Source organism: Novosphingobium sp. FG90, assembly GCF_057808725.1.
On the sequence record NZ_JBMDIO010000001.1, the window covers coordinates 115343 to 225642 of the forward strand.

At 65.5% G+C, this 110300-nt stretch carries 112 protein-coding genes and 2 tRNA genes (2 of these 114 running past the window's edge); 68 read left to right on the forward strand and 46 right to left on the reverse strand.

Going from position 1 to position 110300, the window contains the following annotated elements; genetic code table 11:
- Positions 1-124, forward strand: the final stretch of a protein-coding gene (locus ACODRZ_RS00455; protein WP_488969055.1) for a TonB-dependent siderophore receptor. Its footprint begins 2336 nt before the window's first position; 124 of the gene's 2460 nt are visible here — the last part of the coding sequence; the start codon falls outside the window, past its left edge; the stop codon is at positions 122-124.
- A 64-nt stretch (positions 125-188) separates the two neighbouring features.
- Positions 189-1313, forward strand: a complete 1125-nt coding sequence (locus tag ACODRZ_RS00460) for a purine nucleoside permease (RefSeq protein WP_488969056.1) — start codon at positions 189-191, stop codon at positions 1311-1313.
- A 22-nt stretch (positions 1314-1335) separates the two neighbouring features.
- Here the strand turns inward: ACODRZ_RS00460 and ACODRZ_RS00465 are convergent, their stop codons facing one another.
- The 9 genes from ACODRZ_RS00465 to accD form a co-directional block, all read right to left on the reverse strand.
- A complete protein-coding gene (locus ACODRZ_RS00465) occupies positions 1336-2022 on the reverse strand; it encodes a cytochrome b/b6 domain-containing protein (protein ID WP_488969057.1) in 687 nt (228 codons plus the stop codon).
- 7 nt (positions 2023-2029) lie between these two features.
- Positions 2030-2506 (reverse strand): c-type cytochrome, encoded by a 477-nt coding sequence (locus ACODRZ_RS00470; protein ID WP_488969058.1) that lies wholly within the window; start codon positions 2504-2506, stop codon positions 2030-2032.
- A gap of 31 nt (positions 2507-2537) precedes the next feature.
- Positions 2538-3866, reverse strand: a complete 1329-nt coding sequence (locus ACODRZ_RS00475; RefSeq protein WP_488969059.1) for an ankyrin repeat domain-containing protein — start codon at positions 3864-3866, stop codon at positions 2538-2540.
- On the reverse strand, positions 3859-5196 hold the full coding sequence (locus ACODRZ_RS00480; protein ID WP_488969060.1) for a DUF1552 domain-containing protein: 1338 nt from the start codon (positions 5194-5196) through the stop codon (positions 3859-3861). Before ACODRZ_RS00480 ends, ACODRZ_RS00475 begins: the two co-directional genes overlap by 8 nt.
- On the reverse strand, positions 5193-7808 hold the full coding sequence (locus tag ACODRZ_RS00485; protein WP_488986157.1) for a DUF1592 domain-containing protein: 2616 nt from the start codon (positions 7806-7808) through the stop codon (positions 5193-5195). Before ACODRZ_RS00485 ends, ACODRZ_RS00480 begins: the two co-directional genes overlap by 4 nt.
- A gap of 225 nt (positions 7809-8033) precedes the next feature.
- Positions 8034-8981: an acetyl-CoA carboxylase carboxyltransferase subunit alpha gene (locus tag ACODRZ_RS00490; RefSeq protein ID WP_488969062.1), complete on the reverse strand. Its 948-nt coding sequence runs from the start codon at positions 8979-8981 to the stop codon at positions 8034-8036.
- 198 nt (positions 8982-9179) lie between these two features.
- Entirely contained in the window at positions 9180-10532 is a 1353-nt protein-coding gene (gene accC / locus ACODRZ_RS00495; RefSeq protein ID WP_488969063.1) for an acetyl-CoA carboxylase biotin carboxylase subunit, read from the reverse strand.
- Between the two features lie 13 nt (positions 10533-10545).
- Positions 10546-11004, reverse strand: a complete 459-nt coding sequence (accB, locus tag ACODRZ_RS00500; protein WP_488969064.1) for an acetyl-CoA carboxylase biotin carboxyl carrier protein — start codon at positions 11002-11004, stop codon at positions 10546-10548.
- Entirely contained in the window at positions 11001-11849 is an 849-nt protein-coding gene (accD, locus tag ACODRZ_RS00505; protein WP_488969065.1) for an acetyl-CoA carboxylase, carboxyltransferase subunit beta, read from the reverse strand. Before accD ends, accB begins: the two co-directional genes overlap by 4 nt.
- 445 nt (positions 11850-12294) lie before the next feature.
- Here accD and fdhD point away from each other — a divergent pair, with 445 nt between their 5' ends.
- The 4 genes from fdhD (at position 12295) to ACODRZ_RS00525 (ending at position 15541) form a co-directional block, all read left to right on the forward strand.
- Positions 12295-13128, forward strand: coding sequence for a formate dehydrogenase accessory sulfurtransferase FdhD (fdhD, locus tag ACODRZ_RS00510; RefSeq protein WP_488969066.1), 834 nt, complete (start codon positions 12295-12297; stop codon positions 13126-13128).
- A gap of 75 nt (positions 13129-13203) precedes the next feature.
- Positions 13204-14412: a toxic anion resistance protein gene (locus ACODRZ_RS00515; protein ID WP_488969067.1), complete on the forward strand. Its 1209-nt coding sequence runs from the start codon at positions 13204-13206 to the stop codon at positions 14410-14412.
- A gap of 6 nt (positions 14413-14418) precedes the next feature.
- The gene (locus ACODRZ_RS00520) at positions 14419-15117 is read left to right on the forward strand and encodes a hypothetical protein (RefSeq protein ID WP_488969068.1); all 699 of its coding nucleotides are present in this window, start codon (positions 14419-14421) and stop codon (positions 15115-15117) included.
- Positions 15118-15187: 70 nt separating this feature from the next.
- Positions 15188-15541, forward strand: coding sequence for an EthD domain-containing protein (locus ACODRZ_RS00525; RefSeq protein ID WP_488969069.1), 354 nt, complete (start codon positions 15188-15190; stop codon positions 15539-15541).
- 155 nt (positions 15542-15696) lie between these two features.
- Here the strand turns inward: ACODRZ_RS00525 and ACODRZ_RS00530 are convergent, their stop codons facing one another.
- The 3 genes from ACODRZ_RS00530 to ACODRZ_RS00540 all read right to left on the reverse strand — a co-directional run bounded on the left by ACODRZ_RS00530 (position 15697) and on the right by ACODRZ_RS00540 (position 18049).
- Positions 15697-16251, reverse strand: a complete 555-nt coding sequence (locus ACODRZ_RS00530; protein ID WP_488969070.1) for a nuclear transport factor 2 family protein — start codon at positions 16249-16251, stop codon at positions 15697-15699.
- Positions 16248-17057: an SDR family NAD(P)-dependent oxidoreductase gene (locus ACODRZ_RS00535; protein WP_488969071.1), complete on the reverse strand. Its 810-nt coding sequence runs from the start codon at positions 17055-17057 to the stop codon at positions 16248-16250. The genes ACODRZ_RS00530 and ACODRZ_RS00535 overlap by 4 nt, the downstream gene beginning before the upstream one ends.
- Positions 17058-17149: 92 nt before the next feature.
- Positions 17150-18049 carry an SMP-30/gluconolactonase/LRE family protein gene (locus ACODRZ_RS00540; protein WP_488969072.1) on the reverse strand — a complete coding sequence of 300 codons (900 nt, stop codon included), beginning with the start codon at positions 18047-18049 and terminating at the stop codon, positions 17150-17152.
- A gap of 237 nt (positions 18050-18286) precedes the next feature.
- Between ACODRZ_RS00540 and ACODRZ_RS00545 the strand changes: the two genes are divergently transcribed.
- The 4 genes from ACODRZ_RS00545 to ACODRZ_RS00560 are packed head-to-tail and all read left to right on the forward strand — an operon-like array spanning position 18287 to position 23032.
- A complete protein-coding gene (locus tag ACODRZ_RS00545) occupies positions 18287-18997 on the forward strand; it encodes an SRPBCC family protein (RefSeq protein WP_488969149.1) in 711 nt (236 codons plus the stop codon).
- Complete coding sequence (locus tag ACODRZ_RS00550; RefSeq protein ID WP_488969073.1) at positions 18994-19863, forward strand: FAD binding domain-containing protein; 870 nt, start codon at positions 18994-18996, stop codon at positions 19861-19863. Before ACODRZ_RS00545 ends, ACODRZ_RS00550 begins: the two co-directional genes overlap by 4 nt.
- Positions 19860-20336 carry a (2Fe-2S)-binding protein gene (locus ACODRZ_RS00555; protein WP_488969074.1) on the forward strand — a complete coding sequence of 159 codons (477 nt, stop codon included), beginning with the start codon at positions 19860-19862 and terminating at the stop codon, positions 20334-20336. The genes ACODRZ_RS00550 and ACODRZ_RS00555 overlap by 4 nt, the downstream gene beginning before the upstream one ends.
- A complete protein-coding gene (locus ACODRZ_RS00560; protein WP_488969075.1) occupies positions 20333-23032 on the forward strand; it encodes a xanthine dehydrogenase family protein molybdopterin-binding subunit in 2700 nt (899 codons plus the stop codon). Before ACODRZ_RS00555 ends, ACODRZ_RS00560 begins: the two co-directional genes overlap by 4 nt.
- Positions 23033-23065: 33 nt before the next feature.
- Here ACODRZ_RS00560 and ACODRZ_RS00565 read toward each other — a convergent pair whose 3' ends face one another.
- Both ACODRZ_RS00565 and ACODRZ_RS00570 read right to left on the reverse strand, forming a co-directional pair.
- A complete protein-coding gene (locus ACODRZ_RS00565) occupies positions 23066-23959 on the reverse strand; it encodes an SDR family NAD(P)-dependent oxidoreductase (protein WP_488969076.1) in 894 nt (297 codons plus the stop codon).
- Between the two features lie 117 nt (positions 23960-24076).
- Positions 24077-24547 carry an Lrp/AsnC family transcriptional regulator gene (locus ACODRZ_RS00570; protein WP_488969077.1) on the reverse strand — a complete coding sequence of 157 codons (471 nt, stop codon included), beginning with the start codon at positions 24545-24547 and terminating at the stop codon, positions 24077-24079.
- 99 nt (positions 24548-24646) lie between these two features.
- Here ACODRZ_RS00570 and putA point away from each other — a divergent pair, with 99 nt between their 5' ends.
- On the forward strand, positions 24647-28276 hold the full coding sequence (putA, locus tag ACODRZ_RS00575) for a trifunctional transcriptional regulator/proline dehydrogenase/L-glutamate gamma-semialdehyde dehydrogenase (RefSeq protein WP_488969078.1): 3630 nt from the start codon (positions 24647-24649) through the stop codon (positions 28274-28276).
- Between the two features lie 178 nt (positions 28277-28454).
- Positions 28455-28991 carry a dihydrofolate reductase family protein gene (locus ACODRZ_RS00580; RefSeq protein ID WP_488969079.1) on the forward strand — a complete coding sequence of 179 codons (537 nt, stop codon included), beginning with the start codon at positions 28455-28457 and terminating at the stop codon, positions 28989-28991.
- 3 nt (positions 28992-28994) lie between these two features.
- Here the strand turns inward: ACODRZ_RS00580 and ACODRZ_RS00585 are convergent, their stop codons facing one another.
- Positions 28995-30197 carry an MFS transporter gene (locus ACODRZ_RS00585; RefSeq protein ID WP_488969080.1) on the reverse strand — a complete coding sequence of 401 codons (1203 nt, stop codon included), beginning with the start codon at positions 30195-30197 and terminating at the stop codon, positions 28995-28997.
- Between the two features lie 177 nt (positions 30198-30374).
- Between ACODRZ_RS00585 and ACODRZ_RS00590 the strand changes: the two genes are divergently transcribed.
- On the forward strand, positions 30375-30716 hold the full coding sequence (locus ACODRZ_RS00590) for a hypothetical protein (protein WP_488969081.1): 342 nt from the start codon (positions 30375-30377) through the stop codon (positions 30714-30716).
- A gap of 188 nt (positions 30717-30904) precedes the next feature.
- Here the strand turns inward: ACODRZ_RS00590 and ACODRZ_RS00595 are convergent, their stop codons facing one another.
- Genes ACODRZ_RS00595 through cobA form a run of 5 tightly spaced genes read right to left on the reverse strand, consistent with a single transcriptional unit; the run spans position 30905 to position 34912 of the window.
- Positions 30905-31717, reverse strand: coding sequence for a phosphoadenylyl-sulfate reductase (locus ACODRZ_RS00595; RefSeq protein ID WP_488969082.1), 813 nt, complete (start codon positions 31715-31717; stop codon positions 30905-30907).
- A 37-nt stretch (positions 31718-31754) separates the two neighbouring features.
- A complete protein-coding gene (locus ACODRZ_RS00600; protein ID WP_488969083.1) occupies positions 31755-32189 on the reverse strand; it encodes a DUF934 domain-containing protein in 435 nt (144 codons plus the stop codon).
- A complete protein-coding gene (locus ACODRZ_RS00605; RefSeq protein ID WP_488969084.1) occupies positions 32182-33816 on the reverse strand; it encodes a nitrite/sulfite reductase in 1635 nt (544 codons plus the stop codon). The genes ACODRZ_RS00600 and ACODRZ_RS00605 overlap by 8 nt, the downstream gene beginning before the upstream one ends.
- Entirely contained in the window at positions 33816-34112 is a 297-nt protein-coding gene (locus ACODRZ_RS00610) for a DUF2849 domain-containing protein (protein WP_488969085.1), read from the reverse strand. Before ACODRZ_RS00610 ends, ACODRZ_RS00605 begins: the two co-directional genes overlap by 1 nt.
- Positions 34109-34912 carry a uroporphyrinogen-III C-methyltransferase gene (gene cobA, locus ACODRZ_RS00615; RefSeq protein WP_488969086.1) on the reverse strand — a complete coding sequence of 268 codons (804 nt, stop codon included), beginning with the start codon at positions 34910-34912 and terminating at the stop codon, positions 34109-34111. The genes ACODRZ_RS00610 and cobA overlap by 4 nt, the downstream gene beginning before the upstream one ends.
- Before the next feature lie 207 nt (positions 34913-35119).
- On the opposite strand from cobA, the gene ACODRZ_RS00620 reads away from it, so the two are divergent.
- Together ACODRZ_RS00620 and ACODRZ_RS00625 are read left to right on the forward strand one after the other, a co-directional pair.
- A complete protein-coding gene (locus ACODRZ_RS00620) occupies positions 35120-35797 on the forward strand; it encodes a helix-turn-helix domain-containing protein (protein WP_488969087.1) in 678 nt (225 codons plus the stop codon).
- Positions 35798-36115: 318 nt separating this feature from the next.
- Positions 36116-37042 carry a GGDEF domain-containing protein gene (locus ACODRZ_RS00625; RefSeq protein WP_488969088.1) on the forward strand — a complete coding sequence of 309 codons (927 nt, stop codon included), beginning with the start codon at positions 36116-36118 and terminating at the stop codon, positions 37040-37042.
- Positions 37043-37108: 66 nt separating this feature from the next.
- Here the strand turns inward: ACODRZ_RS00625 and ACODRZ_RS00630 are convergent, their stop codons facing one another.
- Entirely contained in the window at positions 37109-38230 is a 1122-nt protein-coding gene (locus ACODRZ_RS00630; RefSeq protein ID WP_488969089.1) for an acyl-CoA dehydrogenase family protein, read from the reverse strand.
- Positions 38231-38409: 179 nt separating this feature from the next.
- Between ACODRZ_RS00630 and ACODRZ_RS00635 the strand changes: the two genes are divergently transcribed.
- Complete coding sequence (locus tag ACODRZ_RS00635) at positions 38410-39183, forward strand: helix-turn-helix transcriptional regulator (protein WP_488969090.1); 774 nt, start codon at positions 38410-38412, stop codon at positions 39181-39183.
- 306 nt (positions 39184-39489) lie between these two features.
- Here the strand turns inward: ACODRZ_RS00635 and ACODRZ_RS00640 are convergent, their stop codons facing one another.
- Positions 39490-41142: a GMC family oxidoreductase gene (locus ACODRZ_RS00640; protein WP_488969091.1), complete on the reverse strand. Its 1653-nt coding sequence runs from the start codon at positions 41140-41142 to the stop codon at positions 39490-39492.
- Between the two features lie 170 nt (positions 41143-41312).
- Here ACODRZ_RS00640 and ACODRZ_RS00645 point away from each other — a divergent pair, with 170 nt between their 5' ends.
- The 12 genes from ACODRZ_RS00645 (at position 41313) to ACODRZ_RS00700 (ending at position 53249) form a co-directional block, all read left to right on the forward strand.
- Positions 41313-41708: a Zn-ribbon domain-containing OB-fold protein gene (locus ACODRZ_RS00645; protein WP_488969092.1), complete on the forward strand. Its 396-nt coding sequence runs from the start codon at positions 41313-41315 to the stop codon at positions 41706-41708.
- Entirely contained in the window at positions 41705-42868 is a 1164-nt protein-coding gene (locus tag ACODRZ_RS00650; protein WP_488969093.1) for a thiolase family protein, read from the forward strand. The genes ACODRZ_RS00645 and ACODRZ_RS00650 overlap by 4 nt, the downstream gene beginning before the upstream one ends.
- Positions 42868-44076, forward strand: coding sequence for an acyl-CoA dehydrogenase family protein (locus tag ACODRZ_RS00655; protein ID WP_488969094.1), 1209 nt, complete (start codon positions 42868-42870; stop codon positions 44074-44076). Before ACODRZ_RS00650 ends, ACODRZ_RS00655 begins: the two co-directional genes overlap by 1 nt.
- Positions 44077-44239: 163 nt before the next feature.
- On the forward strand, positions 44240-45229 hold the full coding sequence (locus ACODRZ_RS00660; protein ID WP_488969095.1) for a thiamine pyrophosphate-dependent dehydrogenase E1 component subunit alpha: 990 nt from the start codon (positions 44240-44242) through the stop codon (positions 45227-45229).
- Between the two features lie 17 nt (positions 45230-45246).
- A complete protein-coding gene (locus ACODRZ_RS00665; RefSeq protein WP_008829538.1) occupies positions 45247-46260 on the forward strand; it encodes an alpha-ketoacid dehydrogenase subunit beta in 1014 nt (337 codons plus the stop codon).
- Positions 46261-46273: 13 nt separating this feature from the next.
- Positions 46274-47728, forward strand: coding sequence for a dihydrolipoamide acetyltransferase family protein (locus ACODRZ_RS00670; RefSeq protein ID WP_488969096.1), 1455 nt, complete (start codon positions 46274-46276; stop codon positions 47726-47728).
- A gap of 55 nt (positions 47729-47783) precedes the next feature.
- On the forward strand, positions 47784-48344 hold the full coding sequence (locus ACODRZ_RS00675; RefSeq protein WP_488969097.1) for a VOC family protein: 561 nt from the start codon (positions 47784-47786) through the stop codon (positions 48342-48344).
- Positions 48344-49558, forward strand: a complete 1215-nt coding sequence (locus tag ACODRZ_RS00680; protein WP_488969098.1) for an acyl-CoA dehydrogenase family protein — start codon at positions 48344-48346, stop codon at positions 49556-49558. Before ACODRZ_RS00675 ends, ACODRZ_RS00680 begins: the two co-directional genes overlap by 1 nt.
- Positions 49555-50616: a phosphotransferase gene (locus tag ACODRZ_RS00685; RefSeq protein ID WP_488969099.1), complete on the forward strand. Its 1062-nt coding sequence runs from the start codon at positions 49555-49557 to the stop codon at positions 50614-50616. The genes ACODRZ_RS00680 and ACODRZ_RS00685 overlap by 4 nt, the downstream gene beginning before the upstream one ends.
- A gap of 218 nt (positions 50617-50834) precedes the next feature.
- Positions 50835-51179 (forward strand): DNA-directed RNA polymerase subunit omega, encoded by a 345-nt coding sequence (gene rpoZ, locus ACODRZ_RS00690; protein ID WP_488969100.1) that lies wholly within the window; start codon positions 50835-50837, stop codon positions 51177-51179.
- A gap of 145 nt (positions 51180-51324) precedes the next feature.
- Positions 51325-52080, forward strand: a complete 756-nt coding sequence (locus ACODRZ_RS00695; RefSeq protein WP_488969150.1) for a ParA family protein — start codon at positions 51325-51327, stop codon at positions 52078-52080.
- A 143-nt stretch (positions 52081-52223) separates the two neighbouring features.
- Positions 52224-53249, forward strand: a complete 1026-nt coding sequence (locus tag ACODRZ_RS00700) for a DUF3667 domain-containing protein (RefSeq protein WP_488969101.1) — start codon at positions 52224-52226, stop codon at positions 53247-53249.
- 18 nt (positions 53250-53267) lie between these two features.
- Here the strand turns inward: ACODRZ_RS00700 and ACODRZ_RS00705 are convergent, their stop codons facing one another.
- The 5 genes from ACODRZ_RS00705 to ACODRZ_RS00725 form a co-directional block, all read right to left on the reverse strand.
- Positions 53268-53471 (reverse strand): hypothetical protein, encoded by a 204-nt coding sequence (locus ACODRZ_RS00705; RefSeq protein WP_488969102.1) that lies wholly within the window; start codon positions 53469-53471, stop codon positions 53268-53270.
- 144 nt (positions 53472-53615) lie between these two features.
- The gene (gene ftsH / locus ACODRZ_RS00710; RefSeq protein WP_488969103.1) at positions 53616-55544 is read right to left on the reverse strand and encodes an ATP-dependent zinc metalloprotease FtsH; all 1929 of its coding nucleotides are present in this window, start codon (positions 55542-55544) and stop codon (positions 53616-53618) included.
- 122 nt (positions 55545-55666) lie between these two features.
- Entirely contained in the window at positions 55667-56713 is a 1047-nt protein-coding gene (locus ACODRZ_RS00715) for a sensor histidine kinase (protein ID WP_488969104.1), read from the reverse strand.
- 138 nt (positions 56714-56851) lie between these two features.
- Positions 56852-58939: a hydantoinase/oxoprolinase family protein gene (locus ACODRZ_RS00720; RefSeq protein WP_488969105.1), complete on the reverse strand. Its 2088-nt coding sequence runs from the start codon at positions 58937-58939 to the stop codon at positions 56852-56854.
- Between the two features lie 92 nt (positions 58940-59031).
- On the reverse strand, positions 59032-60852 hold the full coding sequence (locus ACODRZ_RS00725; RefSeq protein WP_488969106.1) for a hydantoinase B/oxoprolinase family protein: 1821 nt from the start codon (positions 60850-60852) through the stop codon (positions 59032-59034).
- A 152-nt stretch (positions 60853-61004) separates the two neighbouring features.
- On the opposite strand from ACODRZ_RS00725, the gene ACODRZ_RS00730 reads away from it, so the two are divergent.
- The 3 genes from ACODRZ_RS00730 (at position 61005) to ACODRZ_RS00740 (ending at position 64295) form a co-directional block, all read left to right on the forward strand.
- A complete protein-coding gene (locus ACODRZ_RS00730; protein WP_488969107.1) occupies positions 61005-62186 on the forward strand; it encodes an aminotransferase in 1182 nt (393 codons plus the stop codon).
- Complete coding sequence (locus ACODRZ_RS00735) at positions 62168-62689, forward strand: GNAT family N-acetyltransferase (protein ID WP_488969108.1); 522 nt, start codon at positions 62168-62170, stop codon at positions 62687-62689. The genes ACODRZ_RS00730 and ACODRZ_RS00735 overlap by 19 nt, the downstream gene beginning before the upstream one ends.
- A gap of 100 nt (positions 62690-62789) precedes the next feature.
- Positions 62790-64295 carry an NCS1 family nucleobase:cation symporter-1 gene (locus ACODRZ_RS00740; RefSeq protein ID WP_488969109.1) on the forward strand — a complete coding sequence of 502 codons (1506 nt, stop codon included), beginning with the start codon at positions 62790-62792 and terminating at the stop codon, positions 64293-64295.
- Positions 64296-64299: 4 nt separating this feature from the next.
- Here ACODRZ_RS00740 and ACODRZ_RS00745 read toward each other — a convergent pair whose 3' ends face one another.
- Together ACODRZ_RS00745 and ACODRZ_RS00750 are read right to left on the reverse strand one after the other, a co-directional pair.
- Entirely contained in the window at positions 64300-65040 is a 741-nt protein-coding gene (locus ACODRZ_RS00745; RefSeq protein ID WP_488969110.1) for an SDR family NAD(P)-dependent oxidoreductase, read from the reverse strand.
- A gap of 146 nt (positions 65041-65186) precedes the next feature.
- The gene (locus ACODRZ_RS00750; RefSeq protein ID WP_488969111.1) at positions 65187-66701 is read right to left on the reverse strand and encodes a replicative DNA helicase; all 1515 of its coding nucleotides are present in this window, start codon (positions 66699-66701) and stop codon (positions 65187-65189) included.
- Between the two features lie 235 nt (positions 66702-66936).
- Between ACODRZ_RS00750 and ACODRZ_RS00755 the strand changes: the two genes are divergently transcribed.
- The 4 genes from ACODRZ_RS00755 (at position 66937) to ACODRZ_RS00770 (ending at position 69330) form a co-directional block, all read left to right on the forward strand.
- Positions 66937-67419 (forward strand): UPF0262 family protein, encoded by a 483-nt coding sequence (locus ACODRZ_RS00755; protein ID WP_488969112.1) that lies wholly within the window; start codon positions 66937-66939, stop codon positions 67417-67419.
- A 9-nt stretch (positions 67420-67428) separates the two neighbouring features.
- On the forward strand, positions 67429-68142 hold the full coding sequence (locus ACODRZ_RS00760; protein WP_488969113.1) for a glycoside hydrolase family 25 protein: 714 nt from the start codon (positions 67429-67431) through the stop codon (positions 68140-68142).
- The gene (locus ACODRZ_RS00765; RefSeq protein ID WP_488969114.1) at positions 68139-68579 is read left to right on the forward strand and encodes a cytidine deaminase; all 441 of its coding nucleotides are present in this window, start codon (positions 68139-68141) and stop codon (positions 68577-68579) included. The genes ACODRZ_RS00760 and ACODRZ_RS00765 overlap by 4 nt, the downstream gene beginning before the upstream one ends.
- Positions 68580-68718: 139 nt before the next feature.
- Entirely contained in the window at positions 68719-69330 is a 612-nt protein-coding gene (locus tag ACODRZ_RS00770) for an RBBP9/YdeN family alpha/beta hydrolase (RefSeq protein WP_488969115.1), read from the forward strand.
- Positions 69331-69536: 206 nt separating this feature from the next.
- Here ACODRZ_RS00770 and ACODRZ_RS00775 read toward each other — a convergent pair whose 3' ends face one another.
- The 3 genes from ACODRZ_RS00775 to ACODRZ_RS00785 form a co-directional block, all read right to left on the reverse strand.
- The gene (locus tag ACODRZ_RS00775) at positions 69537-70679 is read right to left on the reverse strand and encodes a M14 family metallopeptidase (protein ID WP_488969116.1); all 1143 of its coding nucleotides are present in this window, start codon (positions 70677-70679) and stop codon (positions 69537-69539) included.
- Complete coding sequence (locus tag ACODRZ_RS00780) at positions 70676-71281, reverse strand: DUF4136 domain-containing protein (protein ID WP_488969117.1); 606 nt, start codon at positions 71279-71281, stop codon at positions 70676-70678. Before ACODRZ_RS00780 ends, ACODRZ_RS00775 begins: the two co-directional genes overlap by 4 nt.
- A gap of 168 nt (positions 71282-71449) precedes the next feature.
- Positions 71450-72181, reverse strand: coding sequence for a DUF4136 domain-containing protein (locus ACODRZ_RS00785; protein WP_488969118.1), 732 nt, complete (start codon positions 72179-72181; stop codon positions 71450-71452).
- Between the two features lie 206 nt (positions 72182-72387).
- Here ACODRZ_RS00785 and ykgO point away from each other — a divergent pair, with 206 nt between their 5' ends.
- The 6 genes from ykgO (at position 72388) to ACODRZ_RS00815 (ending at position 77510) form a co-directional block, all read left to right on the forward strand.
- Positions 72388-72513 carry a type B 50S ribosomal protein L36 gene (ykgO, locus tag ACODRZ_RS00790; protein ID WP_003046794.1) on the forward strand — a complete coding sequence of 42 codons (126 nt, stop codon included), beginning with the start codon at positions 72388-72390 and terminating at the stop codon, positions 72511-72513.
- A gap of 90 nt (positions 72514-72603) precedes the next feature.
- A complete protein-coding gene (locus ACODRZ_RS00795) occupies positions 72604-73224 on the forward strand; it encodes an HAD family hydrolase (RefSeq protein WP_488969119.1) in 621 nt (206 codons plus the stop codon).
- Between the two features lie 193 nt (positions 73225-73417).
- The gene (locus tag ACODRZ_RS00800; RefSeq protein ID WP_488969120.1) at positions 73418-74854 is read left to right on the forward strand and encodes a circularly permuted type 2 ATP-grasp protein; all 1437 of its coding nucleotides are present in this window, start codon (positions 73418-73420) and stop codon (positions 74852-74854) included.
- A gap of 31 nt (positions 74855-74885) precedes the next feature.
- Positions 74886-75833 carry an alpha-E domain-containing protein gene (locus ACODRZ_RS00805; RefSeq protein WP_488969121.1) on the forward strand — a complete coding sequence of 316 codons (948 nt, stop codon included), beginning with the start codon at positions 74886-74888 and terminating at the stop codon, positions 75831-75833.
- Positions 75834-75845: 12 nt separating this feature from the next.
- A complete protein-coding gene (locus ACODRZ_RS00810; RefSeq protein WP_488969122.1) occupies positions 75846-76709 on the forward strand; it encodes a transglutaminase family protein in 864 nt (287 codons plus the stop codon).
- 60 nt (positions 76710-76769) lie between these two features.
- A complete protein-coding gene (locus tag ACODRZ_RS00815; RefSeq protein WP_488969123.1) occupies positions 76770-77510 on the forward strand; it encodes a proteasome-type protease in 741 nt (246 codons plus the stop codon).
- 6 nt (positions 77511-77516) lie between these two features.
- On the opposite strand, the gene ACODRZ_RS00820 is transcribed toward ACODRZ_RS00815, so the two are convergent.
- Entirely contained in the window at positions 77517-78797 is a 1281-nt protein-coding gene (locus ACODRZ_RS00820; RefSeq protein WP_488969124.1) for a cytochrome P450, read from the reverse strand.
- A 191-nt stretch (positions 78798-78988) separates the two neighbouring features.
- On the opposite strand from ACODRZ_RS00820, the gene ACODRZ_RS00825 reads away from it, so the two are divergent.
- A complete protein-coding gene (locus ACODRZ_RS00825) occupies positions 78989-80254 on the forward strand; it encodes an amidohydrolase family protein (RefSeq protein ID WP_488969125.1) in 1266 nt (421 codons plus the stop codon).
- Between the two features lie 131 nt (positions 80255-80385).
- Here ACODRZ_RS00825 and ACODRZ_RS00830 read toward each other — a convergent pair whose 3' ends face one another.
- Positions 80386-81075, reverse strand: coding sequence for a DUF2490 domain-containing protein (locus tag ACODRZ_RS00830; RefSeq protein WP_488969126.1), 690 nt, complete (start codon positions 81073-81075; stop codon positions 80386-80388).
- Between the two features lie 143 nt (positions 81076-81218).
- Between ACODRZ_RS00830 and ACODRZ_RS00835 the strand changes: the two genes are divergently transcribed.
- A complete protein-coding gene (locus ACODRZ_RS00835; RefSeq protein WP_285018080.1) occupies positions 81219-81407 on the forward strand; it encodes a hypothetical protein in 189 nt (62 codons plus the stop codon).
- A gap of 4 nt (positions 81408-81411) precedes the next feature.
- Here the strand turns inward: ACODRZ_RS00835 and ACODRZ_RS00840 are convergent, their stop codons facing one another.
- The 7 genes from ACODRZ_RS00840 to ACODRZ_RS00870 all read right to left on the reverse strand — a co-directional run bounded on the left by ACODRZ_RS00840 (position 81412) and on the right by ACODRZ_RS00870 (position 86690).
- The gene (locus ACODRZ_RS00840; RefSeq protein WP_488969127.1) at positions 81412-81951 is read right to left on the reverse strand and encodes a nucleoside 2-deoxyribosyltransferase domain-containing protein; all 540 of its coding nucleotides are present in this window, start codon (positions 81949-81951) and stop codon (positions 81412-81414) included.
- 2 nt (positions 81952-81953) lie between these two features.
- A complete protein-coding gene (gene gloB, locus ACODRZ_RS00845; protein WP_488969128.1) occupies positions 81954-82715 on the reverse strand; it encodes a hydroxyacylglutathione hydrolase in 762 nt (253 codons plus the stop codon).
- Between the two features lie 32 nt (positions 82716-82747).
- A complete protein-coding gene (locus tag ACODRZ_RS00850) occupies positions 82748-83149 on the reverse strand; it encodes a VOC family protein (protein ID WP_488969129.1) in 402 nt (133 codons plus the stop codon).
- A 132-nt stretch (positions 83150-83281) separates the two neighbouring features.
- Positions 83282-84994: a 30S ribosomal protein S1 gene (gene rpsA / locus ACODRZ_RS00855; protein ID WP_271181733.1), complete on the reverse strand. Its 1713-nt coding sequence runs from the start codon at positions 84992-84994 to the stop codon at positions 83282-83284.
- Between the two features lie 257 nt (positions 84995-85251).
- On the reverse strand, positions 85252-85500 hold the full coding sequence (locus tag ACODRZ_RS00860; protein ID WP_488969130.1) for a hypothetical protein: 249 nt from the start codon (positions 85498-85500) through the stop codon (positions 85252-85254).
- A 19-nt stretch (positions 85501-85519) separates the two neighbouring features.
- Positions 85520-85648, reverse strand: a complete 129-nt coding sequence (locus tag ACODRZ_RS00865) for a hypothetical protein (RefSeq protein ID WP_488969131.1) — start codon at positions 85646-85648, stop codon at positions 85520-85522.
- Positions 85649-85685: 37 nt separating this feature from the next.
- Entirely contained in the window at positions 85686-86690 is a 1005-nt protein-coding gene (locus ACODRZ_RS00870) for a beta-1,6-N-acetylglucosaminyltransferase (RefSeq protein ID WP_488969132.1), read from the reverse strand.
- 218 nt (positions 86691-86908) lie between these two features.
- On the opposite strand from ACODRZ_RS00870, the gene ACODRZ_RS00875 reads away from it, so the two are divergent.
- Positions 86909-87412, forward strand: coding sequence for an Mpo1 family 2-hydroxy fatty acid dioxygenase (locus tag ACODRZ_RS00875; RefSeq protein ID WP_488969133.1), 504 nt, complete (start codon positions 86909-86911; stop codon positions 87410-87412).
- On the opposite strand, the gene ACODRZ_RS00880 is transcribed toward ACODRZ_RS00875, so the two are convergent.
- Positions 87400-88026: a (d)CMP kinase gene (locus tag ACODRZ_RS00880; protein ID WP_488969134.1), complete on the reverse strand. Its 627-nt coding sequence runs from the start codon at positions 88024-88026 to the stop codon at positions 87400-87402. The two genes, ACODRZ_RS00875 and ACODRZ_RS00880, sit on opposite strands and share 13 nt — an antisense overlap.
- Positions 88023-89354 carry a 3-phosphoshikimate 1-carboxyvinyltransferase gene (gene aroA, locus ACODRZ_RS00885; protein ID WP_488969151.1) on the reverse strand — a complete coding sequence of 444 codons (1332 nt, stop codon included), beginning with the start codon at positions 89352-89354 and terminating at the stop codon, positions 88023-88025. The genes ACODRZ_RS00880 and aroA overlap by 4 nt, the downstream gene beginning before the upstream one ends.
- 217 nt (positions 89355-89571) lie before the next feature.
- On the opposite strand from aroA, the gene ACODRZ_RS00890 reads away from it, so the two are divergent.
- From ACODRZ_RS00890 to ACODRZ_RS00935, 10 genes are all read left to right on the forward strand, one after another.
- Positions 89572-89892 carry a TIGR02300 family protein gene (locus ACODRZ_RS00890; RefSeq protein ID WP_488969135.1) on the forward strand — a complete coding sequence of 107 codons (321 nt, stop codon included), beginning with the start codon at positions 89572-89574 and terminating at the stop codon, positions 89890-89892.
- Positions 89893-90235: 343 nt separating this feature from the next.
- A tRNA-Ala gene (locus tag ACODRZ_RS00895) sits at positions 90236-90311 on the forward strand.
- A 162-nt stretch (positions 90312-90473) separates the two neighbouring features.
- Complete coding sequence (gene ffh, locus ACODRZ_RS00900; protein ID WP_488969136.1) at positions 90474-91931, forward strand: signal recognition particle protein; 1458 nt, start codon at positions 90474-90476, stop codon at positions 91929-91931.
- A gap of 39 nt (positions 91932-91970) precedes the next feature.
- Positions 91971-92396, forward strand: a complete 426-nt coding sequence (rpsP, locus tag ACODRZ_RS00905) for a 30S ribosomal protein S16 (protein WP_488969137.1) — start codon at positions 91971-91973, stop codon at positions 92394-92396.
- 3 nt (positions 92397-92399) lie between these two features.
- The gene (gene rimM, locus ACODRZ_RS00910) at positions 92400-92915 is read left to right on the forward strand and encodes a ribosome maturation factor RimM (protein WP_488969138.1); all 516 of its coding nucleotides are present in this window, start codon (positions 92400-92402) and stop codon (positions 92913-92915) included.
- A gap of 131 nt (positions 92916-93046) precedes the next feature.
- Positions 93047-93211, forward strand: coding sequence for a hypothetical protein (locus tag ACODRZ_RS00915; protein ID WP_488969139.1), 165 nt, complete (start codon positions 93047-93049; stop codon positions 93209-93211).
- An 82-nt stretch (positions 93212-93293) separates the two neighbouring features.
- A complete protein-coding gene (locus ACODRZ_RS00920; protein WP_488969140.1) occupies positions 93294-93572 on the forward strand; it encodes a type II toxin-antitoxin system VapC family toxin in 279 nt (92 codons plus the stop codon).
- Between the two features lie 762 nt (positions 93573-94334).
- Entirely contained in the window at positions 94335-95081 is a 747-nt protein-coding gene (gene trmD / locus ACODRZ_RS00925) for a tRNA (guanosine(37)-N1)-methyltransferase TrmD (protein ID WP_488971050.1), read from the forward strand.
- Positions 95078-95443, forward strand: a complete 366-nt coding sequence (gene rplS, locus ACODRZ_RS00930; protein ID WP_488971051.1) for a 50S ribosomal protein L19 — start codon at positions 95078-95080, stop codon at positions 95441-95443. The genes trmD and rplS overlap by 4 nt, the downstream gene beginning before the upstream one ends.
- Positions 95444-95772: 329 nt before the next feature.
- On the forward strand, positions 95773-96045 hold the full coding sequence (locus ACODRZ_RS00935) for an HU family DNA-binding protein (protein ID WP_008829169.1): 273 nt from the start codon (positions 95773-95775) through the stop codon (positions 96043-96045).
- Between the two features lie 224 nt (positions 96046-96269).
- Here ACODRZ_RS00935 and ACODRZ_RS00940 read toward each other — a convergent pair whose 3' ends face one another.
- Positions 96270-97109 carry a TrmH family RNA methyltransferase gene (locus tag ACODRZ_RS00940; protein ID WP_488971052.1) on the reverse strand — a complete coding sequence of 280 codons (840 nt, stop codon included), beginning with the start codon at positions 97107-97109 and terminating at the stop codon, positions 96270-96272.
- Positions 97110-97297: 188 nt separating this feature from the next.
- Between ACODRZ_RS00940 and ACODRZ_RS00945 the strand changes: the two genes are divergently transcribed.
- The 3 genes from ACODRZ_RS00945 to pssA all read left to right on the forward strand — a co-directional run bounded on the left by ACODRZ_RS00945 (position 97298) and on the right by pssA (position 99190).
- A tRNA-Tyr gene (locus tag ACODRZ_RS00945) sits at positions 97298-97383 on the forward strand.
- 203 nt (positions 97384-97586) lie between these two features.
- Positions 97587-98336 (forward strand): phosphatidylserine decarboxylase, encoded by a 750-nt coding sequence (locus ACODRZ_RS00950; protein ID WP_488971053.1) that lies wholly within the window; start codon positions 97587-97589, stop codon positions 98334-98336.
- Between the two features lie 77 nt (positions 98337-98413).
- Entirely contained in the window at positions 98414-99190 is a 777-nt protein-coding gene (gene pssA / locus ACODRZ_RS00955; protein WP_488971170.1) for a CDP-diacylglycerol--serine O-phosphatidyltransferase, read from the forward strand.
- Between the two features lie 355 nt (positions 99191-99545).
- Here the strand turns inward: pssA and ACODRZ_RS00960 are convergent, their stop codons facing one another.
- Positions 99546-99809 carry a hypothetical protein gene (locus tag ACODRZ_RS00960; protein WP_488971054.1) on the reverse strand — a complete coding sequence of 88 codons (264 nt, stop codon included), beginning with the start codon at positions 99807-99809 and terminating at the stop codon, positions 99546-99548.
- Between the two features lie 400 nt (positions 99810-100209).
- Between ACODRZ_RS00960 and rpsB the strand changes: the two genes are divergently transcribed.
- The 3 genes from rpsB to ACODRZ_RS00975 all read left to right on the forward strand — a co-directional run bounded on the left by rpsB (position 100210) and on the right by ACODRZ_RS00975 (position 102716).
- Positions 100210-100965: a 30S ribosomal protein S2 gene (gene rpsB, locus ACODRZ_RS00965; RefSeq protein WP_103094435.1), complete on the forward strand. Its 756-nt coding sequence runs from the start codon at positions 100210-100212 to the stop codon at positions 100963-100965.
- A gap of 120 nt (positions 100966-101085) precedes the next feature.
- Positions 101086-102009: a translation elongation factor Ts gene (tsf, locus tag ACODRZ_RS00970; RefSeq protein ID WP_488971055.1), complete on the forward strand. Its 924-nt coding sequence runs from the start codon at positions 101086-101088 to the stop codon at positions 102007-102009.
- A gap of 167 nt (positions 102010-102176) precedes the next feature.
- Positions 102177-102716, forward strand: a complete 540-nt coding sequence (locus ACODRZ_RS00975) for a carboxymuconolactone decarboxylase family protein (RefSeq protein ID WP_488971056.1) — start codon at positions 102177-102179, stop codon at positions 102714-102716.
- A 193-nt stretch (positions 102717-102909) separates the two neighbouring features.
- Here the strand turns inward: ACODRZ_RS00975 and ACODRZ_RS00980 are convergent, their stop codons facing one another.
- On the reverse strand, positions 102910-103518 hold the full coding sequence (locus tag ACODRZ_RS00980; RefSeq protein ID WP_488971057.1) for an NAD(P)-dependent oxidoreductase: 609 nt from the start codon (positions 103516-103518) through the stop codon (positions 102910-102912).
- Positions 103519-103572: 54 nt separating this feature from the next.
- On the opposite strand from ACODRZ_RS00980, the gene ACODRZ_RS00985 reads away from it, so the two are divergent.
- The 8 genes from ACODRZ_RS00985 to bamA form a co-directional block, all read left to right on the forward strand.
- The gene (locus ACODRZ_RS00985) at positions 103573-104004 is read left to right on the forward strand and encodes a winged helix-turn-helix transcriptional regulator (RefSeq protein ID WP_488971058.1); all 432 of its coding nucleotides are present in this window, start codon (positions 103573-103575) and stop codon (positions 104002-104004) included.
- A 101-nt stretch (positions 104005-104105) separates the two neighbouring features.
- Complete coding sequence (gene pyrH / locus ACODRZ_RS00990; RefSeq protein ID WP_488971059.1) at positions 104106-104825, forward strand: UMP kinase; 720 nt, start codon at positions 104106-104108, stop codon at positions 104823-104825.
- Between the two features lie 3 nt (positions 104826-104828).
- Positions 104829-105386, forward strand: a complete 558-nt coding sequence (gene frr / locus ACODRZ_RS00995) for a ribosome recycling factor (protein ID WP_429276038.1) — start codon at positions 104829-104831, stop codon at positions 105384-105386.
- A gap of 31 nt (positions 105387-105417) precedes the next feature.
- Complete coding sequence (gene uppS / locus ACODRZ_RS01000) at positions 105418-106107, forward strand: polyprenyl diphosphate synthase (RefSeq protein ID WP_488971060.1); 690 nt, start codon at positions 105418-105420, stop codon at positions 106105-106107.
- Positions 106094-106867 (forward strand): phosphatidate cytidylyltransferase, encoded by a 774-nt coding sequence (locus tag ACODRZ_RS01005; protein ID WP_488971061.1) that lies wholly within the window; start codon positions 106094-106096, stop codon positions 106865-106867. The genes uppS and ACODRZ_RS01005 overlap by 14 nt, the downstream gene beginning before the upstream one ends.
- Before the next feature lie 8 nt (positions 106868-106875).
- Positions 106876-108027 carry a 1-deoxy-D-xylulose-5-phosphate reductoisomerase gene (locus tag ACODRZ_RS01010; protein WP_488971171.1) on the forward strand — a complete coding sequence of 384 codons (1152 nt, stop codon included), beginning with the start codon at positions 106876-106878 and terminating at the stop codon, positions 108025-108027.
- Positions 108028-108040: 13 nt separating this feature from the next.
- Positions 108041-109420: an RIP metalloprotease RseP gene (rseP, locus tag ACODRZ_RS01015; RefSeq protein ID WP_488971062.1), complete on the forward strand. Its 1380-nt coding sequence runs from the start codon at positions 108041-108043 to the stop codon at positions 109418-109420.
- A gap of 174 nt (positions 109421-109594) precedes the next feature.
- Positions 109595-110300, forward strand: the beginning of a protein-coding gene (bamA, locus tag ACODRZ_RS01020) for an outer membrane protein assembly factor BamA (RefSeq protein ID WP_488971172.1). It continues 1958 nt past the right edge of the window; 706 of the gene's 2664 nt are visible here — the first part of the coding sequence; the start codon lies at positions 109595-109597; its stop codon lies beyond the right edge, outside the window.

The following is a 110300-nucleotide window of genomic DNA, read 5'->3' on the forward strand; positions in this document are numbered from 1 at the left end:
GGTGGTCAAGAACGTGACGGACAAGAAGTACTTCCGCGCAAACTTCACCGAACTGTTCGGATCGACCATCGTGCTGCCGGAACTGCCGCGCAGTTTCCAGGGTACGGTTTCCTACAAGTTCTGATCCCCCGAGGGGGAGCGTCGGCTAAGGCCGGCGCTCCCTTGCGGATTCGATTGAAAGGTTTCCCATGCGCTCCCATACGCTCGCGACCCTCCTGGCGGGCGGCATTCTCGCCACGGCCGCACCGGCGTTCGCCGCCGATGTTTCGGCTCCTGTTCCAGCACCGACGACATCCGCCGTGGCGGACTGCGATCCCGGCGCGGCCTGCGATCATCCGCTGCCGGTCAAGGTGGTGATCGTCTCGCTGTTCGAGATTGGCAAGGACGAGGGCGATGTCGCCGGCGAGTTCCAGCTCTGGAAGACCCGTCGCGGGCTGACCCAGCGTATTCCCTTCCCGCAGGGCTTCCACGACCTCTACTACAATCCCGAGACGCAGGTGCTCGGCATGGTGACGGGCGTGGGCACTGCGCGCTCGACGTCGGCGATCATGGCGCTCGGGCTCGACCAGCGTTTCGCGCTGGACCATTCCTACTGGCTGGTCGCCGGTATCGCGGGCATCGATCCCGAGGACGCCTCGATCGGCTCGGTGGCCTGGGCGCGCTACGTCGTGGACGGCGACCTTGCGCACGAGATCGACGCGCGCGAAATCCCTGCCGACTGGAAGACCGGATATTTCGCGCGGAACACCAAAGGCCCCAACGACATGAAGGGCAAGCCGGACCCCTCGGGCGGCGAAATCTTCGAGGTCAGTCCCTCGCTGGAAAAATGGGCTTATGACCTGACGAAGAACATCGAACTGCCGGACACGCCCGCGATCGCTGCGGAGCGCGCGAAGTTCGTGGATTACCCTCACGCGCAGGAAGCCCCATTCGTGCTGGAAGGGGACACGCTTTCCGCGATGACCTTCTGGCACGGGGAGAAGCTGACCGACTGGGCGAACGACTGGGTCCGCTACTGGAGCGGCGGCAAGGGCGAGTTCGTGACGTCCGCGATGGAGGATACCGGCGTCATGCAGGCAGTGACCTATCTCGACAACATCGGCCGCGTCGACCGCGACCGCGTGCTGGTGGTGCGTGCCGGTTCCAACTTCACGATGCCCCCGCCGGGCGTCGATGCGGCGACTTACCTGCTGCGCGAGAACGAGGGTTATGCGGGGCTCGAGGCGGCGGTGGAGAACCTCTACACCGTGGGTTCAAAGGTGGTCGACGAACTGCTCGGCAACTGGGATCGCTACAAGGACGCGACGCCCTGAAGCGCAGGTCAGGCGCGCCCGCTCAGTAGGCGGGCGCGTTGCCGAACTGGAAGCCGGTCGATACGGCCCATGCGAAGGCTACCGCGATTGCGATGCCGATGAGCGCCTTGACCGGCGACCAGTGCAGGTCGGCAGCGTCTTCGTCGTGTGCGACCGGGCGCTTGCCGGTCACCATCGGCCGGACGAGGTTCTGCCGCTTCCACGCGAGGTAGAACACCACTGCCACCACGTGAAGCGCCACGAGTGCCAGGATCACGTTGAAGATCGTAGAGTGCAGGTCCGAGGCGGCCGAGGACTGGTCGAACGACACGTAAGTCGCCAGCGGCCCATCGTAGAGCATGTCGATGTCGCTGGAGAACAGGCCCGCTATCACCATTGCGCCGACCGCCAGCAGCATGGCGATGACGCTCCATCCGCCGAGCGGATTGTGCCCGTCGGCATGGCTGGCCGTCCGGTGGCCAAGGCCCTTGAAATAGGCTGCGACCGCGCTCGGCCCACGCACGAAGCTGGAGAACCGCGCGGTGCGTGGGCCAAAGAAACCCCAGTAGACGCGGAAAACCAGCAGCGCGAGGATGCCGTAGCCCGACAGGCGGTGGCGTTCGAGATCATGCTGTTCCCCGCTCCACCACGAAAAGGCGATGAGCGCGACCAGCAGCCAGTGGAACAGGCGAACGGTCGGGTCCCAGACGGGTGTGGTGGAGCGGGTCATCTATGCCTCAGTCGTCGGCGCGGAACTGCTTGTGGCAAGAGCCGCAGGTGCCGCCCACGGCCTTGAACTGCGCGCCGATGGCGGCGGCGTTGCCGGTGCCCGCCACGGCGACCAGCTTGTCGGCCTGCGCGATGTAGGCCTTCATCGCACCGTCGAAGGCGGCGCGGTTGGTCCAGATCGCGGGCAGGGCTTCGGTCTTCACGCCTGCCGAAGCACCCGAGCCGTTGGGGAACAGCCCGGCTTGTGCGCGGCCGGTGGCGGCCAGCGTCTTGGCCGCGGCGACGGCCTGCGCCTTGTCGATGGATCCGCTGGCGAGCTGGTCCTTCAACACTTTCATCGCGCCGCCCATCTTCTTGAAATTGGCCTGGCGCGTTGCGATGGCGGTCTGGGCGGGCGAGGCGGCAACGGCCATCGTACCTGTCACGGCGACCACGGCGGCGGACATGCCGAGGACGGCAAGCGAAAGCTTCTTGGAAAGCGTCATGGTGTGTCGATCCTGATCGGGTTGTTGGGATTCAAGGACGATTGGTGGCTAACACAGGCGCGGCCTTTTGGCCAAAGACTTGATCGTAGACTGCTTTTACCGTCGCAAGACCGCCCTCGGCCATCTGCGCCGGGGTCGTGCCCTTGCCATTGGCGCGATCGGGCCTCGCGCCGTGCGCCGCCAATACCCGGAGCATGGCGCCAAGTTCCTCGTGCATTCCTCCGCCGATCACCAGGTGGAGCGGCGTGGTGCCCCTCGCGTCGCCGACATTGGCGTCGGGCGCCAGGGCAAGTGCCTCCTCCAGCGCGGCGGCACTGCGTCCCGAGGCGGCGGCGAGCACGACGTTCACGCCGTTCTGTGCGACGAAGCGGGGGTCCGCGCCCCGCTCCACCAGCCGTTTCATCACCGCGACCTGACCGGCCTGGGCGGCCAGCAGCAGCGGCGGGGTCGGCGGGACCGGCGCGGGGGCCATGCCGAAATTTGCTTCGGTCACCCACGTGATGCGGGATGGACCGGTGAGCCCGTTCACGTCCGCGCCCTTTGCCAGCAAGGCATCGACGAGCGCCGTGTCTCCGCCCATGGCGGCGACGTGAAGCGGCTGTTCGCCGTTGCGGTCCCGCTCGGCAAGGTCGAAGCCCGATCCGGCGAGCATTTCCGCCGCGCGCCAGTTCTTCCAATAAAGCGCCAGTTGAAGTGCGCTGGTGTTTTCCGGGCCGCAATGGGCGGCATCCGCTCCCGCATCGAGCAGGGCGCGGGTGGCAGCGCCCGATCCGCTGGCGATGGCGAAGAACAGCGGGGTGAAGCCGGCGGCGGTGACCCGGTTCGCTTTCGCTCCGGCCTTGAGAAGCGCCACGATGGCCTCGGCATTGCCGGCGGAGGCCGCCCACATCAGCGGCGTCTGCCCGCGGGTATCGGATGGGTCGGCCTTCGCACCCTTCGCCAGCATGCGAGTGACCGCCTCTGCGGAAGAGAACCTTGCGCAGACCGCCAGCGGCGTGCTGCCGTCGGGTCCAGCCTTGCGCACGTTGGCGCGGGCGTCGAGCAGTTGTCCGACGATGGCCGTACTGCCGCGCTCGCAGGCGAGCGACAGGGGGGTGAGACCCTCGGAATCCGCGACGTCGGGCTTGGCGCCATGGTCGAGCAGCACGGCGACCAGCGCCGGGTCCTGCGTCTCGATGGCGCGGGCGAGGGCGCTTTCGCCGTACATCAGCGGGGCATTCGCGTCACCGCCGGCTTCGAGCGCGGCCTTGACGGCGATGGGATCCGCCGTAGTCAGAGCATCGGCCAGTGTGTCCGCATGGGCAGGGGCACCCGGCGCGAGAAGTGCCGCGCCGGTCAGCAGCGCCACAACTTCACGCATCGGTCAATGCTCCCAGCGGGGCGGTGCTGTCTCCGAACTTCGCGGCGGGTACGTCCAGAGCATGCAGGCCGGCGAGCATCAGGTTGGACATCGTCGTGCCCTTTTCCACCTTCGTGTGCCGCCCGCCCTTCACCAGTCCACCCGCGACGATCACTGGCAGGTCCATGTAGTCGTGCTCGTTGGAATCACCGAAGGCGGAGCCGCGGATCACCAGCGTGCGGTTCAGCAGCGAGGCATCGCCGTCGGCTGTGTCCTTCATCTTCTGCAGGTAATAGGCGAAGAATTCCATGTGGTAGCGGTTGATCTTCGCCAGCTGCGCCATCTTGTCCGGGTTGTTGCCGTGGTGGCTGAGCATGTGGTGCGAATCCGGCACGCCGATCTCGGGATACGTGCGGTTCGACAGCTCGCGCCCGATCATGAAGGTGCCGACGCGGGTGATGTCCGCCTGCATGGCCAGTACCTGCAGGTCGATCATCAGCTTCACGTGCTCGGCGAAGTCGTCAGGGATGCCTGCGGGTTGCTGCAGGCCGGCAGCCTGTGTGGTGGCGGGCGAAGCGGCGCTGCGCTGGATGCGCTTCTCGATGGCGCGGGTGGCGTCGAGGTATTCGTCGAGCTTGCGCTTGTCCTCCATGCCCAGCAGCCCCGAGAGGCGGCGGGTGTCGTCCATCACGAAGTCGAGGATCGAGGACTGGCGGCGCAGCTGGGCGAGGCGGCCTGCCTCGTCGGTGTCGCCATCGCCGAACAGCCGCTCGAACACCGCGCGCGGGTTCGCCTCGACCGGCAGCGGCACCGTGGGAGTGAGCCACGAGATGCCGTTGGTGTAGGCGCAGGAATAGTTGATGTCGCACGATCCGAGCAGGCTGGCGGTGTCGATGCCAAGTTCCAGCGAGGCGAGCGGGGTGGCATCGCCCAGGTGCTGCGCGAAAACCTGATCCATCGATATCCCTGCGCGGATGTCCGGCCCCTCGGTCTGCTTGGCATGGGCGCCGGTGAGGAACGCGGGGCAGGAGCGGCCGTGCCCGGCGGGCCTGTCGCCCATCGCAGCGGCCTGCGGATGGCCAAGACCGGTGATGACCGCGATCTGGTCGCGATGGGGGGCAAGCGGCTGGAGCGATGACGGCAGGATGTAATTCGCACCGGTCGTGGTCGGCACGAAGTCCGGCATGGTCATGCCGTTGGGGGAGTAGAACACCTGGAGCCGCTTGGGCCTTGCGCCGAGATCGGCGGCTTTGGCGCTGGGCATCATCGCTTCGAGGAAGGGCAGCGCCATGGCGGCACCGGCACCGCGCAGCACGGTGCGGCGCGAGAGGGCGGGGCGGATCACTCTCATTTCATGGCCTTCCGGGGAGTGGCGATCAGAGACAGGGCGGCGGGCCTTGCCGACGGTGCTTCGACAAGCTCAGCCTGAGCGGAATTGAGAGCGCTTTTGCCAGAGACATAGCCCCAACCCCGCTCACCCTGAGCTTGTCGAAGGGGCAGGCGCGGGGTCTGGCCATAGGCCGCCTTGAACGGCTGCGGCATGCGGCGCAGGGTGAAGGCGGGGCTCTGCGCGATCCCACGCACGATGGTCTGGATGCGGTACTGGTCCGCCGCCGCGCCTGAGGCGATGGCGCGCACCGTGGGCATATCGTTGGCGGAGAGACCCCGGGCCAGCGCGTAAGTCATCAGTCGTTCGGTGAAGGCGCGGGTGAACTCGTCCTTGTGGTCCATCAGGACCTGCTGGAGCCCGGTCAGCCCGTCGAACCTGAAGCCGTCCGGCATCGTCGCGACAGTGTCGATGGGCTGGCCTGCATCGACCGTGCGCCACTGGCCAACGGCATCGAAGTTCTCGAGGCTGAAGCCCATCGGGTCCATCTTCACATGGCAGGCGGCGCAAGTCGGGTTCGCGCGGTGCAGTTCAAGCTGCTGGCGTGCGGTGAGCAGGCGGCCGTCGTGGCTGGTCTTGAGCGCGGGCACGTCGGGCGGCGGCGGGGGCGGCGCGGCGGCGAGCATGTTGTCGAGGATCCACTTGCCGCGCTTCACCACGCTGGTGTGGTTGCCGTAGGATGTGACGGTAAGGATGCTCGCCTGCCCCAGTAGCCCGCCGCGATGCCATTCGGGGCGCAGCGCCACGCGGCGGAAGGCGGGGCCGGAGACGCCGGGGATGCCGTAGTGCTCGGCAAGGCGCTGGTTGAGGAAGGTGTCGTCGGCGGTGATGAAGTCCAGCACCGGGCGGTCGTTGCGAAGGACGTCCGCGAAGAACATTTCCGTCTCGGTTGCCATCGCGGATTTCAGGCGCACGTCGAACTTGGGGAACACCTCGGTATCGGGGCGCTGCTGCTCGAGGTTGCGCAAGTAGAGCCATTGCCCGGCGAAATTCGTCGTCAGCGCCTTTGCACGCGGATCAGCGAGCATGCGGGCGATCTCGGCATTCAGCACGGTGGGCTGGCTCAGCTTGCTCTGTTCGGCAAGGGCCAGCAGGCGCTCGTCGGGGATCGAACTCCACAGGAACAGCGACAGGCGCGTTGCCAGTTCGAGATCGGAGACTCGGTTGACGCTGCCGGGCATCGCGCCTTGCGGATCGCGCTCCACCACGAAGAGGAACTCCGGCGACACCAGCACCGCTTCCAGCGCGGCTTCGATGCCATGCTCGAAGTCCGAGGCCTTGCGCTCCTCGGCATAGATGCGCTGCAGCGGGGCCACGTCGAACCCGCCGACCGGGCGGCGCCATGCGCGGCGGGCGAGGGAGGTGATGATCTTCGTGGCGCAGGCCTGTTCCTCGCTCGCCTTTTTCGGACGGCAGAGGAACACGGCGCGGCGGCTGGCGGTGTCTGGCACGCCGGCGGCATCGAACGGCCCGGCGACATCGACCTGCAGCACGTCGCGCGGGAAGTTCTGCTGCGAGTAGCGCTGGTTCATGCGGTAGCTGGGGACGCTGAGCGTCTTCGCCAGCTTGCCGTCCACCCAGACGTCGAGCGGCAGCATCTTGGGCTTGTCGAGCGGGAGCGGCACCTTGTCGGTATCGTTGCGCAGTACCTGCACCGCCTCGGAAGGTGCGAAGGTGCGGCGGAACGACAGCGCGACGAGGTGCGAGCCCGCCGTCATCGGCACGCGGGCGGTGAACTTGTCCTCGGCCAGCCGGTCGGTTTCGTTGTTGGTGTTGGCGTTGAGCCATGCCGAAACGTCGTACTGGCCGTCGTAGCGCGCGTAGTAGTGCTGGGCGTAGCCGCCGCGCGAGGCGAGTGGGAGGTTCGCGCCCGCGCGTTCGTTGTAGCCCGGCACGCCCGAGTTCTGGACCGAGCCGTCCTTGGGCACCTGCCATGTCGTTACCACCTCGCGCCGTGAGGTGAGGCCGGTGGCCATGCGGCCGACCTTGCCCGCGACGGCGACATAGCGCTCCATCAGCGTGGGCGAGACGGAGAGGACGTCGGCGATGTTGTCGAAGCCGAAGCCGGAGTTGTCGGCAGGCAGTTCACGGCTGAAATCGACGTCGAGCGCCAGCAGATCGCGCACCGCGTTGGCGTATTCCATGCGGTTGAGGCGGCGGATCGTCCCTCGGCCGGGATCGGGATTGGCGGCGAGGTAGCCCGCGCGCGAGGTGTCGAGCCAGTTCACGAAGGCGGCGCGCATCTGCGCCGAGGGCTGGGTCTTGCCGTGCGGGGGCATTTCCCCGGCGGCGACGCGGCGCAGGATCTTTTCCCACTCGTCGACGTGTTTGCCGGTGCGGATGTCGTCGGCCTTGAGATCCTCCACCGAGAGATCGGCGATCATGTCGATGTCGTTGTGGCAGCGCGAGCAGTATTCGCCCAGCATCGGTTCGACGAAATCGGCGGCCTGCTGCGGCGTCATTGCGGCGAAGGTGGGGGTATCGTCTCGTGATGCCGCGTAGACCGTGACGGCGGACACGAGCGCGCTTAGCGCAAGCGTCGTCCTGCCAAGGTTGTGTCGCCCGAAGAGGCTCATCGAATGTCCCGACCCCATGGCCTGATCCGCGTCTTCGCAGGTATCCGGCGTGCCCTGTCCCGCCGAGGCGGGTCCTGTTGGGTTATCGCACTATCGGGAGGGGGTGTTGACGTCCAGCGTCAATAACCGGACATGGCGTGCGGGAAATTAGAGCAGGGTACGGTTGTCTGCGGGTAGGTTGTTCACGGCCAGCGGTCCCGGATCAAGTCCGGGACGACGAGGGGCTTAAAGCGAACCGATCGCCAGGAAGCGCTCTTCGCGCTGGCGGATGAGGTCGGCGCTCGAACGGCGGCTCAGCGCATCGAGTTCGCGGCCTACGGCATCGGCCAGTGCGCGCGCCGTCGCGGCGGGGTCGCGGTGAGCGCCGCCGGTGGGTTCGGGGACGATGCCGTCGATCACCTTTAGGCCCAGCAGATCCTGCGCCGTCACCTTCATCGCGGTGGCTGCATCCGGGGCCTTGTCGGGCGTGCGCCACAGGATCGAGGAGGCGCCCTCGGGCGAGATCACCGAGTAGACCGAGTGCTCCAGCATCAGCACAGTGTTGGCGGCGGCAATCGCCACCGCGCCGCCCGAGCCGCCTTCGCCGACGATCACCGCCACCATCGGCACGCCGAGGGCAAGGCAGGCTTCGGTCGAGCGGGCGATGGCTTCGGACTGGCCGCGTTCCTCGGCCTCGACGCCGGGGAAGGCGCCTGCGGTGTCGACCAGCGTCACGACCGGCAGGCCGAACTTGCTGGCCATCTCCATCAGGCGCATCGCCTTGCGGTAGCCTTCGGGCTTGGCCATGCCGAAGTTGTGCTTGATGCGGGTGGTCGTGTCGTGGCCCTTTTCGTGGCCGATGACCATGACCTTGCGGCCGTCGAGCGTTGCCAGACCGCCGATGATCGCGGCGTCCTCGCCATAAGTGCGGTCACCGGCGAGCGCGACGAAATCGGTGAAGATCAGACGCAGGTAATCGACGAAGTGCGGGCGTTGCGGGTGGCGAGCCACCTGAGTCTTCTGCCAGGGCGACAACTTGGCATAGGTCGCTTCCAGCATGCCGGAGCTTTTCTTGGCGAGCTTGTCGATCTCGCTCTCGATGTCGAGGTCGCTGCCGTCGGCGGTGGCGCGCAGTTCGGCGATGCGCGCTTCCAGCTCGGCGATCGGCTTTTCAAAATCGAGGAACGAAATCATGCTCTTCCAGTCCGTGTCGTAGGCGGGAGAGTGCCCGGCCGATACCACAATGCTTCACTTCAACCGTCATCCTGAACTTGTTTCAGGATCCATTGTGCCGATCGACCCGCCATGCGGGCTGAGGGATGGACCCTGAAACAAGTTCAGGGTGACGAGGGTGGTATGGGGTGGGCGTTTCGCTCGCCCCATACCGTCAACTCAGTCGACGGCCCGCTTGGCGAGCCAGTCTTCCAGCCACTTGATCGTGTAGTCGCCCGAGTTGAACTCGGGGTCTTCCAGCAGGGCCTGATGCAAGGGAATCGAGGTCTTCACGCCATCGATCACCATCTCCTCGAGCGCGCGCTTGAGGCGCATGATCGCGCCGTTGCGGCTGCGGCCCGAGACGATCAGCTTGCCGATCATCGAATCGTAGTACGGCGGGATGCGATAGCCGGCGTAAAGCCCGCTATCGACGCGCACGTTCATGCCGCCCGCCGCGTGGTAGCCCGTCACCTGACCCGGCGAGGGGGTGAAGTTCCACGGGTCTTCCGCGTTGATGCGGCATTCGATGGCGTGGCCCTTGAACTCGATCTCGTGCTGCTTGAACGAGAGCGGCTGGCCGTCGGCGATGCGGATCTGTTCGCGCACCAGATCGACGCCGGTGATGGCCTCCGTCACCGGATGCTCCACCTGCAGGCGGGTGTTCATCTCGATGAAGTAGAACTCGCCGTTTTCCCAGAGGAACTCGATCGTGCCCGCGCCGCGATAGCCCATGTCGGCCATCGCCTTGGAGACGATGCCGCCCATGCGGTCGCGCTCTTCCGGCGTGATGACGGGCGAAGGGGCTTCTTCCAGCACCTTCTGGTGGCGGCGCTGCAAGGAGCAGTCGCGCTCGCCCAGATGCACGGCTTCGCCGTTGCCGTCACCGAATACCTGGAATTCGATATGGCGCGGGTTGCCGAGGTACTTTTCCATGTAGACCGTGGCGTCGCCGAAGGCCGCCTTGGCCTCCGAACGGGCCTGGCCCATCTGGCTCTCAAGCTCTTCGGCCGAGTTCACGACCTTCATGCCGCGACCACCGCCGCCCGAAGCGGCCTTGATGATGACCGGGTAGCCGATCGTCTCGGCCAGCGCGCGCGCCTCGTCGAAGTCCTCGATCGCCCCGTCCGAACCGGGGACCAGCGGCAGGCCGAGGGCACCGGCGGTGCGCTTGGCCTCGACCTTGTCGCCCATCGTGCGGATGTGCTCGGGCTTGGGGCCGACCCACTTCAGGCCGTGGGCCTCGACGATCTCGGCGAAGCGGGCGTTCTCGGAGAGGAAGCCGTAGCCGGGATGCACCGCGTCGGCCTGCGTGATCTCGGCGGCCGAGATGATGGCGGCGACATTGAGGTAGCTGTCCTTCGCGGCGGGCGGACCTATGCAGACCGCGTGGTCTGCCAGGCGCACGTGCATCGCGTCGGCATCGGCGGTCGAGTGGACCGCGACGGTCTCGATGCCCATCTCGTGCGCGGCACGGTGGATGCGCAGCGCGATTTCGCCGCGGTTGGCAATCAGGAGGCGCTTGATGGCCATGTCAGTCCCGCTCTCAGCCGATCACGACGAGCGGCTGGTCGTATTCGACCGGCTGCTGGTTGTCGACGAGGATCGCGGTGACGGTGCCCGCCTTGGGCGCGACGATCTGGTTCATGACCTTCATGGCCTCGACGATGAGGAGCACGTCGCCCTGCTTCACGGTCTTGCCGACCGAGATGAAGTCGGGCGCGCCCGGCTCTGCGGCGAGGTAGACGGTGCCGACCATCGGCGACTTCACGGCATCGACCGGCGCGGCGGCAGCGGCAGGTGCGGCCTCAACGGCGGCGGCAACCGGAGCGGCAGCAGCAGGAGCCGGGGCATAGCCCATCGGCGGCAGGGCGGCGGCCATCTGCTGGACCATCTGGCGCGAGACGCGGATCTTGCGATCGCCGTCCTCGACCTCGATCTCGGTCAGGCCGGTGTCGGCCAGCAGCTCTGCGAGCTCGCGTACCAGGGCGCTATCGATATTCACGCGACTTCCTTTCGTGCAAGATAACCGAGCAGCGTTGCCAGTGTGTCTTTCAGGTCCTTGCGGTGGACCACCATGTCGACCATGCCGTGAGCATGGAGGTACTCGGCGCGCTGGAAGCCGTCGGGGAGTTTTTCTCGGATCGTGTCCTGGATCACGCGCTGGCCGGCAAAGCCGATGAGCGCGCCGGGTTCGGCGATCTGCACATCGCCGAGCATGGCGTAGCTGGCGGTGACGCCGCCGGTGGTGGGATCGGTCAGGACGACGATATAGGGCAGGCCCGCTGCGGCAAGGCGGCGGGTGGCCACGGTGGTCTTGGGCATCTGCATGAGGGACAGGATGCCCTCCTGCATGCGTGCGCCGCCGGCGGCGGTGACGATGACGTAGGCGCACTTTTCAGCGATCGCCTTCTCGGCACCGGCGACGAAAGCCTCGCCCACGGCCATGCCCATCGATCCGCCCATGAACTTGAAGTCCTGCACGCCCAGTACCGCTTTGGTGCCGTTCAGTGCACCGTAGGCGTTGGTCAGCGCATCGGGGTAGGGGTTGGCGGCGCGGGCGGCCTTGAGGCGGTCGGGATACTTCTTGGTATCGCGGAAATTCAGCGGGTTCTCGGGAACCTTGGGGGTCGGCAGGACGGTATAGCCGGTGTCCAGCAGCAGGTCGAAGCGGGCCTTGGCGCCGATGCGGCCGTGGTGCTCGCACTTCGGGCAGACCGAAAGATTGGCCTCGAATTCCTTGATGAAGAGCATCTCGCCGCAGCTCGGGCACTTCATCCAGAGGTCATCGGGCGTATCGCGCTTGGCGAGGCTCGATATGGAATTGCGGACCTTGCTGAGCCAACTCATTCGATTTCGTACCAATCCTGCGGAAAAGGGCCTTCGAGACTGGCCTTTTCCCCTTTGTTTCGGCGCGTCTCGTGCGCATACGGCGGCGACCCGGGAAAGCGCCGGAGCCGTATGAGGCGCGCCCATTAGAGGAATCCGCGGCGGGCTCGCAAGCCAATTCGGGACAGCCTGTGGGCAACTGTACGGCGACGGCATCGCGGGGGCGTAACGGCAGGGCGATGCCAGTGGCCAGATTGGATACGAAATTTGCCGAAAAGTGAATATTTTATGGGATATTTCGTGAAATTGTACTCATATTCTTTTCCAAAGCGTAAAGCACGCTTTTCCTCGTCTCAGACTTGATCCGGAACCGCCGGCAGTCTTTAGATGAGGCTGGGCGGCGTGCGGCGGGTCGGCCGTTCACGACCAGCGGTCCTGATCAAGTCCGCGACGACGAGGAACCGACATGGATACCCCCGCTTCCGCCTCCATCGTCACCTTGCGCAGCGCATACGACGAAGCGCGGGGCGAGCGGATCGACCTTCATGTGCCGGTGGAGGCTCCCGTCGCCATCGAAACCAACGGCATTGCTTATGCCGTGATGATGGCAACCCCCCTCCAGATCGAGGACTTCGTTACCGGTTTCCTGATGGCCGAGGGTCTCGCGCACGCGCACGAAGTGGGTGAGGTCGCTGTGTATGCCACCGAGAACGGGCAGTGGGGCGCAGGCTACGTTGCTCGTGTGAACCTGCCAGCCGAGCGGCTCGGCCCCATCCTCGAACGCGCGCGGCGCCGGGTGGGCGACAGTTCCTGCGGTATCTGCGGGATAGAGGGTGTGGATGCGGCCCTGCGTCCGCTGCCGCCGCTCTCGCGCAAGTCCGGTGCGAGCCCGCAGGCGATCCGGCGCGGGCTGGACGCCATGGGCAAGGGGCAGGAACTCGGCCGCCACACGCGGGCGACGCACGCCGCCGCATTCTGCGACGAGGCGGGGCGACTGCTCGCGCTGCGGGAGGATGTCGGGCGGCACAATGCGCTCGACAAGCTGGTGGGCGCGCTGGCGCGGGCCAATGGTGGACGGGGGATCGATCCGGCGCAGGGCTTCATCGTCATGACCTCGCGCTGTTCCTACGAACTGGTGGAGAAGACCGTGCGGGCAGGCTGCCCGCTGCTGGTGACGATCTCCGCGCCGAGCGACCTTGCCGTGCGGCGCGCGCAGGCGGCGGGACTGGCGCTGGCGGTGCTGGCGCGTGAGGATTCCATGCTCATGGTCGATCCTGGTCAGCCGTTCGTCGAAGGTTGAGGTCCGGTTCTCCTTGCAGACAGGCGGGAGCACACATAGGTTTGCGGACAACCGGGTTTTCACGAGGATCTTTGCATGGCTACGGCCGTTGAAACTGCTGGCGAACTCAAGCTTACGCCGCCCGATCCGGTGCCCACCGTCGCGCCGGAGCGCGCGGCGGGTCTCGTCGCCATCGGGGATGAGGCGAAAAGCAAGCTGCAGGTGCGCGTGGACGAGTTCGTCAACGATCTCGTCGCCGAAGACGCCGCATCGCCGGAGTTCGGCCGCAAGGTGGACCAGATCACCAACATGGGCCGCAAGGAGATTTCCGAGGCTTCCGGCCACTCCAACCGTTTCCTCGACCGCCCGGTGCGAGCGATGGACAAGGACGCTGGCGTTGGGGCCGATCTGGCGGAGCTGCGCCGCACGGTCGAGGACCTCGATCCCAGTCGCAAGGGCAAGCTGCTGGAGCCGCGCAAGATTTTCGGGGTGATCCCCTTTGGCAACAAGCTGAAGAACTATTTCGACGGCTACCAGAGCGCGCAGGGTCATATCAGCGCGATCCTCGCCCGACTGCAGGGCGGCAAGGACGAACTGCTGATGGACAACGCCGCCATCGACGTCGAGCGCCAGAACCTGTGGGCTGCCATGGGCAAGCTCGAACAGATGATCTACATGGCCCGCACGCTGGATCAGGCGCTGGAGGACAAGGCCAACGACCTCGACCACAGCGATCCGGCCAAGGCCAAGGCCGTGCGCGAATCGGCGCTGTTCTATGTGCGCCAGCGCACGCAGGATCTGCTGACGCAGATGGCGGTTTCGGTGCAGGGCTACCTCGCGCTCGATCTGGTGAAGAAGAACAACGTCGAACTGGTGAAGGGCGTCGATCGCGCCTCGACCACAACGGTCGGCGCGCTGCGCACGGCGGTGACGGTGGCGCAGGCGATGGCGAATCAAAAGCTGGTGCTCGACCAGATAACCGCGCTCAATACGACGACCGCGAACATCATCGACGGCACCGGCCAGATGCTCAAGGACAACACCGCGCGCATCCACGAGCAGGCGGCGAACTCCACCATTCCGCTCGAAACGCTGAGCCGCGCCTTCCAGAACATCTACGACACGATGGATTCGATCGACACCTTCAAGCTCAAGGCGCTCGACTCGATGAAGCAGACCGTCACGTCGCTCGAAGGCGAGATCGGCAAGTCCAAGGCCTACATCGCCCGCGCGCAGGGACAGTCCGAAGGTCTGGCGGCAGGAGATGACGCCGCTGCCAGGACGCTGCTGGAGGCGCTGGACTAACCGACGATGGCTCACGTTCCAGCAAGAGTATCGCAGGACATCGTGCGCGCTGCCCGGCGCCAGCGCGCGGCGCGCATCTACAATGCACGCAAGGAACAGTGGCGCTTTCGAATGCGCCGCCTGCGCCGCGCGTTCCTTGCGATGGCGGGGGTCTACATCGCCGGGCTGGTAGGGGCCTTGGTGCTTGGCGGGGTGTCGTTCACCGCAGGGCTGCTGACGTTCCTGCTGGGACTGGCGGTGTTTGTGGTGCTCTCGATCTTCCCGGCGACACCGCGCACCCATGTCGAGGACCTCAACGCCGCCAGTCTCCCCGAACTCGCCGGCTCGACCGAGTTGTGGCTGGAAGGCAAGCGCAAGGCGCTGCCCAATGCCGCGGTCGATGCGGTGGACATGATCGGCGTGCGCCTGGAACAGCTGGCTCCGCAACTGGCGGTGCTTGACGAACGCGGCCCTGCCGCGCGCGAGGTCCGCAAACTGCTGGCCGAGCATCTGCCGGAAATGGTCAACAGCTATACCCGCATCCCCGCACAATTGCGGGGCAAGACCGGTGCAGGCGGGACGTCGCCGTCCGAACAGCTCGTCGACGGACTGTGCGTCATCGCCGACCAGATCGAGGCGATGAGCGAGGACCTGTCCCGGAACGACGTCGATGCGCTGGCTACGCGCGGTCGCTTCCTAGAGGTGAAATACCTCGACAAGGAGTGATCGCTCCGGCGGCGCGCTCCCGCCCCACGGTCATGGTATCGCTGCACCTCAATCGAGGGGAGCGGACCCGGTGCACAAGATCCTGTTGTTCATGAAGCGGCGGCCGGACATTTCGGTCGAAGAGTTCCGGGACTATTATGAGACCCGCCATGCGCCGCTGGCCGCGAAATATTCGCGTGGGGTGACGCGGTACATCCGCCGCTACGTCGATCCACAAGTGCATCCGGAGACCGGAGCATTCATCGATGGCCCCGACGTCATCACCGAATTGTGGTTCGCGGACGAGGCGATCTATCGCGGGACGCTCGCTTACATCACCACCAGCCTGATGCCGGAGGACATCGTCGAGGACGAGAAGAACCTGTTCGACCGGACCTCGTTCCGCATCGCCACGGTCGTGGAGCACGAGACGGATTTCGAGTGACGTGCGCTGGCTTCAACTGATCAGGCAAGCGGCGGGGGCTTCGACAGGCTCAGCCTCAGCGGAATTGGGAACCGGTCTTCAATTTTCGCTCAGGCTGAGCCTGTCGAGGCCCCTTCGCATGGCATCTCCCCATCTGCGGGCAGTCCGGACCGAGGTTACCAGCGCACACCTTCTTCCTTCGGCTTCCACGCGATCGGCCGTTCGTAGGACGGGTCCTCCCGGCTCCACTGGTGCTTGAGGAAGCCCTTTACAGCGTCCGAGAACACCCAGTTCGGATCGGCATCCGCCGTCATCTCGATGGTGCAGCGGCGCACGGCGATGCGCCATTCGCCGTCACGCTTTTCCAGCCGGTCGAGATAACGGCCGAAGGCGATGGAGGTATGGCTGGAATCCTTCCAGAACAGGCCGCCGACCACATAAGTCTCGCAGTTGGCGGTATCGCCGTCGATCTCGCATAAATGATTCGTGATGTTGTGACTGGTCGCCTGAAAGCCCCAGCGATGACCGGCATTGGCGCGTTCGGGATAGTCGGGGGCGAAGGTCACGACGGCGCCGTGCTCGTCCACGCCGTCTTCCCACCAGCACGACGCGATCTGCTCTACGTCCTGCCGGTCGCGCGCGCGGCATTCGCGCACGATGCAGTCGAGGATGTCCTGCCGGTCCTTGAGATAGGCGACTGTGGCGGCAAGCTCGGCGACGCCGTCGGTCATTGGCCACTGCCTTTGGTGTTGAGCAGCCCGATGATCCCGCCATCCACCCGGATATCGACGCCGCTGACGTAGGATGCGGCGGGCGAGCACAGGAATTCCGCGACCGAGGCGATCTCGTCACCCTGGCCCATGCGTTGTTGCGGGACCATGCCGATCAACGCGCGGAGTTGCTCGTTGGCCTCCGCCTCGGCATTGCCCATGGGCGTTGCGATGAAGCCCGGCGCGATCGAGGCGATGCGCAGGCCCCTGGCGCCGAATGCGGGCGCCTCGCGCTCGACGATGCCGATGACCGCGCGCTTGGAAATGGCGTAGGCCATGCCGGGATGATCCATGTGCCCGGCGATGCCTTCGCGGTTGCCGGTGGTCACGAAGTCCCGGATCGACGCCAGCAGCGCGGGATCGCCCAGCATGTAGGCCGAGACCGAAGAGATCAGCACCGCGCATCCCCCGGCCTCGAAGTGGGGGAGGAGCCCGGCAACGAGCCGTTCGGTCGCGTCGTAGTTCACCGCGAAGATACGGGCACCGTCACTCATCGTCGGGGACAGGCCCGCAGTATGGATCAACGCGGAGATCGGCGCACCGTCAAGTCGGGCGACAACTTCCGCCGGAAAGTCCTCCGCCGCGATGTCGGTGGCGAGGATATCGACCTTCCCGGCACCGGGTCGCAGTTCCTCGGCCAGTGCCTCGAGCCGCCCGGCATCGAGGTCGCAAAGGAGGAGAGGGCGGCCCTGCGCGGCAAAGCGCTGCGCGGCCGGACGGCCCATGCCGCCTGCGGCTCCGGTGATGACGACGGTTCCGGTAGTCATGCTCTCTCCCTATGGGTCCCTGGCGGTTTGGGCACACCTAAAGACAGCCACCGGTCCCGGATCAAGTCCAGGGCGACGTCATCGCCGGGGCGTCAGACAAGGTCGAACCCGGTCGTTGCCACCTTAACGCCCGGCACTGCGGAGCGCCCGCGCTGCAGCGTCGATGTGCCCGAGAGAGGGCGGCCGGTCCTGAGGCATTCGCCCGCATCGGCGGGGACGAGGGTAATGTAGACGTCGCACCCGTCGCTGCCGCCGAAGCGGACCTGAGTGGTCGCGCCAGGCGGGGTGGGGACAGGCGCCAGTTCCTGTCCGGAGGGTGAGATGCGCCGGATGATCCCGGGGGAATAGACGCCGGTAATCCACACCGTGTCCTCGGCATCGATGGCGAGCCCGTCGCAGTCGTTGCGGTCGAGCAGTACGCGGCGGTTCGCCAGTTGCAGGTCGGACGTCACATCCCAGGCGAGCGCCTGCCCGAAGGTTTCCGAGCAATAGAATTGCGCCAGCTTCGGGTTGTGCGCGATGCCGTTGGTGAAGCACAGGCCCTCGGCAAGCAGGATCGTGCGACCCTCGCGGGTCAGGCGCCAGAGCTGGGTGGGGCGGGCGGGCCTTGCGGCGATGACGCTCTCGATGTCCAGCGTGCCGAAGAACATTCCGCCTTCGCCATCGGGCCACATCTCGTTGATGCCGTTGACGGGGGCACCGTCGAGCGTGTCGATCAGCCAGCCCGAACGGCCCGAGGCGGGATCGTTCCAGCGCACGCCGCCCTGTCCGCTGGACAGCACCGCACCGTCCGCATTTACGAGGACGCCGCCGGTCCACATGCGATCGGGATCGAGCACGGTAACCGGCGTTCCATCCGGCTTCACGCCGTGGATGCCGCCCCCCACCACATCGCTGTACCAGACGAGGTCGCGTTCATGGTCGATGGCAAGGCCCTCCAGATAGATGCCCTGTGCCAGCGTGGCGTATTCTCCCGGCGCAAGCTGGACCATCTTCTGCCTCTCCCTGTCGGCGCATCGTTCGCGGGCCGTGGCGGAATGCTACCAGCATGGACCGGGGCAGCGAGCGGCGAGGACAACGCCCGGGCGGTATCGGTGGTGATCAACGGTACGGTCAGCCCGAGCCTGTCTGGAAATAAGATACACACTCACTCATAATCTCTTGCATCGGACACGTCGCAGGGCTTCAATCCGGTTCGCAGACATCGCTTGGGAGAGGCACGAATGCAGATGACGGGCGAGCAGCGGATTGACGCGCCTCGAGCCAGAGTGTGGGATGCACTCAATGACCCGGCGGTCCTGGCCCGGTGCATTCCGGGTTGTCAAAGCCTCGATCGCGACGGGGAAAACGGGTTTCTCGCCGTTGCCGAAGTGAAGATCGGTCCCATCGGCGCGCGGTTCAAAGGCAACGTGACGCTGTCCGACCTCGATGCGCCGAACGGCTACACCATTACCGGATCGGGCAATGGCGGTATCGCAGGTTCCGCGAAGGGCGGAGCCAGGGTGCGCCTTTCCGACATCGAAGTCGGTGGAACGCTGGTCGCCTACGACGTCGAGGCTGAAGTCGGGGGGCGCATGGCGCAACTCGGCGGTCCGATCATCGATGCGACGGCGAAGAACCTTGCGGGCAAGTTCTTCGGCCGGTTTGGGGAAGTCGTCGGCGGCGAGACGCCGGGAGCAGGGGCAACAATCGCTGCAACGCCTTTGGAGGCAGGCGCGGCGCCGATACCGTATGTCGCACATCGGGGCGGGGCCGTTCCTGCCACGCGCGGGGCGCTATGGGGCTGGGTCGTCGCCGTCGTTCTGGCATTGCTCGCCGGGTACATGCTGGCGGAGACGGGCATGGCAGCTCTGGTCGTCGTGCTGATGCTGCTCGTGGTGACGGCGGCGGCGGCTTACGAGGCCGGGCGCAGAGGTCTGGGGCAGGGGGTAGGCTCATGAAGCCGGCGCCTTTCGACTACGTGCAGCCCTCCAGCATCGAGGAAGCCTGCGGCATACTCGCCGAGGCGGGCGGCGGCGCGACGGTGATCGCAGGCGGGCAGACGCTGATGCCGCTGCTGGCGCTGCGCATGAGCCAGCCTTTCATCCTTGTCGATATCAACGGGATTGCCGCGCTCAAGGGCGTGACGCGGGAGGAGGGCGGCATGCGGATCGGCCCGGCGACGCGGCAGGCCGATGCCTTGCGGGACGAGACCCTGGCGCGCCACCTGCCGGCCTTCATCACCGCGCTCGGCCATGTCGGGCATTACCAGACGCGCAATCGCGGCACGGTGGGCGGATCGGTCGCGCTGGGCGAGCCCGCGGCGGAAATGCCCGCGACGGCGGTTGCACTGGGCGCGCGGATCGAGATCGCCTCGGTGCGCGGCACCCGCATTGTCCCGGCGGACGAGTTCTATCTTGGACCGTACATGACCGTGCTGGAACCTGACGAACTGGTGACCGGCGTGGTCTACCCCGAATGGCCGGACGGGCACCTCGTGCTGTTCCGCGAAGTGGCGCAGCGGCCGGGGGACTTCGCGCTCGTCGGCCTTGTCGGCGCGCTGGTGCTGGAGGACGGGGCGATCACCCGCGCAGGTGCCGGGTGGTTCGGCATGGGACCGACGCCGATCCGGGCGCGGCAGGTGGAAGCGGCGCTGGTCGGCACTGAACTCGATCGCATCGACCCGCACGCCATGGCGCGTCTCGCGGTCGCTGACACTGCGCCGTTCGACGATCACCACGCCAGCGCAGAATATCGTCGCACCGTGGGTGCTCGCATCTTCGCGCGCGCTCTCACCGAAACGCTGGACCTCAGGAGCGCAGCATGAGCGAGCATGTCATCGACCTCACCGTCAACGGTCACCGCCATTCCGCGCGGATCGAGGCGCGCACAGGCCTTGGCGAGTTCCTGCGCGATACGCTCGGCTATACCGGCACGCATCTCGCCTGCGAGCATGGGGTTTGTGGGGCCTGCACGGTCATGGTCGATGGCGTGGCCATGCGATCGTGCCTGATGCTGGCGGTGCAGGCGGACGGAACCGTGGTCACCACCGTGGAGGGCCTCGCCGCGCCGGACGGCGCGCTCCATCCGGTGCAGCAGGCGCTGAAGGACAACTTCGGGCTGCAGTGCGGCTTCTGCACGCCGGGCGTGGCGATGACACTGGCGGCCGTCACCCGCGATCATGAGGGGCCGGGGCTGGAGGAGGCGCTGACCAAAGCCATGTCCGGGCACTTGTGCCGCTGCACCGGCTATCAGGGCATCCGCCGCGCGATCCGGCAACTCGCGGGGGCATCGGCATGAACATAGATGTAGGGGGCATCGGCGCCGCGCGCTACGTCGGCACGCGCCAGCCGCGCAAGGAGGACGGACGGCTGCTCACCGGGCGCGGGCAGTTCACCGACGACGTGCGGGTGCCGGGGATGCTCCACGTCGCCTATGTGCGCTCGGCGGTGGCACGGGGGCGGATCGTCTCGATCGACCTCGACGCCGCGCGCGACATGCCGGGCATCCACGCGATCTACACGCAGGCGGACCTCGCAGCCGTGCCGGTGAGCTTCCAGACCTTCTTCTTCACGCCCGTCGAGGCGCCGGTGACCCTGCTCGCCGACGGGCGCGTCGCCTGCGTCGGCGATCCGATCGCGATGGTCGTCGCCGACAGCCGGGCGCTGGCGGAAGACGCCGCCTCTCTGGTCGAAGTGACGATCGAGGAGGAAGCGCCGGTCGTCACCATTGCGGATGCGCGGACCGGTGCGCTGGTTCACCCCGAACGCGACGACAACATCGCCGCCGAGATGGGCGACGAAGACACGCGGCTGGCGATCCAGCCCTTGCTCGATGCCTCGGCCCATGTCGTTACGACCCGCGTGCGTCACCAGCGCATCGCTCAGTCGCCGATGGAGGGGCGCGCCTGCCTCGCCTCTCCCGAGGGTACGAACGAGATGACGGTCTGGCTCGGCTGCCAGAGCCCGCACCTTGCCGCGCGCTGGATCGCGCTGGTGCTGGGGCTGCCGCAGGAAGCGATCCGGGTCATCGCAAAGGACGTGGGCGGCGGCTTCGGCCTCAAGAACATCCCGTGGAAGGAGGAGATGGCGGTCATCGCGGCGGCAAAGCTGATGCGCCGCCCTCTCAAGTGGATCGAGGACCGCTTCGAGGCGCTGACCGCGTCCAGCCATGCGCGCGACCAGGACGTAACGCTCAGCGTGGGCTTCGACGCTGACGCCCGCCTGACCGCCGCGTGGTGCGACTATGCCTGCAACAACGGCGCCTGGCCCATGGGCGAGGACGCCAACATCGCCGTCCACATGTTCATGTGGCCTTGCTACAAGCTGCCCGCCTACGGCTTCGTCACGCGCGGGTGGTACACCAATACCATGGGGCTGGGCGCCTATCGCGGGCCATGGGCGATGGAGTCGCTGGTGCGCGAGACGCTGCTGGACAAGGCGGCGCGGCGAATCGGCGTCGATCCGGTGGAGCTGCGCCGCCGCAACCTCGTCTACCTTTCCGACCAGCCGCACACCTCGACGCTGGGCATTCCGGTGGAGGACATCACCCCGGGCGAATGCCTCGAAAAGCTGGTCGCCAACTTGGATTTCCCCGCGTTCCGGCGCGAGCAGGCCGAGGCGCGCAAGGAGGGGCGCTACCTCGGCATCGGCGTCGCGACCTATATCGAGCCCACCGGCGCGGCCGGTTCCATGGCGCCGATGACGGGCGAGACGGTTCACTTGCGCATCGAGCCGACCGGCAAGGTCGTCGCGATGCTCTCCACCCATTCGCAGGGGCACGGCACCGCGACGACGATGGCGCAGGTCATCGCCGAACAGCTCGGCGTGCCTTACGAGGACGTCGCGGTCTACGAAGGCGACAGCGCCATCGGGGCGTTCTCCCCGGGCGCGGCGGGGAGCCGTCAGGGCGTCATTGCGGGCGGTGCAACGTGGAAGGCGGCGCAACTGCTGGCCGAGAAGGTCAAGGTCGTCGCCGCGCACTTGTCCAACGCCAGCGTCGAGACGATCACCATCGACGGGGGCATGGTCCACGTCGCCGGAGCGCCCGAGATGTCCCGCCCGCTGCGCGAAATCGCCGAGATCGCCTATGGCGAACCCGGCCGTCTGCCGCCCGGCCTCGCCACCGGGCTGGAGGCGCAGTACCGCTACCAGCCGCCGCCGATGACCATGACCAGCGCCGCGCACTGCTGCATGGTCGAGGTCGATGCCGAGACCGGCTTCGTCAGGATCCTGCGCTGGATCAGTTCGGAGGACTGCGGCACCGTCATCAATCCCGGCGTGGTCGAGGGGCAGATCGCGGGCGGGCTGGCGCAGGCGATCGGGCAGGTGCTGCTGGAGGACATGCCCTACGACGCGCGCGGCAATCCGCTGGCGGCGACGTTCAAGGACTATATGCTGCCGACGATTTTCGACGTGCCGGACTTCGAGTACCTCCACGCCAGCACGCCGTCGCAGACCATCGGCGGCATGCGCGGGGTGGGCGAGGGCGGCTGCATCATCGGTCCGCCGACTTTGGTGAACGCCATCGCCGATGCGCTCAGCCCGTTCGGGGAGATCGACGAACTCGTACTGCCGCTGACGCCCGCGCGGATACTCGACGTGATCGAACAGCGCGACGTTTCGGGCACCCGGGCGCCGGAGGTCGTGCCGGTGGCCGAGGTGACCGCGCCGGTCGAGGCCGCGCCCGTGGCTCAGGTTTCCGGGATCGACGGCGACTGGAACATGGTGCTCAAGACGCCGATGGGGCCGCAGGCGATGGTGGCGCACTTCGATTGCGATGGCGACGCGGTCTCCGGTTGGCTCGAAGCGCCGGAGGGCAGGCAGGTCTTTGCGGGCGGGGTGCTGTCGGGCAGTCAGCTGAAGTTTGAGATGAAAGTCGAGAAGCCGATGAAGATTACCCTGAAATACGACCTGACGTTCGATGGACAGACGGTTTTGGGGAAGTGCAAGATGGGCATGTTCGGCTCCGCCAAAGTGACGGGTGAGCGCGCCTGAAGTTCCTCCCCGAGCTTGCTCGGGAAGTAATTGCTACTTCACCTTGTATCCCGCGTAGACTGGCGGGGCGGCTCCGGTGCCGTCGCGCGAAGATGGCGGAAACTTGCCTGCTATATCGGTGATGCCGTACTCGCGCCCCAGTTCGGCACCGATCACGGTGCGCCCGTTGTGCCGCATCATCTGAGGATCATTCCAGAGCGCCCAGGCGAGGTGCCCGGTATAGCCCGCCGACTCCAGCGTACCCTCCAGATGCGCGAACCGCTCCGGCATCTGCTCCATCATCTGCATCAGCCGCTCGGTGGTCAGCGAGCCCATCCACACCGACACCGCCGCCACGTTCGCCCCCGCATCGGCGAAGTCAACGCCCATGTCGAAGGCCATCTTGTCCAGCCCCGCCTTGTGCGCCCCGTAGGCCGGGCCGAAGCAGTAGTGCATGGACCCCGGCGAAGAGGTGAACAGCACCAGCCCCTTGTCCTGCGCGGCCATATGCCGCGCCGCATGCCATGTGGTGACGAAGCCGCTGCGCACGCCGACGTTGATCATGTTGCCGATCTCGACCGGCTTTTCCCAGAACTGGCCCGGAGCGGAGAGGCTGTCGAGCACCGCGCAGGCATTGTTCACGAGGATGTCGATGCGCCCCTGCTCGGCGATGACCTGCTCGATCAGGGCCGCGGCTTGAGCGTCGTCCCCGCTGTCGCAGGCGACGGCGATGCCCTTGCCGCCTGCCTCGGTCACCTCGCGCGCGGTGGCGTGGATGGTGCCGGGCATGGAGGCGTCGCCCTCCTTCTGCGAGCGCCCGGTGACGTAGACCGTGCAGCCGTGCGAGCCGAGCGCCACGGCGATGCCGCGCCCGGCTCCGCGGCTGGCACCGGTGACGATGGTGATGGCAGGGGCGATGGGAGGCAGGACGGATGATTTACTCGCCATTGTTTCTCTCTCCCCCGCTTCCATCCTTGCGTCGTTGCGCGCGTGGCGAAGCAAGATGTCAGCCTATGTGGTCTGATTGGCCGGTCAACGCGCGCTGACCGATCACCGCCGCAGCGATTAGCTGCTGGCGTCCTTCACCGTCTCCATCGCCACGAACGTGGACGTGCTGGCGACGTGCGGCAGGCTGGAGATTTTCTCTCCCAGTACCACCCGGTAGCGGCGGATGTCGGCCGTGCGCACCTTGAGCAGATAGTCGAAGCTGCTGGCGATCATGTGGCATTCCTCCACTTCGGGAATGCGGCGCACGGCGCGGTTGAATTCGGTCAGCGCGCTTTCGCGGGTGTCGGACAGCTTCACTTCGGCAAAGGCCACGTGATCGAGCCCGAGGCTGGCGGGATCGACCACCGCGCGAAACCCCCGGATCACGCCGTTTTCCGTCAGCCGCCGCAAGCGTACCTGGCACGGAGTTTTCGACATGCCCACCGCCTTGGCGAGATCGGTCACCGTGATCCGGCCATCGGAGCGCAGGACCGCGATGATCTTGCGGTCCAGTTCGTCCAGTTCGACCGGTTGAGCGCTCTTTGCCATGCGATATGCCTTCAATGTGGATTTAAAAAAGTCGAACCGGATATTTCCGTGCCGCCGAAAAGGCAGAACGACAAGCGCGAATCGGCTAGCATCGCTTGCATGACCACGCCCGCCCTCTCGCCTTTTGGCCAGTTCGCCCCTGCTGTCCGCCCGATGACCCCGCTGCGCCGCGCTATCGCCGATGCGCGCCGCCGGGATGAGGCCGAGTGCCTTGCCCCGCTGCTGGGCGCCGCGACGCTGGACACGGACCTGAAGGCCAAGGTGCGCGAGACCGCCACCGCGCTCGTCACCACCCTGCGTGCCAATCACAAGGGCACCGGGGTCGAGGGGCTCGTGCAGGAATATGCGCTCTCCAGCCAGGAGGGCGTGGCGCTGATGTGCCTTGCCGAAGCGCTGCTGCGCATTCCCGACCACGCCACCCGCGACGCGCTTATCCGCGACAAGATCGCCGATGGCGACTGGAGCGGGCACCTCGGCGGCGGCAAGTCGCTGTTCGTCAACGCGGCCACATGGGGACTGGTGGTGACCGGCAAGCTGGTCGGCTCGGTCGATGACAAAGGGCTGGGCGCGGCACTGACCCGCCTCGTGGCGCGCGCGGGCGAGCCGGTGATCCGGCGCGGGGTGGATCTTGCGATGCGCATGATGGGCGAGCAGTTCGTCACCGGCGAGACGATCGAAGAGGCGGTGAAGCGCGCGAAGGAACTGGAAGCGAAAGGCTTCCGCTACAGCTACGATATGCTGGGCGAGGCGGCGACCACGGCCGCCGACGCGCGCCGCTATTACGCGGATTACGAAAACGCGATCCACGCCATCGGCAAGGCTTCGGCAGGGAAGGGGATATATTCCGGCCCCGGCATTTCGATCAAGTTGTCGGCCCTGCACCCGCGCTATGCCCGCGCACAGGCAGAGCGCGTGATGGGTGAACTGCTGCCGGCCGTGAAGGCGCTGGCGCTGATGGCCAAGGGCTACGACATCGGTTTCAACATCGACGCCGAGGAAGCCGACCGCCTCGAACTCTCGCTTGACCTGCTGGAGAGCCTGGCGCTCGATCCGGAACTGGCAGGCTGGGACGGCCTTGGTTTCGTGATCCAGGCCTACGGCAAGCGTTGCCCCTTCGTGATCGACTGGATCGTCGACCTCGCCCGCCGTGGCGGCCGCCGGATCATGGTGCGGCTGGTCAAGGGCGCCTATTGGGATGCGGAGATCAAGCGCGCGCAAGTCGACGGCCTCGCCGACTTCCCGGTCTACACCCGCAAGGTCCACACCGACGTCGCCTATATCGCCTGCGCGCGCAAGCTGCTTGCCGCGTCCGACGCAGTGTTCCCGCAGTTCGCCACGCATAATGCGCAGACCCTGGCGACGATCTATCGCCTCGCTCCCACGGTGCTGGGGCAGGGTTTCGCGGCCGGGCAGTACGAGTTCCAGTGCCTTCACGGCATGGGCGAGCCGCTGTATTCGCAAGTCGTCGGGGCCGACAAGCTTGACCGTCCCTGCCGTATCTATGCGCCGGTCGGCACGCATGAGACGCTGCTCGCCTACCTCGTGCGACGTCTGCTGGAGAACGGGGCGAACTCCTCGTTCATCAACCGTATCGCCGACCCGGCAGTGCCGGTGGAATCGATGGTGGCGGACCCTGTCGAGGTCGTGCGCGCCATGCCGAATCCGGGCGCGCGGCATGATCTGATCGCGGCACCCTCCGCTCTCTATCCCGATCGCCGCAATTCAGACGGCATCGACCTGACCGACGAGACCGCTCTCGAAGTGCTGGCCAATGCGCTGGCAGCCTCCGCTGCGACGCACTGGCGCGCCGCGCCGGAAGGCGTGGCGGGAGAGGGAGAGGGAGAGCCGGTGCGCAACCCGGCAGACCACAGCGACATCGTCGGCACCGTCATCGAACTCGCGCCGCAGGAGGCTGCAGCCGCCGTCGCTCGTGCCGCAGCCTCGAACTGGAGCGCCACGCCGGTCGAACAGCGCGCGGCCATGCTCGAACGCGCGGCCGATGCGATGCAGGATCGCATGGCGATGCTGATGGGGCTGACCATGCGCGAGGCGGGCAAGTCGGCCTCCAACGCCATTGCCGAAGTGCGCGAGGCGATCGACTTCCTGCGGTACTATGCGAAAACGGCGCGCGACAGTTTCGGTGCCGCTCAGGTGCCGCTGGGTGCCGTCGTGTGCATCTCGCCGTGGAACTTTCCGCTGGCGATCTTCACCGGGCAGGTCGCCGCAGCGCTGGTCGCGGGCAACTCGGTGCTCGCCAAGCCGGCCGAGGAAACTCCTTTGATCGCGGCGCAAGCCGTGCGCCTCCTTCACGAGGCAGGTGTCCCGGCGGACGCGCTGCAGTTGATGCCGGGCGCCGGAGAACTCGGCGCCGCGCTGGTGGCCGCGCCCGGGACGGCGGCGGTGATGTTCACCGGCTCGACCGAAGTCGCGCGCCTGATCCAGCGCCAGCTTGCCACGCGCTTGTCGCCGGAAGGCCGTCCGATCCCGCTGATTGCCGAAACGGGCGGGCAGAACGCGATGATCGTCGACAGCTCGGCGCTGGCTGAACAGGTCGTGGCCGACGTCATCGCATCGGCCTTCGACAGCGCGGGGCAGCGCTGCTCGGCACTGCGCGTGCTGTGCCTGCAGGAGGACGTCGCCGACCGCACGCTGACGATGCTCAAGGGCGCGCTGGCCGAACTGCACGTGGGCAATCCGGACCGGCTCGCCATGGATATCGGCCCGGTCATTACCGCCGAAGCCCAGGCCGGTATCGAGCGGCACGTTGCGAAGATGCGCGCCAAAGGCTGCCGCGTGGAGCAGGTTGCGCTGGGCGAAGGCACCGGGCAGGGCACTTTCGTCGCCCCTACGATCATCGAGATCGCCGGGATCGACCAACTCGAGAGGGAGGTCTTCGGCCCGGTTCTGCACGTCTTGCGGTTCCGCCGCGACGATCTCGGCAAGCTGGTGGAGAGCATCAACGCGACCGGTTACGGCCTGACTTTCGGCTTGCACACCCGACTGGACGAAACGGTGGCGCGGGTAACCGGCGCGGTGCGGGCGGGCAATCTCTACGTCAACCGCAATACCATCGGCGCGATCGTCGGCGTCCAGCCGTTCGGTGGGCGGGGCCTCTCCGGCACCGGCCCGAAGGCGGGCGGGCCGTTCTATCTCGGCAGGCTGGTCCAGGAGGCGCCGCAGGTGCTGCAGGCCGGTCCCGGGATGCCCGAACTGCTCGTCACGTTCGCGGCATGGCTGGACGGAAAGGGCGACACGGCGGCTGCCGCCCATGCCCGCGCGCTGGGCCGGTCTTCGGCCCTAGGGCTCGAGATGCTGCTTCCGGGGCCGGTCGGCGAGCGCAACCTCTATGCGCTTCACCCGCGCGGCCGGATCCTCCTGCGACCGACTACGCGGGCAGCACTGCTCGGTCAGATGGCCGCCGTCCTTGCGACCGGCAACTGCGCCACGGTGGAGGGCATGGACCTGCCTGACGGCCTGCCGGCAGCGATCGCCGCGCGCTTTCGTCCGGATGCCGCCGAGCCCTTCGCCGCCTGCCTCGTCGAAGGCGACGCGCAAGCAGTGCGCGGGGCCTGCGACTCGGTCGCGGCGCTGCCCGGGCCGATCGTGCCGGTGCACGTCTGGAACGAGCGCGGAATCGGCCCGAATGGAGCATGGTTGCTGGAAGAAGTGTCCACCTCGATCAACATTACGGCCGCAGGTGGCAACGCCAGCCTCATGATGATTGGTTGAAGTTTTCGGCAAGCTATTGGTAAAAACAGGTAATGCCCCGTAGCTTTCAGGCGGGGCACTCCTGCTGTCGCAAACGCGCAACAATCCGCCGGAATCTGCGAAACCTGTACCAAAGTCCTAGATTAGTCTCGTTGCGACCACACCGCGTTGGATTACAATGCAGGCGGGAGTAGGACATATGGGCAGACTGATCGTCGATGCGGCCTCGAGCCTCGATGGCTTCTGGGCTGACGCTCGCGGACGGAGCGTGTTTTGCACGTCGGACCTCCATGGTTCGGGCTTGTCCGGCAGGCTGGACGAAGTCTGCGGCGCGGTGGTGATGAGCAGACGGTCCTTCGAACTGTCCGAGGATACCGCATGGATCGCCGAAGCCTATCCGGGAAAAACCCCAGTCTTCGTGGTGACTGACGCACCTCTGGCGATCCCGTCGCACGGCGATTTCCATTTCGTGCCAACTTATGCGGACGCTTTCGCAGCGGCGCAGGATGCGGCGGGCGACAGGGCGGTCCTCGTCGTAGGCGAAGCGGGAGCGGTCAAGGCGGCGTTGCGATCGGGCCACGCGGATGAAATCTGGCTGCGGATGATGTCGCACACGCTGGGCAAGGGCGCGGCGCTGTTCGAGGACGACATCCCGGTCGAGAACTATTTCGTGTCGGAACTCGATACCACGCCGGACGCCGTCCACATGCACCTCGAGCGAAAGCTCGACGCCTGACGTTCAAGCCGGGCAGGGCTCCAGCGTCTCGCGCTTGTGCAGCGAAACGGTGAAGAGGAACACCGCCAGTCCGCCCAGCGCCAGGCATGCACCGATCCAGCCGGTCGAGGTCAGGCCGTAACCTGCCGCGATCGCCATGCCGCCCAGCCACGGGCCGATGGCGTTCGCGGTATTGAAGGCGCTGTGGTGCGCGGCGGCGGCCAGTGCCTGCGCATCGCCGGCCACGTCCATCAGTCGCGTCTGCAGGATCGTGCCGAGGCCGCCGCTGAAGCCGATCAGCAGCACCACGATGCAGAGCGTCCAGATATTGCCCGCCATCAGCGAGAACAGCGCCAGAGAAACCGCGCTGAACAGCAGCGCGCAGATGGCCGCCCTGGTCTGCGCCCGGTCGGCGACCCAGGCCCAGAACAGGTTGCCCACGGTCATGCCGACGCCGAAGATGGCCAGTACGGCGGGGACCAGTTTCTCCGAGACATGCGTGACCTCGATCATGGTGGAGGCGACGTAAGTGTACACGCAGAACAGGCCGCCGAAGCCGATCGCGCCGGTCAGCAGCGTCAGCAGAACCTGCGGGCGGCGCAGCGCGCCCAGTTCGCGCAGGGGGCTCGCGCTTTCGTCGGCGGGCTGGTGGGGGGCGTAGAGAGCGACGAGGGCCATGGTGATGATCGCAAGGCCGGATACGACCGCGAAGCCGCTGCGCCAGCCGATTGCCTGACCCAGCCAGTTGGCGGCGGGCACGCCGATGATCGTCGCAACGGTCAGGCCGGACATGACCATGGCCACCGACTGCGCGCGCTTGTTGGCGGGCACCATCGATGCGGCGACGAGGGCGGCGATGCCGAAGTACGCGCCATGCGGCAGGCCGCTGACGAAACGGCACAGCAGCAGCAGGTCATAGGTCTTGGCCAGCGCGGAGATGCCGTTGCCGATGGCAAACAGCGCCATCAGGCCGATGAGCAGGCGGCGACGCTCGATCTTGGCGGCAAGCACGGCGATCACCGGCGCGCCGACTACGACGCCCAGCGCATAGGCGCTGATTGCATGGCCCGCCTGCGGCTCGGTCAGGCCGAGATCGCGGGCGAAGAAGGGGACGAGGCTCATCGCCGCGAACTCGGTGGTACCGATGGCGAAGGCACCCATCGCAAGCGCAAGGATGACGAGCGCGGGATGAGTTGCGCGGGTGGAGGCGGAATTGGGCTGAGTCATGTTGCGACGCAACATAGAAACAAAGCCGCGATCCGGCTAGCTGCCAGGTGTTGCAAATTCCGCATCGTTGCTGTGAACAACCTGCATCATCGATTGCAGGGGCGGCATTCAAGCGTTTGCCGAGGTTGCTCCGGCACTGTAGGGGCCTTCGCAATTCAAGGCAATTCAGGCAGACTCATGGCCCGCAAGTATTCGAAGCACGGACCCTACGAAGACCTGCATCGCGAGGACGAGGAAGTTCCGGTCGAGCCGGTACAGTGCTGGCTCTGCGGGCGGCCCACAGGCGAGACAATCGTGTGGCATCACCCGGTGCCGAAAAGCCGGGGCGGGCGCGATGTCGTGCCGATGCATCCGATCTGCCAGCAGACGGTGATCGCGAACTTCACGAACTCCGAACTCCAGCGCTTCGGCACCGACGTGGACGCGCTGCTGATTTACCCGAACATTCGCAAGTTCGTGGACTGGGTGGCGAAGAAGGATCCCGATTTCAACGCGGCGATAACCAAGAAGCAGCGGTAACCTGACACGGCGGTCGCGTTTGACCGCCCGTCATCCCAGCGAAGGGTGGGACCGCTATCGTTGGTGGCTAGCCCTCGAAGGACGGCGATAGTTCGCGGGCGTCCTGGAGCGAGGTCGCATGATGGCCACAACGGTCCCAGCCTTCGCTGGGATGACGGGTGTGAGGATCGAAGTGAGTTCTTTCCGCCTCAGAACACCGGATCGAAGCCCGGAGGCAGTTCGCTGGCAGGACCGTCATCCTTGCCGGGGACGTGGATCCCGCATTCGGTCTTGTCCCAGCCTTTCCAGCGGCCCGAGCGCGGGTCTTCACCGGGCGCGACCTTGCTGGTGCAGGGCATGCAGCCGATCGAGGGATAGCCTTCCGCCACCAGCGGATGCGCGGGCAGTTCGTGCTCGGCGATGTAGGCGGCCAGACGCTCCGCCGACCAGTCGATCAGCGGGTTGATCTTCAGGCGGCCCTGCGCGTCCGTCGTGTCGATCTCGAAGCGCGGCAGGTGCGAGCGGGTCGAGTTCTGGAAAGACTTGCGGCCGGTGAAAGACGCATCGTAATGCGCCAGCGCCTTGGCGAGCGGCTTGACCTTGCGGATTTCGCAGCAGCCGTCCGGGTCCCACGACCAGCGCAGGCCGTTCTCGTCCTTCTTGGTGATCTCGGCTTCGTCGGGCGTCAGGTTGATGAGGTTCGTCAGGCCGAGGCGCGTGATCAGGGTGTCGCGATAAGCCAGCGTCTCGGGGAAATGCTTGCCGGTTTCCAGGAACAGCACGGGCACGCTCGGGTCCACGCTCGCGACGAGGTGGAGCAGCACCGCGCTTTCCGCGCCGAAGCTGGAAACGATCGCCACATCGCCCGCCATCCGCTCCTTCAGCAGCGTCTCGAGCATCTCGCTCGTGTCGGTGCCGCGGAACAGGCGGTTGAGACGCACCGCGTCCGCCTCGGTGAACCGGGCGGAGGTGTCGATGCGGTCCCTGATACGGTCTTCGTTTTCAGCTTCGGTACGGAACATAGGGATATCCCTTCTGGCCCCTGGACTTGCGCTCCCCTCAGGCGGGGTGGCGCTTGGCCCAGATGGCCTGCCTGCCGTCGACGACGGTGGCCTGGTATACGTTGTCCCACCGCTCGAAGGCGTTCTTCGCATCGGTGGGGTTGAGCGCCTTGTCGGGCGCGAAGGCATCGAAGCCGCAGCGGCGCATGTGATGCAGCATGTCGATCACAAGGTCGCCCACGCCGCGCAGTTCGCCTTCGTAACCGGCTTCGCGCAGGATACGGGCGGCGGAGTAGCCGCGCCCGTCGGTCCACGCCGGGAAGTTCACTTCCACGAGCGAAAGCCGGTCGAGATAGGGCAGCAGCGCGCGGGCATCCTCGCCCGGTTCGATGCGCACGGCGGTGGCGTTCGACTGTTCGGAGAACGCATCCACGGTGACGGCAGGATCGTTGACGGCTTCGTCGTCACGGAAGCGGAACTGGACGTCAACCATAGATGGCCTCCTTGAACGGATCCATGCCGATACGGCGATAGGTGTCGAGGAAGCGCTCCTCGCCCTGCTTGTTGGCGAGGTATACTTCGGTGGCTTTTTCGATCGCATCGACCACGCCGTCCTCGGTGAAACCGGGGCCGATGATCTTGGCGAGCGATGTGTCCGCGCCCTCGCTGCCGCCGAACAGGAGCTGGTAGTTTTCCAGGCCCTTCTTGTCGACGCCGAGGATGCCGATGTGACCCGCGTGGTGGTGGCCGCAGGCGTTGATGCAGCCCGAGATCTTGAGCTTCAGCTCGCCGATCTCGGCCTGCTTCTGCGCCGAACCGAAGCGTTCGGAGATCTTCTGCGCGACCGGGATCGAGCGGGCGTTGGCGAGGCTGCAATAGTCGAGGCCGGGGCAGGCGATGATGTCGCCCACGGTGTCGAGGTTGGCAGTGGCGAGGCCCGCTTCGTCGAGCGCCTGCCAGACGGTGTAGAGGTCGGCCTTCTTCACGTGCGGTAGGACGATGTTCTGGGCGTGGGTGACGCGCAGTTCGTCGAACGAGTACTCGGTGCCCAGCTTCGCCATCAGGCGGATCTGGTCGGCCGAGGCATCGCCGGGGATGCCGCCCACGGGCTTGAGGCTGATCGTCGCGATGATGTAGCCCGGAACCTTGTGCGCGGTGGTGTTGCGCTCCACCCAGAGGCGGAAGTCGGGATCGGTAAGGTCCAGATCGTCCGACAGGCCGGTCTCGAAGGCGGGACCTGTGAAGTGCGCCTTGATCCGCTCCAGTTCGGCGAGCGGCGGCTCGATCGGCTGGGTCAGCAGGTGCGCGAATTCTTCCTCGACCTGGCGGACATATTCGTCGCGGCCCAGTTCGTGAACGAGGATCTTGATGCGCGCCTTGTACTTGTTGTCGCGGCGGCCATGGCGGTTATAGACGCGCAGGCACGCCTCGGAGAAGGTGATGAGCTGGTCCAGCGGCACGAAGTCGCGGATCAGCGGCGCGATCATCGGAGTGCGGCCCATGCCGCCACCGGCGTAGAACTGCGCGCCGATCTCTCCGGCGTCGTTACGCACCATCTTGATGCCGATGTCGTGCAGGCGCATCGCCGCGCGGTCGGTCTCGGAGGCGATTACGCAGATCTTGAACTTGCGCGGCAGTACCAGGAATTCCGGGTGGAAGCTGGACCACTGGCGCAGCAGTTCCGCATAAGGGCGCGGATCGATGATCTCGTTGGCGGCGGCACCGGCGAACTGGTCCGAGCTGATGTTGCGGATGCAATTGCCGCTGGTCTGGATCGCGTGCATTTCCACCTTCGCCAGCTCGGCGAGGATGTCGGGCGTCTCTTCCAGCTTGATCCAGTTGTACTGGATGTTCTGGCGGGTGGTGAAGTGGCCGTAGCCGCGGTCGTACTTGTCCGCGATGTCCCCCAGCAGGTGCATCTGGGTGCCGTTGAGGGTGCCGTAGGGCACCGCGACGCGCAGCATGTAGGCGTGCAGCTGGAGGTACAGGCCGTTCTGCAGGCGCAGCGGCTTGAACTGGTCCTCGGTCAGATCGCCCGAGACGCGGCGGCGCACCTGGTCGCGGAATTCCTCGACCCGCACATCGACCATCTGCTGGTCGTATTCGTCGTACTTGTACATCAGATCACCCAGTTCAGAGCGGCGGGGTCGGACGGCTTGAGCGTCAGGTCGAGGCGCACGGTCGGGCCGAAGGCGCGGATGCGCTCCTTGATGTGCGCGGGGCGCACGCCTTCGTCGGTCTTTTCGCCATCGACGACATAAGCGGCGAAGACGTTCTGCGCGCCTTCTTCACGCGCGATGATCGCCGCGCCGCCGTCTGCCACGTCGGCGCTGTCGTTCACGTCGAGCGACCAGCCGAAGCCGGTCCACCACACGACGGCGCCGCTTTTCAGGTCGTTGCCCGTCAGGATTTTCACTGCATTGCCTCCAGCGCCAGGGCGCGAATGGTGTTGTCCGCCGAGTCCCCATCCGAGTCAGGGGCGTCGGCAGCGACCGAGCCGATAACGATAAGCGCGGGGCTTTGCACCTTCTGACTTTCGACAAGATGCGCAAGACCGGCCAGCGCAGAGCGCAGGACTCGCATGTCGGAGCGGGTCGCCTTCTCGATAATTGCGACGGGCACGTCGGGCGCCAGGCCGTCGGCGATCAGCTTTTCGGAGATCTGCGCGGCCGTGGCGATCCCCATGAAGATCACCAGCGTGCGTCCCGTGCCCGCAAGGCCCGACCAGTCCTGTTCGGACAGGCCCTTGCACTGGCCCGCCACGAAGCTGACGATCGAGGCATGGTCGCGGTGGGTCAGCGGGATCTGCGCTGCCGCCGATGCGCCCAGCGCCGAGGAGATGCCGGGCACGACCTCTACCGCCACGCCAGCCGCGCGGCAGGCCTCGGCCTCTTCGCCGCCGCGACCGAACACGAAGGGATCGCCGCCCTTGAGGCGCACGACGTCATTGCCGGCCAGCGCCTCGCGCACGAGGAGGGCGTTGATCTCCTCCTGCTTCATGGTGTGGCGCGAGCGGGCCTTGGCGACCGAGATCAGCTTCGCCGTAGGCCGCGCCATCGCCAGGATCGCGGGGTCGACGAGGCCGTCATGCACGATCAGCGAAGCGCTCATCAGCAGGCGCGCGGCGCGCAGGGTCAGCAGGTCCGGGTCGCCGGGGCCTGCACCCACGAGATGCACCTTGCCCACGCGGGGCGTCTTGGGGGGATTCGCGGTCATGGTGTGGCGCAAATGGGCGCGATGGTCGTCGGATGCCAGCCATAATGGCTTTGAGGGGGGTAAGGGGAGCTTTACGCTGGCCGGATTGCCGCTTTTGCAAAGCGGTTCGCAGGAAATTACGCATGACTTCGGTGCTTCATTAGCTCCGGCTCTAACCGAATCTTAACCTAACTTGTGGACGTTTGCCTCACACATGGAGGTGGACTGATGCCCATTGCGGCCCATTTTGAAGCGCCTGAAGCAAACGGTCGCCCGCGTGCGGAGCGTCGACGCCTGTTGCTGGAGACGCAAGGGGCGCTGGAGTCGGGCGAGCACATGAAGGTGGTGCTGCACAATTTCTCCGAAACCGGCGTGCTTCTGGAAAGCAAGGTCGAACTCGAGATAGGCGAAGTGCTGGACCTCGATCTGCCGGAAGCGCCGCACGCGCGCGCGCGGGTCATCTGGGCCAGCGGCTCGCTCTATGGTTGCGCCTTCGATGCGCCGATACCCAGCGCGACCTTGCGGGCGGCGCAGCTTCGCAGCGCCGTGCAGACCGAACTCGGGCTGGGTGCCGCGCCTGCACCGATGGGTCCGGGTGCGATCGGCGGCGAGAGCCTGGGGGAGCGGCTTCATCGCCTGCGCAAGCTGCGCGGGCTGACGCAGGGCGAACTGGCCAGTCGCCTCGGCGTGTCCAAGCCGACCGTGTGGGCCTGGGAGCAGGGACGTGCCCGCCCGATCGAGGAGCGTCTGGACGCGATCGCCGAAGCGCTTGGGGTCGAGGCCGCGGAATTGCGGCCTAGTCGCACGGTGCCAGGCCTGACCGACCTCATCTCCCGCTGCCGGGACCAGATCGCGGCGGCAGTGGAAACGACGCCGGACAAGGTCCGTATCATGATCGAACTGTAAAGCGGCGCTCTGCTGCTTCATCTCTGGTCATCGTTGATCTGCTGAATTCGAAGCGTGGCGCAGCCAATCTGCATCGGCAGAATTTCGTATTTTCCACGGCACCTTTAAGTGGTAAACAGAATTTTAAGAAATTCGTGAAGTTAGTTCTATTAACTAATAGAACTAAATTACAGCATAGTTAATGAAATATCTATGGTTAATGATATTAATTTTATCTGCGGAGTGTTTTACTCAAATCTCCAGGCGCAGATTCGCGGCGGCCAAGAGGGTCGCTGAAGGACAGGTCGAGGCAGGCACCGGGACGTAGTCGGCATGGGCATGAACTTCACATTTCAGGAAAGCTCGGTCCTCTACGGGATGCTGGCCGAGAGTTCGACCGACGTGATCCTCAAGACCGATCCCAAGGGATTCATCGTCCACGCCACACCGGGCATCGCCGAACTCGGCCACCGCGATCTCGTGCGGATGGACGGGCCTGCGCGCACCGATGGAGGGGTGCTGGTCGGCCCGCATCTCCTGGACCTCGTTGCGCCCGAGGCCAAGCAGCAGATATCCAAGGCCCACGCCCGCGCGATGGCGGGGGAGGATCTCGACTGGATCGAGTTTCCGGCCCTGACCCGTGACGACCGCAAGCGCTGGTTTGAACTGCGCCTGCGGGCGCTTTTGCGACACGACGGGGCACCTTATGGCGTGCTTGGCGTCATGCGCAACGTCGATGAACTGCGCTCGCTCAGCGAACGGCTGTTCACCGCGACCTATACCGATCCGCTGACGGGGCTCACCAATCGTACTGCGTTCATCTCGATGCTGGAGCACATGCTCGATGCGGGAATGGAGGGCTGCCTCGCCCTGTTCAGCATCGATTTCTTCCGCACGATCAACATGCAGTACGGCCAGAACGTCGGTGACGAGGTGCTGACCGTCTTCGCCGATCTCCTGCGCGAACTGTTGCGGACCGAGGACATCATATCGCGCATCGGGTCGGAGCGGTTCGCCGTGATCCTGCCGCGTGTCACGGCGGCCGAGGCGGAAGGGATCTGCCGCCGCGTGGTGACGACGCTGGCCGAGCTCAAGCAGGCGATCGGCGACGGCAGCTTCGCAATGACCGCCAGCGCCAGCGTCGCCCGCGTCGGCACCAGCCTCGATTCCACGATCGAGCGTGCCGAGATGGCGCTGTTCGTGGCCAAGGCCAAGGGTCGCAACCGGCTGGAAATGGAAAAGCCCGTCCGGCTCGCGGTAGGCTGAATACCCGCAAAAAGGAGGGGCGCCGCCGTCGCCGGTGACGCCCCCTTTCGTCAGGTTGTGGTTACGTCAGTTCAGCAGCCCGGCGTAGCGGTCGAGCGCTGCCAGCGGTCCTTCGGGCCAGCGCGAGAGCACCAGCAGGCGCTTGTGTCCGCCGCCGATGGCGAGTTCATCGGTTACGCCCATGCCGCCATGGAACTGGATCATCTCATGCCCCAGCGTCACCGAAGCATCGGCGATGTAGGCCCGCGCGCCATGGACGGCATTCGCGAACTGGTCGCTTCCCCATGACACGAGCGCGAGGTTGAGAAGGGCGCGGCTCTGCTCGATCGCTGCGTACTGGGCGACCATGCGGTGCTGGATCGCCTGAAACGAGCCCAGCGCGGCCCCGAACTGGTCGCGCGTGCGCAGATAATCGATGGTTTCGGCGAATATCCGCTCCATGATCCCCAGCGCCTCGGCGCTGCGGGCGAGGGCGGCGAGGTCGCTGGTCGCGGCTATGGCGGCGAGCCCGTCGTCGCTCAGCTTGTGGTCGGCGGGGACTGCCACGCCGGTCAGTTCCAGCGAAGAGGCCACGCTGCCGTCCGCCATGTGCCAGTCACGGGTCGCCACTCCGGCGCTTGCCCTGGGCACGAGGAACAGGGCGATGCCGGCCTTGTCGCCGGGCTTACCGGACATGCGTGCCGAAACGATATAGCCGTGCGCTCCGCCGCCGGCGACGCAGTACGGCTTGGAGCCCGTCAGCTTCCAGCCGTCGCCCTCGGCGACTACGGTCGTTTCCACCCAGTCCAGACCGTCGCGCGCGCGCGCTTCGGCATGAGCGAGGGCAAGGCGCCTGGTGCCGGTCAGCAGGTCTTCCAGCCATTCGCCGCGAAGCGATTCGGGCGCCGTCGTCGCAAAGAGTCTTCCCGCCATCACTATCGATTCGGCAAGCGGCTCTACGACCAGCCCGCGGCCAAGCGCCTCGAAAACCGTGGCAATGCCCGTCGCGTCGAGGCCGAGGCCGCCCATGTCCTCCGGGAAGGGCGCGGCGATCAGGCCGAGTTCGCCAAGCAGTTCCCAGTTGGCGCTTGAAAAGCCGGCAGGCTCCGCCAGAAAAGCGCGGCGGCTGTCGTGGTCGTAATGGTCGGTAACGAAGCGCTCGGTCAGGGCCTTGAGCATTTCCTCGTCTTCGCTGAGGTCGAAATTCACAATTCTCTCCCCATCGGGCACTTCCGAAAGGACGTCCCGCTTGATCCCGGGTTTCTATCACCAGCCGCGGCCCTGTTACCGCTGGGCAAAAGGCTAGTCATAAAAACGCGGTAATTCGGCGCTTCAAGCAATTGTGCCCCCCGATTCCGCGGGCTAAGGAAGGGCTCGAGAGGACATCAATGCAACTTCTGTCACAGGAAAACATCGACGCCGTCCGCGTGACGTCGCCCGAAGGCATCCGCCCAGCAGCCGAGGCCCTGCATCGCATCGCCATGGAATGCGGCATGCGGGCGGCTCCCGCGCATGACATCGCCGACAAGCGCACGCCTGTCGACGCCGACGGCAACCTCCTTGCCACCGAAGTCTTCGGCTGGGGTGACGACGATCGTGTGTGGTGGCGCAACTCGCGCATTGCTCTCGACAGCCCGCTGACGACCGCGTGCCGATTTGAAAGCCAGCCGTTCTGGGCCAACGCGGAAGGTTTCCGTACCCTCGAGCCGAATGCCTACCTGTCCTCCATCGACATCGGCAATTTCGAGACCCGCGCATTGACCCGCGCGGCGATCGGCGTGCCGGTGCATCTGCCTTTCGGCCAGATCGGTGCGGTCAGTTTCAACCCGCTGGACCGTGACAAGACGGACTTGTCGGAAGATTTCGCGCGCTATTCGGACGCGCTTGGCCTTTACGCGCGCACGTTCATCGCGACGTATGTGCAGGTCATGGGTTCGACCCAGGCGCTGCCGCCCGAATCCCGTCTCTCCAAGCGCGAGGTGGAGTGCCTGCGCTGGGCGGCCATCGGCAAGACCGATCTGGAGATCAGCATGATCATGTCGCGCAGCCGCGCGACGGTGCGGTTCCATATCCACAATGCCGCGACCAAACTGAACGCGGTGAACCGGAGCCAGACCGTCTTCAAGGCGGCCCAGCTCGGTTACATCTCGCTTCAGAACTGACGTAGCTTTTTGAAATAGCTGCAGATTGCTGGTGCGGGCCAAGCATTGCCCGCACGCCTCGCGTTACCCTCTTTCCCAAGCCGTTTTTCTTGTTACACTCGGCTCACAACATAAAGAGAGGGATGTCGATGGAACGCAAGATGCATACTGCCTTGCTATTCAAGCTTCTGGTGATCTTTGCCGCCTTTGCGGCGCTTTTTGCCCCGCTACGTTCTTGGATACTCAATTCGGTGGGGTTCTAGGCCGCGAGGGATCGGGCGACGTATCGCTTCGCGCGATCGTCGCCACCTTTGAAGGCCCTGCAGATCAGCCGATGCCAATGGCCCGGCGATCCTCCAGCATCAGTTTCGCTCCGCGCAGGCCTACAGCCATGGCCGGAGCATTGGTATTTCCAGTGACGTGCCACGGCATCACCGAGCAATCGGCCACGCGCACCCCCTGAACACCGTTCACCCGCAAGCGTGGATCGACGACGGCCTCCGGATCGGAGCCCATGCGGCAGGAGCGGATGGCGTGGAGGCCGCAGCTGGACAGGCGGCGGAACATGGCGAGGATGTCTTCGTCGCTTTCCACTTCCGCGCCGGGCACCAGTTCCTCACCGACCATATTCGCCAGAGGTCCGGCATGGACGTACTCGCGCATGGCCCGGACAAGGGCGATCGCGGATTTGCGATCGTGCTCGGTGCTGAGAAAATTGTGCAGGATATCCGGCGCATCGCTTGCCTTGGTGCCGGTCGCGCGCACGCTGCTCTCGCTTGTGAGGCGCAGGAGCTGGCCGTAGATGGTGACGCCGGGCTTGGGGTCGATCCTGTCGAGCGGCACCGGATCCTTGCTGTCACTGACCTCGAAGGTGTAGCCACCAAGGTAGAATTGCGCATCGGTGCGCCCGTCGGGGTGGGCGACGTTGCAGAAGGCGCCGACCTCGAACGGGCCGGTTGCCAGAACGCCGTCGCCGCGCAGCAGATAGCGCAGCATGGCGAAGGCAGCGCCGATGCCGAAGAAGCTTTTGTTGGTTCCCTTGCCGTGGTCGAGCCGGAAAGGCATCGAGATCGACAGGTGCTCGATCATCTTTTCGCCGACGTCCGGCGAATGCGTGACGAGCGGGATGCCCGCCGCCGCCAGCCGCGTGGCGTCACCGATGCCGGAACGCTGGAGGAGCAGGGGGCTTTCCATCGCGCCCGCACTCACCACGATCTCCCCGCCCGCCGTCAGGGCGAAGCGTTCGGGCTTGCCGCCCACCGTGGCTTCCAGTGCAATCGCGCGGGTGCCGTCGAACACGATACGATCCGCCATGGCGCCGGTGACGACGGTTACGTTGGGCCGCTTGCGCGCCACCGCCAGATAAGTCCGCGCCGAGGAGTCGCGCTTACCCTTGCGTATGTTGTGGCTGTAATAGCCGACGCGCGGGCCGGGGGTGCCGTTGAGGTCGTCCACCCGCTTCAGGCCTTGCGCCTCGCCTGCTTCGATCATGCGTTCGGCGAGGGGGTAGGTGTAACAGGCCGGGTCGACGCGGACGAGGCCGCCACTGCCGCGCATGGGGGCGGGACCGGCCTTGTGGTCTTCCAGTTCGAGGAATGCCGCAGTCATGCTGGTGCCGTTCCAGCCGGCCGCTCCCGCCTCGCGCTCCCAGGCGTCGTAGTCGGCGGGCTCGCCGCGGCTCCAGATCATGCCGTTGATGGAGGACGAGCCGCCAAGGCCCTTGCCGCGAATCCAGACTTCGCCCGCGCCCTTGTCATTGGCGCCGGGATCGCGGGGCTGGGCGACGTGGTAGGCCCACATGTGCTCGGGCTTCTTGACCAGCTTGGCGACGCCCTTGGGCAGCGTGACCCAGAAGCTGTCGTTCTCGCCGCCCGCTTCCAGCACCAGCACCTGCGAGCGGCCGTCGGCGCTCAGTCGCTCCGCCATGACGCAGCCCGCGCTGCCTGCGCCGACGATGATGTAGTCCCACTGCTTGGCCATAATTCGTCTCTCCCGGCGCAGGGTTGTCCCAGTCGCCCTCGAAGTCGCACGAACTAGCGCAATGGCTATCCTATCGTTTTGGTGAGTCACAAATGCCGCGGGGACGCGCTTAAACCGAATCCATGGCCGGATCTTCAATACCGGCCCAAAGTTTGAGGATCGGGAGCGAGATGAAAGCGATAGCCGAAGGCCTGTTCACCGAAGAGGCGCAGCCGCGCCTGATCGGCGGGAAGGACCGGGAAACCGGGCGCATCGTCTTCCCCTGTCCCACCGTACCAACCTACGAGCCGCTGCCGCTTTCGAGCGAGGGGACCTTGTGGTCCTACACCGTGCAGCGCTTCCGCCCGAAGACCCCGCCTTATGCCGGACCGGAGGCCTTCGCGCCCTGGGTTGTCGCCTATGTCGAACTGCCGGGGCAGGTGATCGTCGAGGCGAGGCTGAACGATGTCGCGTTCGAGGACGTGAGGGTGGGCATGGCAGTACGTTTCGCGCCCTCGCTGCTTGATCCCCAGGACCCGGACAGTCCCTATATCCCCGCTTACGTACCCGCAGGAGACGCAGCATGAGCGGCGACGTGTGCATCGTCGGGATCGGCATTCACCGCTTCGGGCGGACCGATGGCCTGTCCGGCGTCGATCAGGGCGTCTATGCCGTGCGCGAGGCGCTGGCCGACGCGGGCGTGGAGTGGCCGCAGATCCAGTTCGCCTACGGCAGCTCTGACGCGGCCGGGAACCCGGACACGATGGTCGATCGGCTCGGTCTGACCGGCGTTCAGTTCATCAACGTGCGCAACGGCTGCGCGGCGGGTGGATCGGCGCTATTCAGCGCGCAGATGGCGATCAAGTCGGGCGAGTTCGATCTTGGCCTTGCGGTCGGCTTCGACAAGCATCCGCGCGGCGCTTTCAACGCGCTGCCGAGCGAATACAACCTGCCGGACTGGTACGGCGAAGTCGGCCAGATGGTCACCACGCAGTTCTTCGCCGCCAAGATCATGCGCTACATGAGCCTGTTCGGCATCTCGCAGAAGACTCTGGGCATGGTGTCGGAAAAGGCATTCCGCAACGCGGTACACGCGCCGCATGCCTGGCGCCGTCAGCCGGTGTCGCTGGAGGAAATCCTCGAAGCGCCGCTGGTGAGCGATCCTTATACCAAGTACATGTTCTGCTCGCCCGCTGAGGGCGGCGTGGCGCTGATCCTCGCGAGCGAGAAGAAGGCGCGTGAACTGGGCAAGCCGCTGATCCGGCTCAAGGCCGCGACCATGCGCACCCGTCCGCCCAGCAGCTTCGAGGTCTTCGCGCCTTCGGTGGACGTGGTGGCCGACGACACCGGCCCACGCGGAACCGCCTCGCGCATCGCCTCGGCCGATGCCTATCGTCTTGCCGGGATCGGCCCGGGCGACATCGACGTCGCCCAGCTTCAGGACACCGAAGCGGGCGCCGAACTGATGCACATGGCCGAGAACGGCTTCTGCGCCGATGGCGAGCAGGAGCAGTGGCTGGCCGAGGGGCGCACCGAGATCAACGGCGCGCTGCCGGTCAACACGGATGGTGGCTGCCTCGCCTGTGGCGAGCCGATCGGCGCATCGGGTCTGCGCCAGGTCTACGAAAACGTCGTGCAACTGCGGGGAGACGGCGGCGGCCGTCAGGTGCCCAATGCGCCGAAGACGGCATACAGCCACGTCTACGGCGCTCCGGGCGTCTCCGCGGTCACTATTCTGGAACGCTGATGGATATCGAACTTTCCCCTCAAGACGCCGCCTTCCGCGACGAGGTGCGCACCTTCCTGCGCGATAACCTGCCTGCCGATGTCAAGGCAGGCGCGGCGGCGACGCCGTCGGTCTTCGTCGAGCCGGAGATCGGTCAGGCCTGGAACGCGGTGCTGAACAAGCAGGGCTGGCTGGGTTACCAGTGGCCCGCCGAGCATGGCGGCACCGGCTGGACGCCGCTGCAGCGCTACCTGTTCGAAAAGGAATGCGCCGCTGCCGGCGCGCCCAATCTGACGGTGCTGGGCCTCAAGCTGCTCGCCCCGGTGATCTACAACTTCGGCACCGATGCGCAGAAGGCGCAGGTTCTGCCGCGCATCCTCTCGGGCGAGGATTACTGGTGCCAGGGCTTCTCCGAGCCGGGCGCGGGGTCCGACCTTGCCAGCCTCAAGACCCGCGCGGTGCGCGAGGGCGATCATTACCGCGTGAACGGTTCCAAAATCTGGACGACCCACGCGCACCATGCCAACCGCATGTTCACGCTGGTGCGCACCAACACCGAGGTGAAGAAGCAGGCCGGCATCTCGTTCCTGCTGATCGACCTCGACACGCCCGGCGTCTCGGTACGGCCGATCCTGACGAACGCCGGTGACCATGAGGTCAACCAGGTGTTCCTAGAGGACGTGCTGGTCCCGGCCGAGAACCTCGTCGGCGGTGAGGGCGATGGCTGGACGATCGCCAAGTTCCTGCTCGAAAACGAGCGCGGTGGTTCTTGCCATGCGCCCAAGCTCGGCTACGATCTCGACCAGATCGAAGCGGATGCGAAGGGGGAAAGCGATGGCAGGGGCGGCGCGCTCGCCGATCAGGCCGACTGGCGCCGCCGCGTGGCCAGGGCCCGTCTCTCGGTCAATGCGCTGGAGATGATCGAGCTGAAGATCATCTCGGAGATCGCCAAGGGCCGCAAGGCCGGGCCGCAGACCTCGCTGACCAAGCTGCTGGCGTCCAACCTGCGGCAGGAGATCGATCTTCTGGCTGTGGACCTCTACGGCCCCGCCGGCCTCCAGCTGGAAACCGCGCGCCCGCTCTATGGCGACAATGCTCCGGCTGCCGTCCATTCCAAGGCCGCACAGGTCGCCTCGGCGCGCTATCTCAACAGCCGCGCGTGGACCATCTTCGGCGGCACCAACGAAGTGCAGAGCACCATCATCGCCAAGTCGGTGCTGGGGCTGTGACTTCGCAGCTTGCAGCTAACCTCGCGTGGGAATCCATGCTTCGGCAGGCTCAGCATGAGCGAAGTGGGATGGGCAATTCGCTCTCCTTCCCGCTCAGGCTGAGCCTGTCGAAGCCCCCGCGTTCCCACTCAGAAATTCACACCATCAACGAGAGGAATCCCTGATGCAGCTGAACCGCGAGGCGCTGACGCGCGCCTATCGGCAGATGAAGCTGATCCGCGAATTCGAGGAACGGCTCCACGAGGAGATCCAGACCGGCGAGATCGCGGGCTTCACCCACCTCTACTGCGGCCAGGAAGCCGTCGCCGTCGGCGTGTGCGAGCACCTGACCGAGCGTGACAAGATCGTCTCGACCCACCGCGGCCATGGCCACTGTCTGGCCAAGGGTTGCGACCTTGACGGTATGATGAAGGAAATCTGGGGCAGCCAGGAAGGCCTTTGCAACGGCAAGGGCGGATCGATGCACATCGCCGACATCAACAAGGGCATGCTCGGCGCCAACGGTATCGTCGGCGCCGGCGCGCCGATCGCGGTGGGCGCGGCGATCTCCAACAAGATCGATGGTCCGGACGAAAACGGCAAGCTGGCCGTCTCGATCGCCTTCTCGGGCGACGGCGCCTGCAACCAGGGCACCACGTTCGAGGCGATGAACCTTGCGGTCGTGACCAACGCACCCGCGATCTTCGTCTTCGAGAACAACCACTATTCCGAGCATACCGGCGTCGATTACGCGGTGGGCACCACCAAGGACATCGCCAGCCGCGCCGAAGCGTTCGGCATGAAGGTATGGCGCGGTGACGGCACCGATTTCTTCGCCGTCTACGACACCTTCCGCGAAGTGCTGGAATATGTCCGCACCCCCGGTAATGGCCCGGCCGCCGTGGAATTCGATACCGAGCGTTTCTTCGGCCACTTCGAAGGCGATCCGCAGCGCTATCGCGGCGACGGCGAACTCGATCGCCTGCGTGCCGAGCGTGATTGCCTCAAGATCTTCCGCGCCAGCGTCACCGGCGCCAAGCTGCTGGAAGACGTGGATCTCGACACGATCGACACCGAATCCCTCAAGGCCATCGAGGATGCCGTCCAGGCTTCGCGCGCCGCACCGCGCCCGCAGCCCGAGAACGTCCTCGAAAACGTCTACATCAGCTACTGACGGCAGGAGCGAGACCCATGGCAAAAATGATGTATCGCGATGCCATCCGCAACACGATCTTCCAGGAAATGCAGCGTGACGAACGTGTCGTCGTGCTGGGCGAGGACGTCGTCGGCGGCAACGGCACGGCCGGCGGCCCCGAAGCGATCGGTGGCATCTGGTCCACCTCGACCGGCTTCTACGAGGCGTTCGGTCCCAACCGCGTGATCGACACCCCGATCAGCGAAAGCGCCATCATGGGCGCGGCGGGCGGCCTTGCCCTTGCCGGCAAGCGCCCGGTGGCAGAGATCATGTTCGCCGACTTCATCGGCGTGTGCATGGACCAGCTCTGGAACCAGATCGCCAAGTTCCGCTACATGTTCGGCGGCAAGTCGGTCTGCCCGGCGGTGATCCGCATGCCGGTGGGCGCGGGCTACAACGCCGCCGCGCAGCACAGCCAGATGATCAGCCAGTTCGTCACCAACATGCCCGGCATCAAGGTGGTCATGCCGACCACCCCGGAAGACGCCTGCGGCCTGCTGCGTCAGGCGATCCGCGATGACGATCCGGTCGTGTTCCTCGAACACAAGTTCCTCTACGCGATGAGCGGCGAAGTGAACGAGGATCCGGATTTCTGCATCCCCTTCGGCCACGCCCGCCTTGCCCGTGCTGGGCAGGACGTGACCATCGTCGCCAGCGGCATGATGGTGCGCTACGCCGAGACGGCTGCGGACGATCTGGCGCAGGACGGCATCGGCTGCGACGTGATCGACCTTCGCACCACCTCGCCGCTGGACGAGGAAGCGATCCTCGACTCGGTCGAAGTGACCGGCCGCCTCGTCGTGGTGGACGAAGCCCCGCCGCGCTGCTCGCTGGCCACCGACATCTCCGCGCTCGTCGCCCAGAAGGCTTTCGCCAGCCTCAAGGCGCCGATCGAGATGGTGACCCCGCCGCACACGCCGGTCCCGTTCGCCCGCGAACTGGAAAGCGCCTACCTGCCGAGCCCGGCCAAGGTCGCCGCTGCCGTGCGCAAGACGCTCGAATACCGTTGAGGGGAGCGCTGACATGAGTCGCATCCGCGCATTCACGATGCCCAAGTGGGGCATCGAAATGACCGAAGGCACGATCGCCGAATGGATGGTGAAGGAGGGTGAAACCTTCAAGCGCGGCCAGACGCTGTGCCTGATCGAAACCGCCAAGATCACCAATGAGGTCGAGGCCGAATACGAAGCCACCGTCCGCCGCATCATCGTGGGCGGCGGCGCGGGCGAGGAACCCGTCGGCGCGCTGCTGGCGGTGTTCGACGAGGGTTCGCACTCGGACGCCGAGATCGATGCCTTCGTGGCCGATTTCAAGCCGGCCGAAGGCGGCATCGCCCAAGGTGCAGGTAAGGGGGGCGCCGAGAAGACTAAGACCCAGGAGTCCGCTCCGGCTGCCGCTGCTGCGCCGGCTCCTGAAAAGCAGCGCATCAAGATCGACACCAACCGCCCGATCAGCCCCGAGGCCCTGCGCCTCGCGGAAGAAGAGGGCGTCGATATCGCCGGTATCGAGGGTTCGGGCCGTGGCGGTCGCATCACCCATCAGGACGTGGTGAAGGCGCTGCGCGGCGAGGGCGCTCCCTCGCTCAAGGGCACGGTTCCCGTCGAGGCGGACGACCTCAAGGTCCTCGCCTCGCCGCTCGCCCGCCGTATCGCCGCGCTGCACGGCCTCTCGCTGCAGGGCCTGACCGGCACCGGACCGCGCGGCCGTATCTCCAAGGCCGATGTGCTGGCGCTCGTGCCTGCGCCGAAGGCGTCGGCCGGCGGCATCGGCACGCCTGAATTCGTGGCCGGTGAGAACCGCCCCGAAGTCGTGCCTTTCGACCGCGTCCGCAAGGTCGTCGCTCAGCGGCTCACCCAGGCGAAGCAGGAGCTTCCGCACTTCTATCTGCGCATGTCGGCCAGCGCCGATGCGCTGATCGCGATGCGCAAGACCGCGAACGTCGTGCTGGGCAGCAAGGCTTCGGTGAACGACTGGATCGTCAAGGCTTCGGCCATGGCGCTGGCGAAGCACCCGGACGTCAACGTGCAGGTCCACGGTCAGGAAATTCACCGCTTCCCGCACGCCGACGTTTCGATCGCGGTCGCCAGTCCCAAGGGCCTCGTCACCCCGGTGGTGCGTCAGGCCAACCTGATGCGGATCGACCAGATCGCGGTGGAAACCCGCCGCCTGATCGACAAGGCGCAGGCCGGCAAGCTCAGCATGGACGATATGGACGGCGGCACCTTCTCCGTCTCCAACCTCGGCATGTTCGGGATCGAGAACTTCGATGCGATCATCAACCCGCCGCAGGGCGCGATCCTCGCCGTCGGCGCGGCGCTGCGCCAGCCGGTGGAGACGGATGACGGCGACGTGGCGTTCGAAACCCGCATCTCCTTCACCCTCTCGGTCGACCACCGCGCCATCGATGGGGCTGCGGGCGCGCAGTTCCTGCAGACGCTTAAGGGTCTGATCGAGGCGCCCGAGGACCTGTTCGGATGAACTTCCGCCGTCATTCCCGCCTGCGCGGGGATGACGAAGACAAAAGGATAAGCGAATGACCGGAGAGGCCACCCAAACCGTCGTGAAGCCCGGCCCGCTCAAGCGGCTGGGCGACGTGATCCAACTCGCCTATTTCCCGACCGATTTCGATGCGACCATGAAATACTGGATCGAAACGGTCGGCGTCGGCCCGTTCTTCGTCCTCAACGACGTGCGGCTCGACGACATGAAGTACAAGGGCCAGCCCACCGACGCCACGTTCACCATGGCCATCGGCTACTGGGGGGACATCCAGATCGAGCTTATCAAGACCGATTCCGATGCCCCCTCGCTCTATTCGGGCGAGTATGCGGTGCGCGATAGCCTGCACCATGTGTGCGTCTTCGTCGAATCGATCGCCGAGGCCCGCAAGGCCTGCGCCGAAGCGGGCGCCGAGGTGATCGTCGAGGGCAAGGTGGGTGCCGATGGCGAGGTGATCTATGTCGATCCCGGCCAGGGCCCCGGCCACGTAATCGAATACCTTCAGCCGCATTCGGGCACCGAAGGTCTGTTTCAGATGATGAAGGATGCCGCCCGCGACTGGGACGGCTCCGATCCGATCAGGGTGCTGCAGTGATGGCCGAGATTTCCCAATACGCCCTCGACATGGCCGACAAGGTCGAGGCTTTCGTCCGCGACGTGGTCGTCCCTTACGAAAAGGACCCGCGCCGCGATCACCACGGCGCGCCCACCGACGAACTGCTGATGGAGCTGCGCGGTCTGGCCCGTGAGGCGGGCGTGCTCACCCCGCACATCCGCGCCGATGGCTCGCATCTGACGCAGCGCGAGACGGCGGTTGTGCTCATCAAGTCGGGCCTATCGCCGCTCGGCCCGCTGGCCTGCAACACCATGGCGCCCGACGAGGGCAACATGTACCTCATCGGCCACGTCGGCTCGCCCGAACTGAAAGAGCGCTTCCTCAAGCCGCTGGTCGAGGGCAAGGGCCGCTCCGCTTTCTTTATGACCGAGCCCGCCGAATGGGGCGGCGCCGGTTCCGATCCGTCGATGATGAAGACCACCTGCCGCAAGGACGGCAACCACTGGGTCATCGATGGCCGCAAGACCTTCATCACCGGCGCACAGGGCGCGATGGTGGGCATCGTCATGGCCGCTTCGGCGGAAGAGGACACCAAGGGCGGTGCCTGCATGTTCCTGGTGGACCTGCCGGACGACGCCATCCGCATCGACGAGGTGCCGAACACTATCGACAGCTCGATGCCCGGCGGCCACGCCACGTTGACGATCGACAACCTGCGCGTCCCCGCCGAACACATGCTGGGCGACCCGGGCGAGGGCTTCAAGTACGCGCAGATCCGCTTGTCGCCTGCGCGCCTCTCGCACTGCATGCGCTGGCTGGGCTGCTGCATCCGCGCCCACGAGATCGCCAGCGACTATGCCTGCCGCCGCATGGCGTTCGGCAAGCAGCTGATCGAGCACGAAGGCGTCGGCTTCATGCTGGCCGAGAACGCCATCCTCATCAAGCAGTGCGAACTGATGATCGACTGGTGCGCTTCGGTGCTGGACACCGGCTCGCTCGGCACGGTGGAAAGCTCGATGGCAAAGGTCTCGGTCTCCGAGGCACTGATGAAGATCGCCGACAACTGCGTGCAGGTCATGGGCGGAACCGGCGTCACCGAACGCACGATCGTCGAGCAGGTGTTCCGCGAAGTCCGCGCCTTCCGCATCTATGATGGCCCCACCGAAGTCCACAAGTGGAGCCTCGCCAAGAAGATCCGCCGCGACTGGCGCAAGGCGCGGGAGGCTCTGGCCAAGGAAGCCGAACCGGCATGACCGACGTCGCCGAAGCCAACTCGGGCACGACCGCCGTGCGCGAGGGCTACGCCTTCGACGAGGCGGTGCTGACCGCATGGCTGAAAGCCAATGTCGTAGGCTTCGCCGGACCGCTGAGCGTCGAGCAGTTTAAGGGCGGGCAGTCCAACCCCACCTACAAGCTGGTGACGCCTTCGCGCAGCTACGTGCTGCGGCGCAAGCCGCCGGGCCAATTGCTCAAGGGCGCTCACGCGGTTGAGCGCGAGGCCAAGGTGCTTTCCGCGCTCCACGGCGCGGGCTTCCCGGTGGCGCGGGTCTATGGGCTGTGCGAGGACGACGGCGTCATCGGCACCTGGTTCTACGTCATGGAGATGGTGGAAGGCCGCATCTTCTGGGATGCGACCGTCCCCGGCGTCTCGAACGCGGAGCGTGCGGCGCTGTTCGATGCGATGAACGCCACGATGGCGCAGCTCCATTCCTACGACCCCGAGGCGATCGGCCTTGGCGATTACGGTAGACCGGGCAATTACTTCGCCCGGCAGGTTGGCCGCTGGTCGAAGCAGTATTTCGAGGACGAGGCTGCCGGCCGCGACGCGGACATGGATGCGGTGATCGCGTGGCTCGAAACGAACATGCCGGCGGACGACGGCGCCTCCAGCGTGATCCACGGCGACTTCCGCATCGACAACATGATCTTCCATCCCACCGAGCCGCGCGTGCTGGCGGTGCTGGACTGGGAGCTTTCGACGCTGGGTCATCCACTGGCGGACTTCGCGTACAACGCAATGATGTACCACATGCCGCCGCACATCGTGGCGGGGCTGGGCGGCGCGGACATCGCCGCATTGGGCATCCCGAGCGAAGAAGACTACGTCGCCGCCTACTGTCACCGCACCGGCCGCGATGATCTGCCCGATTATCGCTACTACATGGCGTTCAACTTCTTCCGCCTTGCTGCGATCTTCCACGGCATCAAGGGCCGTGTGATCCGGGGCACCGCTTCCAACGCCCAGGCGAAGGAGCGGGCCGAGGCCTTCCCCGAACTGGCGAGGCTGGCGTTGAGCTTCACGCGGGGGTAGCGTTTGGCGATGGGGCTTCGACAGGCTCAGCCTGAGCAGTGTTGAGAGCGGGTCTTTAATCCCGCTCAGGCTGAGCCTGTCGAAGCCCCCGCCGACGACACTCAGCTCAAGGTGGCCTGCCGGCCGCGGATGAGGTGAGCCCATTTCCTTGACTTTCCCCGCCTCCGGCCCTAACTGGCAGCCTTTCCGATCCCATAGATTCTTTACCGGGAGTGCCCATGGCGCGCGTTACTGTCGAAGATTGCGTCGACAAGATCCCCAACCGCTTCGACCTCGTCCTTCTCGCCGCGCAGCGTGCGCGTGAGATTTCGGGCGGCGCAGAACTCACCATCGATCGCGATCGTGACAAGAACCCGGTCGTGGCCCTGCGCGAAATTGCCGAGCAGACCGTTACGCCCAACAACCTCAAGGAAACCCTCGTTACCTCTATGCAGCGCGTGCTGCCGGACGACGACGACGAGATGGACGACATCGGCTCGCTCAGCCAGTCGGCCGAGGCCCTGCGCATCACTGCGTCGGCTCCGACCCGCAACACGTCGCTGGGCGGCGATTACGACGGCTGATCGTAAGCGTTGACTGCCGCTTGACTGTGATGGGGCGGCAGGCAACGATGCGGTTGTGTCCGCGAAATCGAAATTGCCACGTATCATCGGATTGACCGGGGGACCGCCCAAGAGGGCCGGTCCCCTTCGTGCGTCCGAAGCCCCCTTGGAACCAGTTGCCGAGGGCAAGGGCGCCACGATCGCCATCTACAGCGTCAAGGGCGGCGTCGGGAAGACGACGTTTTCCGCCAATCTGGCATGGTGTTCCGCGGTGCAGACGGGGCATCGGACCCTGCTGTGGGACCTCGATGCCGCCGGCGGTTCGGCGTTTCTCTATGGTCTGGAACCGCAGGAAGCGCAGCTGGCCGAAGAAGTGTTCGCGCGTGAACGCCCCGCTGCGCGGCTGATCCAGCATACGGCTTTCGAGGGGCTGGACGTGCTTCCGGCCGATGAATCGATCCGTGCGCTCGATGCGCAATTGGTGAAGATCGGCAAGCGCAAGCGGCTGGCAAAGCTGACCGAGGAGCTTTCGGCCGACTATCCGCGGATCATCCTCGATTGCCCGCCAGTCATGAATGAATTGTCGGCGCAAGTCGTGCGCGCGGCGGATCTCGTGATCGTGCCATTGCCGCCATCGCCGCTGTCTTCGCGGGCCTTCGACCTGGTGGTGCGGGAAATCGCCGGAAACACCAAGCGGCATCCGCCGATCCTGCCGGTGCTGTCGATGCTCGACATGCGGCGGGCGCTGCACAGGCAGGCGCACGAGACGAATCCGAACTGGCCGGCCATCCCTTATGCCAGTGCGGTTGAACAATGCGCGGTCCAGCGCCAGCCTGTTGGTGCGCTGGCACCGCAGAGCACGGCAGCGCAGGCCTTCGCGCGGCTCTGGGGAGCGATCGAGAAGAAGCTGGGCCAGCGCTGAGCGGGTTACGCGGCGCATCAAGCCTCCTCACGCGCACTCTCATTGCGTGAATTCCGATCGCGACATAGATTTTGCGGCGTCAAACGGGGGCGAACATGAGCGGGATCGGTGAAGGATTGGCAGAGTTGGGGCAGGGGACCGCCTTGGCATCTGCCGCTGAAGCGGAGTACGCCACGGGGCAAGGTGATAGGCATGGGCAGGATATGGCGGGCCATACGCACGAAGCGGACTGCCTGAACTGCGGAACTCATCTCATCGGTTCGCATTGTCATGCCTGCGGGCAGGCGGCGCATGTCCACCGCACGCTCGGAGCGTTCTTCCACGACCTGCTTCATGGCGTTTTCCATTTCGAGGGGAAGATCTGGCGGACGCTCCCGCTGCTGGCCTGGCGGCCGGGGCGCCTGACCCGGGAATATGTCGACGGGCGCCGTGCCAGCTACGTTTCGCCGATCGCGCTGTTCCTGTTCTGCGTCTTCCTCATGTTCGCCGTCTTTCACGCAACCGAAGGGCACGAGGAGCCTGCCGCGCAGACGGTGGATGCCCAGGGTATCGAGAGCAACATCAAACGGCTCGAAGGCGAGATGGCTGGGATCCAAGGCAAGCTGCAGGCTGCAGCGGCAAAGGGCCAGCCGACCGAGAGCTTCCAATCCCAGCTGAAGGGGCGGCGTGCAGCACTCGAGACTTTGCGCGACCTCAAGGCCGAGGGCGTGGATCTGAAGATGGACCCATATCGCAAGGTCAGCGATATTCCCGCGCTCGACAAGGCGATCAAGAAGTTCCGCTCCAACCCCGATCTCGCGAGCTACAAGCTCCAGACTTACGCCTACAAGTACAGCTGGGCGCTCATCCCGATCTCGGTGCCGTTCCTGTGGCTGCTGTTTCCGTTCAGCCGCCGCTTCCACCTCTACGATCACACCGTCTTCGTGACCTATTCACTGTGCTTCATGACACTGCTGGCGATCGTGGGCATGATCGTCAGCACTTTGGGAGCGGAAGGTCTGATTGCACTGCTGATCCTCACCCCGCCGTTGCACATGTATCGCCAGTTGCGCGGGGCTTACGGCGTTGGGCGGTTCGGCGGCCTGTGGCGAACGGCGGTGCTGCTGGTCTTCGCCGCCATGGCGCTCGGGGTGTTCTTTACGCTGATCATGGCGCAGACGAGTATGTAAGGCTGCTCGGGAGCGGGCTCAGTCGACGATTTTGATTGCGAGACACGTCTGAAACCTGCCGGTTTCGGGCTCTTCGCGGTGCCACACGTCGATGACTTCGTAATAATGGAAGTAATCGTCCGTATCCTTGGCGATGGATTCGCCGACGCGAGGCAGGAAATCGAACCGTCCCGTGAAGAGCAATTCGTCGCCTTCGCCGTCATATATTTCGACCTGGGTCATAGCGTCCTCGCATTTCGCGACCGTCCAGCATGGCGATACTACACTTGATCCGAACTTCGACCCTACGACAAACGCAAAGAGGCGTCAGACTCGCGTCTGACGCCCCTCCTGCATTCTCCTTGGGGGAGAACCCGTGTCTTTCGCTCAGGCGCCCTGCGGCGCCGTACCAGTGAAGCGGCGCCCAGCCTTGGGGATGGCCGAACCTGAGAGCGGACGCGCCGCCGAAGGACCGCGCGGCTCCGAGGGGCGGTCGATCTGACCGCCTTCGAGAAGCTGCTTGATCTCGTCGCCAGAGAGCGTCTCGTATTCCAGCATGGCCTGGGCCAGAGTTTCCAGCGCCGCGTTCTGATCCTTGAGGATCTGCGTGGCGCGTGCGTGGGCGTTATCGACCAGAGCGCGGATTTCGCTGTCGATCAGCTGGTTGGTCTCGCTGGAGCCCATGGTACGCTGGGTGCCGCCCATGCCGAGGTAGCCTTCCTGGCTGTCCTCGTACTGGATCGGGCCGAGCTTGTCCGACATGCCCCACTTGGTGACCATCGAGCGCGCCAGGCTGGTGGCATACTGGATGTCCGAAGAGGCGCCCGACGAGACCTTGTCGTAGCCGAAGATCAGTTCTTCCGCCACGCGGCCGCCCATCGCCACCGACAGGTTCGCGAGCATCTTGTCGCGGTGGTACGAGTAGCTGTCCCGCTCCGGCAGACGCATGACCATGCCCAACGCACGGCCGCGCGGGATGATCGTGGCCTTGTGGATCGGGTCGGAAGCCGCCTCGTTCAGCGAGACGATCGCATGGCCCGCCTCGTGATAGGCGGTCATCTTCTTCTCGTCCTCGGTCATGACCATGGAGCGGCGTTCCGCGCCCATCATGACCTTGTCCTTGGCGTCTTCGAATTCCTGCATGGCGACGAGGCGCTTGTTGCGGCGCGCGGCGAGCAGGGCGGCCTCGTTGACGAGGTTGGCGAGGTCGGCGCCGGAGAAGCCCGGCGTGCCGCGCGCGATCACGCGCGGGTTCACGTCGGGGGCGAGCGGCACCTTCTTCATGTGCACGGCAAGGATCTTCTCACGGCCCTCGATGTCGGGAACGGGCACGACCACCTGACGGTCGAAGCGGCCCGGACGAAGCAGCGCGGGGTCGAGCACGTCGGGGCGGTTGGTCGCCGCGATGATGATGATGCCTTCGTTGGCCTCGAAGCCGTCCATCTCGACGAGGAGCTGGTTGAGCGTCTGCTCGCGCTCGTCGTTCGAATTGCCGAGGCCGTGGCCACGGTGACGGCCAACGGCGTCGATTTCGTCGATGAAGACGATGCACGGCGCGTTCTTCTTGGCCTGCTCGAACATGTCGCGCACGCGGCTGGCACCGACGCCGACGAACATCTCGACGAAGTCGGAGCCCGAGATCGTGAAGAACGGCACGCCCGCTTCACCCGCGATGGCGCGGGCGAGCAGGGTCTTGCCGGTGCCGGGCGAACCGACCAGCAGCGCGCCCTTGGGGATCTGGCCGCCGAGCTTCGAGAAGCGGGTGGGATCGCGCAGGAACTCGACGATTTCCTCCAGTTCCTCCCGCGCTTCGTCGATGCCGGCGACGTCGTCGAAAGTGACGCGGCCCGAACGCTCGGTGAGCATCTTGGCCTTGGACTTGCCGAAGCCCATCGCGCCCGAACCGCCGCCCTTCTGAACCTGGCGCAGCGCGAAGAAGGCGATGCCGACGATCAGCAGGAACGGCAGGGTCTGCGCAAGGATGTAGAGCAGCAGGCTGCCCTGTTCGGCTTCCTTGCCCGAATACTTGACGTCGTTGCGCTGGAGCAGGTCGGTCAGGGTCTGGTCGTTGGGAACGGGGACGGTCGAAAAACTGTCTCCATTCTTGAGCTTTCCGTCGATGCGGTCTTCGGAAATCTCGACCGAGGCGACGCTGCCTTCAGCCACCTTGCTGCGGAAATCGGAGTACGGAATCGCCGGGCCGGTCGTGGCGCGCGATCCGAACATCGAGACCACCATCAGGAGCGCGAGGAAGATGCCGCCCCATACGAGCAGGCTCTTGACCCATGGGTTGCCGTTGGGCTGGTCGTCGTTCATTTTGCGGGAATCCGTCCTTTCGCGCTCCAATGTAGGCGCATGGCGATGAATCACAAGCTGGCGAGGGGAGGACTAGCGTCGTTTCGGCGCGATATCCGCGGCGATGAGCGCCCACAGTGCCTTCAGGCGGTCTCTGCAAGGCGCGAAAGCGGCAATTCCAGCGTCATTCGCGTGCCGTCCACGTGGTTCTCCAGTGCAATCCGGCCTTCCAACTGCTGACTGAGAATGCGGGATATGCGCAGCCCGATCGACTGCGTCGCGACAGGGTCGAAACCGGGGGGCAGCCCGCGGCCGTCATCCTCCACCTGGAGTGTCACGCCCTCCTCGACGCGAGCGAGGCGGACGGTGATCGTGCCGCTTTCGCGATCGGGAAAGCCGTGTTCGAGGGCGTTGGCGATCGCTTCGGTCACGATCAGCGCGACGGGGACGGCGCTGTCGGGACGCAGGGTTATGCCGCCCTGCGCTTCCACCGAGCAGGCGATCCCGACACGGGCGCTGGATGCCATGGTCTTGGCGCAGACTTCGCCGAGGAAGCGGTCGAGCGCGACGAGGCGACCGTCCTGGTGATAGAGTTGGCGCTGGATGTTGCCGATCACCTGCAGGCGCGACGCGGCGTCGGACAGCGCGCGCCGGGCCACGGGCTCGGTCAGGGCGCGCATCTGCAGGGAGAGGACGGCGCCCACCATCTGCAGGTTGTTGCCGACCCGGTGCTGCATTTCCTGGAACAGCAACTCGGCGCGCTCGGCCAGTTGGCGGCGCTCTTCGGCAAGCGCCCGGACTTCCTCGCGGGCGTGATGGAGGCGGGCATTGGCGGCCTGCATGAAGTGGACGAGGGCGATATCGACCACCACGACGCCGGTATAGAACAGCATCGCCGTCAGGGTGCCGTGGTCGAATGCGAAGGCCGTCCGGGGTGGGATGAAGACATACCATGCGAACAGCCCGCATAGCACGGCGGCGACCACGCCCGGTCGCGGTCCGAACAGGAACGAGCTGAGGATGACCGCGGGGAAGAACGTCAGGAACGGATAGCCCGGCGGGAACGCCGCATCGAGAGCCCAACGCAGCCAGAAGGCGAAGACGCATAGGATAACCGTTACCGCGTAACGGATCAGCGGCCGGTCGGGCAGGAAGGGCAGGCGCTCGGTAAATCGGCTCAGGCTGTTCAACGCGGTCCCCAATCACCCTTTCGCGATTCACTCGCATATTTCGTATCGCATGGACGGGACGCGCGAAAGGGAGGCGGGGGGCTGGCTGGGGAAAGGGGCCGGGCATGCGCGATGGGCGCCCATGGTCGGGGCGGCCGATCAGGTGCGTATGAGCTGATAGTCTCCGGCGGCATCGACTTGCGCGGTCCAGCCGGGATAGACGACGATGGTGGTGAAGGTCTCCTCGACGATGGCCGGGCCGGGGATCTCCATGCCGGGCGACAGGGCGCGACCGAGGTGGACGGGAACCTGCATGAAACCCCGGCCCAGATTGGCGCGGCGATGGCGCGCAGGTTCGGGGATCTCGCCGCTCGGTGTGAAGCCCCCGGCGGCTTTCGGGCATGGCGTCTCGACATGGGCGCTGAGGCGCACGCCGGATACTTCCGGCACCTCGTTCGCGCGGACATGGCCGTATTCGGCCATGTGACGCGCATTGAACAGGCTGATCGCGCGGGCTGCGAAGTCCTGCGCGATGAAGCCGAGATCACCGAGTGGGGCATCCGCCTCGAACGGGATCGAGAGCGAGAAATTCTGGCCGGGATAGCGCATGTTGAGCTGGTAGCTTGCCCGGATTCTGCCCGTTTCGAACGATGCGGCGGCGAAGTGATCGCGGACACGCTTGCAGAGAACGCTCCACAAGTCGCGGATGCGCGCCACGTCCAGCGCGCCCGCGGAGGCGATGTAGGCGCGTTCCTCGTCGATGGCCGGGTTGGCGACGAGGGTGCCGAGGGCCGAGAAGGTCGGCGATGCCTTGGGGACAAGCACGCGCTCGATGCCGAGTTCCTCGGCCTGGATCGCGGCGAAGGCGGGGCCGTTGCCGCCATAGGCGAGCATGGCGAGGTCGCGCGGGTCGATGCCCTTGCCTGCGGTGGTGCGGCGCACGCCCTGTGTCATGACGGCATTGACGACGCGCCAGCAGTCGAAGGCGGCCCGTTCTGCGCCCTTTTCGTCGTCTCCGTGGCCCAGTTGCCGCGCCATGGCTCGAAAGGCTTCGGCCACGCCATCGCGCGAAAGGGTGAAACTGCCGCCCGCAAAGCCCTCCTCGGTGGACAGGATACCCAGCATGACGAGGGCGTCGGTGACGGTAGGCTCCGTACCACCACGGCCGTAGCAGATCGGGCCGGGCTCCGAGCCGGCAGAGCGCGGGCCGACCTGCAGCGCGCCGGCGTTTACGTGGCAGATGGAGCCGCCGCCTGCGCCCAGGGTCTCCACCTTCACCATCGGCACGCCGACGAGATAGCGGTGATGCATGTTCCAGCCGGCCTCGGCCGGTGCCTTGCCGTCGATTACCAGCGACATGTCGTAGCTTGTGCCGCCCATGTCGACGCACAGCAGGTTGGGGCAGCCCTTGGCCACGCCGCAATGGGCCGAGCCGACGACGCCGCCCGCCGGACCGGAGGCGAGAACACGGATCGGCGCGCCCGCGATGTAGTCGCGCGTCATCACCCCGCCGGACGCCTGCATGACCATGAGCTGCCTGCGATAGCCGCCTTCCACCAGCCGCCGGACCAGCTTTTCAAGATAGCCCGTCACGCGGGGGCCGACGTAGGCGTTGACCACGGTGGTGGAGGTGCGGTCGTACTCCGGCGCGCGAGGCAGGACTTCGTGGCTGGCGCAGATGTAGGCGTCCTGGATCTCCTCCCGGACGATCTCGTGCGCGCGGCGCTCGTGCTCGGGGTTCACGAAGGAGAACAGAAAGCTGATCGCCACCGCCTCGACGTTCTGGAGGCGCAGCTTGCGACAGGCATCGCGCAGGGCTTCCTCGTCGAGCGGCTTGTGGACGGTCCCGTCGTGGAGCACCCGCTCGGGCACGGTAAGGCGGCGGCGGCGCGGCGTGATCTGCCGGGGCGGCGCGAGGCGGACGTCCCAGATGTCTTCCTTGTAGCCCCGGCGATATTCGATCTCGTCGCGGAATCCCTCGGTGGTGATGAGGCCGGTGAGGGCGCCGTTCATCTCGATGAGGGTATTGTCGGCGACGGTGGTGCCGTGAACGATCGCCTCGCAGCGGGCGAGGAAATCGGGCAGGGCGAGGCCCCCCTTGTCCGCCAGCCGGCCCAGACCTTCCATGACGCCGAGCGAACGGTCCTGCGGAGTGGAAAGGTTCTTGTGGAGGATGACCTCGTCCTCCTTCAGGAGCGCGAAGTCGGTGAACGTGCCGCCGATGTCGATACCGACCCTGTAATTCATCGATTGTCCTCTCTGCTCCCCCTTCTGCATTCGGGGGGACCTGGCCGGCGTCATGCTACGACATGGAAGTGTGGTTCATGCCCCGGAGCATCTCAGGCATTCGCTGCGACATGCTCTGCCATGCGCGCCCGCAGTGCTTCGGTCGCCTCCCGGTCCACAGCCAGCGTGTAGTCGTCGAGGCGTCCCGTCAGCACCACGCCGTATCTGGCGCGCGCGGCCTCGAGGCTGACGTACTCGTCGAGGACATCCTCCTTCACGGCTTCGGGATCGCGCTTCAGGGCCGGGCCGAAGCCGCCGCCGCCGCCGTGCTGGTAGGCGATCACCGCACCTTCGGGCAGAAGCTCCTGCGCGGTGTGGAGGATGGCGCGCTCGTTCGCGGAGCCGACTTCGAAACGGTTGGTGTAGGGGATCGCGTCGTCTCCGCCGCACAGGCCGCTCAGGGGATGCTCGGCCGAGACCATCCATGCCATCGCCGAGGTCGGCTTGAGCACCTGCTTGACGTTGAGCGATCCGGGCGCGCCGCGCCATTGTCCGGCACCGCCTCCATCGGTGGTCATCTCGCGGCTGATGTTGAGGATGGGAAAGCGGCTTTCCGCGTCCTCCGCCTCGGACAGGATCAGGCTGCCCAATGCGCTGGGGCACGACCCCCAGCCGTCGAGGCCCGCGACCGCCGAGACGTCCATCGAGCGGCAGTCCACCCCCTGATCCATCCACATCGCGCCGTCGTCGTCGAAGCCTACCACCATGTTGGGCATGCCGATCTTGTAGAGTTGCGGCTGTGACCGCTCCGGCGCGACGTGGGAGAGGGCGATGCACACCGCCTCGGTGATCTCGCAGGCCGGGTGGAATGAACCCAGCGCGGCAGGCTTGTTCGGCGGAGGCTGGGCGATGCAGCCCTCGGGCACGATGATCTCCACGGCGTCGAAATAGCCCTCGTTCTTCACGATCGTCGGGTCCATCGCGGCGACGACCTGGCACATCACGTAGCTGCGGGTATTGGCGAAGGTATTCCAGACGCCGACGAGTTCGGGGCGGTCGTCGGTGCCGGTGAGGTCGACGGTCAGCTGGTCGCCGGCGATGGTGCAGGTGACGTGAACTTTCACGTCCTTGGTGCCGGCGGTGTCATGGTCGATGAACACCATCGCCTCATAGGCCCCGTCCGGCCACTTCGAGACTTCGTCGCGCACGCGCCGCTCGGTCTGGGCGATGGACTGGTTGATCGCCGCGCGGATGACCTGTCCCCCCCAACGCGCGACGAGCCTGTCGAGCATCCCGACTGCGTGCTGGACACCGCCGATCATCGCCGCGATATCGCCACCGAAGCTCGGGAAGCGGTTGTTGCGCACCACGGTGTCGAACACATCGCGGCGCAGCGTCCCCCGGTGGACCAGCTTGAGGCAGGGATAGATCACGCCTTCGGTGAACAGGTCGGTGGCGTCGAGGGAGAAGCCGCCGGGGTCCTTGCCGCCGGTATCGCCCTGATGCGCCTGCAGGGTCTGGATGCAGACGAGCTGGTCATTCTCGTCGTAGACCGGCCCGTAGACGCAGTAGTCCGGCAAGTGGCCGCCGCCATGGTCGGGGTCGTTGGCGAGGAATACGTCGCCCGGCCCCCAGTCGTAGCGTTCCTGGTTCATCAGGCCCCAGCGCGTTGCCATCTGGTTCACGAAGGTAAGGTGCGGCGTGCCCACCGCCCCCATCGCGAGGCGACCATGCGCATCGACGATCGCGGCATTGCGCTCGTTCGACTGATTGATGATCGGCGAGCTTGCCGCCCGGCCCAGATATGTGGCGCTCTCGAAGCAGACCGTCTCGAAGGCGCCGCGAATGATGTCGGCGGTCACCGCATCGATCCCGGCGTCTGTCGGCAGCGGTGCGCGGCGCGCGGCCAGCCTGCGGTTCAACTCGTAGGACATGCGTGCCTTTTCCCCTTCTGGACATGTCGGGGATAGGCCCCGTCATCGCGGCCTTCTCGACAAAGCGCGCCGGGCGACGTGCATTTTGCGAAAGGCGGCGCTATCGGCCGAGCCGGCAAAGAGCATCCCGCCGTATCGGAGCAGATCCCGCGATGAAGACGAGACCCCGCATCCATCCCGTCTACGCCGAAATGGGCACGACGGTGTTCGAGCGGATGTCGGCGCTGGCGCGGGAAACCGGCGCGATCAATCTCGGGCAGGGCTTTCCCGATGGCCCGCCCCCGGCGCCCCTGCTGGAAGCGGCGGCGCGCGCTCTGCACGAAAAGTCGAACCAGTATCCGCCCAGCGTCGGGCTTCCCGCGCTGCGCGAGGCGGTCTGCGCGCATTATGCACGCACGCAGGGGCTGTCGCTGGCGCCGTCCGAGGTCGTCGTCACCTCCGGTGCGACCGAAGCCATCGCCGCCGCCGTGCTCGCGCTGGTGTCAGAGGGGGACGAAGTGATCCTGTTCCAGCCGGCCTATGACGCTTATGCGCCGATGGTGCGGCGGGCCGGGGGCATCCCGGTCTCGGTGCCGCTGCAGCCGCCGCATTTCCGCTACGACCCGGCAGCGCTGGAGGCGGCGGTGACACCCGGGACACGCGCGATCATGCTCAACGATCCGCTCAATCCCGCCGGGACGGTAGCGAGCGCCGAGGAGCTTGCCATGATCGCGCGGTTCTGTGTGGCGCACGATCTGGTCGCCATCTGCGACGAGGTATGGGAGCAGGTGCGCTTCGACGGCAAGGCGCATCGCTCGCTGATGGCCTGCGAAGGCATGGCGGAGCGGGTCGTGAAGATCGGTTCGGCAGGCAAGATCTTCGGCCTTACCGGCTGGAAGATCGGCTGGATGGCGGCGAAGGGGGAACTCGGCACGGCGCTCGGGCGGGCGCACCAGTTCCTCACTTTCACGACGGCGGTGCCGCTGCAATGGGCCGTCGCCGAAGGGCTCGGCCGGGCGGACATTCTGGGCGCGCTGCATGCCGACTGGGCAGCGTCCCGGGAGCGCCTGAGGGCGGGACTGGAAGCGGCGGGGCTGGTCGTTCTACCTAACGCAGCGACGTGGTTCCTCTGCGTGGACCTCGCCGCTTCGGGCATTGCCCTCGCCGACCGCGAGTTCAGCGAGCGGGCACTGCGCGAGGCGGGCGTGGCGACGGTGCCGGTCAGCGCTTTGTACGATGTCGGCGAGGAAGGGCATGATGCCCCCAGCCATATCGTGCGGCTGTGCTTCACCAAGCCTGATCACGTTCTCGACGAGGCGCTGGAGCGGATCGCGGCATGGCTGCGCAGCCTGTGAGCCCGTTGCGCTGGCGCCCTATGCGCGAGGAGGATATCGACGGCGTCGTGGCGGTCGCGCGGGCGGCTTTCCCGGATCATTTCGAGGCGCGCGCCTGTTTCGAGGAGCGGTTCGCGCTGTTCGCCGCGGGGTGCTCGGTGCTGGCGGATCCGGCGGCGGAAGAAGTGAAGGGGTATCTCGTGGCCTATCCCTGGCCGCTGGGCGCCATCCCCCCGCTGGACAGCCTGCTGGGCGTGCTGCCGCCAGAGCGTGAGGCGTTTTACCTCCATGACCTCGCGCTGCATCCAGAGGTGCGGGGGCAGGGACATGCGGGGCCTGCAGTCCGGCGACTCGTCGAGTACCTGCGCGCATCGGGCGGCAGGGACCTCGCGCTCGTTTCGGTCAACGATACCATGGCTTTCTGGCAGCGGCAGGGCTTCGCCGTGGTGACGGCCGACGACGTCCTGCGGCGCAAGCTCGCGAGCTATGGGCCGGATGCAAGATACATGCGCCGCGCGATCTGAGCGTGCTTCTCCGTCTGCCGGAGAGCGGTGACATCAGGGGCTTGACGCCATGCTGCACTGCGGCATCCTCCGTTCTTTCCGGATATCGGTGGGGGCCAGTATGGATCACGCACAGACGCACTCAGCGGGGGTCGAGCGAGGGGATAACACCCTTTGGAACGCGGACCTTGCCCCCACTGACGCATCGCAGCGAAACTGGCGCTGGTGGCACTTTGCGGCGCTCTGGGTCGGCATGGTGGTCGCGGTGCCGACCTGGATGCTGGCGGCGGGGCTGATCGAGCAGGGCATGTCGGCGACGCAGGCGGCGCTGACGGTGGTTCTTGGCAATGTCGTGATCCTTGTGCCGATGCTGCTGATCGGGCATTCCGGAACGCGCTACGGCGTGCCTTTCGCGGTGCTGGTGCGGGCCTCCTTCGGCACCGTAGGCGCGCGGTTGCCTGCGCTGGCCCGGGCGCTCGTCGCTTGCGGCTGGTACGGCATCCAGACCTGGATCGGGGGAGAGGCGCTGCTGACCCTGCTCGGCATTTTCCTCGGCGCCGACTTGCGGGGCACGCCGCTGCCGTTCTTCGGGATCGGGCTGGGCCAGTTGCTCGCCTTCATGGCGTTCTGGCTTGTGCAGCTGCTGTTCGTGCGCAAGGGGCTGCTGACGATCCGGCGGCTGGAAACCTGGACTGCACCGCTCAAGATCGTCGCCTGCGTGGGGCTGCTGTGGTGGGCCATCGATGCGGCAGGCGGGCTCGGGCCGATCTTCTCCGCGCCTTCCGCCTTCGGGCCGGGCGGAGCGAAGGAAGGGCAGTTCTGGGCGGTCTGGCTTCCGGCGATGACGGCGATGGTCGGCTTCTGGGGGACGCTGGCGCTCAACATCCCGGACTTCACCCGCTTCGCGAAGACGCAGCGCGACCAGATGATCGGCCAGACCCTCGGCCTGCCGCCAACGATGGGGCTGATCGCGCTGATCAGCGTCATGACCACCTCGGCGACCGTGGTGATCTATGGCCATGCGATCTGGGACCCGGTGGCGCTGGCGGGCACGCTGTCGGGGCCGTTCGTGCTGCTCGGCCTGATCGTCATTGCGGTCGATACGGTGTCATGCAACATCGCGGCGAATCTCGTGTGCTCGGCCTACGACTTCGCCTCGTTGAGCCCCTCGCGCATTTCCTATCGCAGCGGGGCGCTGATCACGGCGGTGATCGGTCTCGTGATCATGCCGTGGAAGCTGATGGCCAGCACCGAAGGCTACATCTTCACCTGGCTGACCGGCTACGGCGCGCTGCTCGGCCCAATCACCGGCATCCTGATCGCCGACTACTGGCTGGTGCGCGAGACGAAGCTGGACGTCGAGGGCCTCTACAGCGAGACCGGACCCTACGTGTACGGCAATGGCTGGAACCCGCGCGCGCTGATCGCGCTGGCGCTGGGCATCGCGCCGAACGTGCCGGGTTTCCTCAAGGTTTCGGCACCGGGATTGTTCGGCGGCTTTGGCGAAATGTGGTCGGTGATCTATACTTATGCGTGGTTCGTCGGCGTGGGCGTGGCGCTGGTGTCCTATGCACTGATGATGCGCGGACGCGCTGCGCCCCTGACACTGGAGCCGCAGGCAGCCTGATCCTTCAGGCGTTCAGGCCGCCGTTCACGCTGAGCACCTGGCCCGTCATCCGCCGCGCGCCGTCGCCGCACAGGAACAGCGCGAGCGGGGCGATGTCGTCGGCGGTGGGCAGGCCGAGGCCCGCGCGCTGCGCTGCCTTGGCCATGCGCTCGGAACCCATGCGCAGGGCGCTCTCGCTGCCTTCGACATAGCTGGGAGAGATGACGTGGGCGCGGATGCCGTCGCGCGCGGCCTCGACGGCGAAGTTGCGGATGAAGCCGATGGTTCCGGCGCGTGCCGCGCCGATCAGCGTCTGGCGCGGCGCCGCATAGATGCCCGCATCCGACACGAAGGCGATCAGCGTGCCGCCTTCCTGCGCCAGCATCTCGTAGCTGGCATGGGCGAGCCGCTCGATCCAGCCGACCGAGACCTTGAGGAAGTCGCCGAAGACCTCCGGCGAAGTGCCGGGGAACAGGCCGGTAATGCCTTGCGGGCCGGTCGCGGTGCAGTCGATCACCGCGTCGATGCGGCCGTATTGCTCGGCGACCTCGGCGATGAGAACTTCGGCGGCGTCCTCCTCCCATATGTCGGCCGCGAAGCCGTCTATCGTACCGAAGTCGGAGAGATCGACGATGACGTCCTGCAGCTTCTCGGGACTGCGGCCGTGCAGCGCGACCTTCCAGCCCTGATCCAGAGCCAGGCGGGCAATCGCGCTGCCGATGGAGCCGGAGCCGCCGGCAATGAGGAGAACGCGGGTCTCGGTCATGCGCCTTCGTTCTGACATCCTCCCCATTGCGATGCAACGGGGAGGGGGACCACCGCGAAGCTAGGGTGGAGTGGGGATAAGGCCCTTCCGTCAGCGCTTCGCGCTGCCACCTCCCCATCGCTGCGCGACAGGGAGGATTTGCGCGGTCAGTCGCTTTCGAAGGCGGCGCGCATGTCGTCGGGGGCGAGGTCGGAGAACTTGGTGATGCGGGCTTCGAAGCGGAGGCGGACCTTGCCGGTGGCACCGTGGCGCTGCTTGGCGATGATGAGTTCGGAGAGGCCCGTGACCTCCTCCATCTTGGCGCGCCAGGTCTCCCACTTGTCCTTCACGTCTGGACCGTCGGTGTCGCTGGGGAACTTCGGTTCGGTCGCCTTCACGTAGTAGTCTTCGCGATAGACGAACCAGACCATGTCCGCGTCCTGCTCGATCGAGCCCGATTCGCGAAGGTCGGACAACATCGGGCGCTTGTCGTCGCGCTGTTCCACCGCACGGGACAGCTGCGAGAGCGCGATCACCGGCACGCCCAGTTCCTTCGCCAGGGTCTTGAGCCCGCGTGAAATCTCGGAGATTTCGTTCACGCGGTTGTCGTTGGCGCGGCCAGAGCCGGACAGCAGCTGCAGGTAGTCGATGATGACGAGGCCGATGTTGTGGCGGCGCTTGAGGCGGCGGGCTCTGGTGCGCAGGCCGGCGATCGTCAGGCCCGGGCTGTCGTCGATGTAGAGCGGCAGTTCGGCAAGACGCTGGCTGGCGAAGGACAGCGACTGGAAGTCCTCGCGACTGATCTTGCCCATGCGCAAGGCTTCGGAGCTAATATTGGACTGTTCCGCAAGGATACGTGTGGCGAGCTGGTCGGCGCTCATTTCAAGGCTGAAGAAGGCTACCGGCGCGCCGACCGACTTCTCGTGCGGCATGCCGTCGCGCACGGTGTCATCGACGTAGCGCTGCGCGGTGTTGAAGGCGATGTTGGTGACCAGCGAGGTCTTGCCCATGCCGGGACGTCCGGCAAGGATGATAAGGTCGGAATCGTGAAGGCCACCGATCTTCTGGTTGACCGAGGTAAGGCCGGTGGTCTTGCCGGAGATGTGACCGCCCGAATTGAACGCCTTTTCGATCGCCTGGATCGCGACGCGGGTGGCCGAGCCGAAGCTCTTGGCCTCGTTCTGCGTCGCGGCGCCTTCGGCCACCTTGTAGAGCGCGGCTTCGGCGTGTTCGATCTGCTCCATCGGTTCGACCGATTCGGAGGTGTCCATCGCGCTCTCGACCAGATTGCGGCCGACCGAGATGAGTTCGCGCAGCAGGGCAAGGTCGTAGATCTGCTCGGCCAGTTCGCGCGGGGCGAGCAGGCCCTGACCGTCTGCCGTCAGCCGGGCGAGGTAGGCGACGCCGCCCAGTGCCTTCAGCGATTCGTCGGCCTCGAAATAGGGGCGCAGGGTAACCGGCGTGACCACGGCCTTGCGGTCCAGCAGCTGCAGGATGCGCTCGTACAGGCGGCCGTGGACAGGCTCGAAGAAATGTAGCGGAGTGAGCGGGGTCTGCAGTTCCTCGATCACGCGGTTGTCGATGAGGACCGCGCCGAGGAACGCGGCTTCCGCCTCGACGTTCGCGGGCAGGGTTCGGACTTCCGCACCATCGGTACGGGCAAGGGCAACAGGCTGGACCATAAGCGCGCGACAATGCTCCGGCCCGGCGGCGCGGACAAGTCAGGCGGGGAGGGATATTAATCCACAAGCTGTGGATGTGTGTGGGGGCTTCGACAAGCTGGGCCTGAGCGGGATTTGAACACCTGCTCTCGACACCGCTCAGGCTGAGCTTGTCGAAGCCCCGGCCACGTAGACTGCCGATGCACCAAAGCCCACTTGCCCGCCCATGCCGCTACCGCGTAAAGGGCGTGCCGTAATGGCCGACCCGCGTATCTCCCACATCGAACTCGACGATGCGACCATCCTGTGGCGCAATGCCGATATCGAACAGGAGCGGCGCATCGCCATCTTCGATCTCATAGAAGACAATGTCTTCAATCCCTTGCGCTCATCCGAGGCCGGGCACGAAGGGCCTTATCGCCTGCGGTTGTCGGTACAGGACGGGCGCCTTTCGCTGCAGATCACGGCCGAGGACAATGCTCCGCTGGAGACGCTGGTGCTTGGCCTTGCCCGATTCCGGCGGCCGATCCGCGAGTATTTCGCGATCTGCGAGAGCTATTACCAGGCGATTCGCAAGGCGACCGCGCAGGAGATCGAAACCATCGACATGGCGCGCCGCGCAATTCACAACGAGGCTTCGGAACTGCTGCTCGAACGCCTGCAGGGCAAGGTCGAGACCGACCATCCCACGGCACGACGGCTGTTCACGCTGATCTGCGTCCTGCATATCCGCGGCTGAGGGGGCATCGTGGCACGCAAGGGAAAGACCGCGTCTGGCGGCAGGGGGCTGTTGTGGCGCGCTTTGGGCGCACTCCTGCTGCTGGCGATGATCGCCGGGGCATGGGGTTGGTGGCACTTGCGCCACTGGACGCCGGAGCGATCGATCTACCCGCTGCAGGGTGTCGAGATCGGCGTCGATGACGGTGAAGTCAGCTGGAAGTCCTTGAAGGCCATCGGCGCCGACTTCGCCTATATCGACGCGAGCGCCAGCGCTTTTGCCCGCGATCCCGCTTTCGTCGACAACTTTGAGGCGGCCAAGGCGGCGGGGATGCAGGTCGGCGCACTCCACCGCTACGATCCGTGCCAGCCGGCGGGCACGCAGGCGGCGAACTTCGTCACCACCGTGCCGCGCGACGCCAAGTTGCTGCCGCCTGCGGTCGAACTCGACATGTTGGCCGACAACTGCCCGGTCAAGGTCTCCGACGCGCGGGTCGAGAGCGAGCTGATGACCTTCCTGAATCAGGTCGAGACTCATGCGGGCAAGCCGGTGATCCTCAAGGTCACTCCCGCGTTCCAGTCGCGCTATGCCATCGCTCACAAGCTGGATCGCAACCTGTGGCTGGTGCAGGATCGCTTCGAGCCGGGGTATGCCGGGCGGCCCTGGACGATGTGGACGGCGAACCACGCGCTTGCCAACGAGGTTGCGCAAGGGGGGCTGCGCTGGGTAGTCGTGCTGCCATGACCAATGGCACCAACGATACCAGAGACACCCTGATGGCCGCTGCCCGCAAGGCCGCGGGATCGGCCTATGCGCCTTATTCCAACTTCCATGTCGGTGCTGCCCTGTTGCTGGCCGACGGCACCGTGGTGACCGGCGCCAATGTCGAGAACGCCAGCTACGGCCTTTCGCTCTGCGCGGAGACGGTGGCCATCGCGGGCATTCTCGCAAGCGGAGAGCGCCCGCAGCTGCAGGCCCTCGCCGTCACCGGTGGTGCGCCGGGCGCTGCGGGGCAGGGGGCGCAGGTGACGCCTTGCGGGCGCTGCCGGCAGGTCATCAACGAGATCGCGCAACTGGGCGGGACAGATCCGGTGATCTGGTGCGACGGGGCGGAAGGCGTGCTGGAAACCCGGCTCTCCGAACTTCTCCCTTATGCTTTCGGTCCGGCGAACCTGGGCTGACCTGAAGGGCCGGTGCGACGACGGAACCACACAGATCGTCGCATCCCCTATTGTCTATCGTTGTGGTTGAGATAATCTCCAGGGCAGTCGGGACGGATACAGAGTCGACCGGCGGAACCTCGATCAACTGGAGATTCCCGTGGCAACCCTTCGCAATTCCCCTGAGCACGACGCGCCCCTGATCCTGCTGGTGCCCGGCACCCCGGTTACCCCCAAACACTGGATGAGCCGCTGGGCGCAATGGAGCGAGCATTGCCGCGTGGTGGAGCTAGGCCTGTGGGACGAGCCGCATCGCAATACCTGGGTGAACAAGCTCAACCTCGCGATCCGCCGCGCCGACCGGCCGGTGGTAATCGTGACCGACGATATTGCTGCGCTGGCGCTGGCCTGGTGGGTGGAGTTCGAGGCGGTTGGGGCTGAGAGCCCGGTAATCGGCGCGCTGATCGTCGATGCGCCCAACGTGGATCTGCCAGGTGCCGACCCGCGCCTTGCCGCTTTCGGAGCCTGTCCGCGTCAGCCGCTGCCGTTCACCTCGTTCCTCGTCGCCGATCTCGACGGTTCGGCGCAGCGCTCGATGCTGCGGCTGGCGAATGACTGGGGGGCGTGTCCGATCGCCGACGAGCCGCGCGGCGATTGGGGGGAGGGCTGGGTACTGCTCCAGTCCATCGTCGGCGCGTTGGGCGTCGAACTCGCCGAGCCGCACTGGGCGAGCGGCACTGTGCGCGAGGAGCGTCGCCGAGCGGCGTTCTAGGATGCCTTCGTGCCGGACTTGCTCCGAGACCAGTGGCTGTCTTTAGTACGTGCAATGGGCGGGGGCTTCGACAAGCTCAGCCTGAGCGGATTTGAGAGAATATCTCGATCCCGCTCAGGCTGAGCTTGTCGAAGCCCCCGCGTTACACGCCGTCATTTCGGCAGTTCACGGTGCGTGGTCCCGGAGCAAGCCCGGGACAAGGACACTCAGCCCGCTTCGCGCTCCACCAGCCATTCCAGCAGGGCAGCCATGCAGTCGCGGCCCAGCTGTGCCGAGCGTTCCGGGCTCCAGCCCTGCGCCTTGTCGGCGGCGGGGTCGTGGTCCTTGAAGGGCATTTCCAGCGTCATCGACACGGCGCCGTAGCGCTCGGCCAGTTGGTTGGTGGACATCGTCAGATTGCCCTTGCCGGGCCGCGTGAGCGGGTAGCCCACCTTGGTCTGGAAGTCGGGCGTGCGCCGCTCCAGAAGGTCGGCATAGCGTGTATAGCCCGCCTGCTGCTCCTGCTTGAGCGAGGGGATGCCCTCGAAGCCCGCAAGGAACACCGCCGGTATCGCCTCGTCGCCGTGGACGTCCATGGCGAAGTCGACGCCGGTTGCGTCCATCGCGTCACGGATCGCCAGCACTTCGGGGGACTTCTCGGCCGTGGGCTCGGCCCATTCGCGGTTCAGGTTCACGCCTGCGGCATTGGTCCGCAAGTGCCCCCGGCGCGAGCCGTCGGGGTTGGCGTTGGGCACGACATGCAGGGTGCAGCGCTTGCGCAGTTCCCGGCCCACCGAACTGGCGGGATCGGCGAGCAGGTCGAGCGCGCCTTCCATCCACCACTCCGCCATCGATTCGCCGGGGTGCTGGCGGGCGTAGAGCCAGACCTGCAGCGGCCCGTCGCCCATATCGAGGCAGTCGATCGCTTGCCCGTCGAGCGTCAGGCCCAGCGAGCGGTGCGCGACGCCGTCCGCCCCGGCGATCGCGGCGACGAGGTCGTGGTGGCGCTCCATCGAATAGGGCGCGAAGTAGGCGAACCACGCGAGGTCGCCGACGGGTTCGTAGCGGATCGTCAAGGTGCCGCCGTCGCGGCTTTCGTCGAAGGTGCTTTCCGCCCGGCTCCAGTATTCGCGGTCCTCGGAGACGACGGCATCGTAGTTCGGCCAGCCCATCGGATAAGCCGAGCCGTTGAGCCCGGTGATGCGCAGCACCAGTTCGCGGCCCGCCGCGCCCGAGACGCGGAAATGGAACCACTGGAAGAACTCCGATTCGTGGTCCTTGCGGATCGCGAGACTCGCCTCCGGCCCGGAGACGGAGAGGACTTCGATGTTGCCGGAGTCGAACGAGGCGGTGATCTGGATCTGGGTCATTTCACCTGAATAGTTTCGCCCGACTGTCCCGGGAACCCCTTGAACAGCGCTTCGGCAACTTTCGCCGAGCCGAGCGGCGCCTGGGCGAGCGGCGAATCGCCGCGTACCACGAAGCCGGCGCGGCCTTCCCACAGTGCGGTGGCAGTCGGAGCGGCACTACGATCACGGATCGAGACGAACACGCGCGTCTCGACCTGCTCCTTGGGCTTGCCGGAAAGATCGAAGCCGATACCGAGCCCCACGCCCGAGCCATAGCCGCCGGTCCCGCCGCCGACGCCGACCGATACCGGCCCGCGCGAACGCTGCGGCTGGTAGGTGTTGCGCTCCAGCGTCAACCACGCGACTTGCGCGCTGCCTGCCTGTCCGGGAAGCGGTTCGGTATAGCCGATGCGGGCCAGTTCACGCGCAACCGCGGCCGCGTAAGTGCGGAACTCCAGATTGTCGGCCTGTCCGGGCGCGGGCTCGACGCGGATCGTGCCAGTGCCGAGGCGCGACATGTCGGGTGCGTGGAAGCGGGTGACTTCGACGGGGCCGACCGGCGCGACGCAGGCATTGAGCGCCAGTGCGGCGGTGAGGGCAAGCAGTGCGGGCAGGGTGCGCATGATTTCGAAGTCCTCTTCGCGGGCCTTGTAAAGCAGCCTCAGTGCCCTGCCGAGGGGGCTTCGACAAGCTCAGCCTGAGCGGACGTTATATAACCTTGCGCAGGCATGTGCAGTTCCAGTGCTCTCCCCGCTTATCCTGAGCCTGTCGAAGGATGGGCGGTGCACGACTTATCCCGCGCGGCCGACGCCGTCCGGGCCGATTGCGTCGGCCTTGGGGAAATTGTCGAACAGGGCGCCTGCCAGCTTGGTGGCGATCATGCCGTCGGGCCACTTGTCGTCGCCTTCGCGGGTGGCGATCGTGGCATAGCCCTCCCACAGCACCTTGCCGCTGGCGCGATCGACGATCTGCGCATCGAGGCGGGTGGAGACGAGGGCCGAGCGCGGCTTGGTCATGTCGATGTTGATGCCAAGGCCGTATGCCTGACCGTAAGTGCCCACTTCCATCGCGGCGGTGCCGCTGACGGGGCTGCGCTTTTCCTCGGCCGGGGTGAGGACCTGGCGGGAGATGCGCAGCTTGGTGATCTGCGGCTGAGGCGTGTCGGGGTGCAGCGTGTCGTACCCGGCGCCGACCAGCGCATCGATGATCGCGGCCTCATAGGCGCGGCGCGCTCCGGCGTCGACCCAGGCACCGTCGCCCGATTCCGATTCGACCGAGACAGGACCATGGCCGAGTTCGGCCACCGCAGCGGCATCAGGCGAGACGAAGCGGCTCACTTCGACGTGGCCTTCGCGCGAATCCCTGGAGCGGGTCTGCATGCGCGGCGAATCGAGCATCGAGCCACCCCAGCCAGGCCGTCCCCAACCGCCGCCCCAGCCGGGGCCATACTGGGCCTGTGCCGAGGAGGCGAGCAGCGAGACTGCGATCCCTGCGGCAATCCCTGCGCCTTTTAGAAATTTCATGGTGTTCCGGTCCGAATTCGGTGGCGTCGCGCCCGAGTTTTGTCTTATGCGGGCCGCAACTTGCCCGCGCCTGAACGAAGATAGGCGCAGGCACGGGTGCCCGCAACGGCCCGTAACGCTTGACTTTGCCGCAGCGGACCACTAACGGCGCCACTTCGAATTTCCGGCGGTCGGTAACCGCCACGATGACACGGACGAGATAGACCATGAAGATTCGCAACAGCCTGAAGTCGCTCAAGGACCGTCACCGGGACAACCGCGTGATCCGTCGTCGCGGCCGTACTTACGTCATCAACAAGACCAACCGCCGCTTCAAGGCCCGCCAGGGCTGATCCTGTCCCGCCTGCCTTTCTGGCGGGCGATGAACAGGCGGACGGTTTCGTCGCGTGCATGAGGCCCCCGCCGATCGCGGGGGTCTTGTCATGTCTGCAGTTCGCAGGATTGACGCTGTCGTCTTCGACGTCGGCAAGGTGCTGATCGAGTGGGACATGCGCCTGCTGTTCGGCAAGCTGATCGCCGAGCCGGAGCGGCTCGACTGGTTCATGACCAATGTCGTCACGCAGGACTGGCACGTCGAGCACGACGGCGGCCGCGACCTCGCCGAGATGGTCGCCGCCCGCAAGGCCGAGTTCCCCGGTCATGACGACCTGCTCGACGCCTACGCCACGCGCTTTGGCGAGACGATCCCCGGCAACGTCCCCGGTAGCCACGAGATCGTGCGCGAACTGGCCGTGCGCGGGGTGCCGCTCTACGCCATCACCAACTTCGCGAGCAGCTTCTGGCACGAGTATCGCGCCGGTGAGCCGCTGTTCGACCTGTTCGGCGACATCGTCGTCTCGGGCGACGAGAAGCTGCTCAAGCCCGATGCGCGTATCTTCGACCTCGCCGCGCGGCGCTTCGGCCATGATCCGGCGGCGATGCTGTTCATCGACGACAACGCCGACAACATCGCCGCTGCGCGTGCGCTGGGCTGGCAGGTGCATCACTTCGATGGGGCAGAGTCGCTGCGGGCCGATCTGACGGCGCGGGGATTGCTGGGCTGAGCCCTCTACCTCGTCATTGCTTCGCTGCGCTCGCAATGACGAAGTTTTTGGGAAACGGCGGTTCGGCCATTAACGATCGAATCGCTCCGATTTCATCGCTTTCACTGCCTGCTTAAATTTATTTCGCACTTGCAGCGAGAGCGCTTGGCAAGTCCCGATTCCTGTTGCATCAATTGGTCAACAGGGAGTCACAATGGCGACTGCGGGCAGCAAGAACTTCGACGAGATGCTCAACGCGGACGGCTCCGTTCGTCCCGCTTACGAAGAATTCCGCCAATGGTTCGACGGTCAGGATACCACCTGGCTCAGGCGACAGGATGCAGAGGCAGAGCGCTTCTTTCGCCGCATCGGCATCACCTTCAACGTCTATGGGGATGACGCGGGCGAGGAGCGCCTGATCCCCTTCGACATGATCCCCCGCATCATCACTGCACGCGAATGGCGCAAGCTGACGCGCGGGATCGAGCAGCGGGTGCGGGCGATCAACGCCTTCCTGCAGGACTTGTACCACAGGCAGGAAATCATTCGCTCCGGCCGCCTGCCAATCGAAGCGCTGCGCAACAACGAGGCGTTCCTCACGCAGATGATCGGCTTCACGCCGCCGGGCGGGGTCTACACGCACATCGTCGGCATCGATCTCGTGCGCACCGGACCCGACGACTTCATGGTGCTGGAGGATAACGCCCGCACCCCCTCCGGCGTCTCCTACATGCTGGAGAACCGCGAGACGATGATGGCGATGTTCCCGGAACTGTTCACCAAGGTTCCGGTTCGCCCCGTCTCCGATTACCCGCGCCGCCTCGCCCGCAGCCTGCGGGCCTGCGCTCCGGCGGCCTACAAGGGCGGCAAGCGTCCGGTCGTGGCGGTGCTGACGCCGGGCATCTACAACTCCGCCTATTTCGAGCACGCTTTCCTCGCCGACCAGATGGGCGCGGAACTGGTCGAAGGCAGCGACCTGCGTGTCATGGACGGGCGCGTGTGCATGCGCACGACCACCGGCTACAAGGCGATCGACGTGATCTATCGCCGGGTGGACGACGATTACCTCGATCCGCTGACCTTCAATCCGAACTCGGTGCTGGGCGTGGCGGGCATCTTCGACGTCTACCGATCGGGCGGCGTCACCATCGCCAATGCACCGGGCACCGGCATCGCCGACGACAAGGCGATCTACAGCTACATGCCCGAGATCGTCGAGTTCTACACCGGCGAGAAACCGATCCTGCAGAACGTCCCGACCTGGCGCTGTTCGGAAGCGGATTCGCTGGGTTACGTGCTCGACAACCTCGCCGATCTCGTCGTCAAGGAAGTCCACGGTTCGGGTGGCTACGGCATGCTGATCGGTCCGACCTCCTCGAAGAAGGAGATCGCCGAGTTCGAGCAGAAGCTGCGCGCCAAGCCGGGCAACTACATCGCCCAGCCCACGTTGTCGCTCTCGACCGTGCCGATCTTCACCAAGGAGGGCCTTGCCCCCCGGCACGTCGATCTGCGGCCTTTCGTGCTCGTCTCGCCCGACGGGATCGACATCACCCCGGGGGGGCTGACGCGCGTGGCGCTCAAGAAGGGATCGCTGGTGGTCAATTCCTCGCAAGGGGGCGGCACCAAGGACAGCTGGGTGCTGGACGAATGAGCGCGGTGGGAATGATCGGGGGCAAGAACTGATGCTGGGCCGCGGCGCGAACGGCGTCTACTGGATGAGCCGCTACCTCGAACGCGCGGAGAATACCGCGCGGCTGATCGACGTGGGCTTTCACCTCGCGCTGACGCGGGGCAGCCGCCAGTCGCAGGACGAGGAGTGGAAATCGGTCCTCACCACGACCGGTCAGCTCGAGGCCTATTGCGAGTCTCATAGCGAGTTCACCGGCCCGCAGGTCTTCAACTTCCTTTTGCGGGATAAGGACAATCCCGGCTCGGTCCTCGCCATGGTGGAAAATGCGCGTACCAATGCCCGCGTGGTCCGCACCAGCCTGACCAACGCCGTTTGGGAGACCACCAACGAAGGCTGGATGAACTTGCGTGAATTGCTTTCGCGGCCGGTGCGCGAAACCAACCTGGGCGAAGTGCTCATGCAGATTCGCCGCACCGGCACGCTGGTGCGCGGTGCGCTGGAAGGCACCATGCTGCGCAACGAGGTGTTCAACTTCTCGCGCATCGGCACGTTCATCGAGCGGGCGGACAACACGGCGCGTATCCTGGACGTGAAGTATTACGTGCTGCTGCCGTCGGCGGCATGGGTGGGCTCCAGCCTCGACAACGTGCAGTGGGACACGCTGCTGCGTTCGGTCGCCGGCAACCGGGCCTATTCGTGGCTCAACGCTGGCTCCATGGATCCGCGCGGCATCGCGAAGTTCCTGATTCTGGACGGCCAGTTCCCGCGCAGCCTCGTGTTCTGCTACGACAAGATCCGCAGCAACATGGCCGGGCTGGCCAAAGAATACGGGCAGGAAGTTCCCGCGCACGAACTGCTGCGCAACGCGGGTGCGAAGCTGCATCAGACGTCGATCGAGGACATCTTCGAAACCGGCCTGCACGAATTCCTGCAGGACTTCATCGGCACGACCATAGAGATCAGCAGCGCCATCGCCGCCGATTACCGTTTCAGCGAGTAGGAGGGCAAAAGGGTGCTCCTGACCGTCAAGCACACCACACGCTACGCCTTCGCGGGCAAGGTGACGCATGGCCTGCAGCGCCTGCGCCTCAAGCCGAAATCGACTCACGGGCAGGAAGTGCTGGACTGGCGCATGACGCTGGAAGGCGCAAAGCCTCAGGCGTCCTACGAGGACCAGCATTACAACCACGTCGACCTCGTCTCGATCGAGCCGGGCGTGCCGGAGGTCGTCGTGACATGCGAGGGCACCGTGCGAACGGTCGACAACAACGGGGTCGTGGGCCAGAATTTCGGGCTGATGCCGCTGTGGTGCTTCCTGCGGCCGACCAAGCTGACAAGGCCGGGCGCGAAAGTGCGCCAACTGCTCGCCGGAATCGAGGCGGATCGCTCGGACCTGCTGGGCTATCTCCATACCCTCTCGCGGGTGATCGGCGAGCAGGTGGAATATGTTCCCGGCACCACCGACTCGCAGACTACCGCCGAGCAGGCGCTCGCGGCGGGGAAGGGCGTGTGCCAGGATCATGCGCATATCTTCATCGCCGCCGGGCGGATGCTCGACGTGCCGATGCGCTACGTGGGCGGCTACCTGCGCATGGACGATCGCACCGAGCAGGATGCCGGGCACGGCTGGGCCGAAGCGCACGTACCGGGGCTCGGCTGGGTCGGCTTCGATGTTTCCAACGAGATCTGCCCGGACGAGCGCTATATCCGCGTCGCCACCGGGTGCGATTACTCGGAAGCGGCGCCGGTCACCGGTATCGCGATGGGGGCGGGGGAAACCCGACTGGACGTTCATCTATCGGTAGATGAGAATCGGTTAGATATGCAGCAGCAGCAGTCCGCACAGGGCGGGCAGCAGCAGACGCAAGGCAGCTAGACCCCCGCGATATGGTGGGGTACGGGCGGCACGGGTTTGCACGGGGTTTGACGTAGTACCATGACTTATTGTGTCGGCATGATGCTCGATCGCGGGCTCGTCCTGATGAGCGACACGCGCACCAATTCGGGCGTCGATAACATCTCGACCTTCCGCAAGATGTACCACTGGGAGATTCCCGGCGAGCGCATCATCACGGTCATGACGGCGGGCAACCTCGCCACCACGCAGTCGGTCATCAGCCAGCTTGAGGAGCGCAACAAGGCGCCTTCGGAGCGGCACAATTCCCTGCTGGAAGCGCCGACGATGTTCAAGGTCGCCTCGATCGTCGGCAACCTGCTGCAGGACATCATCGCCGAGCGCGCCGCCGACAACGGCCAGAACGCGGCGGCCGGGACCTTCAGCGCCTCGATGATCGTCGCCGGGCAGATCAAGGGCATGGAGCCCCGGCTGTTCCTGATCTACCCGGAAGGCAACTTCATCGAGGCGAGCTTCGACACGCCCTTCTTCCAGATCGGCGAGACCAAGTACGGTCGCCCGATCCTCATCCGTGGCTACGAGCGCGGCATGAGCTTCGAGAGCGCGGTGAAGCTGCTGACGGTCTCTTTCGATTCGACCCTGAAAGCGAACCTGTCGGTCGGGCTGCCGCTGGACCTGCTGGTGATCGAGCGCGATCACTTCACGCCCCGGCACGAACGGCGGATCGATGCCTCTGACCCGTACTTCCAGTCCGTTTCTACGAGTTGGAGCGAGGCCCTGCGCAGCGCGCTCGACGGGCTGCCGGATTATCGGATGGCCTGAGGGGCGTCAGGCCTTCACATCCCACACCAGCGGCAGGTTGCGGATCGAGAGCAGGCCCGGGAACACCGTGGTGTCCGACCCGGGTTTCGGCCGGAATTCCGGGATGCGGTTGAACCATTCCTCCAGCAGCACCCGCAGCTCGCGCCGCGCCAGATGCGCGCCGAGGCAGATGTGCACCCCGCCGACGAACGTGAAGTGGCGGTTGGCCTTGCGCTCGGGGTTGAAGGTGCGCGGGTCCTCGAATTGTGCGGGGTCGAAGTTCCCCGCCGGGTTGAGGCACTGGAACGAATCGCCCTTCCTCACTTGAACCCCGTGCCATTCGAAGTCCTGGGTCGCGGTGCGGGCCGAGGACAGGATCGGCTGCGTGCGCAGGAATTCCTCGACCGCACCGTTGATGAGTTCCGGGCGCGCGCGGATCGTTCGCTGGATTTCCGGCTGCAGCGCCATGCGCCGGAACATCTGCGCGATCGTCGCGGCGACGGTGTCCAGCCCGCCGAGCCAGAGGAACCAGACCATGCCGATCTTCTCGTCGTCGGTCGGCGCGCGGCCTTCGATCCGGCCATGGACGATCGCCGAGACAAGATGGTCGTCCGGTTCGCGCTCCTTCTCGGCGATGAAGGCGCGCAGGAAATCGAGCACGCCGCGCAGCGCCGCCTGCATCTTCGCGAGATCGCCCGAGTGCAGGATGTCCCACTCCCAGTCGAGAAACTGCTCGAACATCTCTTCGGGGAAGCCCATCAGGCCCATGAAGATGCGCACCGGATAGACCCGCCCGAAGTCCCAGGCCATGTCGACTTCGCCCTTGTCGGCGACGGCGGCGATCATCTCGACCACGATCTTGCGGATGCGCGGCTCCAGTTCGCGGGTGATCCGCGCGGGGCTGAAATACGGCATCAGGTACAACCGGTACTTCTGGTGGTCCGGCGGGTCGATGGCGAGGGGGATCGACTTGAACGTTTCCCCGATCAGGCGCTGGAATTCCGCCGTTCCCGCGTTCGAGAAGTGCGCATTGTCGGTATAGACCCGCTCTATGTCCGCATAGTGCGAGACCACCCAGTTGCCGCGCTGGTTGCCCGAGATCGCGCCCAGGCCGTGCCGCACCGGCGGATTGAACAGCAGGCGCGGGATATCCTTGCCATTGAGCCAGGCGAAGGGCTCGTAGGGATCGACGAGGTCGTTGGGCTCGCTGCCGTTGGCGAAGGACAAGTCGACCACGCGGTCCTTCGGCACGTTGTCCGGCGCTGCGTAGTCCACGCGGATATCGTCAAGCGTTCGCGATTGTGGCATATTCGTCTCCCGGACGAATAAATGCCCGGACGGCCGCTCCGCAACAAGAGGGCCGGAAGCGAGACAAGCGACGCAATCCCGCCGTCTCGTGCCCCGCAATGCCAGTCATCGTCCCGGCGTTGCCCTGCGCGATTGTGCGAACCCGGCCCGGTTGCGAAATGAGAGGCAATTGTTTTTCGGGAGATTGAGTGATGGCCGAGTCTGACACCCAGGAGATGGCGGCAAATGCCCGCACGTACTGGTCGGCGGAAGGATATACCGAAGGCGGCGTGATCCGCGAGGTGGACTATGCCTCGCAGTCGGGCGGCCTCGATCCGATGTTCGAAGGCATCAAGATCGTCGATACCGACACCCACATCACCGAGGCGCCGGACCTCTTCACCAGCCGCGCGCCGGCCGGCTGGAAGGACAAGATGCCGCGCGTGGAGCGCGTCAACGGCACCGACCGCTGGTTCGTGGGCGACCGTGACTTCGGTACGCTGGGCGGCAACGTCATCCGTGCCGACAACAACAAGCTGCTCGGTCGCCTGGCCTTCCCGAAGCTGGAGCAGGCGCATCCCGGCGGGCACGAACTCAAGGCGCGCCTGCAGGCGATGGACGACATGGGCGTTCATGCGCAGATCTGCTTCCAGAATTCGGGCGTGACGCAGGCAGGTTCGCTGATGAGCCTGGGTGACCTCGACCTCGCGCTCAAGGTCATCCAGATCTACAACGACGCCTCGGCCGAGTTTCAGGAAACGTCTGGCCAGCGCATCTTCAACATGGCGCACCTGCCGTTCTGGGACCAGAAGGCTCTGGAAGCCGAAGCGAAGCGCTGCCACGACATCGGCCTCAAGGGCTTCGTCCTGCCCGACACGCCTGAGCGCGTGGGCGTACCCAGCTTCAATTACGATTATTGGACGCCGTTCCTCGAGATGTGCGAGGCGACCGGCATGCCGCTGAACTTCCACCTCAATGCGGCGATCGATCCCAACACCCTGACCTGGGAAGGCTTCCAGTTCGAGCAGACGCTGTCGGTGGTGGCGACGATGTTCTCGATCGGCAACGCGGCGACGCTCGGCAATTGGATGGTTTCGGGTCGTCTCGACCGACACCCGAAGCTCAAGATCGGTTTGATCGAGAGCGGTGCGGGCTGGGTGCCCTTCGCGGTCGAGGCGCTGGAACACCAGTTTCGCGAAATGCTGCCGGTCAAGCGCGACGTGCTCAAGAAGCAGCCCTGGGACTACTTCCGCGACCACTTCTTCTGCACCTTCTGGTTCGAAAAGATCGCGCCCAAGTATCTGCTGGAGATCATCGGCGTCGACAACGTCATGTTCGAGACCGACTTCCCGCACCCGACCTCGCTCTATCCGGGCGTGCAGGAGCACCTGAAGGACGTGCTGGGCGGCTATGACCACGCCACCCGAAAGAAGGTGCTGCAGGACAACGCGGTGCGTTTGTACAACCTGCCGTTCTGACGCCGGAGAATCCTCCCCGTTCCGCAGGAATGGGGAGGGGGACCGCCCGCGTAGCGGGTGGTGGAGGGGAGAAACCCCTCCGTCACCCGTGACGGGCTGCCACCTCCCCATCGCTTCGCGACAGGGAGGATTTAGTGCCGGTAGAACAGGGTCACGGACGCCACGTGGTTCATCCGCGTGCGTCCGCGGGTCTGGTCGATGGTCTGGTTGAGATAGCCTAGTTCCAGCGTCGAGGCACCGGGCAGGCCCACTTCCGCACCGACGAAGCTGCGCAGCTGGTCGAAGCCGCTGCGCGCGCCCCAGTCGGTATCGTTGAACGCCACGAAGCCTTCGGCATAGACCAGCGCGTTCACCGCATCGCTGCCGGCCTTGAGCGGATGTTCATAGCGGATCATCTCGCGCAGGCGCCAGCCCACGTCGCTGCCGTCGGAACGCCAGCGCTGTTCCAGCCGCGTGCGTGACGACAGTTCGCCGCCGAAGGGCTTGCCGAGCGCGAGGTTCAACTGCTGGAAGCTGCGCTCCTCGTTGATGTCGCGTCCGCCGTCGACGGGGGTGATGACATGCGCATATCCCTGATAGAGCGTCGCCGATCGGGACAGCTTCACTCCCACCGCTCCGCGCAGCAGCAGGGCATCGAGGCGCGAGATGCCGTCGCCCACGCGCGGCTGGAACTCGGCGAAATAGACCACGTCGCCAGAGATCGGCCCCATCGCCGTCAGGTTGATCCAGGCCTGCTCGTCCTGCGTCGTCTCTGCATGTGCGAGAGGAGAGGCGAAGAGGGTGGCCGTTGCGAGAGCGAGGCGGGCGAAGCGCGAAATCATGGCGCGGGGATATGGCTGAAGCGTGTCGCATTCGTTGCTGCAGCGTCAGGTCTTGTGTCGCAGGCGGCGCTGCAAAGCCCTCTTTCGCGAAAGGCGATCCCGCATTAGGCTGGCTCTCCAATAATAAGCAGGAGAGGTGTCTTATGTTCGTGAAGCTAACCGGGGCGGACCGTACCGCGACCGCTATCAACGCCTCGCAAGTCACCTTCGTATCGCAAGTGAGCGAAGGCACCCGCATCCGCTTCGGCGAAGGCCGCTCGGTCACCGTGGTAGAGCCGCTCGACGAAGTGATGGAGCGGCTGAACAAGACACTTTCCTTCCCGGAGACCTGAGGGGCTACTTCGGTTTCCAGCGCTTCAGCCGGGCGCGGACTTCGGCGGTGAGTTCCTCGAAGGTCGCGACCCGGGTGATGCCGTAGCGTTCGGCGGTGATGTCGACGTTGCCCTTGCGCCAGAACCCGTCCGGGCACAGCAGCACAGTCTTGCCGCTGCGCCCATGAAGGCCCAGTTCGAGCAGGCTGATCGGGCTCTGCGTGCCGGGCGCGAGGTACATGACGATCACGTCCGCGCTGTCGAGCGCGGAAAGCTCCCATTCGACCTGCTGGCGGAAATGCGCCTCATCGGCCACGGGCTTCCACGCCGGGTCCCAGTCCGGGCGGCGCGGGTTGAGGAGGATCGCGGGCTCGTCGGCGAGCGCGGCGATCAGGTCCGCCTGCCAGTCCCGCGCGACGCCCATCTCGATGCTGCCGCCGAGGAAGACGCGAGGCCGGTCATGTGAGGCGGGCAGCGGTGTGGGCGACACGACAACCTCGGCGGCGAGAGACGGCGAGGCGGCAAGCGGCAGGGTCATGAGCGCGGCGGCAACGCTTTTCAGCACGGTCAGAACGAATCCTTCGCACTGCGCAGCGCCGCGAACGTCGCCACCGCGTCGCCGGAATGCTCCCAGCGCTTCTGGAGTGCGGGATCGTCGGCCCGCAGGAAAGGGTTGGTGCGCAGTTCCCGCTCCAGCTTGGTCGGCACCGTCGGCAGGCCCTTGTCTCGGCGGCGCGTGATCTCCTCGGCGTAGGCCTGGAGGTCGGCATTGTCGGGATCGGCGTGGAGCGCGAAGCGGGCGTTCGATGCGGTGTACTCGTGCGCGCAGTAGATCATCGTCTCGCCGGGCAAGGCCTTGATGCGCTTGAGCGAGGTCCAGAACTGCTCGGGATTGCCCTCGAACATGCGCCCGCAGCCGAGCGCGAACAGCGCGTCGCCGACGAAGGCAATGCGCGATCCGGGCAAGTGGTAGGCGACGTGGCCGTTGGTGTGGCCGCCGACGTCGATCACGAAAGCCTGCCGGTCGCCGATGGTGATCATGTCGCCCTGGCCGACGGTGCGATCGACCGCCTCGATCTTGGCCGCATCGCCTGCCGGAGCGGTCACCCGGCAGCCGGTAACCGCCTTGATCGCCGCGTTGCCGCCTGCGTGGTCGGGATGCCAGTGGGTGTTCCAGATCTGCGTGATCTGCCAGCCTTTGCGCCCCGCCTGCCGCAGATACTCGTCGGCGTCGGGCGTGTCGATGCAGACGGTTTCCTGGCTCACGGGATCGTGCAGCAGGTAGCCGTAATTGTCGGACAGGCAGGGGAACTGGTGGACTTCGAGCATGGCACTCTCCTTGCGGGGAGAGACTTAGGGATTCATGCGCCTTCGGGAAAGGGCAGGGACAGTTGCCAGCTGACGCCGTGCACATCGCTGAGCCAGGTGAACAGAGGTGCGAACTCGTAGGCGTCGAGCGGCATCATCACCTTGCCACCTGCGCCCAGCACTTTCGCGGCGTGGCGAAGCTGCGCTTCGTCCTCGCAATCGATGAAGATCGAGGTCGCGGGCGTGAAGGTGAAGGCGTGTGGGATCGGGCTGTCGAACACCCGCCACTCGGTGCCACCGAGCGTGAAGCGGGCGGATGACAACTTGCCCTGCGCCTCGCCGCCAGAGTGGCGGTCCAGCTCCGTAACCTCGATGTGATCGGGAAACGCGCGCTTCCACAGGATCAGCGCTTCCTGCGCATCGCCCTGGAACATGAGGAAGGGGGTGGCTTGCATGGTTTTCGATCCTTGCCCGGCTCGCAGCAACAAAGCGGGCGGGGCATCGCGGTTCCCCAAAAGCAAAAGCCCGCCCGGATCGCTCCGGGCGGGCCTTCACTGTTTCAGCTTCGATGAAGCCGAAGACCGTTCTTACGAACGGGCCTTCAGGGCCTCGCCGAGGATGTCGCCGAGCGAAGCGCCCGAGTCCGACGAACCGTACTGCTCCACTGCTTCCTTCTCTTCGGCCAGCTGGCGGGCCTTGACCGAGAAGTTCGGCTTCTTGGAACGGTCGAAACCGGTGACCATGGCGTCGAGCTTCTGGCCGACCTGGAAGCGGTCGGGGCGCTGCTCGTCGCGGTCGCGGCCGAGGTCCGAACGCTTGATGAAGCCGGTGGCGCCATCGTCGCCAGCCTGGACTTCCAGGCCGCCGTCGCGAACTTCGAGAACGGTGACGGTGACGACCTGGCCACGGCGCAGGTTGCCTTCGGCAGCCGAGGAGGCGCCGCCGGCGGCCGGAGCACCACGCTCAAGCTGCTTCATGCCGAGCGAGATGCGCTCCTTCTCGACGTCGACGTCGAGAACCACGGCCGAAACCTGCTCGCCCTTGCGGTGCAGGGCCAGCGCGTCCTCGCCCGAGATGCCCCATGCGATGTCCGACATGTGGACCATGCCGTCCACGTCGCCGTCCAGGCCGATGAACAGACCGAATTCGGTCGCGTTCTTGACTTCGCCTTCGACCTGCGAGCCGACCGGGTGACGCTCTGCGAACGCTTCCCACGGGTTCTGCTGAGCCTGCTTCAGGCCGAGCGAGATGCGGCGCTTGTCCGAATCGACTTCGAGGACGACCACTTCGACTTCCTGCGAGGTAGAGACGATCTTGCCCGGGTGGACGTTCTTCTTGGTCCAGGACATTTCCGAAACGTGGACGAGGCCCTCGATCCCGGCTTCCAGCTCCACGAAGGCGCCGTATTCGGTGATGTTGGTGACAGTGCCCTGCAGCTTCGCACCGACCGGGTACTTGACGCCTGCGCCTTCCCACGGATCGCTTTCCAGCTGCTTCATGCCGAGGCTGATGCGCTGGGTTTCGCTGTTGATGCGGATGATCTGCACCTTCACGGTGTCGCCGATGGCGATCACTTCGCTCGGGTGGTTGACGCGCTTGTAGCTCATGTCGGTGACATGGAGCAGGCCGTCGATGCCGCCGAGGTCAACGAACGCACCGTAGTCGGTGATGTTCTTGACGACGCCGTCGATGACCTGGCCTTCGCTCAGCTTGTCGATCAGCTCGCTGCGCTGTTCGGCGCGGGTCTCTTCGAGGACGGCGCGGCGCGACACGACGATGTTGCCACGGCGACGGTCCATCTTGAGAATCTGGAAGGGCTGCGGCACGTCCATCAGCGGGGTGACGTCGCGCACGGGGCGGATGTCGACCTGCGAGCCGGGGAGGAATGCAACGGCGCCGTCGAGGTCGACGGTGAAGCCGCCCTTGACGCGGCCGAAGATCACGCCTTCGACGCGCTTGCCTTCGCCGAACTCGCTCTCAAGCTTGTCCCAGGCGGCTTCGCGGCGTGCGCGGTCGCGCGACAGCATCGCTTCGCCGTCGGCGTTTTCGACGCGGTCGACGTAAACTTCGACTTCGTCACCGACCTTCAGGCCGTGGTCGTCTTCACCGCGCGCGAACTCGCGCAGCGACACGCGGCCTTCGCTCTTGAGGCCCACGTCGATGACGGCCTTGTCGTTCTCGATCGCGGTGACGGTGCCCTTGACGACGCGGCCTTCGAAGCCGTCGTCAGCGACGCCGCCGAGCTGCTCGTCGAGCATCTTCGCGAAATCGTCGCGGGTCGGATTGGCAACAGATGCCATCAACACATTTCCTTCGTTCGATTTTTCCGGCCTGGCGGTTGTATCCGCCGGTCTTTTCTCCGCTGCCTGCACCATGCAGGAAAACGGGCCAAAGGGGCCGAACTGCCGCGGCGGCCGGATGCCGTTCGCGGCGCCCCTGAGGCAGATGCCTTTCGGGACCCGGGGCCATTACGCGCGAGGGGGCGGAAACGCAAGGGATTTGGCATTTCCCGTGACATCGACGGCCCCGCAACGACCACGGTGAGCAAGCGGCGGCGTCACCCGTGTGCGTGACTGATGCGCTGGCCGTCACCGTCCCCGCCTGCCTCGAGCGCGAACTGCCGGGCGATGGCAGTATCGAGCTTGTCGAGCGGGGTCAGTTTGGCATCGCGCTTTTCGGCCGAGATGGCCTCCGCCTCCCACGCTTTGGCTGCAGCCATCGCGATGCCCCGGCGGTTTTCGAGGGGCTCGCTGAGGGCTTTCGCGCGCTGCAGCGCTTCTTGCTCTCTGCAGAAAGTTGCCGACATGCGCATTTCTGCTGCTCCCTTAGCGCTTCATGTTTTGAAGACCGGCGACCACGCCCGGCTTTTCGGTCGGTTTGGACGCATTGGTCTTCGGCTTTGCGGCCTTGGGCTTGCGAATTTCGCGGTTCGATTTCTTCTGCGACTTGGCCATGTTCGTTCTTCCCGTGGTGGTTCGATGGAGCGCGCTGTCAGGCGGCGACGACGTCCGGCAGGCTCGAAAATGCGGCCGCCGGACGGTAGATATTCGCCGCGTCCGAGCACAGATGGCGTTCGAGCAGCGAGAGAATCGCGGTGTCGGTCTCCGCGTCGAACTTGCGCGCGAACAGGTCTGGGCTTGCCCGCAAGCGGTCGATGTCGCGTTCGTCGTAATTGCGCGGGCGCAGCTTGATGTCGCCATCCGGGATCCAGTCTATCATCCGCAGATCGTCGTTCATGACGATGCCGTGGTCCCCACCGTTCATCATCACGGTCTGGAAGAAGGCTTCGTCCGCGATGAAACTGTTGCGATAGAATGTCTTGAACGAGTCGGCTCGCCGATCATGGCAGACATATTCGCAGAAGCTGCGGGTCACGGCCTTCCACTGGGTGCCGATGAAGGGCGTACTGCCCGCGAGGTAGGGGCGGGCGGCTCCCGGCGTCAGCTTGCCATGCTCTTCGGTGAACCGATGGCTGATGCGATTCAGGGTGTCAGGCCGTTCCTTGCGCTGATCGAGCGCGCGGATGAACTGCTTGCCCGGATTGGCCGCAAAGAATTGACGGATGTAGTTCTGGCTCTTGAGAGGAAAGTCCTGGCCGGACAGGTTTATGTAATGTGTCCAGCGACCGTCCATTTCGAGGAGACGAGCCATTCCGCGCAGTTCCGCATCGACGAGGCTGTAGCCACCCCACAGCGCATTTTGCGGGTCGAGGATCGCTACCCCCTGATAGGGCTGCAGAAAGGACGCAAAGTCATTCGCAAGGGCCTCGCCAGAGCTTTTGTCGACATGGATGACGTATTGGTTTCCCGCTTTATAGATGGCCTCGAAGAGCCGCTTGAACTGCGCCGGATAGCGGTGAACGAGCAGGAAATAAGCAATCATGCGGTTGTCCATTTCGAGCCGCGTGTGACTGGCTGTCAAAATCCAGGCAATGGCGGCAACGTTTCCTGTCTCAGGAAAGCCGATCGAAAAGTATTTTTGATCGTGAAGAGACACCGCTGGACAGGGTTGCGACGAAATAATTTGCAACAGCGTGGCGAATACATGGCTATCCGCTGGAGATATTACAAGGTTTCCCGAAGGCGATGGTTTCGCTCGATCAGGAGCGGTGCTCGCAGGCTGGGCGGGAAATTCCGTTTGCCGCGCAATAGGGCCGCCAACATCGCTGGCTGAATTTTTTCATGCCGCTATCATGCCGTTCGGGAGAAAAAGAGATGTCCGAACGGCTCGTGCGCCATCTGGCGCAATATGCGGCGTATCACCGCGACCGGCGCAATGTGATGACCCACATGATCGGCATTCCGATGATCGTGCTGGCGGTCGAGGTGCTGCTGGCGCGGCCCCGGATCGAGATCGCGGGTATCAGCCTGGCCGCCGTCGATTTCGCCATCGTCGCGGTGTGCTGCTTCTACTTCACGCTCGACCGCAAGCTGGCTTGCGGCATGGCCGTGGTGCTTGCGGTGGGCAAGGTGATCGGCGGCAAGCTGGCCGAGCAGAATACCGCGACATGGCTGGGCTGGGGACTGGGCCTGTTCGTGGTGGGCTGGCTGTTCCAGCTGCTCGGCCACAAGTGGGAGGGGCGCAAGCCCGCTTTTCTAGACGATGTGCGCGGCCTGCTGATCGGCCCGCTCTTCGTGCTGGCCGAGGCGGTGTTCCACTTCGGCAGGCGGCTCGAACTGCGCGGGGCGATCGAGAGGCAGCTCGCTCAGGCCGATTGAACGAGCGCGTCCACGGCGGCGATGGCGGCGGCGATCGCCTCCTCGCGCTTGAGGGACGAGGTGTCGATCACGATTGCGTCGTCGGCTGCCCGGAGCGGGGCATCCTTGCGGCTGCGGTCGCGCTCGTCCCGGGCGGCGAGGTCGGCGGCGATCTCCTCGAGCGAGACGTCGCGGCCGTGGGCATGCATCTCGAGGAAGCGGCGCTGCGCGCGGGCCTCGACCGAGGCGACGACGAAGAGCTTCGCCGCCGCTTCGGGTGCGATGACGGTGCCGATGTCGCGCCCGTCGAGCACCGCGCCGCCCGGCTGGGTGGCGAAGCTGCGCTGGCGCTCGAACAGGGCCTGGCGCACGGCCGGGTGGATCGAGACGCGGCTGGCGAGGCCGCCGGTCGCTTCCGAGCGCAGTTCGGGATCGGAAAGCAACTCTGGCGCGAAGGCGCAGGCCGCCAGCGCATCGACCGGGTCGTCCGGGTTGCCGCCGTCGAGCACGCACTGGCGGCCCACCGCGCGGTAGAGCAATCCGGTATCGAGGTGCGGCAGGTGGAAGTGTGCGGCGAGGGCCTTGGCGATCGTGCCCTTGCCCGAGGCGGTAGGTCCGTCGACGGCGATGATCATGCGGCGCCTCCATCCTGACTCAGAGCCTCGAGCATCGATTCGAACACCGGGAAGCTGGTGGCGATGGGCCGCACGTCGTCCACTTCCACGCCCGCCCGGCTGGCGAGGCCCGCGATGGCCATCGACATGGCGATGCGGTGGTCGAGGTGCGTGGCGATGGCGCCATTGGTGCCGACGAGCGGGGTGCCGCCGGTGCCGGTGATGACCATGCCGTCCTCGGTTTCACGCACCGTGGCGCCGGCAGCGGCGAGGGCGGTTGCCATGACGGAGATACGGTCAGACTCCTTGACGCGCAGTTCCTCGAGGCCGGTGGTGGTGGTCACGCCCTCGGCCAGCGATGCGGCGACGAAGAGCGCGGGGAACTCATCCACCATGGCGGGCACGATGGCGGGATCGACCTCGATGCCCTTGAGGGCGGAGTGCCTGACCAGCAGGTCGGCGACCGGCTCGCCGCCGACTTCGCGGGGGTTCACAGCCTCGATGGAGCCGCCCATCTGGCGCAGCACTTCGACGATCCCGGCGCGGGTGGGGTTGAGGCCGACGTTCTCGATCAGCACTTCGCTGCCCGGGATGATCAGGGCGGCGACGATGAAGAAGGCTGCCGAGGAGGGATCGCCCGGAACCTCGATCGTCTGCGGCTTCAGTTCGGCTTCGCCCCGGATCGAGATCACGCGGGCGCCGTCGGCGTCGGTCTCGACGGTCAGGTCGGCGCCGAAGCCGCGCAGCATGCGCTCGGAATGGTCGCGGGTGGACACCGGCTCGATCACGGTGGTGATGCCCGGGGTATTGAGGCCGGCGAGCAGGATCGCGCTCTTTACCTGCGCCGAAGCCATCGGCAGGCGGTAGCGGATCGGCACGGCGGGCGAGGCGCCCTTGAGGATAAGGGGCAGGCGGCCGCCCTCGCTGGCGTCGAAGCTTGCGCCCATCGTCGAAAGCGGGTCGATCACACGGCCCATCGGGCGCTTGGACAGCGATCCGTCGCCGATGAACGTCGCGGTGATCGGGTGGCTGGCGACGAGGCCCATCAGGAGGCGCGTCGAAGTGCCCGAGTTGCCCATGTCAAGCGGGGCGTCCGGCTGGAGCAGGGCGCCCACCCCCACGCCGTTGACGGTCCAGGCGCCCTCTCCAGTGCGCGTCACGGTGGCGCCCATCGCGCGCATCGCGGCGGCGGTGGCGAGAACGTCCTCGCCTTCCAGCAGGCCGGTCACCTTCGTCTCGCCGACGGCCAGTGCGCCCAGCATGATCGAGCGATGGCTGATGGACTTGTCGCCCGGAACCCGGATTCGCCCTTTCAGCGACCCGGTCGGCAGGAAGCGGCGGGGGCGCATGCTGGCAATGTCGTGGCTCACAGGTCGGTCTTTCCGGGACGGGAGGATTCAAAAACGGGGCGGCTTTTGACAGCGCGTGTCCGCTATGGCAAGGCGCGCGCCCTGATGCAGCCTGCGCGCTTGATTTCGCCAGACTTGATTAAGTACGCAGGCTTTCCCATCAAGACACGGATTTATTCGCCCGCGCCATCCGGAACGGGCCAGACGAGGACTTTCCATGGCCAAGGCTGAATGGGGCGCCAAGCATGGCTGCCCGAAATGCGGCACCCGCTTCTACGACCTGGGCAAGGATGACCCGGTCACCTGCATCGAATGCGGCAACGAATGGACGCCTGAGCCGGTGCTCAAGTCCAAGCAACCGATTCCCTACGAGGAAATCCAGAAGAAGAAGGAGGTCGAGCAGGAAGACTCCGACCTGGCCGAGGACGATCTGGACATCGACGATGACGGCGATTCGCCGGACAACGACGTCGATCTCGGCGGTGACGACGATCTCGGCATCGGCGCCGGCGACGACGACGACGACATCGAAAGCTGAGTTGATCTGATCCGGGGCCGGTTCGCTTTCAAGCGAACCGGCCCCGACTGGTTATGGGGCCAGGTTCGGTGGGGTACGCGCTGCCGGGCTTTCGCTCTTGCCTGCGCTCCCACTCTTTTCGTCATTCCCGCCTCGCCGGGATGACTGGATGGGATTGGCAATGAGGGGGCGAGCGCGCTTCAAAAACCCGGCCCTGAAAAAAATCGACATCACGCAAATTTTCCTCTTGCCAAGTTTTCAGACCGCCCGTAGATGGCGGCCTCCCAAGCGGAAGCGCTTCTTCGAAACGCCGAAAACAAGGGAAACGGGTTGGTTCTCCCAGAACTAACTTGCTGAAATGATTGGGGCCTTAGCTCAGCTGGGAGAGCGCCTGCATGGCATGCAGGAGGTCAGCGGTTCGATCCCGCTAGGCTCCACCATTTCACTTACATCGAAGTTTCGCATGATTGCGACGCGCTGGTTGACGAGGTTTCGTCCACTGGCGTTTTTTGCTATCAGGTCATGCATCCGCCGGTCAGCGAGGTTTCGCCCACCGGCGTTTTTGGCGTGTTTCGCGCCGGATTTGAAGGAGTGAACGGCCTATGTTCGACAGTCTGTCAGATCGCCTTGGTGGCGTCTTCGACAAGCTGCGCGGCCGTGGTGCGCTCAAGGAGCAGGACGTTCTCGATGCCATGCGCGAAGTGCGCATCGCGTTGCTCGAGGCCGACGTCGCGCTCCCGGTGGTGCGCCGCTTCATCGATACCGTCACGGAAAAGGCCGTGGGCCAGAACGTCCTGCGCTCGGTCACGCCGGGCCAGCAGGTCGTCAAGATCGTCAACGACGCGCTGATCGAGACGCTGGGCGGCGAAGAGACCCCCGGTCTCGATCTTGAGGCCGTGCCGCCGATCGTCATCATGATGGTCGGCCTTCAGGGCTCGGGCAAGACCACCAGCACCGCCAAGATCGCCAAGCTTCTCAAGGAGAAGCAGGGCAAGAAGGTGATGATGGCCTCGCTCGACGTGAACCGTCCGGCGGCGCAGGAACAGCTCAAGGTACTGGGCGAGCAGGTGAGCGTCGCCACGCTCCCGATCATCGCCGGCCAGCAGCCCACCGAGATCGCGACGCGCGCCATGCAGGCCGCGCGCCTGCAGGCCGTGGACGTGCTGCTGCTCGACACCGCGGGCCGTCTCCACGTCGACCAGCAGTTGATGGACGAGATGAAGGCGGTCGCCGCCATCTCGACCCCGCGCGAAACGCTGCTCGTGGTCGACTCGCTGACCGGCCAGGACGCGGTCAACGTCGCGCAGTCGTTCGCGGGGCAGGTGGACCTCACCGGCGTCGTGCTCACCCGCATGGATGGCGATGCGCGCGGCGGTGCGGCGCTGTCGATGCGTGCCGTCACCGGCAAGCCGATCAAGTTCGCGGGCACCGGCGAGAAGATGGACGCGCTGGAGGTCTTCCACCCCAGCCGCGTCGCCAACCGCATCCTCGGCATGGGCGACATCGTCTCCATGGTCGAGAAGGCGGCCGAGGCGGTCAAGGTCGAAGAGGCCGAAGCGCTTGCCAAGCGCATGGAGCAGGGCAAGTTCGACATGAACGACCTGCGCATGCAGCTCAAGCAGATGCAGAACATGGGCGGCCTCGGCGCTCTGGCCGGCATGATGCCGGGCATGAAGAAGGCCAAGGCGGCGATGCAGCAGTCCGGCATGGACGATCGCGTGCTGCTGCGCATGGATGCGATCATCGGTTCGATGACGCCCAAGGAGCGCGCCAACCCCGCGCTGCTCAACGCCAAGCGCAAGATCCGCGTCGCCAACGGCTCGGGCACTCAGGTTCAGGACGTCAACAAGCTGCTGAAGATGCACCTCGAGATGTCCAAGGCCATGAAGCAGATCAAGAAGATGGGCGGCCTCAAAGGGCTGGCCGCGATGTTCGGCAAGGGCGGCCTCGATGCCGCGATGCCGGGCCTCGGCGGAGCCGGTCTCGGTCCCTCGGCCGGGGGCTTCCCCGGGCTTGGTGGCGGCGGCGGCGCCGATCTCAGCAAATTCCTGAAACGATAATTTAAAAATTTTCTCAGAAATTACAGAAAGGTAAGTCTCATGTCCGTTTCGATCCGTCTCTCGCGTGGTGGTGCCAAGAAGCGCCCGTACTACAAGATCGTCGTCGCCAACGCGACCGCGCCGCGCGACGGCAAGTACCTGGAGCAGGTCGGCACCTACAACCCGATCCTCGCCAAGGACGACGAGAACCGCGTGCGTCTGGTCGAAGATCGCGTGCGCTACTGGCTGAGCGTCGGCGGCCAGCCGACCGACCGCGTTGCCCGCCTGCTCGACAAGGCCGGCATCAAGGAGCGCGCTGCCACCAACAACCCGAAGCAGGCCGAGCCCGGCAAGAAGGCCAAGGAGCGCGCTGAAGACCGCGCCACCAAGCTGCGCGAAGCCGAAGAAGCCGCTGCCGCTGCAGCCGCTGCTCCGGCCGAGGAAGCTGCTCCCGAGGCAGCCGCCGAGGAATCGACCGAGGCCTAAGCCTTGGTTGACGGCAAGAAGGATCGCCCCGTCACGCTTGCCGCCGTTTCCGGCGCGCATGGCGTGATGGGCGAGGTTCGCCTCAAGCTGTTCGGTGAAGGCGTGGCGGCGCTCAAGCGCTACCGCGCCTTCAACGATTCCAGCCTCACCGTGGTCAAGCTGAAGGACGACGGCAAGGGCGGCGCGATCGCCCGCTTCGACGAGGTGAAGGACCGCAACGCCGCTGAAAAGCTGCGCGGCACCGTGCTCACCGTCCCGCGCTCGGCGATGCCGGCGCTGGAGGATGGCGAGTACTACCACGCGGACTTTCTCGGCCTGCCCGCCGTCTCGGAAGAGGGCGAGCCGCTCGGCACTTGCGTCGCGGTCGAGAACTTCGGCGCGGGCGACGTGCTGGAGATCGAGCGTCCGATGGCAGAGGACGGCAAGCGCCGCCGCTTCATGGTGCCGATGACGCCCGGTGCGGTTCCTGAATGGAACGACGAGCGCATCGTCCTCAACGCGGCATTCGCTGAGGAATAGCCCGCAGGCGGGCGCGCCTTGCCGCCGGAGCGGCCCGTGGGCAAGGAATACACCACCAGTCGCAATCCGCATGCCTGGGTGCCGAGCCCGACCGCGAATGGATCGCCGCATGGGTCGATGGCGACCTGCGTTTGCGGGCGAAGGACCAGCCCCGGCGCAAGATCGACGTCAGCGGTTTTGCCGGCAAGGCGCCCTGGCTGAAGCCGCTGCCGCCGGAACTGCGCGAATTCGAGGAACGACCGAATAGGATCGCTGCCCGCGAGCAGGCTGAGCGCGGCGAATGGCGCGCTACATGATCGACGCGGATAGCTCGATTTACGCGATGGTGGATCGAGCAAGTCCGGTCAATGCCCGGCTGGCCGATGCGAACCGGGTGATGTGGTCATATCGACCATCAGTTTCGCCGAGATCGCATTGGGCGTGCAACTGCAGAAGCCGCCGCCGCCGGGCGTCCTCGAGGCGTTTCTCGAAGCCCTACCGCTGGTGCCCTTCGACGAAGCGGCCGCGCGGGAATACGCAAGGCTGCCGTTCAGGCGCGCCCGTTTCGACCGCCTGCTGGCCGCCCACGCGCTGAGCATCGGCGCGATCGTCATAACGAACAACGAAGCCGACTTCGCGGATGTGACCGGGTTGAAGGTGGAGAACTGGACGAGATGATGCCGGGCGGAGTGGTCGGCAGCGAAGTCCGGCGACAGCTTGCGCCCCGTTGCTGCCACCCAAACATGGTTGTCATCCCAGCGAAAGCTGGGACCGCTCTCGTCATCACGCGGCTTCTCGGCGAGGCCGGGATGAAATTAGCAATGCCTTGCCGCGAGGGCTCATCATGGTCACGACGGTCCCAGCCTTCGCTGGGATGACGGTTCTTTTTCTGGATCGGCAGGTAACCATCCAAATCCGCCGTCACCCTGAACTTGTTTAGCTGCGCTGGCCTTCGGCTCAGGGTCCATCAAGCCGATAGCTCAGGTTCATGATCGGTGAACCGAGGTGGCGGTTTACGACAGAACGCACCGGCACTAACTGCCCGATGGATCCTGAAACGAGTTCAGGATGACGGCGTGGGGGGCAATGGCAGCTCACCACCCAAACCAGACCAGACCTATCGATCCAAGGTGGGCGGTGAGCTTCTCTTTGCGCCGGAACTCGCGCTCTGTCCTACACGGAACGAGCTCGGTAACATGTCGCGCATGACCACTCTGCCGCGCTTTTCCGACCTGTCACCTTGCGGTTCCTCCAAAGGTCACAGCTATATGGGAGAAAACATAATCATATCAATTATTAATACCGAAGATCTCCGGTGTTTCGCACACGCTTTCGTGTCAACCGGACAGGGCCGATGAACGGGTTTGAGACCGACGCCGCCGCGGCCTATCCTTTCGCCAGCACCTTGATCGCCGCGCCGTGTCGGGCCAAGGGCGAGCGATGACTTTCTCTGCCACCGTGCTCACCCTTTACCCCGAGATGTTCCCCGGCCCCCTCGGCGTGTCGCTTGCGGGCAGGGCTTTGTCCGAGGGCAAGTGGTCGATCGATCCGGTCCACATCCGCGACTTCGCCACTGACAGGCATCGCACCGTCGATGATACGCCCGCAGGCGGCGGCGCCGGGATGGTGCTCAAGGTCGATATCCTTGCTGCCGCCATTGACCATGCCCGCGCCACCAATCCGGACGCTCCCGTCATTGCCATGACACCGCGTGGCAAGCCGATCTCGCAGGAGCGTGTGCGCCAGCTTGCAAGCGGCCCCGGCGTCATCCTGCTGTGCGGTCGGTTCGAGGGCTTCGACGAGCGGATATTCGAAGGCCGCGAGGTCGAGGAAGTGTCGGTCGGCGATATCATTCTGTCCGGCGGAGAATGCGCCGCCTTGATGGTACTCGATGCTTGCATTCGGCTGCTTCCCGGCGTAATGGGCGCGCCTTCCAGCGGGACCGAGGAATCGTTCGAGGACGGTCTTCTCGAATACCCGCACTATACCCGACCCCCTGAGTGGGAAGGGCGCACGATCCCTGAAGTGCTGCGATCGGGGGATCATGCGAAGATCGCCGCCTGGCGGAAACAACAGGCAGAAGGCGATACACGGTCACGCAGGCCGGACCTCTGGGAGCGTCACAGGGACGCTCGGGTTCAGCCTGCCTCTGGCGCGCGGCGAAAAAACGAGGATTTGGGTTCATGAACCTGATTCAGCAGATCGAAGCCGAGGAAATCGCCAAGGCTGCGAAGGATATCCCTGAATTCCGTCCGGGCGACACCGTCCGCGTCGGCGTGAAGGTCGTCGAAGGCACCCGCACCCGCGTCCAGGCTTACGAGGGCGTGTGCATCGCGCGCTCGAACCGTGGCATGGGTTCGAACTTCACCGTGCGCAAGATGAGCTTCGGTGAAGGCGTGGAGCGCGTTTTCCCGCTCTACTCGCCGAACATCGACTCGATCACGGTTGTGCGCCGCGGCGTCGTGCGCCGCGCCAAGCTGTACTACCTGCGTGGTCGTACCGGCAAGCGCGCCCGTATCGCCGAGCGTCGCGTCACCGACAACGCATAAGCGAAAGACAGCCCGGCTTCATCGCTGGGCTGCGCAAAAAGGCGGTTCGGATTCGGGCCGCCTTTTTTCGTGCCTCCGTTTCATCCGTGATCATGTCAGCGGAATCGAGAGGCAGGCCCCGGAAGCGAGTCGCGATGCTGCGTCCAGGTGGATGCTGCATTGCACAACGCTTTGTCTCTGAGAAAACGGCGGAAAAACGCGATTAACTGCGAATTTTGGCTCTATTTGGGCCTTGCCACCCGCAGGAAAAACGGCTCAATTCCGTCGCTCTCGAGGCGAATAGAATTTCTCAACCATCCGCTCCACTGAAAGGTAAGGGGGTTCCCATAATGAACAAGAACGATCTCATCAGCGCAGTCGCCGATTCCAGCGGTCTGACCCGCAGCGACGCCACCAAGGCTGTCGAGTCCGTGTTCGACGCGGTCACCGGCGCGCTGAAGAAGGGCGACGAAGTGCGCCTCGTCGGCTTCGGCACCTTCTCGGTCGCCAAGCGCAAGGCTTCGACCGGCCGTAACCCCCGCACCGGCGAGCCGATGGAAATCAAGGCTTCGGCTCAGCCGAAGTTCAAGGCCGGCAAGGGCCTCAAGGATGCCGTCAACTAAGACGGACCAGGGCCTGCAACGCCTCGCAGGCTGACCAGAATAAGCGCCGCGCCAGCCCGTCAGGGTCGGCGCGGCGTTTGTCGTTTGGGCGTGGGTTGGGTGCGGTTCAAGCGGCACTCAACGGTACTCAAGGTGTCCTTGGCGATACCAAGCGATAGTCCAGAGTGTCGGCGGCCTCGCTTCAGTGCGCACGGCGCTACGATGCCGTGCGCACTGAAATAGATTTACTCCGTCTCGCGGGTCGCGGCCGCGTAAAGCGCGATGGCGGCGGCGTTGCTGACGTTGAGACTCTCCATGGCCTCGCTGATCGGAAGTTTGGCGATGGCATCACAGTGCTGCATGATGTTGTGGCGCATGCCGTCCCCCTCGGCGCCAAGTACGAGTGCGACCGGACCGGTTGGGAGGGCCTCTCCAAGCGTCGATTCGGCTGAGCCGTCGAGGCCGATGCGCCAGTAGCCCGCTTCGGCGATTTCCTCGAGAGCGCGGGCAAGGTTCACTACACGGATCCAGGGCAGTACCTCGAGCGCGCCCGACGCCGACTTTGCGAGCGTACCTGATTCGGGCGGGGCATGGCGATCCTGCGTGACGATGCAGCAGGCGTCGAAGGCGGCGGCCGAGCGCATGATGGCGCCGACGTTGTGAGGGTCTGTCACTTGGTCGAGCACCACGACGGGGCGGGCGGCGTCACCGTCCAGCACGTCACCGAGGAACATGTCGTCGAGGGGCGCGCATTCCAGCACGAGGCCCTGGTGCGGTGCGTCCTTGGCCACGAGGCGGGCGAGGTCGGCGGGCTGTGCCCATTCAACCGGGAAGTCGCTGGGCAGTTCGCCGTCGAGCGATTCGACGCCTTCGCGAGTCGCCCAGAGCTTGCGATGGCTGCGATCCGGATTCTTGAGTGCCGCCTCGACGGCGTGCCGGCCCCAGAGGCGCACCATGCCCGTGGAGGCACGACCGCTGCCGCGGCCGTTCTTCATCCGGCCCGCGCGGCCGCGCAGCGCCTTGCCCCGGCGGGCTTCGCCTTCGTCTCCGCCCTGGGGGCCGACGTGTCCGCCACGCTTGGTCATCTGTAGTCCTTTCGAAAAATCTAAGCGTAAATGCAAAAATCTTGTCCCCTCTGGCAGGGAGGGCATTGACAGGCAAGGCTCGGTTCGGCAAAGGCGCGGCTCCTCGGCAACGGGGCACCTTCGGGGGCCTCGACCAACGCCGGATTTCCCAGGTTTTCCTTGGATTTCCAGCCGCCAGCAACTGGTGTGGACAGGTGGCCGAGTGGTTAAAGGCAGCAGACTGTAAATCTGCCCGTGCAAGCGTACGCTGGTTCGAATCCAGCCCTGTCCACCACCAGCTAACCCGGCGAATGAGCGCCGGTCCCGTATGGGGTTTCCACATAGCAAAATGGATGTTCCCCGGTTCGCGGGCGCTATTCACGTCTGGCCGTGGTCTGCGGAAGATCGTGGTGTGCAGCGATTGGCTTTCCCGTGGACAGGGAACAACGGACGCGCGGTGGCATTGCGGTACACGTGCACACTGGCTAGACGAGAACGATGCCCGGAAACATTCTAGATAATCAAGGTCGCGGCGAAGCGTCGTGGCAATGGCCCGCCATTCACAAGGAAGGTCGCAAGTTCGGTGCCATCGCAGGCGTCGTCGCAGCGATTGTCTGGATTCTGTGGGGGCCGTGGTTCGGCTGGCCGCTGGCGGTCCTGACGATCTGCGTGCTCGCGTTCTTCCGTGATCCGATCCGCGTCACGCCGCAGGACGAGCGCGCGATCGTCGCGCCCGCCGATGGCCTCGTCACCCTGATCGGCAAGGTTTCGCCGCCGCGCGAATTGACCATGGACGACGGCAGTGGCGATGCGCCTATGCCGACCGACCTGGTAACCCGCATTTCGATCTTCATGTCGGTGTTCGACGTCCACATCAATCGCTCGCCGATCAGCGGCACGATCAAGCGCGTGATCTATATTCCCGGCAAGTTCGTGAATGCCGACCTCGACAAGGCCAGCGAAGAGAACGAGCGTCAGCACATCCTCGTCGAACGCGGCGATGGCCTGCGCATCTGCTTCACGCAGATCGCGGGACTGGTTGCGCGCCGCATCGTGCCGTTCGTGAAACCGGGCGACATCATCGCTTCCGGTCAGCGCATCGGCCTGATCCGTTTCGGTAGCCGCGTCGATGTCTATCTGCCGGTAGGTGTCGAGCCCAAGGTCCTGATGGGCCAGAAGATCGTCGCGGGTGAAACCGTGCTCGCCGAACTCGGCAGCGCGCCGCTGATCGAGGGCATCGCCCAGTGATCGACGATCAGCCGGGAAGCGATCTGGACGAAGGTCCCGGCGATGCACCGCGTCGACGTCTGGCTCCCGGCCTGTCCATGCGCGCGGTGGTGCCCAATGCGATCACGGCCGCGGCGCTCTGCTCCGGCCTGACCGGCATTCGCTTCGCCATTGCCGGAGATTTCGAGAAGGCTGTGCAGGCGGTGATTCTTGCTGGGCTGCTGGACGGGATCGACGGGCGTGCCGCACGATTGCTCAAGGCACAGACGCGCTTCGGGGCCGAGCTCGACAGTCTTGCCGATTCGATTTCCTTCGGCGTCGCGCCTGCCCTGATCGTCTACTTGTGGACGCTGCATCAGCTTCCCAGCATGGGCTGGATCGCTTCGCTGGCTTTTGCGATCTGCTGCGTATTGCGGCTCGCGCGTTTCAATGCCCGGCTCGACATGCTCGACCAGCCACACAAGGCCGCCGGTTTCCTGACGGGTGTTCCCGCACCGCTTGGTGCCGGCCTTACGTTTCTGCCGCTTTACTTGTGGGTGGCGAGCGGGCGCTTGCCGGAATTCGCCCATCCCATTCTTGTGAGTGGGTGGATGGTGCTGGTGGCTTTCCTGATGATCTCAAGCATTCCGACGCTTGCCTGGTCGCGCATGCGTCCGCCGCCACATCTGAGGCTTGGCGTTCTCGCGCTGGTGGGCCTGACGGTGGCGGCTCTGTTGATCGAGCCCTGGTTCACGCTTGCGGCAGTAACGATCGTCTACCTGCTGTTGATTCCGGTCGGCCTTGTCACTTACAGCAAGGTCAAGCGGCAAGATCAATCGTCGCTGTACCCGGCCACTCCAGCCGCGCCGGCGTGCGACGGGCAGGACCCTTTCTGAGCGAAGCGAGCACGGGCAGTTGCATGCGCTCTATTACCTTCCATGTCACTACCATCGTGCCGGGGCAGGCCGCGAGCTGTGCCCGAAAGGTCAGGGTGTGGGGGCCATAGCGCCGGATCGTCATCAGGATCGAGAATGCCGAAGCCATCGCGGCGAGGGCAAAGAGGCAGGCGGCGAATACAGTCATGACTGTTCCTTTCGAACCTTCGCCCGAGCCCGGCGCCTGAATATACAGGGGGCTGTGGACAGCTTGTGGAAAACTCGAATCTGTTCTAATAATGTTCTGACGGGGGTTAGTTCTCTTTTTGTTCCCAATGAGTCAAGCGCTTTTTGAAGCCCGCAGCCTGGTCTGCGGTCATGCGACGTGAGAGCGGTGCGGATATTGATGAAGGCGGTGGACGACCGGCTTGGGGTGCTGGTTGCGGCGGCGCCGGGATGTTCGGGCCTGACTCTCTGTTCGGGTTTGCAGCGTCCTTACATTGATCGGCGGCGAACCGTTATCCGATCGCATCGCGTGCAGCATGCGGATGGTCGGCAGGGAAGCTGTCAGGCTTTTCCAGATGGTGAGCGCGGCCGCTGCTGCGGCGAGTGCGAACAGGACGGATACAATCGTAGTCATTTGCGAGCGACCTTCTTGTTCGGTTTCGCTCCACCCCCATCCTGTGGCCCCCTCTTTTTAGCCGCGAAACCTGAGCAATTTCCGATGTTTGCTGCGTTAGCCAATTTATTACCAGCTTTGCTTTGAGAAAACCCTCAGGCGCGGCGAGTTCCTGGTCAAGCCCTTGAAGAGGGCGGGAAATGGCCTTTTTGACGGTGAATTGACAAACGTTTGCGGCGAATTGGGACTGGATTTTGATGACCAAGGCGTCTAAGGGCGCCGCGTTCGCTTAGAGATTGTCCGGATTGTCCGGCGCGACTCGAAGTGGGCAATCCACATGGAAGGCGCACATACCGGTGCTGTCGCGGGGCCTCCGCGCGGTTCCTGCCTTCCAGAGGTTCAACCGGAAAGGAATTCTACTATGGCGGCACCTGTCGTCACCATGTCGCAGCTCATCGAAGCCGGCGCACACTTCGGTCACCAGACCCACCGCTGGAACCCGCGCATGAAGCCGTACATCTTCGGCGCGCGCAACGGCATCCACATCATCGACCTGTCGCAGACCGTGCCGCTCTTCGCGCGCGCTCTCGAATTCGTGCAGTCGACCGTCCAGGCCGGTGGCAAGGTCCTCTTCGTCGGCACCAAGCGCCAGGCGCAGGAGCCGATCGCCCAGGCAGCCCGCGCCTGCGGTCAGCACTACGTCAACCACCGCTGGCTGGGCGGCATGCTCACCAACTGGAAGACCATCTCGGGCTCGATCAAGCGCTTCAAGGCTCTTGAAGAGCAGCTGGCCGGCGACACCGCCGGTCTGACCAAGAAGGAAGTCCTTCAGCTGACCCGCGAGCGTGACAAGCTCGAGCTGTCGCTCGGCGGTATCCGCGACATGGGCGGCATCCCGGACGTGATGTTCGTGATCGACGCCAACAAGGAAGAGCTGGCGATCAAGGAAGCCAACGTCCTCGGCATCCCGGTCGTCGCCGTGCTCGACACCAACGTCAACCCGCAGGGCATCGCGTTCCCGATCCCGGGCAACGACGACGCCAGCCGCGCCGTGCGCCTGTACTGCGAAGCGATCGCCCAGGCCGCGACCAAGGGCGGCCGCGCCGCTGTGGTCGACAGCGGTGCCGACATCGGTTCGTTCGACGAGCCGGTCGCCGAAGAGGCTGTCGAGGCCTAATAGCCCGGCACGACGACACTTTCGTCACGGAATTGTCGCGCGCCGGGTCCATGTGGCCCGGCGCGCACCTGTTTAAAGGGGCCTCTACCGGCTCCCCACTCAATCAAGAGGAATTGAGCGATGGCTTACACCGCCGCTGACGTGAAGACCCTGCGCGAGCGCTCGGGCGCCGGCATGATGGACTGCAAGAAGGCTCTCGACGAGACGAACGGCGACATCGAAGCCGCGATCGACGCGCTGCGCGCCAAGGGCCTCGCCGCCGTTGCCAAGAAGTCCAGCCGCACTGCTGCTGAAGGGCTGGTCGGCATTGCCGTGACCGGCACCAAGGGCGTTGCCGTCGAAGTCAACTCGGAAACCGACTTCGTCGCCAAGAACGACCAGTTCCAGGACTTCGTGCGCAAGACCACCGAAGCCGCCCTGGGCGTTGCCGGTGACGACATCGAAGCGCTCAAGGCATCGGCCTACCCGGGTGGTGGCACCGTGACCGACGCGCTGACCAACAACGTCGCGACCATCGGCGAGAACCAGCAGGTTCGCCGCATGAAGACCGTCGAAGTGTCGGCCGGTCTCGTCGTTCCCTACATGCACAACGCTGCTGCGCCGAACCTCGGCAAGATCGGCGTGCTCGTCGCTCTGGAATCGGAAGCTTCGGCTGACGTTCTCGAAGCCCTCGGCAAGCAGATCGCGATGCACATCGCCGCTGCCTTCCCGCTGGCCCTGAACGCCGAAGACCTCGACGCCGAACTGATCGAGCGCGAGCGCAAGATCGCCCAGGAAAAGGCTGCCGAATCGGGCAAGCCCGAAGCCGTGCAGGCCAAGATGGTCGACGGTGCGATCGCCAAGTACGCCAAGGAAAACGCACTGCTCTCGCAGGTCTTTGTCATGGACAACAAGACCCCGATCCAGCAGGTCGTCGATCAGGCCGGCAAGGAAGCCGGCGCGAAGATCGTCCTCAAGGACTACGTGCGCTTCCAGCTGGGCGAAGGCATCGAGAAGGAAGTCACTGACTTCGCAGCCGAAGTGGCCGCAGCGGTCGCTGGCTGATCTCAAGCCTTCTTCGCTGAAGAAAACGTTCGGGCCGCAGGAGCATATGCTTCTGCGGCCCGTCTCGTTTGCGCCACCATAAAAAACATGCATGATTGACTTATTGGAGGGTCGGCGTAGCTTCCCGCATCGACCCGGCAAGATCCGGGCGTAACCGGAGAGGCCCCATGCGCGTAGAACTCGCTCCCCAGCCGCAGAATCCGATTCCGGACCTTTCGGTCCAGTACTCGCCCGAAATCGTCCGGGCTTCAGGCGCCTTCGCGATGGCGCCTTACCAGTATTCCAAGCTGTCGTTGCGGCTGTTCGAGGCTTGCCGCATCGCCACCGCCGTCATCAACGGCTGCACCGTCTGCATGAATTGGCGCGCGCAGCGGGACTTGCGGATCCTGGGCTATGAGGGCGGGGTGATCGAGCAGGGTAACGCGCCTGATGAGGCCATGTACCAGGCCGTGCTTGGCGGTGACCTCAGCAGCCTGACCGAGAAGGAGCGCCTAGCCGTGCGGTTCTCTCAGAAGATGGGCACCGACCCGCGCGGTCTGGCCGAGGACGAAGTGTTCTGGGCTCAGTTCAAAGGTGTGATGACCGACGTCGAGATCGTTGATCTGACGCACTGCACCGCTGCGTGGATGGCGATGGGCAGGGTGGCGCATGTGCTCGGCGTCGATGGGGTCTGTTCTATCGGCGGGCCTTTGGCGGAAGCAGCTTAAGGGGAGGAAAAGCAGGGATTTACCACCCCTGCACCCCGTGTACCGTCGAGGTTACGCGCGCAGCTTCGTCATGCGTGGGCGATGCGTCGGGAGACTTATGAGCCTGTGGCGCCATGTGGGGTTGAGGGTGCTGGGCGCGCGACGACGACAGTTCGGGGGTCTGGGGCGGTCGCCCCAGGACTTCCTTTTATTTTCAATAAGCCGCCGTAAACCTTTGTCGGGAATGCTTATGCGCTTCCAGTTCATCGACCATCGCGATCGCGTAATCGGCAAAGCTGATCTTGCTCTCGCCTGCCTCATCGATGACCAGTGCATCCCCGCCTGAACGGTAAGCGCCCGTGCGCGGGCCTTCGAAGATCAGCGCGGCGGGGGAGAAGAATGTCCAGTCCACGTCGTCTACCTCGCGTAGGGCGTCGAGGAAGGTGATGCCGCCCATCGCGAAAGTCTTCCACTCTTCGGGAAAGTCGGGCGTGTCGATCAGGCGCGTGCCGGACGCGACTTCGAGGCTGGCGGCGCCTCCGGTCACCAGCAGGCGCGGCACGCCCGCCTTGCGGATCGCGGACAGCAGGGTTTCGGCGGTGACGTCGAAGTGCAGGGCGCTGATGACGGCGTCGCTTCCGGCAATCAGGGCGGCGAGGGCCTCAGGGTCGGAGGCATCGCCGGCCGCAGCCGTTGTGCTCTCGCTGGTTACGATTTTTCCCGGATTGCGCGCGATGGCGAGGACTTCGTGGCCGCGCGCCGCAGCTTCCTTGGTGATCTCCGATCCGGCGCGGCCGCTGGCGCCGAGGACTGCAATCTTCATTTCCATTCTCCACCAGGTATCCAATGGTGACCAGATGTGGTATCGGCAATGCCCATGCAAGAAGGCACTTCCACCGCACCGGGTTACCTTGAGGGAACCGCCTGTCTCTCGCCCAACGTCTATGCGGGGGACTGCCCGACGCGGCAGTTGCTCGATCGTATCGCTGACAAGTGGAGTGTGTTGATCCTGACGACGCTTGGGGCTGGCGAGATGCGTTTCAACGGGCTCAAGCGGCATATCGACGGTATCTCGCAGAAGATGCTCAGCCAGACCCTGCGCTCGCTGGAGCGTGACGGACTGGTGCGCCGCGATGTGGTGCCGACGGTGCCGGTTTCGGTCAGCTATGGGGTGACACCGCTGGGGCGCGAACTGCTCGATGCGCTGCAGGCGATGATCGACTGGGCGGAAAGGCGGATGGGATCGGTGGCCTCGGCGCAAGTTGCCTATGATCGGCGTGAGGAACAACTGTCCGTAATGGCGCGCTGAACCAGGGTCATCCACAGTCCAAGCCCCTTGGCAATTGGCGCTCGCCCTCCTAAAGCCGGGGCCGTTCCAGTATTTCCGGCCCCCACAGGAGACCAAGCGGTATGTCATCCCCCTATAAGCGCGTCCTGCTCAAACTCTCGGGCGAAGTGCTGATGGGGAGCCAGCAGTTCGGGATCGACCCCGATTTCGTCGCGGAACTGGCCAAGGAGGTTAAGGCCGCCAAGGAAACCGGTCTCGAGATATGCCTCGTCATCGGCGGCGGCAACATCTTTCGCGGCATGGCGGGCGCTGCGCGCGGTATGGACCGCGCGCAGGCCGACTACATGGGCATGCTCGCGACCGTGATGAATGCGCTGGCGATGCAGAACGCGCTGGAGCAACTGGGCGTGGAGACGCGCGTGCAGTCCGCCGTGCAGATGGACCAGGTCTGTGAACCCGTGATCCGCCGCCGCGCCGAGCGTCACCTTGAAAAGGGCCGCGTGGTGATCTTCGCTGCTGGCGTTGGGGCGCCTTACTTCACCACCGATTCGGGCGCCGCCCTGCGTGCTGCCGAGATGAAGTGCGACGCCCTGCTCAAGGGCACCAGCGTCGATGGCGTCTACGACAGCGATCCGAAGACCAATCCGGACGCCAAGCGTTACGACACCGTCGATTACGACACCGTCCTCGCCGACAACCTGAAGGTGATGGACGCCTCCGCCGTGGCCCTGTGCCGCGACAACAGCATTCCGATCGTCGTGTTCTCGATCCGCGAGCAGGGCAATCTGGCCACCGTCCTTGCGGGTGGCGGCACCAAGACGATCGTTCAGAAAGGAGCCTGAACCATGGCAAAGTACGACAAGGCGGATCTCGAGCGCCGCATGAAGGGCGCGATCGATGCGCTCAAGCACGACCTCTCGGGCCTGCGCACCGGCCGCGCCAACACCGCGCTGCTCGAGCCGATCACCGTGACCGTCTACGGCAGCGCGATGCCGATCACTTCGGTCGCCACGATCTCCGCGCCCGAACCGCGCATGCTTTCGGTGCAGGTGTGGGACAAGTCCAACATCGGTCCGGTCGAGAAGGCGATCCGTTCGGCCGGTCTGGGCCTCAACCCGATCAACGACGGCAACACCCTGCGCCTGCCGATCCCGGACCTGACCGAGGAGCGCCGCAAGGAATTGGCCAAGCTCGCCAGCTCCTATGCCGAGAAGGCGCGCGTCGCCGTGCGCAACGTGCGCCGCGACGGCATCGAGAACCTGAAGGCCGACGAGAAGAAGAAGGAAATCTCGGAAGACGACCGCAAGCGCGGCGAAACCGAAGTCCAGAAGCTGACCGACGAGATGGTCAAGGCCCTCGACGAGGTCTTCGCGGCCAAGGAAAAGGAAATCCTCGGCAAGTGAGCCTGTTGCGCTTCGCTGAGAAGGGAGCCTGATGGCCAAGGACGAATCTCTGCGCGCCCGTCATGTCGCCATCATCATGGACGGCAACGGACGCTGGGCGAAGAAGCGCCTGCTTCCGCGCGCGGTAGGCCACCAGCGCGGCGTGGAGGCGGTGCGCCGCGTCGTGCGCGGGGCGCGCGAACTGGGGCTGGAGGCACTGACCCTCTACGCCTTCTCGACCGAGAACTGGCGGCGGCCCGAGGACGAGATTTCGGACCTGATGAGCCTGATGAAGCGCTTCATCCTTTCCGACCTCGATGAATTCGCGGCGGCTGGCGTGCGCCTCAAGATCATCGGCGACTACACTGCGTTCAAGCCCGAATTGGTCGATCTCGTCGAAGGCGCGATGGCCAAGACCGCGCACAATACCGAGACGACGCTGGCGGTGGCGCTGAATTACGGCTCGCAGGACGAGATTGCCCGCGCGGCGACCAAGGCGGCGGCGAAGGGGCCGATCACGCCCGAGACTATCGCGGCGGAACTGGACACCGCCGACCTGCCGCCGCTCGACCTGCTGATCCGCACTTCGGGCGAAGTGCGGCTGTCGAACTTCCTGTTGTGGCAGGCGGCTTATGCCGAGATGCTGTTCACCGACGTACTCTGGCCGGACTTCACCGCGGATCACCTGCGCGATGCGCTGAGCGCCTTCACCACTCGCGAGCGGCGCTATGGCGGGCGCTGAGCCTCCGGCGAAAGGCACCTCCGACCTCAAGGTGCGCACGCTTTCCGCCATCGTCATGATGGCGGTGGCCGGAACCGCGCTGTGGCTGGGCGGCCCGGTGTGGATCGCCTTCGTATGCGCGGTCTCGGTCGGTGTGCTGTGGGAGTGGATCAGGCTTGCCCGTCGCATCACGCCGGGACCGGGCGCGCGGGCGGCGTGGAACTTCGTGGGCATGCTCTATGTCGGCATCGGCGCGGCCATGCTGCTGTTTCTGCACAACGATGCCTTCACGCTCGCACCGATCCTGACCCTGCTGGTGACGGTGATCGCGGTGGACGTGGGCGCCTATTTCACCGGCCGCACTTTGCGCGGGCCGAAGATCGCGCCGTCGATCAGCCCGTCGAAGACGTGGTCGGGCCTGATGGGCGCGGTGCTGGGCGCGACCCTTGCGCTCTTCACTGCCGCGCGGTTGTGGCAGGAGGGCGCGATCCGCCTGACGCCTGATGTGTCGGCGGCGAACGCGGTGTCGTGTTTTGGCACGCAGCCCTGCTGGTATGCGACGGCGGGCGCGGCGCCGCTGTTTGCGACCTGTCTCGCGGCCGGACTGCTGGTGGCGGTCTGCGCGCAGGCGGGCGACTTTTTCGAAAGCTGGATGAAGCGCCGGGCCGGTTTCAAGGACTCGGGCAACTTCATTCCGGGACACGGCGGGTTCTTCGACCGGGTTGACGGATTGCTGGCAGTGCTGTTCCTGCTCGCGGTGGCTATCGTGGTGTTGGCATGACCGGTTCTATGCGCTCCCTGACGGTGCTTGGCGCGACCGGCTCGATCGGCGCCTCGACGCTCGACTTGATCCGCCGCAATCGCGACGAGTGGCGCGTGGTGGCGCTGACTGCGCATTCCAATGCGGCCGAACTGGCGAAGCTGGCCCGGGAATTCGGAGCCGAGGTCGCCGTCGTCGCCGATGAGGGGCACTTGCCTGCTCTGCGGGAGGCGCTTGCGGGTTCCGGGATCGAAGCGGCAGGCGGCCCCGCCGCGCTGATCGAGGCGGCTGCGCGCGGCGCTGACGTCACCGTCGCGGCGATCGTCGGCTGTGCCGGCCTTGCGCCGACGATGGCGGCTATCGAGGAGGGCGGTATCATCGCCCTCGCCAACAAGGAGGCGCTGGTCTCCGCGGGCGAGGTGATGATGGCCGCCGTGGCGCGCCATGGCGCGACGCTGCTGCCCATCGATTCCGAGCATAACGCGATCTTCCAGTGCCTCACTGGCAATGACCATGCCCATGTGCGCTGGATCACCCTGACTGCCAGCGGCGGTCCGTTCCGCGACTGGTCGTGGGAGCGTCTGAGCGCCGCCACCCCGGCCGAGGCGGTGCGCCATCCCAACTGGGACATGGGCGCGAAGATCAGCGTCGATTCGGCGACGATGTTCAACAAGGGCCTCGAACTGATCGAAGCCTACCACCTGTTCCCCGTCGGCCTCGACAAGCTGCGGATCATCGTCCACCCGCAGTCGGTGGTGCATTCGATGGTCGAGTACCGCGATGGCTCGACCCTGGCGCAGCTTGGCCCCTCGGACATGCGCGTGCCGATCGCCTCGGCGCTGGCCTGGCCCGCGCGCATGGACACGCCCTGCGCCCCGCTCGACCTTGCCGAGATCGGCGAACTGACGTTCCGCAAGCCCGACGAAGTACGCTTTCCCGCCACCCGCCTCGCGCGCGAGGCGGCGCAGGCAGGCGGGGCGATCCCCGCCGTGCTCAACGCCGCGAACGAAATCGCGGTTGCCGCGTTCCTTGGCGGTCAGATTTCGTTCACCCGTATCTCTGCACAAGTGGAAGACGTGCTAGGCTCGTATGCACCGCCGCCGCCCGGCAGCCTCTCCGACGTCCTCGAAGTGGACACGGAAGCCCGGGCGAGGGCGCGCGTACTCGTGACCAGCACCTGAAGAGAGGCATAGCTTGACCGGTTCACCAGGAATTCTGACGACGATTTTCGCCTTCCTCCTGGTGCTGGGGCCGCTGGTCCTGATTCATGAGTTGGGGCACTATCTCGTCGGCCGCCTGTTCGGCGTGAAGGCGGACGCCTTTTCCATCGGCTTCGGCAAGGAACTGGCAGGCTGGACCGACAAGCGCGGCACCCGCTGGAAGCTCTCGGCGCTGCCTTTGGGCGGCTACGTCCAGTTCGCGGGCGACATGAACCCGACGAGCGCGCCGAAGCCCGACGACGTAAACCTTTCCCCGCGTGAGCGGGCGCAGACCTTCCATTCCAAGCCTCTGTGGCAGCGCGCGCTGATCGTCTTCGCCGGGCCGCTGACCAACCTGCTGCTGTGCGTCGCGATCTTCGCCGGGTTCTTCTCGATCTACGGCCGCGTCGTAAACGATGCGGAGATCAGCGGCTTTACCGCCAACTCGCCCGCGCAGGCTGCGGGTATGCGCGTCGGCGACCGCATAGTCGCGATCGACGGCGACAAGGTCGACGGAGCCACCGACGTGCCGGGCCGCGTTGCGTATTTCCCTGGCAAGACCCTGCCCATCGCGGTGGAACGGGGAGGGCGCACGATCGTCCTGCCGGTGAAGCTGGCGACGCAGGAATTCAGCGACCAGTTCGGCAACAAGGCGAAGATCGGTGACATCGGCGTGCGGATGATGCCGCCCGTCGTCGGCGGCTTCTACGGCGATTCGCCGGCGGAGGATGCGGGGCTCAAGGTCGGTGACCGCATCGTCGCGGTGAACGGCAAGGCCATCACCAGCTTTGAGGACATTCCCGAACTCATCCGCCCGCAGGCGGGGCGCAGCGTCGATCTTTCGGTGCGGCGCGACGGTGAAGTTCGGACCTTCCCGGTCAAGGTGACTGAGGGCTCGATTCCGGACGCGCAGGGCAAGCCGCAGAAAGTCGGCCAGATCGGCGTCCGTGCAGGCCGCTTCGAGCAGGTCGGCCCGGTCGATGCCGTAGCCCTGGGTTTCCAGCAGAGCTTCCGCGCCATGGGCAACATGGTGACCGGGATCACCCAGATCTTCACCGGCGATCGATCGGTCCGTGAACTGGGCGGCCCGATCAAGATCGCACAGTATTCCGGGCAGACTTTCACGCTGGGCTGGGAGGCCTTCGTGGAGTTCGCCGCGCTGATCTCGATTAACTTGGCATTCATCAACCTCCTGCCAATTCCTGGCCTCGACGGCGGACATCTGGCTTTCTACGCGGCTGAACTGGTCCGGCGCAGGCCCCTGGGTGCACGCAGTCAGGAATGGGCGATCAAGACAGGTGTGGCGCTGGTGCTGGCGCTGATGGTCTTCGTCACGGTCAACGACCTGGCCTCTCTCCCCATTTTCGGGGGATAGCCTGGAGGGATTCACGAGCGATCACAATATTGCCGGGTTTTGTCTGCTTGATTGGTCCGGCTCCATCGGGCAGATGGCTGCGATTGCCTGCGGGTCTGGGTGCGCTCCCGCCGGTGGTCTGTTTTTCATCGCGAAAGCGAATACGGGATTTTGCGTAGAATGATCGGACGGGAAATGGTTCGCGGCACTGGATCGCGCCGCGCCGGAGCCCTTTGGGGCTCGCAAGTCGCAGCAGTGCTTCTGGGGACCACCATCCTTGCAGGGATGCCCATGGAGGCTTCGGCGCAAGGCGCAAAGACCGGCAAGCGTGCCCCGCTTCCTGCTGCGCCCGCTGCTCCGGCTCCGGCAGTCGTGGCACCGGTGGAGGAAGGCCAGCCGATCCAGACCATCGTGGTGAAGGGCGCCGAACGTCTCGAGCCGCAGACGGTCCTCTCCTACATCAAGATGCGTGTCGGCCAGAACTACACCAAGGTTTCCGCCGACGCCGCGCTCAAGGACCTTTACGGCACGGAACTGTTCAAGGACGCGCAGGTCGCCTTCGACAACGGTGTGGTGACAATCACGGTTCAGGAAAACCCGGTCGTCAACCGCATCATCCTTGAAGGCAACAAGCGCATCAAGGACGACAAGATCCTTCCCGAGATCAAGGTCGCGCCGCGCCAGATTTTCACACGTTCCAAGATCCGCGCCGACGTTGCCCGCATCATCGAGCTGTACAAGCGCCAGGGTCGCTACGCCGCGACCGTCGAGCCGAAGATGGTCTCGCTCGACCAGAACCGCGTCGACATCGTCTTCGAGATCACCGAGGGCGACAAGTCCAAGGTCCGCCAGATCAACATCATCGGCAACGAGCATTTCTCGGCCGGCGAACTGCGCGGCC

What these genes read in the sequence shown, in the direction of transcription:
- ACODRZ_RS00980 (WP_488971057.1), bottom strand. Translation starts at nt 103,518, where the DNA reads ATGAAGATTGCAGTCCTCGGCGCCAGCGGCCGCGCCGGATCGGAGATC.
- cobA (WP_488969086.1), bottom strand. Translation starts at nt 34,912, where the DNA reads ATGACCGCGAATCCCCCCAAGACGCCCCGCGTGGGCAAGGTGCATCTC.
- ACODRZ_RS00465 (WP_488969057.1), bottom strand. Translation starts at nt 2,022, where the DNA reads ATGACCCGCTCCACCACACCCGTCTGGGACCCGACCGTTCGCCTGTTC.
- rplS (WP_488971051.1), top strand. Translation starts at nt 95,078, where the DNA reads ATGAACCTGATTCAGCAGATCGAAGCCGAGGAAATCGCCAAGGCTGCG.
- ACODRZ_RS00535 (WP_488969071.1), bottom strand. Translation starts at nt 17,057, where the DNA reads ATGACTACCGGAACCGTCGTCATCACCGGAGCCGCAGGCGGCATGGGC.
- ACODRZ_RS00865 (WP_488969131.1), bottom strand. Translation starts at nt 85,648, where the DNA reads ATGGCCAAGTCGCAGAAGAAATCGAACCGCGAAATTCGCAAGCCCAAG.
- gloB (WP_488969128.1), bottom strand. Translation starts at nt 82,715, where the DNA reads ATGCTCGAAGTCCACCAGTTCCCCTGCCTGTCCGACAATTACGGCTAC.
- tsf (WP_488971055.1), top strand. Translation starts at nt 101,086, where the DNA reads ATGGCTTACACCGCCGCTGACGTGAAGACCCTGCGCGAGCGCTCGGGC.
- putA (WP_488969078.1), top strand. Translation starts at nt 24,647, where the DNA reads ATGACCACGCCCGCCCTCTCGCCTTTTGGCCAGTTCGCCCCTGCTGTC.
- ACODRZ_RS00975 (WP_488971056.1), top strand. Translation starts at nt 102,177, where the DNA reads ATGCGCGTAGAACTCGCTCCCCAGCCGCAGAATCCGATTCCGGACCTT.
- rpoZ (WP_488969100.1), top strand. Translation starts at nt 50,835, where the DNA reads ATGGCGCGCGTTACTGTCGAAGATTGCGTCGACAAGATCCCCAACCGC.
- pyrH (WP_488971059.1), top strand. Translation starts at nt 104,106, where the DNA reads ATGTCATCCCCCTATAAGCGCGTCCTGCTCAAACTCTCGGGCGAAGTG.
- ACODRZ_RS00950 (WP_488971053.1), top strand. Translation starts at nt 97,587, where the DNA reads ATGCCCGGAAACATTCTAGATAATCAAGGTCGCGGCGAAGCGTCGTGG.
- ACODRZ_RS00545 (WP_488969149.1), top strand. Translation starts at nt 18,287, where the DNA reads ATGACGGGCGAGCAGCGGATTGACGCGCCTCGAGCCAGAGTGTGGGAT.
- ACODRZ_RS00740 (WP_488969109.1), top strand. Translation starts at nt 62,790, where the DNA reads ATGGATCACGCACAGACGCACTCAGCGGGGGTCGAGCGAGGGGATAAC.
- ACODRZ_RS00485 (WP_488986157.1), bottom strand. Translation starts at nt 7,808, where the DNA reads ATGAGCCTCTTCGGGCGACACAACCTTGGCAGGACGACGCTTGCGCTA.
- ACODRZ_RS00515 (WP_488969067.1), top strand. Translation starts at nt 13,204, where the DNA reads ATGGCTACGGCCGTTGAAACTGCTGGCGAACTCAAGCTTACGCCGCCC.
- aroA (WP_488969151.1), bottom strand. Translation starts at nt 89,354, where the DNA reads ATGCGCCCCCGCCGCTTCCTGCCGACCGGGTCGCTGAAAGGGCGAATC.
- ACODRZ_RS00795 (WP_488969119.1), top strand. Translation starts at nt 72,604, where the DNA reads ATGTCTGCAGTTCGCAGGATTGACGCTGTCGTCTTCGACGTCGGCAAG.
- ACODRZ_RS00780 (WP_488969117.1), bottom strand. Translation starts at nt 71,281, where the DNA reads ATGCGCACCCTGCCCGCACTGCTTGCCCTCACCGCCGCACTGGCGCTC.
- ACODRZ_RS00475 (WP_488969059.1), bottom strand. Translation starts at nt 3,866, where the DNA reads ATGCGTGAAGTTGTGGCGCTGCTGACCGGCGCGGCACTTCTCGCGCCG.
- ACODRZ_RS00480 (WP_488969060.1), bottom strand. Translation starts at nt 5,196, where the DNA reads ATGAGAGTGATCCGCCCCGCCCTCTCGCGCCGCACCGTGCTGCGCGGT.
- accD (WP_488969065.1), bottom strand. Translation starts at nt 11,849, where the DNA reads ATGAGTTGGCTCAGCAAGGTCCGCAATTCCATATCGAGCCTCGCCAAG.
- accC (WP_488969063.1), bottom strand. Translation starts at nt 10,532, where the DNA reads ATGGCCATCAAGCGCCTCCTGATTGCCAACCGCGGCGAAATCGCGCTG.
- ykgO (WP_003046794.1), top strand. Translation starts at nt 72,388, where the DNA reads ATGAAGATTCGCAACAGCCTGAAGTCGCTCAAGGACCGTCACCGGGAC.
- ACODRZ_RS00580 (WP_488969079.1), top strand. Translation starts at nt 28,455, where the DNA reads ATGGGCAGACTGATCGTCGATGCGGCCTCGAGCCTCGATGGCTTCTGG.
- ACODRZ_RS00590 (WP_488969081.1), top strand. Translation starts at nt 30,375, where the DNA reads ATGGCCCGCAAGTATTCGAAGCACGGACCCTACGAAGACCTGCATCGC.
- ACODRZ_RS00645 (WP_488969092.1), top strand. Translation starts at nt 41,313, where the DNA reads ATGAAAGCGATAGCCGAAGGCCTGTTCACCGAAGAGGCGCAGCCGCGC.
- ACODRZ_RS00565 (WP_488969076.1), bottom strand. Translation starts at nt 23,959, where the DNA reads ATGGCGAGTAAATCATCCGTCCTGCCTCCCATCGCCCCTGCCATCACC.
- pssA (WP_488971170.1), top strand. Translation starts at nt 98,414, where the DNA reads ATGCGCGCGGTGGTGCCCAATGCGATCACGGCCGCGGCGCTCTGCTCC.
- ACODRZ_RS00800 (WP_488969120.1), top strand. Translation starts at nt 73,418, where the DNA reads ATGGCGACTGCGGGCAGCAAGAACTTCGACGAGATGCTCAACGCGGAC.
- ACODRZ_RS00940 (WP_488971052.1), bottom strand. Translation starts at nt 97,109, where the DNA reads ATGACCAAGCGTGGCGGACACGTCGGCCCCCAGGGCGGAGACGAAGGC.
- rpsB (WP_103094435.1), top strand. Translation starts at nt 100,210, where the DNA reads ATGGCGGCACCTGTCGTCACCATGTCGCAGCTCATCGAAGCCGGCGCA.
- ACODRZ_RS00460 (WP_488969056.1), top strand. Translation starts at nt 189, where the DNA reads ATGCGCTCCCATACGCTCGCGACCCTCCTGGCGGGCGGCATTCTCGCC.
- ACODRZ_RS00540 (WP_488969072.1), bottom strand. Translation starts at nt 18,049, where the DNA reads ATGGTCCAGCTTGCGCCGGGAGAATACGCCACGCTGGCACAGGGCATC.
- ACODRZ_RS00850 (WP_488969129.1), bottom strand. Translation starts at nt 83,149, where the DNA reads ATGCAAGCCACCCCCTTCCTCATGTTCCAGGGCGATGCGCAGGAAGCG.
- ACODRZ_RS00655 (WP_488969094.1), top strand. Translation starts at nt 42,868, where the DNA reads ATGGATATCGAACTTTCCCCTCAAGACGCCGCCTTCCGCGACGAGGTG.
- ftsH (WP_488969103.1), bottom strand. Translation starts at nt 55,544, where the DNA reads ATGAACGACGACCAGCCCAACGGCAACCCATGGGTCAAGAGCCTGCTC.
- ACODRZ_RS00550 (WP_488969073.1), top strand. Translation starts at nt 18,994, where the DNA reads ATGAAGCCGGCGCCTTTCGACTACGTGCAGCCCTCCAGCATCGAGGAA.
- ACODRZ_RS00635 (WP_488969090.1), top strand. Translation starts at nt 38,410, where the DNA reads ATGCAACTTCTGTCACAGGAAAACATCGACGCCGTCCGCGTGACGTCG.
- ACODRZ_RS00555 (WP_488969074.1), top strand. Translation starts at nt 19,860, where the DNA reads ATGAGCGAGCATGTCATCGACCTCACCGTCAACGGTCACCGCCATTCC.
- ACODRZ_RS00595 (WP_488969082.1), bottom strand. Translation starts at nt 31,717, where the DNA reads ATGTTCCGTACCGAAGCTGAAAACGAAGACCGTATCAGGGACCGCATC.
- ACODRZ_RS00490 (WP_488969062.1), bottom strand. Translation starts at nt 8,981, where the DNA reads ATGATTTCGTTCCTCGATTTTGAAAAGCCGATCGCCGAGCTGGAAGCG.
- ACODRZ_RS00775 (WP_488969116.1), bottom strand. Translation starts at nt 70,679, where the DNA reads ATGACCCAGATCCAGATCACCGCCTCGTTCGACTCCGGCAACATCGAA.
- rpsP (WP_488969137.1), top strand. Translation starts at nt 91,971, where the DNA reads ATGTCCGTTTCGATCCGTCTCTCGCGTGGTGGTGCCAAGAAGCGCCCG.
- ACODRZ_RS00735 (WP_488969108.1), top strand. Translation starts at nt 62,168, where the DNA reads ATGGCTGCGCAGCCTGTGAGCCCGTTGCGCTGGCGCCCTATGCGCGAG.
- ACODRZ_RS00660 (WP_488969095.1), top strand. Translation starts at nt 44,240, where the DNA reads ATGCAGCTGAACCGCGAGGCGCTGACGCGCGCCTATCGGCAGATGAAG.
- rpsA (WP_271181733.1), bottom strand. Translation starts at nt 84,994, where the DNA reads ATGGCATCTGTTGCCAATCCGACCCGCGACGATTTCGCGAAGATGCTC.
- ACODRZ_RS00785 (WP_488969118.1), bottom strand. Translation starts at nt 72,181, where the DNA reads ATGAAATTTCTAAAAGGCGCAGGGATTGCCGCAGGGATCGCAGTCTCG.
- ACODRZ_RS00745 (WP_488969110.1), bottom strand. Translation starts at nt 65,040, where the DNA reads ATGACCGAGACCCGCGTTCTCCTCATTGCCGGCGGCTCCGGCTCCATC.
- ACODRZ_RS00935 (WP_008829169.1), top strand. Translation starts at nt 95,773, where the DNA reads ATGAACAAGAACGATCTCATCAGCGCAGTCGCCGATTCCAGCGGTCTG.
- trmD (WP_488971050.1), top strand. Translation starts at nt 94,335, where the DNA reads ATGACTTTCTCTGCCACCGTGCTCACCCTTTACCCCGAGATGTTCCCC.
- fdhD (WP_488969066.1), top strand. Translation starts at nt 12,295, where the DNA reads ATGGATACCCCCGCTTCCGCCTCCATCGTCACCTTGCGCAGCGCATAC.
- ACODRZ_RS00650 (WP_488969093.1), top strand. Translation starts at nt 41,705, where the DNA reads ATGAGCGGCGACGTGTGCATCGTCGGGATCGGCATTCACCGCTTCGGG.
- ACODRZ_RS00880 (WP_488969134.1), bottom strand. Translation starts at nt 88,026, where the DNA reads ATGATCATCGCCGTCGACGGACCTACCGCCTCGGGCAAGGGCACGATC.
- ACODRZ_RS01005 (WP_488971061.1), top strand. Translation starts at nt 106,094, where the DNA reads ATGGCGGGCGCTGAGCCTCCGGCGAAAGGCACCTCCGACCTCAAGGTG.
- ACODRZ_RS00750 (WP_488969111.1), bottom strand. Translation starts at nt 66,701, where the DNA reads ATGGTCCAGCCTGTTGCCCTTGCCCGTACCGATGGTGCGGAAGTCCGA.
- ACODRZ_RS00625 (WP_488969088.1), top strand. Translation starts at nt 36,116, where the DNA reads ATGAACTTCACATTTCAGGAAAGCTCGGTCCTCTACGGGATGCTGGCC.
- ACODRZ_RS00570 (WP_488969077.1), bottom strand. Translation starts at nt 24,547, where the DNA reads ATGGCAAAGAGCGCTCAACCGGTCGAACTGGACGAACTGGACCGCAAG.
- ACODRZ_RS00825 (WP_488969125.1), top strand. Translation starts at nt 78,989, where the DNA reads ATGGCCGAGTCTGACACCCAGGAGATGGCGGCAAATGCCCGCACGTAC.
- ACODRZ_RS00730 (WP_488969107.1), top strand. Translation starts at nt 61,005, where the DNA reads ATGAAGACGAGACCCCGCATCCATCCCGTCTACGCCGAAATGGGCACG.
- ACODRZ_RS00875 (WP_488969133.1), top strand. Translation starts at nt 86,909, where the DNA reads ATGTCCGAACGGCTCGTGCGCCATCTGGCGCAATATGCGGCGTATCAC.
- ACODRZ_RS00960 (WP_488971054.1), bottom strand. Translation starts at nt 99,809, where the DNA reads ATGACTACGATTGTATCCGTCCTGTTCGCACTCGCCGCAGCAGCGGCC.
- ACODRZ_RS00755 (WP_488969112.1), top strand. Translation starts at nt 66,937, where the DNA reads ATGGCCGACCCGCGTATCTCCCACATCGAACTCGACGATGCGACCATC.
- ffh (WP_488969136.1), top strand. Translation starts at nt 90,474, where the DNA reads ATGTTCGACAGTCTGTCAGATCGCCTTGGTGGCGTCTTCGACAAGCTG.
- ACODRZ_RS00705 (WP_488969102.1), bottom strand. Translation starts at nt 53,471, where the DNA reads ATGACCCAGGTCGAAATATATGACGGCGAAGGCGACGAATTGCTCTTC.
- frr (WP_429276038.1), top strand. Translation starts at nt 104,829, where the DNA reads ATGGCAAAGTACGACAAGGCGGATCTCGAGCGCCGCATGAAGGGCGCG.
- ACODRZ_RS00605 (WP_488969084.1), bottom strand. Translation starts at nt 33,816, where the DNA reads ATGTACAAGTACGACGAATACGACCAGCAGATGGTCGATGTGCGGGTC.
- ACODRZ_RS00720 (WP_488969105.1), bottom strand. Translation starts at nt 58,939, where the DNA reads ATGAATTACAGGGTCGGTATCGACATCGGCGGCACGTTCACCGACTTC.
- ACODRZ_RS00765 (WP_488969114.1), top strand. Translation starts at nt 68,139, where the DNA reads ATGACCAATGGCACCAACGATACCAGAGACACCCTGATGGCCGCTGCC.
- ACODRZ_RS00835 (WP_285018080.1), top strand. Translation starts at nt 81,219, where the DNA reads ATGTTCGTGAAGCTAACCGGGGCGGACCGTACCGCGACCGCTATCAAC.
- ACODRZ_RS00675 (WP_488969097.1), top strand. Translation starts at nt 47,784, where the DNA reads ATGACCGGAGAGGCCACCCAAACCGTCGTGAAGCCCGGCCCGCTCAAG.
- ACODRZ_RS01010 (WP_488971171.1), top strand. Translation starts at nt 106,876, where the DNA reads ATGCGCTCCCTGACGGTGCTTGGCGCGACCGGCTCGATCGGCGCCTCG.
- ACODRZ_RS00805 (WP_488969121.1), top strand. Translation starts at nt 74,886, where the DNA reads ATGCTGGGCCGCGGCGCGAACGGCGTCTACTGGATGAGCCGCTACCTC.
- ACODRZ_RS00530 (WP_488969070.1), bottom strand. Translation starts at nt 16,251, where the DNA reads ATGACCGACGGCGTCGCCGAGCTTGCCGCCACAGTCGCCTATCTCAAG.
- ACODRZ_RS00560 (WP_488969075.1), top strand. Translation starts at nt 20,333, where the DNA reads ATGAACATAGATGTAGGGGGCATCGGCGCCGCGCGCTACGTCGGCACG.
- ACODRZ_RS00890 (WP_488969135.1), top strand. Translation starts at nt 89,572, where the DNA reads ATGGCCAAGGCTGAATGGGGCGCCAAGCATGGCTGCCCGAAATGCGGC.
- ACODRZ_RS00815 (WP_488969123.1), top strand. Translation starts at nt 76,770, where the DNA reads ATGACTTATTGTGTCGGCATGATGCTCGATCGCGGGCTCGTCCTGATG.
- ACODRZ_RS00585 (WP_488969080.1), bottom strand. Translation starts at nt 30,197, where the DNA reads ATGACTCAGCCCAATTCCGCCTCCACCCGCGCAACTCATCCCGCGCTC.
- ACODRZ_RS00470 (WP_488969058.1), bottom strand. Translation starts at nt 2,506, where the DNA reads ATGACGCTTTCCAAGAAGCTTTCGCTTGCCGTCCTCGGCATGTCCGCC.
- ACODRZ_RS00640 (WP_488969091.1), bottom strand. Translation starts at nt 41,142, where the DNA reads ATGGCCAAGCAGTGGGACTACATCATCGTCGGCGCAGGCAGCGCGGGC.
- uppS (WP_488971060.1), top strand. Translation starts at nt 105,418, where the DNA reads ATGGCCAAGGACGAATCTCTGCGCGCCCGTCATGTCGCCATCATCATG.
- ACODRZ_RS00670 (WP_488969096.1), top strand. Translation starts at nt 46,274, where the DNA reads ATGAGTCGCATCCGCGCATTCACGATGCCCAAGTGGGGCATCGAAATG.
- ACODRZ_RS00665 (WP_008829538.1), top strand. Translation starts at nt 45,247, where the DNA reads ATGGCAAAAATGATGTATCGCGATGCCATCCGCAACACGATCTTCCAG.
- ACODRZ_RS00830 (WP_488969126.1), bottom strand. Translation starts at nt 81,075, where the DNA reads ATGATTTCGCGCTTCGCCCGCCTCGCTCTCGCAACGGCCACCCTCTTC.
- ACODRZ_RS00820 (WP_488969124.1), bottom strand. Translation starts at nt 78,797, where the DNA reads ATGCCACAATCGCGAACGCTTGACGATATCCGCGTGGACTACGCAGCG.
- ACODRZ_RS00985 (WP_488971058.1), top strand. Translation starts at nt 103,573, where the DNA reads ATGCAAGAAGGCACTTCCACCGCACCGGGTTACCTTGAGGGAACCGCC.
- ACODRZ_RS00860 (WP_488969130.1), bottom strand. Translation starts at nt 85,500, where the DNA reads ATGTCGGCAACTTTCTGCAGAGAGCAAGAAGCGCTGCAGCGCGCGAAA.
- ACODRZ_RS00520 (WP_488969068.1), top strand. Translation starts at nt 14,419, where the DNA reads ATGGCTCACGTTCCAGCAAGAGTATCGCAGGACATCGTGCGCGCTGCC.
- ACODRZ_RS00725 (WP_488969106.1), bottom strand. Translation starts at nt 60,852, where the DNA reads ATGTCCTACGAGTTGAACCGCAGGCTGGCCGCGCGCCGCGCACCGCTG.
- ACODRZ_RS00600 (WP_488969083.1), bottom strand. Translation starts at nt 32,189, where the DNA reads ATGGTTGACGTCCAGTTCCGCTTCCGTGACGACGAAGCCGTCAACGAT.
- ACODRZ_RS00620 (WP_488969087.1), top strand. Translation starts at nt 35,120, where the DNA reads ATGCCCATTGCGGCCCATTTTGAAGCGCCTGAAGCAAACGGTCGCCCG.
- ACODRZ_RS00680 (WP_488969098.1), top strand. Translation starts at nt 48,344, where the DNA reads ATGGCCGAGATTTCCCAATACGCCCTCGACATGGCCGACAAGGTCGAG.
- ACODRZ_RS00685 (WP_488969099.1), top strand. Translation starts at nt 49,555, where the DNA reads ATGACCGACGTCGCCGAAGCCAACTCGGGCACGACCGCCGTGCGCGAG.